Source organism: Stenotrophomonas sp. SAM-B (assembly GCF_013387485.1).
GTDB lineage: Bacteria > Pseudomonadota > Gammaproteobacteria > Xanthomonadales > Xanthomonadaceae > Stenotrophomonas > Stenotrophomonas maltophilia_AA.
Window position 1 is genome coordinate 587,376 of record NZ_JABBXB010000001.1, and the last position, 115,343, is coordinate 702,718.

Annotated in this window: 94 protein-coding genes (2 of these 94 cut by a window edge); 54 read left to right on the forward strand and 40 right to left on the reverse strand. The window is 68.0% G+C overall.

What is annotated here, in order from left to right:
* The 4 genes from HH110_RS02545 to gnd form a co-directional block, all read left to right on the forward strand.
* On the forward strand, window positions 1-632 hold the 3' end of the coding sequence (locus tag HH110_RS02545) for a carboxy terminal-processing peptidase (protein WP_176988176.1). 1,546 nt of this gene lie to the left of the window's left edge; only the last 632 of its 2,178 coding nucleotides appear in the window; its start codon lies off the left edge, out of view; the stop codon is at window positions 630-632.
* 130 nt (window positions 633-762) lie between these two features.
* Window positions 763-1,389 (forward strand): DUF2242 domain-containing protein, encoded by a 627-nt coding sequence (locus HH110_RS02550; protein WP_176988177.1) that lies wholly within the window; start codon window positions 763-765, stop codon window positions 1,387-1,389.
* A gap of 22 nt (window positions 1,390-1,411) precedes the next feature.
* Complete coding sequence (locus HH110_RS02555; protein ID WP_176988178.1) at window positions 1,412-2,695, forward strand: hypothetical protein; 1,284 nt, start codon at window positions 1,412-1,414, stop codon at window positions 2,693-2,695.
* Window positions 2,696-2,698: 3 nt separating this feature from the next.
* Window positions 2,699-3,601, forward strand: coding sequence for a phosphogluconate dehydrogenase (NAD(+)-dependent, decarboxylating) (gnd, locus tag HH110_RS02560; RefSeq protein ID WP_176988179.1), 903 nt, complete (start codon window positions 2,699-2,701; stop codon window positions 3,599-3,601).
* A gap of 84 nt (window positions 3,602-3,685) precedes the next feature.
* On the opposite strand, the gene HH110_RS02565 is transcribed toward gnd, so the two are convergent.
* Complete coding sequence (locus tag HH110_RS02565; protein ID WP_176988180.1) at window positions 3,686-4,726, reverse strand: oxidoreductase; 1,041 nt, start codon at window positions 4,724-4,726, stop codon at window positions 3,686-3,688.
* Window positions 4,727-4,896: 170 nt separating this feature from the next.
* Between HH110_RS02565 and HH110_RS02570 the strand changes: the two genes are divergently transcribed.
* The 4 genes from HH110_RS02570 to HH110_RS02585 all read left to right on the forward strand — a co-directional run bounded on the left by HH110_RS02570 (window position 4,897) and on the right by HH110_RS02585 (window position 9,296).
* Window positions 4,897-5,274, forward strand: coding sequence for a BON domain-containing protein (locus HH110_RS02570; RefSeq protein WP_176988181.1), 378 nt, complete (start codon window positions 4,897-4,899; stop codon window positions 5,272-5,274).
* 245 nt (window positions 5,275-5,519) lie between these two features.
* Window positions 5,520-7,340, forward strand: a complete 1,821-nt coding sequence (locus tag HH110_RS02575; RefSeq protein ID WP_176988182.1) for an ATP-binding protein — start codon at window positions 5,520-5,522, stop codon at window positions 7,338-7,340.
* Window positions 7,337-7,777 carry a response regulator gene (locus HH110_RS02580; protein WP_176988183.1) on the forward strand — a complete coding sequence of 147 codons (441 nt, stop codon included), beginning with the start codon at window positions 7,337-7,339 and terminating at the stop codon, window positions 7,775-7,777. Before HH110_RS02575 ends, HH110_RS02580 begins: the two co-directional genes overlap by 4 nt.
* A gap of 4 nt (window positions 7,778-7,781) precedes the next feature.
* Complete coding sequence (locus HH110_RS02585) at window positions 7,782-9,296, forward strand: ATP-binding protein (protein WP_176988184.1); 1,515 nt, start codon at window positions 7,782-7,784, stop codon at window positions 9,294-9,296.
* On the opposite strand, the gene HH110_RS02590 is transcribed toward HH110_RS02585, so the two are convergent.
* Window positions 9,297-10,031, reverse strand: a complete 735-nt coding sequence (locus tag HH110_RS02590; protein ID WP_152152276.1) for a 20S proteasome subunit A/B — start codon at window positions 10,029-10,031, stop codon at window positions 9,297-9,299.
* Window positions 10,032-10,115: 84 nt separating this feature from the next.
* Here HH110_RS02590 and folK point away from each other — a divergent pair, with 84 nt between their 5' ends.
* The gene (gene folK / locus HH110_RS02595) at window positions 10,116-10,607 is read left to right on the forward strand and encodes a 2-amino-4-hydroxy-6-hydroxymethyldihydropteridine diphosphokinase (RefSeq protein ID WP_176988185.1); all 492 of its coding nucleotides are present in this window, start codon (window positions 10,116-10,118) and stop codon (window positions 10,605-10,607) included.
* 72 nt (window positions 10,608-10,679) lie between these two features.
* Here folK and HH110_RS02600 read toward each other — a convergent pair whose 3' ends face one another.
* A complete protein-coding gene (locus tag HH110_RS02600; protein WP_176988186.1) occupies window positions 10,680-11,417 on the reverse strand; it encodes a pteridine reductase in 738 nt (245 codons plus the stop codon).
* 56 nt (window positions 11,418-11,473) lie between these two features.
* On the opposite strand from HH110_RS02600, the gene HH110_RS02605 reads away from it, so the two are divergent.
* Complete coding sequence (locus tag HH110_RS02605; RefSeq protein ID WP_241696369.1) at window positions 11,474-12,658, forward strand: class I SAM-dependent methyltransferase; 1,185 nt, start codon at window positions 11,474-11,476, stop codon at window positions 12,656-12,658.
* Window position 12,659: 1 nt separating this feature from the next.
* Entirely contained in the window at window positions 12,660-13,049 is a 390-nt protein-coding gene (locus tag HH110_RS02610; RefSeq protein ID WP_176988188.1) for a VanZ family protein, read from the forward strand.
* 137 nt (window positions 13,050-13,186) lie between these two features.
* Here the strand turns inward: HH110_RS02610 and HH110_RS02615 are convergent, their stop codons facing one another.
* From HH110_RS02615 to HH110_RS02625, 3 genes are all read right to left on the reverse strand, one after another.
* Window positions 13,187-15,523, reverse strand: coding sequence for a family 20 glycosylhydrolase (locus HH110_RS02615; protein ID WP_176988189.1), 2,337 nt, complete (start codon window positions 15,521-15,523; stop codon window positions 13,187-13,189).
* Between the two features lie 93 nt (window positions 15,524-15,616).
* Window positions 15,617-18,331 carry a TonB-dependent receptor gene (locus tag HH110_RS02620; RefSeq protein ID WP_176988190.1) on the reverse strand — a complete coding sequence of 905 codons (2,715 nt, stop codon included), beginning with the start codon at window positions 18,329-18,331 and terminating at the stop codon, window positions 15,617-15,619.
* A gap of 154 nt (window positions 18,332-18,485) precedes the next feature.
* Complete coding sequence (locus tag HH110_RS02625) at window positions 18,486-19,457, reverse strand: glucokinase family protein (protein WP_176988483.1); 972 nt, start codon at window positions 19,455-19,457, stop codon at window positions 18,486-18,488.
* Window positions 19,458-19,871: 414 nt separating this feature from the next.
* On the opposite strand from HH110_RS02625, the gene HH110_RS02630 reads away from it, so the two are divergent.
* The 6 genes from HH110_RS02630 (at window position 19,872) to HH110_RS02655 (ending at window position 28,631) form a co-directional block, all read left to right on the forward strand.
* Window positions 19,872-21,164 carry a sugar MFS transporter gene (locus tag HH110_RS02630; RefSeq protein WP_176988191.1) on the forward strand — a complete coding sequence of 431 codons (1,293 nt, stop codon included), beginning with the start codon at window positions 19,872-19,874 and terminating at the stop codon, window positions 21,162-21,164.
* A 42-nt stretch (window positions 21,165-21,206) separates the two neighbouring features.
* Window positions 21,207-22,274 (forward strand): LacI family DNA-binding transcriptional regulator, encoded by a 1,068-nt coding sequence (locus HH110_RS02635; protein ID WP_176988192.1) that lies wholly within the window; start codon window positions 21,207-21,209, stop codon window positions 22,272-22,274.
* A 6-nt stretch (window positions 22,275-22,280) separates the two neighbouring features.
* Window positions 22,281-23,309 (forward strand): SIS domain-containing protein, encoded by a 1,029-nt coding sequence (locus HH110_RS02640; protein WP_176988193.1) that lies wholly within the window; start codon window positions 22,281-22,283, stop codon window positions 23,307-23,309.
* Entirely contained in the window at window positions 23,309-24,457 is a 1,149-nt protein-coding gene (nagA, locus tag HH110_RS02645) for an N-acetylglucosamine-6-phosphate deacetylase (RefSeq protein ID WP_176988194.1), read from the forward strand. The genes HH110_RS02640 and nagA overlap by 1 nt, the downstream gene beginning before the upstream one ends.
* Window positions 24,454-25,521, forward strand: coding sequence for an acyltransferase family protein (locus HH110_RS02650; RefSeq protein WP_176988195.1), 1,068 nt, complete (start codon window positions 24,454-24,456; stop codon window positions 25,519-25,521). Before nagA ends, HH110_RS02650 begins: the two co-directional genes overlap by 4 nt.
* Window positions 25,522-25,640: 119 nt before the next feature.
* On the forward strand, window positions 25,641-28,631 hold the full coding sequence (locus tag HH110_RS02655) for an autotransporter domain-containing protein (RefSeq protein WP_241696370.1): 2,991 nt from the start codon (window positions 25,641-25,643) through the stop codon (window positions 28,629-28,631).
* Window positions 28,632-28,733: 102 nt separating this feature from the next.
* Here the strand turns inward: HH110_RS02655 and HH110_RS02660 are convergent, their stop codons facing one another.
* Window positions 28,734-29,960, reverse strand: a complete 1,227-nt coding sequence (locus HH110_RS02660) for a multifunctional CCA addition/repair protein (protein ID WP_176988196.1) — start codon at window positions 29,958-29,960, stop codon at window positions 28,734-28,736.
* Window positions 29,961-30,173: 213 nt separating this feature from the next.
* Entirely contained in the window at window positions 30,174-32,150 is a 1,977-nt protein-coding gene (locus HH110_RS02665; protein ID WP_241696371.1) for a transglycosylase SLT domain-containing protein, read from the reverse strand.
* Window positions 32,151-32,294: 144 nt separating this feature from the next.
* Between HH110_RS02665 and HH110_RS02670 the strand changes: the two genes are divergently transcribed.
* From HH110_RS02670 to HH110_RS02685, 4 genes are all read left to right on the forward strand, one after another.
* Window positions 32,295-32,699 carry a biopolymer transporter ExbD gene (locus tag HH110_RS02670; RefSeq protein ID WP_176988197.1) on the forward strand — a complete coding sequence of 135 codons (405 nt, stop codon included), beginning with the start codon at window positions 32,295-32,297 and terminating at the stop codon, window positions 32,697-32,699.
* A gap of 240 nt (window positions 32,700-32,939) precedes the next feature.
* A complete protein-coding gene (locus HH110_RS02675; RefSeq protein WP_176988198.1) occupies window positions 32,940-35,813 on the forward strand; it encodes a TonB-dependent receptor in 2,874 nt (957 codons plus the stop codon).
* Window positions 35,814-36,032: 219 nt separating this feature from the next.
* Entirely contained in the window at window positions 36,033-36,659 is a 627-nt protein-coding gene (locus tag HH110_RS02680) for a LysE family translocator (RefSeq protein WP_176988199.1), read from the forward strand.
* Window positions 36,660-36,811: 152 nt separating this feature from the next.
* Window positions 36,812-36,970 (forward strand): hypothetical protein, encoded by a 159-nt coding sequence (locus HH110_RS02685; RefSeq protein WP_176988200.1) that lies wholly within the window; start codon window positions 36,812-36,814, stop codon window positions 36,968-36,970.
* 97 nt (window positions 36,971-37,067) lie between these two features.
* On the opposite strand, the gene fhuE is transcribed toward HH110_RS02685, so the two are convergent.
* Entirely contained in the window at window positions 37,068-39,224 is a 2,157-nt protein-coding gene (gene fhuE / locus HH110_RS02690; RefSeq protein WP_176988201.1) for a ferric-rhodotorulic acid/ferric-coprogen receptor FhuE, read from the reverse strand.
* 429 nt (window positions 39,225-39,653) lie between these two features.
* Between fhuE and HH110_RS02695 the strand changes: the two genes are divergently transcribed.
* From HH110_RS02695 to HH110_RS02710, 4 genes are all read left to right on the forward strand, one after another.
* Window positions 39,654-40,133 carry a VOC family protein gene (locus HH110_RS02695; protein ID WP_176988202.1) on the forward strand — a complete coding sequence of 160 codons (480 nt, stop codon included), beginning with the start codon at window positions 39,654-39,656 and terminating at the stop codon, window positions 40,131-40,133.
* A gap of 103 nt (window positions 40,134-40,236) precedes the next feature.
* A complete protein-coding gene (locus HH110_RS02700) occupies window positions 40,237-41,088 on the forward strand; it encodes an AraC family transcriptional regulator (protein WP_176988203.1) in 852 nt (283 codons plus the stop codon).
* A complete protein-coding gene (locus HH110_RS02705; protein ID WP_176988486.1) occupies window positions 41,085-42,167 on the forward strand; it encodes an alpha/beta hydrolase in 1,083 nt (360 codons plus the stop codon). Before HH110_RS02700 ends, HH110_RS02705 begins: the two co-directional genes overlap by 4 nt.
* A gap of 82 nt (window positions 42,168-42,249) precedes the next feature.
* Window positions 42,250-43,128 carry an EamA family transporter gene (locus HH110_RS02710; RefSeq protein ID WP_176988204.1) on the forward strand — a complete coding sequence of 293 codons (879 nt, stop codon included), beginning with the start codon at window positions 42,250-42,252 and terminating at the stop codon, window positions 43,126-43,128.
* 62 nt (window positions 43,129-43,190) lie between these two features.
* Here HH110_RS02710 and betA read toward each other — a convergent pair whose 3' ends face one another.
* From betA to HH110_RS02745, 7 genes are all read right to left on the reverse strand, one after another.
* On the reverse strand, window positions 43,191-44,861 hold the full coding sequence (gene betA / locus HH110_RS02715) for a choline dehydrogenase (protein WP_176988205.1): 1,671 nt from the start codon (window positions 44,859-44,861) through the stop codon (window positions 43,191-43,193).
* A 25-nt stretch (window positions 44,862-44,886) separates the two neighbouring features.
* A complete protein-coding gene (betB, locus tag HH110_RS02720) occupies window positions 44,887-46,359 on the reverse strand; it encodes a betaine-aldehyde dehydrogenase (RefSeq protein WP_176988206.1) in 1,473 nt (490 codons plus the stop codon).
* A 36-nt stretch (window positions 46,360-46,395) separates the two neighbouring features.
* Entirely contained in the window at window positions 46,396-48,375 is a 1,980-nt protein-coding gene (gene betT / locus HH110_RS02725) for a choline BCCT transporter BetT (RefSeq protein ID WP_176988207.1), read from the reverse strand.
* Window positions 48,376-48,496: 121 nt separating this feature from the next.
* Window positions 48,497-49,264: an endonuclease/exonuclease/phosphatase family protein gene (locus HH110_RS02730; RefSeq protein WP_176988208.1), complete on the reverse strand. Its 768-nt coding sequence runs from the start codon at window positions 49,262-49,264 to the stop codon at window positions 48,497-48,499.
* A gap of 20 nt (window positions 49,265-49,284) precedes the next feature.
* Window positions 49,285-50,112 (reverse strand): thiol:disulfide interchange protein DsbA/DsbL, encoded by an 828-nt coding sequence (locus HH110_RS02735; RefSeq protein ID WP_176988209.1) that lies wholly within the window; start codon window positions 50,110-50,112, stop codon window positions 49,285-49,287.
* Between the two features lie 122 nt (window positions 50,113-50,234).
* Window positions 50,235-50,879, reverse strand: a complete 645-nt coding sequence (locus tag HH110_RS02740) for a thiol:disulfide interchange protein DsbA/DsbL (protein ID WP_176988210.1) — start codon at window positions 50,877-50,879, stop codon at window positions 50,235-50,237.
* Window positions 50,880-51,008: 129 nt separating this feature from the next.
* Window positions 51,009-51,806 carry a c-type cytochrome gene (locus tag HH110_RS02745; RefSeq protein WP_176988211.1) on the reverse strand — a complete coding sequence of 266 codons (798 nt, stop codon included), beginning with the start codon at window positions 51,804-51,806 and terminating at the stop codon, window positions 51,009-51,011.
* A gap of 155 nt (window positions 51,807-51,961) precedes the next feature.
* On the opposite strand from HH110_RS02745, the gene yihA reads away from it, so the two are divergent.
* A complete protein-coding gene (yihA, locus tag HH110_RS02750; protein WP_176988212.1) occupies window positions 51,962-52,585 on the forward strand; it encodes a ribosome biogenesis GTP-binding protein YihA/YsxC in 624 nt (207 codons plus the stop codon).
* Window positions 52,586-52,738: 153 nt separating this feature from the next.
* Here yihA and HH110_RS02755 read toward each other — a convergent pair whose 3' ends face one another.
* From HH110_RS02755 to HH110_RS02765, 3 genes are all read right to left on the reverse strand, one after another.
* Complete coding sequence (locus HH110_RS02755; RefSeq protein WP_176988213.1) at window positions 52,739-53,716, reverse strand: MBL fold metallo-hydrolase; 978 nt, start codon at window positions 53,714-53,716, stop codon at window positions 52,739-52,741.
* Between the two features lie 96 nt (window positions 53,717-53,812).
* Window positions 53,813-54,646: a helix-turn-helix domain-containing protein gene (locus HH110_RS02760; RefSeq protein ID WP_176988214.1), complete on the reverse strand. Its 834-nt coding sequence runs from the start codon at window positions 54,644-54,646 to the stop codon at window positions 53,813-53,815.
* 3 nt (window positions 54,647-54,649) lie between these two features.
* Window positions 54,650-55,348 carry a VIT family protein gene (locus tag HH110_RS02765; protein ID WP_176988215.1) on the reverse strand — a complete coding sequence of 233 codons (699 nt, stop codon included), beginning with the start codon at window positions 55,346-55,348 and terminating at the stop codon, window positions 54,650-54,652.
* 164 nt (window positions 55,349-55,512) lie between these two features.
* Here HH110_RS02765 and HH110_RS02770 point away from each other — a divergent pair, with 164 nt between their 5' ends.
* Window positions 55,513-56,877: a glutamate--cysteine ligase gene (locus HH110_RS02770; RefSeq protein WP_176988216.1), complete on the forward strand. Its 1,365-nt coding sequence runs from the start codon at window positions 55,513-55,515 to the stop codon at window positions 56,875-56,877.
* A gap of 120 nt (window positions 56,878-56,997) precedes the next feature.
* Here the strand turns inward: HH110_RS02770 and HH110_RS02775 are convergent, their stop codons facing one another.
* On the reverse strand, window positions 56,998-58,056 hold the full coding sequence (locus HH110_RS02775) for an NAD(P)-dependent alcohol dehydrogenase (RefSeq protein ID WP_176988217.1): 1,059 nt from the start codon (window positions 58,054-58,056) through the stop codon (window positions 56,998-57,000).
* A 106-nt stretch (window positions 58,057-58,162) separates the two neighbouring features.
* Here HH110_RS02775 and HH110_RS02780 point away from each other — a divergent pair, with 106 nt between their 5' ends.
* The 6 genes from HH110_RS02780 to HH110_RS02805 all read left to right on the forward strand — a co-directional run bounded on the left by HH110_RS02780 (window position 58,163) and on the right by HH110_RS02805 (window position 63,687).
* Window positions 58,163-59,047: a LysR family transcriptional regulator gene (locus HH110_RS02780; protein ID WP_121039764.1), complete on the forward strand. Its 885-nt coding sequence runs from the start codon at window positions 58,163-58,165 to the stop codon at window positions 59,045-59,047.
* A 123-nt stretch (window positions 59,048-59,170) separates the two neighbouring features.
* Window positions 59,171-59,557: a hypothetical protein gene (locus HH110_RS02785; RefSeq protein WP_176988218.1), complete on the forward strand. Its 387-nt coding sequence runs from the start codon at window positions 59,171-59,173 to the stop codon at window positions 59,555-59,557.
* A gap of 199 nt (window positions 59,558-59,756) precedes the next feature.
* Window positions 59,757-60,032, forward strand: a complete 276-nt coding sequence (locus tag HH110_RS02790) for a metal/formaldehyde-sensitive transcriptional repressor (RefSeq protein WP_176988219.1) — start codon at window positions 59,757-59,759, stop codon at window positions 60,030-60,032.
* A gap of 55 nt (window positions 60,033-60,087) precedes the next feature.
* Window positions 60,088-61,197, forward strand: a complete 1,110-nt coding sequence (locus HH110_RS02795; RefSeq protein WP_176988220.1) for an S-(hydroxymethyl)glutathione dehydrogenase/class III alcohol dehydrogenase — start codon at window positions 60,088-60,090, stop codon at window positions 61,195-61,197.
* Between the two features lie 48 nt (window positions 61,198-61,245).
* Window positions 61,246-62,076 (forward strand): S-formylglutathione hydrolase, encoded by an 831-nt coding sequence (gene fghA / locus HH110_RS02800; RefSeq protein WP_176988221.1) that lies wholly within the window; start codon window positions 61,246-61,248, stop codon window positions 62,074-62,076.
* 189 nt (window positions 62,077-62,265) lie between these two features.
* A complete protein-coding gene (locus HH110_RS02805; protein WP_176988222.1) occupies window positions 62,266-63,687 on the forward strand; it encodes a diguanylate cyclase in 1,422 nt (473 codons plus the stop codon).
* Here the strand turns inward: HH110_RS02805 and HH110_RS02810 are convergent.
* Window positions 63,630-64,127, reverse strand: a complete 498-nt coding sequence (locus tag HH110_RS02810) for a universal stress protein (protein WP_176988223.1) — start codon at window positions 64,125-64,127, stop codon at window positions 63,630-63,632. The two genes, HH110_RS02805 and HH110_RS02810, sit on opposite strands and share 58 nt — an antisense overlap.
* Window positions 64,128-64,275: 148 nt before the next feature.
* On the opposite strand from HH110_RS02810, the gene HH110_RS02815 reads away from it, so the two are divergent.
* The 4 genes from HH110_RS02815 (at window position 64,276) to HH110_RS02830 (ending at window position 69,484) form a co-directional block, all read left to right on the forward strand.
* Window positions 64,276-65,190, forward strand: coding sequence for a LysR family transcriptional regulator (locus HH110_RS02815; protein ID WP_176988224.1), 915 nt, complete (start codon window positions 64,276-64,278; stop codon window positions 65,188-65,190).
* Window positions 65,191-65,370: 180 nt separating this feature from the next.
* Complete coding sequence (locus HH110_RS02820; RefSeq protein WP_176988225.1) at window positions 65,371-66,909, forward strand: MFS transporter; 1,539 nt, start codon at window positions 65,371-65,373, stop codon at window positions 66,907-66,909.
* A 17-nt stretch (window positions 66,910-66,926) separates the two neighbouring features.
* Window positions 66,927-67,982, forward strand: coding sequence for an efflux RND transporter periplasmic adaptor subunit (locus HH110_RS02825; protein WP_176988226.1), 1,056 nt, complete (start codon window positions 66,927-66,929; stop codon window positions 67,980-67,982).
* Window positions 67,979-69,484, forward strand: coding sequence for an efflux transporter outer membrane subunit (locus HH110_RS02830; protein WP_176988227.1), 1,506 nt, complete (start codon window positions 67,979-67,981; stop codon window positions 69,482-69,484). Before HH110_RS02825 ends, HH110_RS02830 begins: the two co-directional genes overlap by 4 nt.
* Here HH110_RS02830 and HH110_RS02835 read toward each other — a convergent pair.
* From HH110_RS02835 to HH110_RS02855, 5 genes are all read right to left on the reverse strand, one after another.
* On the reverse strand, window positions 69,457-69,795 hold the full coding sequence (locus HH110_RS02835) for a hypothetical protein (RefSeq protein ID WP_176988228.1): 339 nt from the start codon (window positions 69,793-69,795) through the stop codon (window positions 69,457-69,459). The genes HH110_RS02830 and HH110_RS02835 overlap by 28 nt on opposite strands.
* Window positions 69,796-69,907: 112 nt before the next feature.
* Window positions 69,908-70,852, reverse strand: a complete 945-nt coding sequence (locus HH110_RS02840; RefSeq protein WP_176988229.1) for a DegV family protein — start codon at window positions 70,850-70,852, stop codon at window positions 69,908-69,910.
* An 89-nt stretch (window positions 70,853-70,941) separates the two neighbouring features.
* Complete coding sequence (locus tag HH110_RS02845) at window positions 70,942-71,571, reverse strand: 2-hydroxychromene-2-carboxylate isomerase (protein ID WP_176988230.1); 630 nt, start codon at window positions 71,569-71,571, stop codon at window positions 70,942-70,944.
* A 76-nt stretch (window positions 71,572-71,647) separates the two neighbouring features.
* A complete protein-coding gene (locus HH110_RS02850) occupies window positions 71,648-72,928 on the reverse strand; it encodes an amidohydrolase family protein (RefSeq protein WP_176988231.1) in 1,281 nt (426 codons plus the stop codon).
* Window positions 72,925-74,331, reverse strand: a complete 1,407-nt coding sequence (locus HH110_RS02855; RefSeq protein WP_176988232.1) for an amidohydrolase — start codon at window positions 74,329-74,331, stop codon at window positions 72,925-72,927. The genes HH110_RS02850 and HH110_RS02855 overlap by 4 nt, the downstream gene beginning before the upstream one ends.
* A 254-nt stretch (window positions 74,332-74,585) precedes the next feature.
* On the opposite strand from HH110_RS02855, the gene HH110_RS02860 reads away from it, so the two are divergent.
* From HH110_RS02860 to HH110_RS02870, 3 genes are all read left to right on the forward strand, one after another.
* On the forward strand, window positions 74,586-78,182 hold the full coding sequence (locus tag HH110_RS02860) for an autotransporter domain-containing protein (protein WP_176988233.1): 3,597 nt from the start codon (window positions 74,586-74,588) through the stop codon (window positions 78,180-78,182).
* 109 nt (window positions 78,183-78,291) lie between these two features.
* Window positions 78,292-79,068, forward strand: coding sequence for an AMP nucleosidase (locus HH110_RS02865; RefSeq protein WP_176988234.1), 777 nt, complete (start codon window positions 78,292-78,294; stop codon window positions 79,066-79,068).
* Window positions 79,069-79,120: 52 nt separating this feature from the next.
* Complete coding sequence (locus tag HH110_RS02870) at window positions 79,121-79,660, forward strand: DUF924 family protein (protein ID WP_176988235.1); 540 nt, start codon at window positions 79,121-79,123, stop codon at window positions 79,658-79,660.
* 73 nt (window positions 79,661-79,733) lie between these two features.
* Here the strand turns inward: HH110_RS02870 and grxD are convergent, their stop codons facing one another.
* On the reverse strand, window positions 79,734-80,660 hold the full coding sequence (gene grxD, locus HH110_RS02875; protein ID WP_176988236.1) for a Grx4 family monothiol glutaredoxin: 927 nt from the start codon (window positions 80,658-80,660) through the stop codon (window positions 79,734-79,736).
* Between the two features lie 58 nt (window positions 80,661-80,718).
* On the opposite strand from grxD, the gene HH110_RS02880 reads away from it, so the two are divergent.
* On the forward strand, window positions 80,719-81,495 hold the full coding sequence (locus HH110_RS02880) for a polysaccharide deacetylase family protein (RefSeq protein WP_176988237.1): 777 nt from the start codon (window positions 80,719-80,721) through the stop codon (window positions 81,493-81,495).
* Window positions 81,496-81,525: 30 nt separating this feature from the next.
* Here HH110_RS02880 and HH110_RS02885 read toward each other — a convergent pair whose 3' ends face one another.
* From HH110_RS02885 to HH110_RS02905, 5 genes are all read right to left on the reverse strand, one after another.
* The gene (locus HH110_RS02885) at window positions 81,526-81,849 is read right to left on the reverse strand and encodes a hypothetical protein (RefSeq protein WP_176988238.1); all 324 of its coding nucleotides are present in this window, start codon (window positions 81,847-81,849) and stop codon (window positions 81,526-81,528) included.
* 34 nt (window positions 81,850-81,883) lie between these two features.
* Entirely contained in the window at window positions 81,884-82,249 is a 366-nt protein-coding gene (locus tag HH110_RS02890; RefSeq protein WP_176988239.1) for a hypothetical protein, read from the reverse strand.
* A gap of 67 nt (window positions 82,250-82,316) precedes the next feature.
* Window positions 82,317-83,000, reverse strand: coding sequence for a class I SAM-dependent methyltransferase (locus HH110_RS02895; RefSeq protein WP_342589210.1), 684 nt, complete (start codon window positions 82,998-83,000; stop codon window positions 82,317-82,319).
* 17 nt (window positions 83,001-83,017) lie between these two features.
* On the reverse strand, window positions 83,018-83,638 hold the full coding sequence (locus HH110_RS02900) for a GDSL-type esterase/lipase family protein (RefSeq protein ID WP_241696372.1): 621 nt from the start codon (window positions 83,636-83,638) through the stop codon (window positions 83,018-83,020).
* On the reverse strand, window positions 83,638-84,912 hold the full coding sequence (locus tag HH110_RS02905) for a pyridoxal phosphate-dependent aminotransferase (RefSeq protein WP_176988241.1): 1,275 nt from the start codon (window positions 84,910-84,912) through the stop codon (window positions 83,638-83,640). Before HH110_RS02905 ends, HH110_RS02900 begins: the two co-directional genes overlap by 1 nt.
* A gap of 174 nt (window positions 84,913-85,086) precedes the next feature.
* Here HH110_RS02905 and rsgA point away from each other — a divergent pair, with 174 nt between their 5' ends.
* The 3 genes from rsgA to HH110_RS02920 all read left to right on the forward strand — a co-directional run bounded on the left by rsgA (window position 85,087) and on the right by HH110_RS02920 (window position 89,935).
* Window positions 85,087-86,193 (forward strand): ribosome small subunit-dependent GTPase A, encoded by a 1,107-nt coding sequence (rsgA, locus tag HH110_RS02910; RefSeq protein WP_176988242.1) that lies wholly within the window; start codon window positions 85,087-85,089, stop codon window positions 86,191-86,193.
* Window positions 86,194-86,212: 19 nt separating this feature from the next.
* On the forward strand, window positions 86,213-87,466 hold the full coding sequence (locus HH110_RS02915) for a flavohemoglobin expression-modulating QEGLA motif protein (RefSeq protein ID WP_176988243.1): 1,254 nt from the start codon (window positions 86,213-86,215) through the stop codon (window positions 87,464-87,466).
* A gap of 177 nt (window positions 87,467-87,643) precedes the next feature.
* Window positions 87,644-89,935, forward strand: a complete 2,292-nt coding sequence (locus HH110_RS02920; RefSeq protein ID WP_176988244.1) for a TonB-dependent receptor — start codon at window positions 87,644-87,646, stop codon at window positions 89,933-89,935.
* A 696-nt stretch (window positions 89,936-90,631) separates the two neighbouring features.
* Here the strand turns inward: HH110_RS02920 and phbB are convergent.
* Genes phbB through HH110_RS02935 form a run of 3 tightly spaced genes read right to left on the reverse strand, consistent with a single transcriptional unit; the run spans window position 90,632 to window position 93,948 of the window.
* Window positions 90,632-91,372, reverse strand: coding sequence for an acetoacetyl-CoA reductase (gene phbB / locus HH110_RS02925; RefSeq protein WP_088432597.1), 741 nt, complete (start codon window positions 91,370-91,372; stop codon window positions 90,632-90,634).
* Between the two features lie 25 nt (window positions 91,373-91,397).
* On the reverse strand, window positions 91,398-92,726 hold the full coding sequence (locus HH110_RS02930) for a CitMHS family transporter (RefSeq protein WP_176988487.1): 1,329 nt from the start codon (window positions 92,724-92,726) through the stop codon (window positions 91,398-91,400).
* A 40-nt stretch (window positions 92,727-92,766) separates the two neighbouring features.
* Window positions 92,767-93,948: an OprO/OprP family phosphate-selective porin gene (locus HH110_RS02935; RefSeq protein ID WP_176988245.1), complete on the reverse strand. Its 1,182-nt coding sequence runs from the start codon at window positions 93,946-93,948 to the stop codon at window positions 92,767-92,769.
* 157 nt (window positions 93,949-94,105) lie between these two features.
* On the opposite strand from HH110_RS02935, the gene HH110_RS02940 reads away from it, so the two are divergent.
* The 4 genes from HH110_RS02940 (at window position 94,106) to HH110_RS02955 (ending at window position 97,967) form a co-directional block, all read left to right on the forward strand.
* Entirely contained in the window at window positions 94,106-94,804 is a 699-nt protein-coding gene (locus tag HH110_RS02940) for a response regulator transcription factor (protein WP_176988246.1), read from the forward strand.
* Window positions 94,794-96,176 (forward strand): sensor histidine kinase, encoded by a 1,383-nt coding sequence (locus tag HH110_RS02945; RefSeq protein ID WP_176988247.1) that lies wholly within the window; start codon window positions 94,794-94,796, stop codon window positions 96,174-96,176. Before HH110_RS02940 ends, HH110_RS02945 begins: the two co-directional genes overlap by 11 nt.
* Window positions 96,173-97,225 (forward strand): ABC transporter substrate-binding protein, encoded by a 1,053-nt coding sequence (locus tag HH110_RS02950; RefSeq protein ID WP_176988248.1) that lies wholly within the window; start codon window positions 96,173-96,175, stop codon window positions 97,223-97,225. Before HH110_RS02945 ends, HH110_RS02950 begins: the two co-directional genes overlap by 4 nt.
* Window positions 97,226-97,316: 91 nt before the next feature.
* Entirely contained in the window at window positions 97,317-97,967 is a 651-nt protein-coding gene (locus HH110_RS02955) for a response regulator transcription factor (RefSeq protein WP_176988249.1), read from the forward strand.
* 10 nt (window positions 97,968-97,977) lie between these two features.
* Here HH110_RS02955 and HH110_RS02960 read toward each other — a convergent pair whose 3' ends face one another.
* Window positions 97,978-100,623, reverse strand: a complete 2,646-nt coding sequence (locus HH110_RS02960) for a PAS-domain containing protein (RefSeq protein ID WP_176988250.1) — start codon at window positions 100,621-100,623, stop codon at window positions 97,978-97,980.
* A 75-nt stretch (window positions 100,624-100,698) separates the two neighbouring features.
* Entirely contained in the window at window positions 100,699-101,865 is a 1,167-nt protein-coding gene (locus tag HH110_RS02965) for an OprO/OprP family phosphate-selective porin (protein ID WP_176988251.1), read from the reverse strand.
* A 263-nt stretch (window positions 101,866-102,128) separates the two neighbouring features.
* On the opposite strand from HH110_RS02965, the gene HH110_RS02970 reads away from it, so the two are divergent.
* Together HH110_RS02970 and HH110_RS02975 are read left to right on the forward strand one after the other, a co-directional pair.
* Entirely contained in the window at window positions 102,129-103,478 is a 1,350-nt protein-coding gene (locus HH110_RS02970; protein WP_176988252.1) for a dicarboxylate/amino acid:cation symporter, read from the forward strand.
* A gap of 199 nt (window positions 103,479-103,677) precedes the next feature.
* Window positions 103,678-105,969 (forward strand): NADP-dependent malic enzyme, encoded by a 2,292-nt coding sequence (locus HH110_RS02975; protein WP_176988253.1) that lies wholly within the window; start codon window positions 103,678-103,680, stop codon window positions 105,967-105,969.
* A 498-nt stretch (window positions 105,970-106,467) separates the two neighbouring features.
* On the opposite strand, the gene HH110_RS02980 is transcribed toward HH110_RS02975, so the two are convergent.
* A complete protein-coding gene (locus HH110_RS02980) occupies window positions 106,468-107,166 on the reverse strand; it encodes a basic secretory family protein (protein WP_241696373.1) in 699 nt (232 codons plus the stop codon).
* Complete coding sequence (locus HH110_RS02985; protein WP_176988254.1) at window positions 107,163-110,513, reverse strand: GH92 family glycosyl hydrolase; 3,351 nt, start codon at window positions 110,511-110,513, stop codon at window positions 107,163-107,165. The genes HH110_RS02980 and HH110_RS02985 overlap by 4 nt, the downstream gene beginning before the upstream one ends.
* A gap of 388 nt (window positions 110,514-110,901) precedes the next feature.
* Between HH110_RS02985 and HH110_RS02990 the strand changes: the two genes are divergently transcribed.
* Genes HH110_RS02990 through HH110_RS03000 form a run of 3 tightly spaced genes read left to right on the forward strand, consistent with a single transcriptional unit; the run spans window position 110,902 to window position 113,530 of the window.
* The gene (locus tag HH110_RS02990) at window positions 110,902-111,099 is read left to right on the forward strand and encodes a zinc-finger domain-containing protein (RefSeq protein WP_019183790.1); all 198 of its coding nucleotides are present in this window, start codon (window positions 110,902-110,904) and stop codon (window positions 111,097-111,099) included.
* 15 nt (window positions 111,100-111,114) lie between these two features.
* Window positions 111,115-112,227, forward strand: coding sequence for a glycosyltransferase (locus HH110_RS02995; protein WP_176988255.1), 1,113 nt, complete (start codon window positions 111,115-111,117; stop codon window positions 112,225-112,227).
* The gene (locus HH110_RS03000) at window positions 112,208-113,530 is read left to right on the forward strand and encodes an O-antigen ligase family protein (protein WP_176988489.1); all 1,323 of its coding nucleotides are present in this window, start codon (window positions 112,208-112,210) and stop codon (window positions 113,528-113,530) included. The genes HH110_RS02995 and HH110_RS03000 overlap by 20 nt, the downstream gene beginning before the upstream one ends.
* 59 nt (window positions 113,531-113,589) lie before the next feature.
* On the opposite strand, the gene HH110_RS03005 is transcribed toward HH110_RS03000, so the two are convergent.
* Window positions 113,590-114,510, reverse strand: a complete 921-nt coding sequence (locus tag HH110_RS03005) for an LpxL/LpxP family Kdo(2)-lipid IV(A) lauroyl/palmitoleoyl acyltransferase (RefSeq protein ID WP_176988256.1) — start codon at window positions 114,508-114,510, stop codon at window positions 113,590-113,592.
* A gap of 95 nt (window positions 114,511-114,605) precedes the next feature.
* Here HH110_RS03005 and waaA point away from each other — a divergent pair, with 95 nt between their 5' ends.
* Window positions 114,606-115,343, forward strand: partial view of a lipid IV(A) 3-deoxy-D-manno-octulosonic acid transferase gene (waaA, locus tag HH110_RS03010; RefSeq protein ID WP_176988257.1) — the 5' portion only. 561 nt of this gene lie beyond the right edge of the window; 738 of the gene's 1,299 nt are visible here — the first part of the coding sequence; it begins with the start codon at window positions 114,606-114,608; its stop codon lies beyond the right edge, outside the window.

A 115,343-nucleotide genomic window follows, 5' to 3' on the forward strand; every position in this document is an offset into this window, starting at 1 on the left:
GCTTCGGCCAGGTCAAGCTGACCATCGCCCAGTTCTTCCGCGTCAGCGGCAGCAGCACCCAGCACAAGGGCGTGGTGCCCGATCTGGCCTTCCCGGCCAGCGTGGACGCCAGCGAGTACGGCGAAAGCACCTACGACAACGCCCTGCCGTGGACCCGCATCGCTGCCGTGCCGCACACCCAGTACGGCAATTTCGGTCCGCTGCTGCCCAAGCTGGAAAGCCGCCACGACACGCGCATCGCCGCCGACAAGGAGTTCCAGTGGTGGAACGAGGATGTCGAACAGTTCCGCGCCGAGAAGGCCAAGAAGTACATCTCGCTCAACGAGGCCGAGCGCCGCGCCGAGCGTGAGAAGCAGGACCGGCAGCGCACCGATCGCCAGGCCATCCGCAAGCAGCTGGGCCTGGATCTGGATCCGCTGGCCGATGACAGCAATGACGACGGCCTGACCGGCAACGAGCGCGACATCGTCAAGGATGCCGCCCGCGAGAAGGCTGCCGAGAAGCGCCCGGATCCGCTGCTGCGCGAGTCGGCCGCGATCCTGGCCGATGCGGTGAACCTGCTGGAGGCCGACCGTCCGCTGTCGGCGCAGGTCCTGCCGCAGTCGACCGGCGTCGGCCGCTGGGCGGACTGACCGCTTCGGCGGCCGCCAGCTGAACAGGTGACAACTCCACAGGCCGCCCTTCGGGGCGGCCTGTGCGTATCCACCTCCTGCCAACGCGCACAGGTCTATCCTTGGAGGCTGGATTTCCGCAGGAGCGGCCATGCGCTTTCGTCGTGTACGTTCGATCCCGCTGCTGGCGGTGTTCGCCGCGTTGACCGCCTGTGGCGGCCGCGCCGCCGACAGTACCCTGATCCGGGAGTCCTTCGACTCCGGCGATACCTATTCGCGCACCGTCCCCGGCCCGCCGGCCCAGGCCTGCGAAGCCGCCCGACGCACCCTGCTCAGCCAGGGCTATGCGATTGCCCGCGCCGGCGATGACGCGGTGGAGGGCAACAAGAACTTCCAGCCGAAGGATGAGGAGCACGAGCAGCTGGTGCTGCGGATTTCCTGTGCGCCGCGCGGCGACCAGGCGCTGGTCTTCGTCAGCGCCGTGCAGGACCGCTACGCGTTGAAGAAGAGCCCGACCTCGGCCAGCGTCGGCGTGGGTGCGCTGGGCTCGGTCTCGCTGCCGTTCGGCAGCAATGACGACTCGCTGGTGAAAGTGGCCAGCAGCACCGTGCAGGACGCCACCTTCTACCGCCGCTTCTTCGAGCGTCTGCAGCAGTACCTGCCGGCCGCCGCCGTGCCCGAGCCGACGCCGGCCGCCGCCCCGCCCGCGGCGCCCGCTGCAGCGGTGGAGACGCCGCCCACCACGGTGGTGAGCGATACCCCGGCATCGCTGCGCTGAGCGGGCAGGGGTGCGGCAGGCCATGGCAGCAGGATCGCAGCGCTGGCACCGCTGCGTGCTCGGCGCGCTGCTGGGACTGATCCCCGCGGCCAGCGCGTGGAGTGCGGCGTCCTGCGCGCAGAGCGTGCTGGAGGAGCTGGGCTGGCGGATCAGCGCCGCCGACATCGAGGCACCGATGCTGCAGGGCGGACCGGTCTGCGAGCGCGCCGACCTGCACCAGGCGCAGGCGGCCGGCGACCTGCGCGTGCAGCTGCCGCGTCAATGGTCGGAGGCGCAGCGGCAGGCCTGGCTGCCTACGTTGTTCGATGATCCGGCCACGGTCTGCGCCTACGCGTTCAAGCTCGGCGCCGCCACCCGCCGTGCCACCACCGCGCTGCAGGACAACGAGGGGTTCCGCTTCTCGGCGCTGCAGCTGGGCTGGATCGGCTTCGGTGCCGGTGGCGCCCAGGCCAAGGGTTGGGAGCGCTTCCGCAGCTTCGGCCGTGGCTATCAGCCGGCCGAGGCCAACAGCGCGGCACTGCAGACCTTCTACGACGGCCGCGTGCGCGCGGAGTGCGGGGTGGGCCGTCAGGTCGCGCAGCTGGCGACCCAGCGCGAGCTGTACGGCGATGCCGCGTTCGATCGCGCGTTCTCGGCTGAAGAGCTGTCCATCGGCACCTTCCTGACCCTGCACGAGACCGACAGCATCCTGCTCGGCCGGCATGCCGGCGAGTTCCTCGCCGATGGGAAGGCAACGAAGACCGCGCAACGCGGGCGGCAGGCGTTCGTGGGGACGCCCGGCTTCATCGAGCACGTGTTCGACCGCGCTTACCTGGACGACATCAACAACCAGGCCGAGAACTTCGTGGTGGTCGATGTCAGTGATGCGGCGGCGCGCGCGCTGCGCGAGCACGACGGCTTCGCGTACTACGACCGGATCAACCGGCGCATCTGGTCATTGGCCCAAAGCATGCCGGGCCCGGGCCCGCGCCGTTTCGAGCGCCTGCTGATCGAGCGTGATCCGATCTGGCGGCGCGAAGTGCCGGCCGCGCAGCAGCCGCTGCTGAAGGAACTGGACGCATTGCTGGACGATCCGTTCTACCAGGGGTTCCTGATTTACGTGCATCCACGCGGTATACGTCCTATCGGATATCACATCGCGCGCCTGCTCGACCGCAATCCGCGCACGCCGTTCGCGATCGAGCTGGGGCTGCACAATCTGCACACCACGTTGTACCGGCGCTGGATCGACGCACAGCTGCAGCAGTGCGCGGCCGCGCCGGTCTCTCCCGTTACACAACCGTATTCGCAAGCTGAGCAAAGGTGAGTCATGGATATTGCAATGATTGGACTGGGCCGCATGGGCGCCAACATGGCCGAGCGCCTGCACCGCGGCGGTCATCGCGTGATCGGGGTCGATCCCGGTGAGGCCGCACGCACCGCGGCGGCCGCGCGTGGTTTCGAGGTCAGCGCCTCGATCGCCGATACGCTTGCCGCGCTGCCGGTGCCGCGCGTGGTGTGGTTGATGGTGCCGGCCGGCGTCGTCGACCAGACGCTGGCCTCGCTCTCGCCGCATCTGTCCGAAGGCGACGTGGTGATCGACGGCGGCAACTCGTACTACAAGGATTCCATGCGCCGCAGCGAACAACTGCAGGGCGAAGACGTGACCTATATCGACTGCGGCACCAGCGGCGGCGTGTGGGGCCTGCAGGAGGGCTACAGCCTGATGATCGGCGGTGACAAGGCCGCGGTCGAACGGATCGGCGCGATCTTCCGCACGCTGGCACCGGGTGAAGACCGCGGCTGGGCGCATGTCGGCCCGAGCGGGGCAGGGCACTTCTGCAAGATGGTCCACAACGGCATCGAGTACGGGATGATGCAGGCCTACGCGGAAGGCTTCGCGCTGATGCAGCGCAAGACCGAGTTCAACCTCGATCTGGCGCAGGTCGCCAAGGCCTGGCAGCACGGCAGCGTAGTGCGTTCGTGGCTGCTCGATCTCAGTGCCGATGCGCTGGGCCGCAACCCGCAGCTGGACGGCATCGCGCCCCATGTCGATGACTCCGGCGAAGGCCGCTGGACCGTCGCCGAAGCGATCGACCTGGACGTGTCGGCTCCGGTGATCACCCTGTCCCTGCTTGAGCGGCTGCGCTCGCGCGAGAAGAACTCCTTCAGCGATCGCCTGCTGGCGGCGATGCGCAACGAGTTCGGCGGCCACGCGATCAAGTCGACCTGAGCCGACCGATGCGGGCCGACGGAACGTGATCGTCCGGCCCGCATCCACGCAGGGCGTGGATCTACGTGGACTGGCGTGGCCGACTCACAGGGTCACCCGCCGCCCGCTGCGTGCACTCTCTGCGCCCGCTTCCAGCAGGCGCATCAGCTGCAGTGCCTGCGCGGTGCTGACCGGCGCTTCGCCCGTACCCAGCATCGCATCGCGGAAGGCCGCGTAGAACGCGCGGTAATCGCCGGGCACGTTGTCCACGGTGCTGCGCTGGGTGTGTCCGTCCGCATCGGCCCGCACCAGGTGGCCATGCTGCGGGTCCAGCCCCCAGCCCGGCGCGCCCGGTGCAACACCGCGGCGCAGTTGATCTTCCTGCACGTCCAGCCCGTCCTTGAGGTAGCTGCCGGCATCGCCATGCACGATGAAGCGTGGGCTGGAGGCGGCGACCAGCGAACCGGCATGCAGGATCGCGCGGTGGCGCGGGTAGTGCAGCACCGCGTGGAAGTAGTCGTTGCCGAGCGCGTGCTCGCGCTGCGCCATGAGGTCCACGCTGATCGCGCCGGGCCAGCCGAACAGCTGCAGCATCTGGTCGAGCAGATGGGGACCGAGATCCATCCACAGGCCGCTGCCGGGGGCATCGCTCTCGCGCCAGCGGTCACGCACCTGCGGGCGGAACCGGTCGAAGTGGGAATGGCATTCGGCGACGCGGCCGACGCGGCCTTCGGCGAGCACCTGCTTCAGGGTGAGGAAGTCGGCATCATGGCGACGGTTCTGGAAGACGGTGACGACACGGTCCGCCTCCCGTGCGGCCTGCACCACTGCCTCGGCTTCGGCCACCGAGAGCGCGAACGGCTTGTCCACCAGCACGTGTTTGCCCGCGGCCAGCGCGGCGCGCGCCAGCGGTGCGTGCGCATCGTTGGGCGTGGCGATGACGACGGCGTCGACCGCGGGATCATCGAACAGCTGCTGCGGGTCGTCGCACAGGCGCACATCGGTGAAGCTGCGCAGCAACCGATCACGCTGCGAACTGACGATGCTGTGCAGGGCCAGCCCCGGCGTGTGCAGGATCAATGGCGCATGGAACACGCTGCCCGCCAGGCCGTAGCCGATCAGTCCCACCTGAAGTACGGCGGCCATGGTGCACTCCAACATAACGGGGCAGGACAGCGTAACGGCTGCGCGCGCGAGGCGGAAATCTGAACGGTTCGGCAGCAAGCTGAGTGGTTCACGGCAACGTTATGTGGTGCCCACGTCCCGTCCACGGCCCTGCACGGACACTGGCCCCACATCCGCAAAGGAATTCGAACATGACCAACACGACCCGTAATCTGCTTGCTGCTTCGCTGGCCCTGGGCATGGTGCTGGGCACCTCGTCCGCGATGGCCAAGGATCCGCCGAAGAGCACCGATCATGCCGCGATGACCCATGCCGATACGCACGATTCGGCCGAGCCGGTCACCGACAGCTGGATCACCACCAAGGTCAAGGCCGACCTGCTGACCAGCAAGAACGTCCCGGGTACCGAAGTGAAGGTGGAGACCGTCAATGGCGTGGTCACCCTCACCGGCACCGTGGCCAGCCAGGCCGAGCATGACAAGGCCGTCCGCGTGACCCAGCAGATCAAGGGCGTCAAGCGTGTCGACGCCGCTGGCCTGAAGGTCGCCGCAGCCGCTGCCAAGCGCTGAGTTCGGCCGTAATGTTGAACAGGGCGCGCCTTCGGGCGCGCTTTTTTTGTGGGGCAGTCCCCCCTCCGCCTGGCAAGCGTCGCGCGCCCTCCGAGCCTCCGCGAGCGCGTTCAGACAGGTGATTGCCTGCGTATTCACAAAGGGGTGGAGTATATTCAGCGCTTCGCCATCGTCGGCGCGGTGCACGGCCCGGTCATTCCGGTGGCTGGGCATGGCCGGTCTTGGCATCGAGCTGAAGAGGGACTATGGCGCTGGTGTTCAGTGATCAAATCTGGGACCGCTGGCGTCTGCCGGCCCTGGCCCTGGCGGCGGTAGCCATCATCGTGGTGCCGTGGCTCACCCTGCGCAAACTGGCCAACGACAACATCGATGCGATGAACTGGGTCACCCACACCCAGGATGTCGGCGTGGCCGTCTATCAGCTGCAGGCCGACGTACGCGATGTTGAATCTGCTGCGTTGACGATGTCCAAGGGCATCGACGCGCCGGGCCTGCGCGAGCGATTGGCGCAGGCCGATGATATTCCCGGGCGGTTGGACCGGCTGGCCGAACTGACCCGCGACAATCCCGATCAGCTGATCCGGATCGGTCGCATCCAGTCGATGCTTGAACGCCGCATGGAACTGGCCAAGCAGCTGGCCCGTTCCGCGCCCGACGCCGATCAGCGGCAGCTGGTGGCTGACCTGACCACCCGCTATCCGATCCGCCGCCTGGTCGAGGAACTGCAGGCCACCGAAGAGCAGCTGCTCGCCAAGCGCTCGGAACTGTTCGCCGCGCAGCAGCGCCAGGGCGAGCTCGTCTCCTGGTCGGCACTGATCGTGCAGCTGCTGCTGCTTGGCCTGGTGCTGTGGCTGCTGCAGCGGCAGATCCGCCACCGTCTCAGTGCGGAACGTGCCTCGCTGCGTGCGGCCGAGCGTGCGGCCTCGGTGCTGCACACGGTGCGCGAACCGATCGTGCTGCTCGACCGCGCGCTGCGCGTGCAGATGCACAACCCGGCCTTCGGCGAGCTGTACGGCCTGGACGAAGAGGCCCCGGCCGAAGGGCTGCCGCTGGACAGCATCGGCGACGGTGCCTGGGCCGATGCGGTGGTCCGCCAGCGCCTGACCGACGTGCTGCTGCGCGGCCGCGAGCTGTGGGATTACGAGCACGAGCAGCGCACCGCCGATGACGTGGTGCGGATCATGCTGATCAACGCGCGGCGCATGCCACTGCCGGACAAGGACGATGAAGTGGTGCTGATGACCGTCAGCGATGTCACCGTCCAGCGCGCCGTGCAGCTGCGCGTGGAAGAACTGAACCGCCAGTTGGAAGGCAAGGTCGAGCAGGTCTCCGAGGTCAACCGCGAGCTGGAAGCGTTCAGTTATTCGGTATCGCATGATCTGCGCGCGCCGCTGCGCCACGTGGCCGGTTTCTCGGACAAGCTGACCCGCCACCTGGGCGAGGGCGCGGATGAAAAATCGCTGCACTACCTGGGCGTGATCTCCAATTCGGCCAAGCGCATGGCCGCCCTGATCGACGATCTGCTGGTCTATTCGCGCCTGGGCCGGGCGGCGATGCGCCTGCAGGCCGTGGACATGCAGTCGCTGGTCGCCGATACCCGCGCCATGCTCGATGCCAACCAGCAGAGCGAGTCGGAAAGCACCGGCGTGCCGCACCATGTCGACTGGAAGATCGCACCGCTGCCGATCATTGTTTCCGATGAAAACATGATGCGGCAGGTCTGGCTGAATCTGCTCGGCAATGCGATCAAGTATTCTTCCAACCGCGAGCCGGCCCGGATCGAGGTCGACTACAAACTCCAGCCTGACGGCAGCCATCTGTTCACCGTGCGCGACAACGGCGCCGGATTCGACATGGCCTACGCCGGCAAGCTGTTCGGGGTGTTCCAACGGCTGCACAAGGCCAGCGACTACCCGGGCACGGGCATCGGCCTGGCCAGCGTCCGCCGGGTGCTGACCCGCCACGGCGGCCGCATCTGGGCCGAGTCGGCGGTCGATCAGGGCGCCACGTTCCACTTCGTTCTTCCACCCGCGCTCGACGCAATCAACAAGGGCTCCGCCGCATGACCGCTCTCCGCACCATCCTCCTCGCCGAGGACAGCCCCGCCGATGCCGAGATGGCCATCGACGCCCTGAAGGAAGCCCGCCTGGCCAATCCGATCGTGCACGTCGAAGACGGCGTGGAAGCGATGGACTACCTGCTGCGCCGTGGCGCCTTCGCCAACCGCGAGGAAGGCCTGCCGGCGGTGCTGCTGCTGGACATCAAGATGCCGCGCATGGATGGCCTGGAAGTGCTCAAGGAAATCCGCAACACCGAAGAGCTCAAGCGGCTGCCGGTGGTGATCCTGTCTTCCTCGCGCGAAGAAAGCGACCTGGCGCGCAGCTGGGACATGGGCGTGAACGCCTACGTGGTCAAGCCGGTGGACGTGGACCAGTTCTTTGGTGCGGTGCAGACCCTGGGCAAGTTCTGGGGTCTGATCAACCAGGCACCGGAGGTCGAGTAAGCCCATGCCGCTCACCGGCCCTGCGTTGGGTGCCCTGCGGATCCTGCTGATCGAGGATTCGCCGGAAGACGCCGAACTGATGTGCGAGCAGATGCTCGATGCTGGCCTGGAGGCCAGTTTCGAGCGGGTCGAGAGCGCGCAGGAACTGCGCGAAGCGCTGGAGCGCGCCGCGCCGGACATCGTGCTGTCGGACCTGAGCATGCCCGGCTTCTCCGGCAATGAAGCGCTGCAGATCGTGCGCGCCGCCTTGCCGGACGTGCCCTTCATCTTCGTGTCCGGCACGATGGGTGAAGAAAACGCCGTGGCCGCCCTGCACCAGGGCGCCAACGACTACATCATCAAGCACCAGCCGGCGCGCCTGCCCTCGGCGGTGGCGCGCGCCGTGCGCGAAGCGCGCAGTGCGATCGACCGCCAGCGGGTGGAAGCCGAGCTGATGCGCGCGCAACGGCTGGAAAGCCTGTCGCTGCTGGCGGCCGGGCTGAGCCATGACCTGCGCAACATCCTGCAGCCGCTGCTGATCATGCCGGACCTGCTCAAGGCGCGCACCGACGACCCGCAGCTGCACCATCTGGCCGACATCATCGCCGAGTGCGGCCGCCGCGGCCACGAGATGGCCGAGTCGATGCTGTCCTTCGTGCGCGGTTCGCGCAAGCCGAGCGAGCACATCTGCCTGGCCCACCTGTTCGAAGGCGTGGAACTGCTCCTGCGCAGCAACCTGCCGGCCAAGGTCACCCTGCACCTGGAGGTGGCCGACGGGCTGGCGGTGGATGCCAATTACACCGAGCTGCAGCAGGTGCTGCTCAATCTGTCCTTGAATGCCATCCAGGCCATGCCCGAGGGTGGCCGGCTGACCCTGCGCGCTGCCGCGGCCGCCGATACCCATGGCGATGACTGGCTGTGCATCACCGTGTCCGACGAAGGCATCGGCATGGACGCGCAGACGCTGTCGAACCTGTTCAATCCGTTCTTCACCACCAAGGCGACCGGCACCGGGCTCGGCCTGATTTCCTGCAAGCGCATCATCGAAGGCGCGCACGGGACCATCCAGGTCGACAGCACCCCGGGCGTCGGGACGCGCTTCGATGTCCTGCTGCCGATGCAGGTGATCGCCGATGCGGCCGAGGCGGTCGATGGGCCGATCACCGCCGGTACGGGGCAGTCGATCCTGGTGGTCGATGGCGAGGCCACGCGGCTGTCGTTGCTGGGCAATGCGCTTTCCAGCCAGGGCTATCACCTGCAGCTGGCCTCCGATGGCGCCGCCGCGCTGCGCTGGATGCAGCAGGAGACCATGCCCGCGCTGGTGATCGCCGATGCGGGCTCCAAGCTGCTCTCGGCCAGCCACCTGCTCGGCGAAATGGCCTCGCTGGGCTATCGCGGCCCGGCGCTGGTGCTGGAAGAAGCCGACGTCACCGTGCCGCTGGCGGTCTTCCCACCGGGCATCAACGTGCACGTGCTGCGCAAACCACTGGAAATGCAGCAGGTGTTCCGTTCGGTCGCCGAGGCGCTGGAAACCGCCTGATCAGGCCTCCCACGGAAACCGGGGGAGGCTGGCCACGGCCTGTTCGAGCTTGAAAGACCAATTGCCGTGGATTTCCGCGTACAGCGGGCTGTCGCCGGCCAGGCGCATGCGCTGGGTGATGCGCAGGTCATCCTTGCGGATCAAGACCAGGTCGACCGGCAGCCCGACCGACAGATTGGAGCGGATGGTCGAGTCCAGCGACACGATGGCCGTGCGCGCAGCGTCTTCCAGCCGGGTCTGCGGGCGCAGGATCCGGTCCAGGATGGGCTTGCCGTACTTGGACTCGCCGATCTGCAGGAACGGGGTTTCCGGCGACGCCGCGATGGCATTGCCGAGCGGGTAGATCATGTACAGGCCGGGATGCTCGCCGCCGATCTGGCCGCCCAGGATCAGCGTGGCCTGGGTCACGATGCCATCCTGCCCGGCCTCATGCGTGCTGGATTTGACCTGGCTGTCGAGCAGCACGCGGCCCACGTACTCGGCCACTTCGAACAGATGGCGGTAAGCGCGAAGGTTCTCGGGCCGCTGCTCCTCCACGTCGCGCCGCAGCCGCGAGATCAGCAGCTGGGTGGTCGCCAAGTTGCCGGCGGCCATGATGACGAAGGCCGCTTCACCGGGAAACTCGAACTCGTGCAGCTTGCGGTGCACGCGCACGTCGTCCAGCGACGCGTTGGTACGGGTGTCGGCGGCGAAGACCAGGCCTTCGTCCACCTCGATGCCGACGCAATAGGTCATGTCGGTGTCCTATGATGTGCACCCCGATTCTATGCGCTGGCCCCGTTGCCCCCGTGTGGAGTCGCCCCACGTACGCTGAATACCATGATCACTGCGCTCCTGAGCCTGGGCAGCAACCTGCAGCCGCAACAGCATCTTCACGCCGCGGTGGAGGCCCTGCGCGCGCGCTTCGGCGCGATCGCGGTCTCGCCGGCCTACCGCACCGCCGCGGTGGGCTTTGATGGCCCGGATTTCCTCAACAACGCCGTGGCGATCCAGACCGATCTGCCGCTGCAGACGCTGGATGACTGGCTGCATGCGCTGGAGGATGCCCACGGCCGCGACCGCAGCGGCCCGCGCTTCAGCGACCGCACCCTGGACATCGACGTGGTGTTCTACGGCGATCTGATCGTGGAGGGCCCCGGCCACCTGCGCATCCCGCGCCCCGAGCTGAAGCACGCCTTCGTGCTCAAGCCGCTCGCCGACATCGCCCCGGACTTCCGCGATCCGGTCAGCGGTTTGACCCTGGATGCGCTGTGGCGCGCGCATCGGCAGTTCGGCGAGCCGTTCGACACGATGGACCTGCTGCCCGGCTGATCGATGCGGTAGGTACCGACCGTTGGTCGGTACGGGGCCTGCACACGACCCAGCGTGCGGTCCAACCGGCGTTTACGACAACGTCCGCCCACCATCCACGCGCAGGGTGTGCCCGGTGACGAACGCGGCATCGGTGGCCAGCCAGTACACCGCCTCGGCGATCTCCTCCACCGTGCCGGTGCGTGCCAGCGGCGTGCGTGCCAGCAGCGCCTGCTGCGCGAAGTCATCCTTGCCCTGTTCCGGCCACAGGATCGCCCCGGGCGCGACCGCATTGACCCGGACCTTGGGCGCCAGCTCGAGCGCCAGCGAGCGGGTGACCATCTCCAGCGCGGCCTTGGCCGCTGCGTACACCGGGTGGTCGCGCATCGGCTGGGTGCCGTGCAGGTCGGTCAGGTTGACGATGCTGCCCTGCTGGCGGCGCAGGTGCGGCGCCGCGGCCTGGGCCAGCAGCAGGGGCGCGCGTGCGTTGACCGCGAACAGGTCGTCCCACTGCGCGGCGGTGATCTGGCCGAGCAGGGTGGGGTAGAAGTTCGAGGCGTTGTTGACCAGGGTGTCCAGCCGGCCGAACTGGGCCACGGTCTGGTCGACCAAGTCGGGCAGGGCCTCGGCATCGCGCAGATCGGCCTGCAGGGCCAGCACGCTGCCCGGGCGCAGCATGTCCATGTCGAAGGCCATCTGCTGCAGCTCGGCGGTCGAGGTGTGGGCGTGCAGCACCACCGACCAGCCACAGGCGTGGAACTGGCGGGCGATGGCCGCGCCGATCCGGCGCGCACTGCCGGTGATCAGCGCCACGGGCGCGGTATCGGTCATCGGGGGTACTCCCTGCTCAGGCTATGCTGTGCATTGTCACCGCAATCGCCCGCGCCATGCATTCCCCACTGCCCCTCCCCGAATCCGACGCCCTGGCCCACAGCGACGAGCTGGCTGCGGCGCTGCGCGCTGAAATCCTCGCCAACGGCGGCGCGATGCCGTTCTCCCGCTTCATGGAGCTGAGCCTGTACGCGCCCGGTTGGGGATACTACAGCGCCGGTGCCAGCAAGTTCGGCGCGGCCGGCGATTTCACCACCTCGCCGGAAATCGGCGCGCTGTTCGCCGCGACCCTGGCCAACGCGATCGCCCCGGTGATGCAGCAGCTCGGCCCGGAAGCGCGGTTCATGGAAGTCGGTGGCGGCAGCGGCGCCTTCGCCGAAGTGCTGCTCAAGCGCATGCTGGAACTGGACGCGCTGCCTGAGCGCTACGCGATCCTGGAGCCCAGCGCCGACCTGCGCGAGCGCCAGCGCGAGCGCCTGGAGAAGGCGCTGATCCCGCCGGTGTTCGCCCTGGTGGAATGGCTGGACCGCCCGTTCGATGACGACTGGGACGGCATGGTCTTCGCCAACGAAGTGATCGACGCGCTGCCGACGCCGCGCTTCCTCGCCCGCGACGGCATGGTCTATGAAGAAACCGTGGAGCTGGATGCCGACGGTGCCTTCGTGCGCGGCGCGCAGCCGGCCGATGCGATGCTCACGGCGGCGGTCCGCCACGTCGAGCATTACCGCGAGAAGCCCTTCGCCGATGGTTACCGCTCCGAACTGCTGCCGCAGCTGCCGTACTGGATCCAGGCGATCGCCGGCGGCCTGCAGCGCGGCGCGATGCTGTTCGTCGATTACGGCTACCCGCGCAACGAGTATTACCAGGACGACCGCGACGAGGGCACCGTGCGTGCGTTCTATCGCCACCACGTGCACAACGACCTGTACCGTTGGCCGGGCCTGCAGGACCTGACCGCTTCGGTGGATTTCACCGCGTTGGCCGAGTCGGGTACCGGCGCCGGTTTCGAGCTGGCTGGATACTGCACCCAGGCCAGTTTCCTGCTCGGCAACGGGCTCGATGCGCTGCTGGAAAAGGCCGACGCGCGTACCGACGAGATCGGCCGCGTGCGGCTGCGCGACCAGGTGAAAAAGCTGACGCTGCCGACCGGGATGGGCGAGCGCTTCCAGGTGATGGGCTTCCAGCGCGATGTCGATTTCGAAGCCGCCTTCGAGCTCGGCGATCTGACCTGGCGCCTGTAAGGTGGCCGCGACCACGCTGCTGAAGCCGCTGCGCTGGCCGCGGGCATGGCTGGCGCTGTGGTGGCTGGCGGTGCTGGGCACCCTCGTGGTCTGCCTGATCCCGCCGCCGCCGATTCCGTTGCCGGAGAACAGCGACAAGGTCGAGCACTTCCTCGCGTATTTCCTGCTGGCCGCATCGGCCGTGCAGATCTACCAGCGCCGCGCGGCCCTGGTCTGGGCCGCGGTCGGCCTGGTCGCGCTGGGCATCGGCATCGAGTTCGCGCAGGGCGCTTTGACCGTCAATCGCATGGCCGACCCGATGGATGCGCTGGCCAACAGCGTCGGCGTGCTGGCCGGCATGGCGATCGTGTTCACCCCGCTGCGCGACCTGCTGCTTCGCCTGCGCGGGTGACGCGGGACGGGTACTGCCGCCCGGACCCCGCATGACGGGTAGTGCCGGCCGCTGGCCGGCAATCTGGCGATGTCGGATTCATGAGGTGCCGGCCAGCGGCCGGCACTACCTCCTCCGTTTCGTTTGTGGCTGCGGCGTTACCGCGGCTGCAGCGTCATCTCATCCAGCACCCACATCGTCGGCCGGGTGTCGCCGGTGAAGCGCACGCACAGATTCTGCGTGCCCTTGAGCGAACGCGGCAGCGCCGCCTCCAGTGTGATGAACCCATCGGCACCCGGTGCGGCCGGCAGCGTCACGCTGGCCAGCGGCTTGCCATCGCACTGCCCGCCGAGGATGTCCATTTCCCCGTGTGCGCTGCGCTTGGGTGCGAAGCGACGGCTCGGCTCGTCGTGGGCCAGCTGGAAGTAATACGGAATCTGTCCGGCGCGGATGCGGACGCTGGCAATGCCGTCCACATCGGCATCCTTCCACAGCCAGCACGGGTTGAAGATGTCGACGTTGAAGATCGCACGTTCGCCGTCGGCCGGGCCATCATCTTCCAGGCGCAGCAGCAGCTGGCCTTCGCCCGGGCACTGCGCCAGATGCTCGTCGGTCCGCGACAGCAGCGAGGTGGCGGTGATATCGAAGCGGCTGGCGGCCTTGGCCAATGCCTGGCCATTGAAGAACGTCGCGGCCTGCAGCGCCACCGGCAGCGGCTGCTGCAGCGGGGCGGTGTAGCGCGGCGACTGGGCGGTGACCGCACTGCCATCCACGCTGTAGTGGATGTCGTAGCCGAGCGGATTGCGCAGTGCGAGCGTCGCGGTGCCGGCAGCGCGATCGTCATGGCTGTCCAGTTCCACCTGGAACGGGGTCTGCGCATACGCGATGCCCATCGCCTGGTAGCGCTGCAGCTGCGCCGGCAGGCGTGCCAGGAAATCGGCGTAATCGCGACGCTCGCGCGGCGACCAGCCGGTCTCGGCCACGGCAGCCAGGCGCGGGAACAGGTTGTGCTGCAGGCGCGCGTAGCTGCGCGTGTGCTCGGTGAACATGTTGGCCTGCAGGCCGAGGATGTGGTGCTGCTTGTCTTTGGCCAGCGCGTCCGGCACCGGCTCGAAGCCGTATACGCGCGCCAGCGGAATCGTCGCCGGGCGGCCCGGCGGCTCGTTCTCCGCGTTGGTCTGCAGGTAATCCATGTACATGTCGGTCACCGGTGACATCACCACGTCGTGACCTTCGCTGGCGGCCTTCAGGCCGCCTTCCGTGCCGCGCCACGACATCACCGTGGCTTCCGGCGGCAACCCGCCTTCGAGGATTTCATCCCAGCCGATCAGGCGCCGGTCGTGTTGTTCGAGGAACGTTTCCAGGCGCTTGATGATGTGGCTCTGCATCTCCATCTCATCGCCGGCGCCCACCTCGCGCATGCGTGCCTGCACCCGCGCGGAAGCCTCCCACTGGTCCTTGACCGCTTCGTCGCCACCCACGTGCACATACCTGGCCGGGAACAACGCGATGACTTCTTCCAGCACGTTCTCAAGGAATTCGAGGGTGCTGTCGTCGGTGTTGAACAGGTTCGGGAACACGCCCCATTCGCTCAGCGGCTTGAGCGGGGTGTCGATCGTGCCGAGCTCCGGATAGGCCGCGATCGCTGCGGTGGCGTGGCCGGGCACGTCGATCTCGGGGATCACCTGGATATGGCGCGCGGCCGCATACGCGATCACCTCGCTGATCTGTTCCTGGGTGTAGAACCCGCAGTAGGGACGCTCGGCGCCGGTGACCGGATCGCGGCCACCATCGCCGGCCGGAATGCGGCAGCTGCCGATGCCGGTCAGTTTCGGGTAGCGCTTGATCTCCATGCGCCAGCCCTGGTCATCGGTGAGATGCCAATGGAAGGTGTTGAGCTTCTGCTCGGCCATCGCATCGAGGACCTGCTTGATCTCGTCGAGGCTCTGGAAGTGGCGGGCCGAATCGAGCATCAGGCCGCGCCAGCTGAAACGGGGGGCATCATCGATGCGCAGCGCCGGAAGCGTGCCATTGCTGCCGCCGGTAAGCAGCTGCGAGAGCGTGGCCGCACCGTAGAACAGGCCGGCCTCGGTGGCGGCCTGCACGGTCGCGCCGCGCGCGTCCGAACGCAGCTGGTAGCCTTCGGCACCGGTCTTGAGCGTGGCGTCCAGCACGAAGCGGATGCCGTCCTTGCCGCGTCCTTCGCCCACCGTTACCGCCGGGCCACCGCTGTCGCGCAGCAGGGTGGCGAACTGCGTGGCGACGCGCTGGGCGACCGGGCCCTGTGCACGGACCGGCGTGGCCGCCGTCACCGCGTAGCCGGCGCCGTCGAGGCGCTCGGCCTTCGCCGGCGCGGGGATCAGCATCAGCGAACCGGGCAGGGCCTTCGGGCCATCCGGTGCCTGTGCGTCGGCGGCCTGGGCCAGCGGTGCGAGGGAGAGTGCCAGTGCGAAGGACAGCAGCGACAGCGAGGTACGACGGGTGCGGGTGTGCATCGGGTCATTCCTTTGTAGCGAATCGGGTTCCACCTGTGAAACGGGCCCGGAAATCCGGGCCCGTTTCAGGTGCGCAGCGTGTTACCGCGGCGATCAGTACTTGAAGCGGAAGTTCAGATAGTACTGGCGGCCGTTGGAGTAGAACGAGGTCGGAATCAACGCGCTCTGGTAGTACTTGTAGGTCGGGTTGTTGAGGTTCAGGCCATCCAGGCTGATGCTCAGCCAGTCGGTTGCCTTGTAGCTCAGCGACGCAGACAGGGTGCCGAAGTCGTCCTGGTAGTACGGGTTGGTACCGGACAGGCTGATCAGGAACGAGGAACGGCGGGTGTAGCTGACGCGGGCGCCGAAGCGTTCGTTCTCGAAGTAGGCACCCACGTTGTAGGTGTTCTTCGAGGTACCCAGCAGGTTGTTGGTGCCATCGGCCCAGGTGTGGTTGGTCCTGCCATTGGCGTAGGTGTAGTTGGCGTTGACGCCGAAGTACTCGCCGATCGGCTGCTCGTAGGCCACTTCCACGCCGGTGACCTGCCCATCGGCATTGATCGGGGTGGAGATGTCGTAGGTTTCAAGCTGGTTGGTCAGTTCGCTGAAGAGCTGGCGCTGGACCACGTCGAAGGCGATGTAGTCCTTCAGGCGCATGTGGTACGCGCCCAGCGACAACAGGCCGCGCGGCATGAAGTACCACTCCAGGTTGGCATCCAGGTTGCTGGACAGGGTCGGCTTCAGGTCGGGGTTGCCGCCACCGCCGGTCTTGTTCAGATCCGAACCCCACGAGGACGCACCCAGTGCCGAGTAGTCCGGCAGCGTCTGGGTCTGCGACGCGGCCACACGCAGCACCAGGTCATCGTCCAGGTCGAACTTGATGTTGGCGCTCGGCAGCACGCGGTCGTGCTTGTTCTCGAAGGCCTGGCGCTGCCACATGCCGAACAGGCTGCGCACGTCGGCGCGGGCCGGATCGCTGACGGCCAGGTAGGTGTCGATGTCCTGCTTGATGTTGACGTAGCGCAGGCCGATGTTGCCGCTCCACCAGTCACCGGTGAAGTTGGCCTGCACGTAACCGGCGAAGTTCTTTTCCTTCACCTTCCACTCGGCACCGTAGTTGTGGCGGCCGTCGGGACCGTCGTTGCCGGCCAGCCAGGTCGAGTTGTTGACGATGGCGTTCTGCAGCGCATCCGGGGTGTAGTACCAGATGTTGCGCGGGAAGCTGCCGCCCACGCCGCTGGCGAAGTTGCCCGGGTACTGCCCGGTGGCGCTGCCGCGCAGTGCGGACCAGATGTCGCCCGGGCTGGCGCCTTCCGGCGACAGGGCTTCACGTTCGTGGTCGGCGAAGCGCAGGCCGAAGTCGATCGAGCTCAGCGTGCCACCGTTGCTGAAGTACTGGTTGAAATCCAGCGACGCCCAGTCTTCCTTGTCCTCTGCCTTGACCAGCTGGTTGCCCCAGGTGCCGAAGCTGCTGACGCCTGCTTCGCTGAGGTCGCCACCGATGTTCCAGTCGACCGGGGAGCCGGCGCCGTGGCTGGCGTAAGACGCGCCGCCACCCTGGCCGACGGTGACTTCGGCGATGAACTGGCGCGGGGTTTCGCCGGTGCCCTTGGTGGTGCCGGCCTGGAACTTCGCGTTGAGGTTGTCGTTGATCTGCCAGTCCGCGTCGAAGGTGACGTAGCTGCTCTTGGCGGTGGCCTCGCGGTAGATCATGTCGTACACGCCGTAGTTCGTACCGGGAACGCCGGTGTACGTCGCGTTGGTGATCACGCCATCCACCACGGTGTAACCCGGGTCCGGGGCCTGCGTGCGGCCGAAGCCACTGCCGAACATCATGAAGTTGCGGTTGTAGTTGTTCGCTTCCAGTTCGGACGTGAAGCCGCTCAGGCCGAGGGTCAGCGTGTCGATCGGCTTCCACTGCACGGTGACCATGCCACCCTTGCGCTTGCGGGTCTGCTCGAACAGGGTCGAACCCAGCAGGCCGGGAATGGACAGGCCTTCCAGGTCCGGACGCGGCGCCTGCAGGAACTGGCCCGGATTGGCCGGATCGGGGATGCCTGCCACGACCGGATCGGTCGCCTTGAGCGCAAAGAAGCCGCCCGGGATTTCCTGCGCTTCACGGCGCAGTTCGCGCTCCTGGTAGAAGCCCTGCACCAGCACGCCGAAGGTGTTGGCGTCATTCTTGTAGTTGAACAACGCCGAGTACTGCGGATCGGTCGAGTCGGCCTGGTCCGAGCGCACGGCGCCGATCGATGCTTCGGCCGTGAACTGCTTGGCGAACTGCAGCGGGGTACGGGTGATGATGTTGACGGTACCGGTGGTGCCGCCGTCCTGCAGCTTGGCCTGCGAGGACTTGTTCACTTCCACCGAGCTGACCAGCTCGGACGGCAGCAGCGAATAGCTGACGCTGCGGCCGACGTTGTTGCCTTGGCTGAGCACGAACCAGTCGGCCGAGCCGACGCTGTGGCCGTTGATGAGGGTCTGGGTCAGGCTCGGGCTGGTGCCGCGCAGGCTGACACGGTCGGCTTCATCGAAGCCGCCTTCATCGGCGCTGGACGAGCTGATGTTCACGCCTGGCACGCGCTGCAGGGTATCGGCGACGTTGTGCGCGGGCAGCTTGCCCACGTCTTCGGCGGTGACCACTTCCAGGCGCGCATTCGCTTCGCGCTTGGTATCGAGCGACTTCTCCATCGAACCGCGGATGCCGGTGACCTGGATGGTGTCCAGGTCGGTTGCGGCCGGCGTGGAGGCCGGGGCTTGCTGCGCGTGGGCGCTGAAGGCCAGGCAGCTGACGATGGCTGCGGAAAGCAGGGTCTTGCGGGTGTTCATGATGTCTCTCCTCATCACTCGATGGTCGCCGGCGACGGCGTCTGTTTGCTTGCGTCTGGTACGACTGTGCCGCGCGCCTGTTGTCCGGTGCGCCTTGGGTGCTACGTACTGCGTGGTGCGTTGTCCGCAGCGCCGATCCCGGCGCCGCGGCAGATCAGGTGTCCGAGCGGCCGAGGTACCAGCTGGCGGCGCCGATGACGCCCAGCTGCCCGTGCTCGACCACCTTCACGGGAATGCGTTCCAGCGCCTCGCGCATCGGCCCCTTGTTGAGGTACCGCTCGACGAACGTGCTGTTCAACAGGAAGTCGCGGATCTGCGGCAGGATGCCGCCGGCCAGGTAGACACCGCCGGTGACGCCGTACTGCAGTGCCATGTCGCCGATCGTGCTGCCGAGCAGGCCGCAGAACACGTCCAGGCTCTGCCGCGCGAGCGGGTCGTGGCCGGCCATCGCGGCGGCGGTGACCGCATCGGGGGTGGTCAGCGTCGGCGCCTGGCCGTTCAACGCGCACAGGGCGCGATACAGATTCATCAGGCCGGGGCCGGACAGCGCCTGCTCGACCGAGACATGCGAGCGCTCACGCAGCATCTGCCGCACGATCGCCATCTCCAGTTCGGTGGTGGTGGCCAGGGTGGGCTGGCCGGCTTCGGTAGCCAGGACCACCGCGCCATGTGCGGTCGGGATCCACACGGCCGCGCCGAGCCCGGTGCCCGGGCCGACCACCAGGGTCGGGCCGCGCGGGGCGGTGGCCGGGCCGGTCAGCTGGAGCACGCCGCTGGCATCGACCTGGGCGGCGGCATAGGCCACGGCCTCGAAGTCATTGACGATGTAGACCTGGTCCAGGCCGACCTCCCGCTCGATCTGCCGCGCCGACAGCGGCCAGGGCAGGTTGGCGGTGATCACCGTGCCGTCGTCGCGGGCATAGCCGGCGGTGGCGACCACGCAATGCGTCGGGCGCGGGCCATCGGCCAGGAAGTCGGACAGGATCGCGCTGAGGCCGGCGTAATCCGCATTGCGGAACTTGCGGTAGTCCAGCAGTTCGACCGGATGGGCCGGATCGGCACTGGCCTGGACCCGGCCAACCCGGACATGCGTACCACCCACGTCGGCCGCCAGGAACGGCGGCATCGCGGCGGGCGGGGCATGGGCCGGAACAGCGTGGGCGGCGTTGGTCACACGGACTCCATCGGTTGGGCGTGGCCAGGGCGGACCCGGCGATTGAGGCGGAGTCTGTAATCGTTCTGACAACGATGTCAACGATAACCTCAGACTTTCGATGTTGCGTCGCAACGTGGGTTTGCGCACGAAAACGTTTTCATCACGGCGCCGTCATGTTTTTGCAAACTCCCGTGAATACGGGCTCCGCTCCTCCCGCCGCGAGCGTTGCCGCCAGATTGCGCAGGTGCAGCAAAGGAAAATGCGCGGGGGCGGCGTGAACCAGTTGTTGACAAACCCGGCGGCGGCAACGAATAAATGTGACAACGTTGTTCCCAGTCACTCTTCCGACGCCGCTCCGGTGCCGTCGATGCAGGAGCCTCCCTGATGTCTGCCGTGCCTGCTGCCTCCGCGCGTTCGAGCGTGCTCACCTCGATCCTGATCATCGGCGTGCTGTTCTTCCTGATCGGCTTCTTCACCTGGCTCAACGGCCCGTTGATCACTTTCGTCAAGCTCGCCTTCGAGCTGGACGAGGTCGGCGCCTTCCTGGTGCTGATGGTCTTCTACCTGTCGTATTTCTTCCTGGCGCTGCCGGCCTCGTGGATCCTCAAGCGCACCGGCATGAAGAAAGGCCTGAGCCTGAGCCTGCTGGTGATGGCGGCCGGCGCGGTGGTGTTCGCCCACTTCGCCCAGCAGCGCTGGTATCCGGGCGCGCTCAGCGGCCTGTTCATCATCGGCAGCGGGCTGGCCCTGCTGCAGACGGCGGTCAACCCGTACATCAGCATCCTCGGCCCGATCGAGACGGCCGCGCGCCGTATCGCGGTAATGGGCATCTGCAACAAGATCGCCGGCATGCTCGCCCCGGTGCTGATCGGCACGCTGGTGCTGCACGGCATCGGCGATCTGACCGAGCAGGTGGCCGCGGCCGACCCGGTAGTGCGCAATGCGCTGCTGGATACCTTCGCCAGCAAGATCCAGCTGCCGTACATGGTGATGGCGGGGGTGCTGGTGGTACTGGCGGTGGGTGTGCTGTTCTCGCCGCTGCCCGAACTGAAGACGTCCGAAGCCAACGCCACGCCGGCCCGCGCGCCGGGGGTGGCCGAGCGCACCAGCATCTTCCAGTTCCCGCACCTGTGGCTGGGCGTGCTGTGCCTGTTCGTCTATGTCGGCGCGGAAGTGATGGCCGGTGATGCGATCGGCACCTACGGCCACAGCTTCAACCTGCCGCTGGACCAGACCAAGATGTTCACCTCGATCACCCTGGGCGGCATGCTGCTGGGCTACCTGGCCGGCCTGGCGATGATTCCGCACCTGGTCTCGCAGTCGCGCTACCTGAGCATCTCCGCGGTGCTGGGGGTGGTGTTCTGCACGGGCGCGCTGCTCACCCACGGCTATGTCTCGGTGGGCTTCGTGGCGGCGCTCGGCTTTGCCAACGCGATGATGTGGCCGGCAATCTTCCCGCTGGCGATCCGCGGCCTGGGCCGTTTCACCGAAACCGGCTCGGCCCTGCTGGTGATGGCCATCGCCGGTGGCGCGATCATTCCGCAGCTGTTCGCCGTGCTCAAGCAGCACTTCGATTTCCAGTGGGTGTTCGCCGGGTTGATGATTCCCTGCTACCTCTACATCCTGTTCTATTCAGTGCGCGGCCACCGGATCGGCCTGCCCCGCGACGGGCAGTGATCGGCGATCATGGACGCTCCACGGAACCCGCAGGACAAAGCCATGCGCAGAGCGACCATCAAGGATGTCGCCGAACGGGCCAAGGTGTCATTGAAGACCGTCTCGCGCGTCATCAACAATGAGCCCTCGGTGATGCAGGCCACCCGCGCGCGTGTCCTGCGCGCGATTGCCGAACTGGACTACGAGCCCGATCCGGCCGCGCGCAACCTGCGCACCGGTACCACCCTGGTGATCGGGCTGGTCTACGACAACCCCAATCCGTACCACATCATCGGCATGCAGAACGGCGTCCTCGCTGCGTGTCGCGAGACCGGGTTCGGGCTGCAGATCCATCCCTGCGATTCCAGCTCACCGATGCTGGCCGAAGAACTGGCCGACTGGGTGCAGCGTTCGCGCCTGGCCGGGCTGGTGCTGACCGCGCCGATGTCCGAGCGCCGCGACCTGGTGGCGGCGCTGACCGGGCGAGGGATCAAGCTGGCGCGCATCATCGCCGGCACCGCCGACCCGGAAGATGGTGCCTGCGTGTTCGTCGACGACCGCGAGGCCGCCTACGAGGTCACCGAGCACCTGATCCAGCTCGGCCACCAGCGCATCGGCTTCCTGTGGGGCAGCAGTTCGCACGGCTCCAGCGTGGAGCGCCATGCCGGCTACGAGGCGGCGCTGCGCGATTACGGCATGAGCGTGGACAAGCACCTGGTGGTGCAGGGCGACTACACCTTTGACGACGGTTTCCGCGGTGCGCGCCGCCTGTTGGCGCTGCGCGAGCCGCCTACCGCGATCTTCGGTTCCAACGATGAAATTGCCGCCGGCGTGCTGGCCGCGGCCAAGTCGGCGGGCATGAACGTGCCCTACGACCTGTCCATCGCAGGCTTCGAGGACAGTCCGTTCTCGCGCCAGTCCTGGCCGCCGCTGACCACCGCCAAGCAGGCCACCGAAGACATCGCCCGGCATGCCGCGCGCCTGCTGATCGCGCAGCTGCGCAGCGATGCCTACGACGAAGCTCCGCTGCAGCTGCGCAACCAGGGCTTCGTGCCGCAGCTGGTGGTGCGTGGTTCCACCGCGCCGATGCGCCCGCAGGGTGCACGGCTTCCTTCTCCTGAAACGACCTGAGTCCCCATGTCCCTGCCTGCTCCCCACGACACCCTGATGTACCGCGAAGCCGCCGAGGCTGCCGATGTGATAGCCGCGCAGTTCGCGCGCAACCAGGTGGCCGTGGAGACGCTGGCGGCCAGCCTGCGCGCGGCGCCGCCGCCGTTCGTGGTGACCTGCGCGCGGGGCAGTTCCGATCATGCCGCCACCTATGCCAAGTACCTGCTGGAAACGCGGCTGGGGCTGGTGACCGCCTCGGCCTCGCCGTCGGTGGGCTCGGTCTACGAAGCGCCGCTGAAGCTGCGTGGCGCGCTGTACATCGTGATCTCGCAGTCGGGTAAGAGCCCCGACCTGCTGCGCAACGCCGAGGCCGCCCGTGCGGCCGGCGCGCGCGTGGTGGCGCTGGTCAATGTCGAGGATTCGCCGCTGGCGCAGCTGGCCGAAACGGTGATCCCGCTGGGCGCCGGCGCCGAGCGCAGCGTCGCGGCGACCAAAAGCTACCTGGCCTCGCTGTCGGCCATCCTGCAGCTGGTGGCGTACTGGACGCAGGACGTGGGCTTGATCGCTTCGCTGCGCGCGCTGCCCGATGCCCTGCGCGAAGCCTGGAACAACGACTGGTCGTCGCTGACCGAGGGCCTGGTGCCGGCGCACAACCTGTTCGTGCTCGGCCGTGGCCTTGGCCTGGCCGCCGCGCAGGAAGCAGCGCTGAAATTCAAGGAAACCTGCGGCCTGCACGCCGAGGCCTACAGCTCGGCCGAGGTCAAGCACGGCCCGATGGCGCTGGTCGGCCCGGGCTTCCCGGTGCTGGCGTTCGCCCAGCCGGATGAAACCGGTGCCGGCACCCGCGCGGTGCTGGGCGAGTTCGCCGCGCGCGATGCCCAGGTGTGGCTGGCCGATGTCGGTGGCGACCTGCCGCTGCCGGTCGCACCGCACCCGGCCTGCGCGCCGCTGCTGACCATCCAGAGCTTCTACCGCGCGATCAACGCGCTGGCGCTGCGTCGCGGGCACAACCCCGATCTGCCGCCGCATCTGAACAAGGTGACGGAAACCGTCTGATGAAAACTGTCCTGCGCAACGCCCGCATCCTGGCCGGCGACGACTTCCGCGATGACCTGGCGGTGGTGATCGAAAGCGGGCGGATCACCGCGCTGGTTTCCGATGCCGCGCCGATGCTCGGCCAGGCCGATGAGCAGGTGGACCTGGGCGGCGGCTGGCTGCTGCCGGGCTTCATCGATGCGCAGGTCAACGGCGGCGGCGGGGTGCTGTTCAACAACAGTCCGGATGTCGCCACGCTGCGCACGCTGGCGCAGGCGCACCGCCGCTTCGGCACCACCGGGCTGCTGCCGACCCTGATCAGCGACGACGTGCAGGTGATGCGCGCGGCCATCGCCGCGACCCGCCAGGCGATCAGCGAAGGCGTGCCCGGCGTGCTGGGCATCCACCTGGAAGGCCCCTACATCGCGCCGGCGCGCAAGGGCACCCACGATGCCAACAAATTCCGCGTCCCCGATGCCGCCGAGATTGCCCTGGCGGCTTCGTTGGACAACGGCGTCACCCTGCTCACGCTGGCCCCCGAACGGGTGCCGCTGGAGAGCATCCGCGCGCTGGTCGAACGGGGCGTGGTGGTGGCGGCAGGTCACACCGCCGCCAGCTATGAAGAGGCGCGTGCCGGCCTGGAGGCGGGCATCCGTGGGTTCACCCATCTGTACAACGCGATGTCGCCGCTGACCGGGCGCGAGCCGGGCGCAGTGGGAGCGGCGCTGGAAGACCGCGACAGCTGGGTCGGCATCATCGCCGACGGCGTGCACGTGCACCCGGCCAGCCTGCGCGTGGCGCTGGCGACCAAGCCGCGTGGCAAGGTCATGCTGGTGACCGACGCGATGCCGCCGGTCGGTGCGGAAGACCCCCGCTATGAACTGTACGGCGAGGTCATCACCGCCGTGGACGGCGTGGTGCGCAATGCGGCCGGCTCGCTGGCCGGCTCGGCGCTGGACATGGCCACGGCGGTGCGCAACAGCGTGCAGCTGCTGGGCGTTTCGCTGGCCGAAGCGGCGCGGATGGCCTCCACCTATCCCGCGCAGTTCCTGAATCTGGATGACCGTTACGGGCATATCGCCGAAGGGCATCACGCCGATCTGGTACTGCTCGATGACGCCCTGCAGGTGCGCAGCACCTGGATCGCCGGGCAGCGCGAAGACGTATGAGCGCCACGCCGTCAGGACGGATGGGGTCGATCGACGCGCTGCGCGGCCTGACCGTCGCGGCGATGCTGCTGGTCAACAACCCGGGCGACTGGAGCCATGTCTACGCGCCGCTGCTGCACGCGGACTGGCACGGCTTCACCCCGACCGATCTGATTTTCCCGCTGTTCCTGTTCATCGCCGGCGTCTCGATGGCCTTCAGTCTGGCCCCGCGCGCGGGCGATCCGGCCACGCGTCCGGCGCTGGTGCGTGGGGTTCTGCAACGCGCGTTGCGCATCCTGATCGCCGGTGCGCTGCTGCACCTGCTGGCGTGGTGGCTGTTCGAGCTGCCGGCGTATCGCCTGTGGGGTGTGCTGCAGCGGATCGCGCTGTGCGTGGCGGTGGTCGGCGTGCTGGCGATCTACACGCAGGCGCGGACCCAATGGGCGGTGATCGTGGGCCTGCTGGCGGGGTATGCCGCGATCCTGCTGTCTGCCGATTCGCTGCAGCCTTGGGTGAATCCGGCCAGCCGGCTGGATACCGCGCTGTTCGCCCCGTTCCTCTACAAGTATTCCGCGCTCACCGGCCTGGGGCATGACCCGGAAGGACTGCTGAGCAGCCTGGGGGCGATCGCCAGCACGCTGCTCGGCCTGCGCGCCGGTGCGTGGCTGCGGGCCGGTCGCATGGGCGCATTGGCCGCGTTGGCGGTGGCCAGCCTGGCGGGCGGTGCGTTGGCGATGCTCTGGCTACCCCTCAACAAACAGCTGTGGACCCCCAGCTACGTGCTGTGGAGTGGTGCGCTCTCGGTGGTGTTGCTGCTGCTGGCGCACCTGCTGATCGACCGTTGCGGCCTGCCCGCGGTTGGCCGCCGCTTTGGCGTGAATGCGATTGCTGCCTACCTCGGCTCGTCGGCGATGGTGCTGGTGCTGATCGCCAGCGGCGCCTGGGCCTGCCTGTACCAGGCCGTCGCCACAGCGCTGCCAAGCGCCCCCACGCTGGCGTCGCTGCTGTGTGCAGTGGGGTTCGTCGCGCTGTGGTGGGGCGTGGTGTGGGTGCTGGACGCGCGGCGGATCTACCTCAAGATCTGAGGCTGGCGTCCGATTCTTTTACCCCCCCGTCACGGCGCGGCAGTAAAAGTACTGATGCCGGTCTGGGTAGAAGCACGGGGCCGTTGCCGTACCCCCCTCTTGTTGAACAGGAAAGGCGTATGCGCTCCATGCCCGCTTCGCCGGCACACACCGTGCTGGCCGACCGCATTTCACATTGGCTGCGTCGGGGCTGTGGGGGCGCGCTTGGCACGGTCCTGCTGGCCGGTACCGCCCCGGCCTGGGCAGGCTGCGACAATCCCGCACCTGGCCAGGGGCAGACGGTGACCTGCTCGACCGCAGCGCCCAATCCCGATCCGGTGGCGATCATCACCGTCGGCGGCGCGTCCAACACCACCATCAACGTGCTGGCCAACGCGCAGCTCGGCATCGCCGCCGGCAATGCGATCACCGTGCAGGCCGGGACCGGACATGTCATCAACAACAACGGCAGCATCATCGCCACCGCAGGGCGCGCGCTGCAGCTCAACGGCGCAACCTACCTGATCAACCGCGGCACCATTGCCGGCAGTACCGGCGGGGTCGTGTCCGGTGCCGGCAACGACCGCATCGACATGCTCGGCGGCAGCATCCAGGGCGGCGTGCTGCAGGGCGCAGGCAATGACACCGTGGTGATCCGCGACGGGGTGATCGACAGCATCGACCAGGGCGATGGCGAGGACAGCCTGGAAATCAGCGGCGGCAGCGTCACCGGCACCGTGCAGCAGGGATCGGGCATCGACACCTTCCTGATGACCGGTGGCAGCCTGGGCGCGCTGCTGCAGGGCGATGCACTGGACCGTTTCCGCATGACCGGCGGGCGCATTGTCGGTGCGTTCGACGATGGGGACTACGCCGAAATGACCGGCGGCCGCATCGGCCGCGTCAACATGAAGCTGGACGACAACACCTTCCTGATGTCCGGCGGCACCATCGACGGCAACCTGGTCACCGGCTTCGGCCGCGACACCATCGTGCTGTCCGACGGGTACATCGGCGGCAACATCAGCGTCAGTGGCGGCGATGACGCGGTGACCCTTACCGGCGGCACCGTTCGCGGCGAGATTCGCCTGAGCTTCGGCAATGACAGCCTGGCCTGGAACGGTGGCGGCGTGGTCCACGGGGCGATCGATTTCGGTGAGGGAGATGACGTCGCGCAGCTGACCAACCTCAATACCGCCCACCTGGGCGCACTGCCATCCTTCGACGGCGGCCTGGGCAATGACGTGCTCCGCTTCGACAATATCAAGACCAGTGGGGTGTCGCGCTTCACCAACTGGGAGCAGGTCAGCCTGCGCGACGATACCCAGCTGGCCTTCGACGGCACCCTGGTGCTCGGCGACAGCGCCAGCGGCACCGGCCGCCTGGACATCGATGCCACCAGTGCCGTGTTCGGCGGTGGCAGCAACGGTGGCGTCGCCCCGTTCGTGGCCGGGCAGCTGGCCACGCTCACCAACGCCGGTCGCATCGACCTGAGCAACGGCGGCGGCGTGGGCGACACCTTCACCGTGGTCGGCAATTACGTCGGCAATGGCGGCGCGCTGTATCTCAACACGGTGCTGGGCGACGACAGTTCGGCGTCGGACAAACTGGTGATCTCCACCGGCAGCGCCAGCGGCACCACCGGCGTGGGCATCCTCAATGCCGGCGGCGCCGGTGCCTCCACCGTGGCCGATGGCATCCTGGTGGTGCAGGCGATCAATGGCGCCACCACCGCGCCCACCGCATTCGCGCTGTACAACCCGGTCGCCGCCGGTGCGTACGAGTACTTCCTGTTCAAGGGCGGGGTCAGCGGCGGCACGGCCGAGAACTGGTACCTGCGCTCCACCCTGGTGGCCAGCGTCACCCCGGCCCCCGCGCCGCCCCCGGGCGGCGGCACCACGCTGCCGCCGCCGCCGGACAGTACCGGCACGCCGCCGGTCGAGCTGCCGCCGGCACCGCCGCCGCCGCCAGACGTCAACCCACCGGATGACCCCAACCCGGCCGCGCCCGAGCCGGCCCCGCCGCCGGAGCCGGCCGATCCGGCCGACGTCGCGCCGCCCACCATCGATACGCCGCCGCCGGTGCCCACCGACGTGGCGGGGGTCCCCGGGCCGCTGGCGGTGCCGCCCACGCCCGGTGCGCGCGCCGCGCAGGGCGACATCATTCCGCTGTACCGCTTCGAGACCGGCCTGTACTCGGTGGTGCCGCCGCTGCTGCGCGAAACCAGCCTGGCCAGCCTGGGCACCTTCCACGAACGCCAAGGCGAGCAGCGCGTGCTGGCCGGCCAGGGCGGCGTGCGCGCGGCCTGGGCGCGGCTGGTGGGGCAGAGCCACGAACAGCAGTGGGACGGCGACGCGCAGCCCGGCTTCGACGGTGATATCCAGGGCATCCAGGCCGGTCTGGACCTGTACGCCAATGCAGCAGACACCCACCGCGACCAGTTCGGCGTATTCGTCGGCCGCACCCGCGCGCAGGGCAACGTGACCGGTTTTGCGATCGGCTGGGAGAACGTCGCGGTGGGCCGCACGCGGCTCGATGACAAGCACGTGGGCCTGTACTGGACCCGCGTAGGCAGCGAAGGTGGCTACCTGGATGCGGTGGTCATGCAGAGCCGCTACGACGGTGATGCAACCTCGTCCCGCGGCCTCGGCATCGACGTGCGCGGCGATGGCACCACCGCCTCGCTGGAAGTGGGCAAGCCGCTGCTGCGCTTCGGGCAAAGTGCGTGGTGGCTGGAACCCCAGTTGCAGGTGATCTGGCAGCGCACGTCGGTGGATGATGCCGGTGACGCGGTGTCCGCGCTGCGCTTCGATAACGACAACGCCTGGACCGGACGCGTCGGCCTGCGCCTGGCCGCCGACTACGACATCGCAGGCAACGGCTGGCAGCCGTACATCAAGCTCAATTACTGGCAGACCCTGGACGGCGAAGACCGCATCGATTTCGACAGCAACCGCATCCTCAACCAGCAGGATGCGCGCGCGCTGGAAGTGGGCGTGGGCGTGGTGGCGCGTTTCAACAGCAACGTCAGTGCGTTTGCAGTGGCCGATTACACGCGTGACCTGGAAAGCAGTGCGCGGAAGGAGCGCAAGGTGATCGAGGGCAACGTCGGACTGCGCTTCGACTGGTGAGCCTGCGCGTCCGGGACGCTGCGGGAGGCCATCCGCAGCAGGGAGAGCGCGGTGCGAAGCGGCCTGGATCAAGCGGGGCGGAATCTGCCGCCGAGGCATCGATCAGCGCGTACGCGCCGCGCTGATCGCCTTTACCCGCGCCTTGGCCAGCGCGTCACCCACCGCTGGCCCTTTCAATCCGCTCAGATCCAGATCGCGCGCCTGCACTGCCAGCGCCGCCTGGTGCAGGCGTTTCAGCGTTTCACCCTGCGGGTAGTCGCTGTCCTCGAAGCCGAGCCGGCCGCGCTTGTCGGCTTCGCAGCACAGTGCGATCTGCGCGATGCGTTCGGGGCGGCGGAAACCGTCGCAGCGGCCGAGCAGCTCGAGCACGGTGGCGTCGCGCAGCTCGTCGATGCGGTGCACGTTGAGGTGATCGCGGCAGACCGCTTCGGCCAGCTGGCGGTGATCGACCGGTACCTTCAGGCGTTCGGCCAGCGCGCGCAGCGGGGCGACACCGCGCTGCTCGTGCATGATGTGGCGCGGCCATTCGTCGGGCGGCGTGAGGCCCTTGCCGAGGTCATGGGTCAGCGCGGCGAAGCCGATCAGGTCATCGCCCGGGGCCAGCTGCGCGGCCATGTCGCTGACCATTTCCTGGTGCACGCCGGTATCGACTTCCGGATGGAACTCCGCGCGCTGCGGCACGCCGTACAGCGCCTCCAGCTCGGGCAGGATCGCACCCAGCGCATGGGCATCGTGCAGGGTGCGCAGGAAGGCGGACGGCCGGGCGGAGGCCAGCGCGCGGCGCAGTTCCTGCCAGACGCGCTCGGGCACAAGCGCCTCGAGTTCGCCGCTGGCGGCGATCTCGCGCATCAGGGCCATCGTCTCGTCCGCTACGGTGAAGCCGAGCGGGGCAAAGCGCGCCATGAAGCGCGCCGCACGCAGCACGCGCAGCGGATCTTCGACGAAGGCCGGGCCGACATGACGCAGCACGCGCTGTTCGATATCGCGCACGCCGCCATAGGGATCCACCAGGGCACCGGTGGCCTCATCGCAGGCGATCGCGTTGATGGTGAAATCGCGGCGCTGCAGATCCTCTTCGAGCGTGACCGAGGGATCGGCATCGACCACGAAGCCGCGGTAACCGCGGCCGGACTTGCGCTCGGTGCGGGCCAGCGCATATTCCTCACCGGTGTCGGGGTGCAGGAACACCGGGAAATCCCGGCCCACGGCCTTGTAGCCCTGCGCTTCCATCTGCGCCTGGGTGGCCCCGACCACGACCCAGTCGCGGTCGCCGGGGGAACGCTGCAACAGGCGGTCGCGTACGGCGCCGCCGACAAGATAGATCTTCATGCGCCCATGATGCCGCAGTGGGCCAACGCGACGCCAACCGGCAGTGCCGGCCGCTGGCCGGCTCGCCAAGAACCCGGGCAATAGCGTAGTGCCGGCCGCTGGCCGGCTCCTCATGATCGTCGGGAACTGTGCGGAGCCGGCCAGCGGCCGGCACTACCGGGGTGTTCTGACAGCGTCGGGAAGCCGGCCAGCGGCCGGCATACCGGAGACCGGTCAGTCGCCGCCCTTGTCGGCGTTGGCCGCGCAGGCGAACGTCTTGCGCTTGACCTGCAGGCGGCCGTTCATGCGGTCGGTCACCGGCAGCGCGTCGCCGTTCAAGCGCCAGTCGTAGATCACGCTGAAAGCCAGGATGCGCGCGACGTACTCACGGGTTTCCTTGTAGCTGATGGTTTCGATCCAGATGTCCGGATCGAAGCCCGGACGCTGCGACTGCCAGCGGGCGGTCGGGGTCGGGCCGGCGTTGTAGGCGGCGATGGTGACGTAGGGCAGGCCGTCGTACTTGTTCATCAGCTGGCGCAGGTAGGCCGTGCCGATCGCGATGTTGGTGTCCGCGTCGTACAGGCTGGCGGCACCCCCGTAGTTGGTCAGGCCGATCGACTTGGCCACGGCCGCACCGGTGGCCGGCAGGACCTGCATCAGGCCCATGGCGTTGGCCGGGGAGCGCGCCTTCGGATTGAAGATGCTCTCGGCGCGGATCTCCGCGGCGACCCAGGCCGGGTCGATGGCGTTGCGCGCCGACTCGCGGCGGATGCTGTCGTCGTGGTGCAGCGGGAAGCGCAGCGAATACAGGCGCTGCTCGTCCGGGGTCTTGCCCAGCGAGAACACCGCACGATCGAACCAGCCGTTGTCACGGGCGACTTCCACGGCGAGGCGACGCTGGGTGGTGTCGTAGCGGCTGAGGGCATCGTTCCACTCGGCCACGGCCCAGCCTGCCCGTTCGATCTTGAACAGCTCCATCGCCCGCACGATCGCCGGGTCCCGCGCGACCGCTGCCTGCGCCTGGGCGCTGTCGTTGGGTTCCCACGGGCACAGCGTGTAGTTCTGGCCGAGCTGGTCGGCGGCGAGGAAGCCATGGAAGGTGGCCGCACGGGCCGCCTCACGGAAGGCGGCCTGCGCTTCACTGCGCTTGCCGGTCTTGTCCAGCATGCGCGCTTCGAAATAGCGCCAGCGCGAGTCGGCGCGCTGGGTCGGGCCCATCTTGCGGATCGCCGTCAGCGCCGCCGGCCAGTCGCCGCGCGACAGTGCTTCGCGTGCGCGCCATTCGTGCAGGCGCTCGTCGTACGCCGATTCGGGCACGGCGTTGAGGCGGCGGGCGGATTCGGGACCGTACGAGGCCACCGTCCACAGCGCGATCTGGTACAGCACCTGCGCACGCTGCGCGGCGCTCAGCTGCAGCGCATCGGCGTACTGCGGCAGCTGCTGTTCGGTAGCGCCCGGGTCGGCCTTGGCCAGCTTGGCCAGGCCATCGGTGGCGATGCGCCGGCTGCGTTCGTTGCGCGGCCAGTTCAGTGCGCTGGCGTTGGGTTTGTCGACGAACGCGGCATAGGTGTTGGCCAGCGCCAGATCGGCCGCCGGCAGGCCGCGTGCGGCGCTGCGCATCACCGCAGGCTGCTGCTCATCGGCCGCAGCGTCGATACGTGCCCAGCGCAGTTCCGCGTTCAGGCCACCCTTGGCATCCAGGACCGCGAAGACCGGGTCGCAGGCATCGGGCAGCGATTTGCCGGTACTGCGCCAGATCGCCTGGGCCTCGCTGACCCACTGTGCATCGGCCTTGCCGGTGGCCTGGCGCGCATTGAGCTGGGCGCAGCGCAGGCCGACATTGGTGGTGTCGGTCCAGTTGGCCAGCAGCGTCGGCCAGTCCTGGCGCCTGGCCACGGCCGGCAGCCAGACGTTGCGGAAGCTGGTGGCCACGGCCTGGCCGCTGTAGCGCTTGAGGAAATCCTGGGCCTGCGCGTTGCTGACGGTATCGATGTTGCGACGCAGGTTGGCGAACTCCACCCAGCCATACAGCGGGTGCCGGCTCAATGCGGCCGCCTGGGCGGGGTCGAACTGGCCGCGCTCGGCGTTGTCGATGACGGCCTTGAGCTGCGCGCGCTGCGCATCCAGGTTCTGGGCATCGGCTACCGGGCTGACGCCGGTGCAGGCCAGCAGGACGGTCGCGCTGAAGAAATACAGGGGAAGTCGTGTCATGCCGAAAGCATAACGGGGGCGGGTGAAAGGCGGTGAGGGCAAGCCGACTCGAGGATGAACGAATCCCTGCCAGGACGCTGAAGGAGGAGGGCGCAGGCGTAGTGTCGGCTTTGGGGCAGCCGGCCCCCTGTCAAGGAGCAGACCATGGCCTTCCGCGCAGCAGGACATGCAGGACCGTTGGCTGAGATCAACGTGACCCCGTTGGTCGACGTCATGCTGGTGTTGTTGATCATCTTCATCGTGACCGCCCCGATGGTGGCGTTGCCGATTCCGGTCCATCTTCCCCAGCCCACCACCGTGGTGCCCCCGACGTTGCCACCGTCCCCGATCGAGGTGCGGGTCGACGCCGGCAACCAGGCCTACTGGAACGGCCAGCCGATCGCCGTGGAGACGCTGGCGTCGCGGCTGCAGGAACAGGCGCACGACCATGCGGGCAACCTGCCGACGCTGCGCATTGCAGCCGATCCCGACGCGCACTATGACGTGATGGCCAAGGTTCTGGCCGCGGCCAACAACGCCGGGATGGACCGGATCGCGTTCGTCCAATAGCGGCCCGACAGCCCCGTTGCTTCCCCTCGAACGCCCTTGGAAACAAGGGCGTTCTTTGTTGTATGCCGCCTCCCCAGGGGCTTTCAACGCAGCCCTCCCACGCAGTCGGCTTTGTCGAGTACGCGTGAAAGAGTGGCGTGCGTCACTCCTTCACATTTACAGGTTGTTTACAAAGGAGACACTGCCGCCATGCAGGGGGGCGCGGCAGGTCCGCCCACCATTCCTTTGGAGAGAGAGCGAATGAACAACCTGCATCACCGCCCGCTGGCGGTTGCCGTATCGCTGTGCCTGCTGCTGGCTGCGCCGGCCCTGGCCAGCGCGCAGGACGCGCCACGCAGTACTACCGACCTCGACCGGGTGGAAGTGACCGGCAGCCGCATCAAGCGGGCCGAGGTGGAAGGGCAGGTGCCGATCCAGACCCTGACCCGCACCGAGATCGAGCGCACCGGCCTGACCTCGATCGGCGATGTGCTGCAGCAGCTGACCGGTTCCGGTTCGGCGCTCAATGCGAAGTTCAATTCCTCGGGAAATTTCGGCTTCCCGCCGGATGGCAGCGGCGTGGGCGCGGGCTCGGCCCAGGTCGATCTGCGCCATCTGGGCGCCAAGCGGGTCCTGGTGCTGGTCGACGGCATCCGTTGGGTCAATGAGTCCTCCGCATCCGGCGTGGGCGCAGCGACCGATCTGAACACCATTCCGCTGGCCATCGTCGAGCGTATCGAAGTGCTCGAAGATGGTGCCTCTTCGCTGTACGGCTCCGACGCCATCGCCGGTGTGGTGAACATTATCACCCGCCGCGAATTCGACGGCGCGCAGGTGACGATGAACTACGGCGAGTACAGCAAGGGCGACGGCACCCAGAAGGGCGTGGACCTGGCGTGGGGCACCCGCGGCGACCGCTACAGCCTGTTCCTCGGCGCCAGCTGGACCAAGCAGGATCCGGTGTATGCGCGCGACCGCGAGCAGTCGCGCTTCCCGATCCCGGGCACCGGACTGGCGTTCGGCAGTGGCGGCATTCCGCAGGGGCGCTTCAAGATCATCGACCCCACTTCCGGATTGTTGCAGGACATCGTGCCCAATACCGGGGTGAGCAACCCACGTTACGACGGCAGTGCCGGCTGCACCCGCAGCGATGATTACCACTGCTTCACTTCCGCCGACCGCTTCAACTTCGCCGACTACAACATGGTGCTCACCCCGTCCGAGCGGAAGGGCATCTTCGGGCAGTTCCGTTTCGACCTCACCGATGACATCCAGTGGTACATCAAGGCACTGGGCAACCGCCGCGAATCCACCAACCAGGCCGCACCCGAGCCGCTGTTCTTCGGCCCCGATGGCGCCACCGGCAATCCGCTGGCGGACAATATCGTGGTCTCCGGGCTCAACCCGTATAACCCGTTCGGCTTCGATCTGGTTGCATCGGACAATATGATCTTGATCGGCCGCCGCCCGGTGGAAGGCGGCGCGCGCGTATACGAGCAGGAGGTCAACACCCAGTACTTCGCCACCGGTCTGGTCGGCCAGTTCCAGGCGGCGGACCGCAGCTGGTTCTGGGACCTCAACGGGATGTACAGCAAGAACAAGGCCGAGCAGACCAACTACGGCAGCTACGACATCTACAAGGTCAACATGGCGCTGGGCGATCCGGCGGTGTGCGCGGCCACGCCCGGCTGCGTGCCGCTGAACATCTTCGGTGGCGTGGGCTCGATCACGCCGGACATGCTGCGCTGGATCCAGCCGGTGGTGCGCGACCGCAGCCAGAACGAGTTGAGCCTGTTCACCGCCAACCTCAGCAGCGAACTGTTCACCCTGCCGGCCGGCCCGGTCTCGTTCGCCACCGGCTATGAGTACCGCAAGTACGAGGGCCGCTACGATCCGGATCCGCTGACCGTGATCGGCCACTACAACGGCGTGCCCTCGCTGCCCACGTCCGGCTCCTACGACGTCAACGAGGCCTACCTGGAGTTGAGCGTGCCGATCTTCGCCAAGAGCGCGCTTGGCGAGAAGCTCGACCTGAGCCTGGCAGGGCGCTACTCGGACTACTCGACCTTCGGTGGCGAGTTCACGCCGAAGTACGGCCTGCGCTGGCAGGTGACCAACGACTTCGTGCTGCGTACCAGCTATGCCGAAGGCTTCCGTGCACCGTCGATCGGCGAACTGTACGGCTCGGCCGCGCGTGCCGACCTGCAGCTGTTCGATCCCTGCTCGGTCGGGCTGGGCGGCACGCCGCCCCGCGGCAATGCGGCCAACTGCGCCGCCCTCGGCGTGCCTGGTGGCTTCCAGCAGGCCAACTCGCAGATTTCGGTCACCACCGGCGGCAACGCCGAGCTGGATCCGGAGCGCTCGCGCAGCTTCAGTGCCGGCTTCGTGTGGAGCCCGTGGTTCGGCAGCAATGCGTCCTGGTCGGAGCGCTTCGATGTCGAGGTGACGTTCTACCGCCACCACATCGAAGGCGCGATCCAGGCGATCGACGCCCAGACCCAGCTCGACCTGTGCGTGGATACGCTGGACCCGCTGTACTGTGCCGGCATCTCGCGGGCCTCCACCGGCGCGGTCAGCAGCTTCAACAACCGGCTGACCAACCTGGGCTCGATCAAGACCGATGGCTGGGATGTGGACCTGTTCTGGACCCTGCCGCAGACGGAGATCGGCCAGTTCAAGCTGGGCTGGCAGAACACCTTCGTCGGGCGTTACGAGGCCTTGGGGGCCGCGGGACAGAAGCAGCCGCAGGAGCCGGGCGTGGAAGTGGCCGACAGCTCGATTCCGGAATGGACCAGCAATGCCACGCTGAGCTGGAACCTGTCCAACTGGAACGCCTCCTGGACGGTGCGCCATATCTCCAAGCTCACCGAAGAGTGCGGCGATGTGGCCGCCTTCCCGATCTGCGGCAACCAGGCCGAGGGCACCAACGAACTGGCGGCGACCACCTTCCACGACATGCAGGTGGGCTACAAGGTCGACTGGATGAAGGGGCTGCAGCTCAGCGCCGGCCTGAACAACGTGTTCGACAAGGATCCGCCGATCTGCCTGTCATGCTCGCTCAACGGCTACGACGCCTCGACCTACGACATCCCGCGCGGACGTTACTGGTACGTGCGCGCGGACCTGCGGTTCTGATCGCGGGCTGATGCGGAGGTGATCCACCGGGGCGCCATCACGGCGCCCCGGTGGCGGCTTGCAGCAGTACCGGTCAGGCGCCCCGCTGCGTGCAGGGACGGACAAATGCGTTGCGCACACCGGCCATCGCGGGTGCCTGGCATGCTGGCGCATTCTGCGTCAGGCATCATGGGGAGCCGGCCAGCGGCCGGCACTACCCCTCTCCTGAACTGCATTGCCATGAACCTGCATACCTGGTGGATCTTCGCCGTCACCGTGTTCGTCCTGTGCGGCACGCCCGGCCCGAACATGCTGCACGTGATGACCCGCAGCGTGCGGGTCGGCTTCCGCCGCAGCATCGCGGCCATGGCCGGCTGCCTGACCGCGCTGGTGCTGGCCTTGGCGATCTCCGCCGCCGGGCTGGGCGCGGTGCTCAAGGCGTCGCCGATGGTGTTCGACGTGCTGCGCTATGCCGGCGTGGCGTATCTGGTCTACCTGGGCATCAAGGCCTGGCGTGGCGGTGATGCGCCGATCGACGTGGGCAGCACCACGGCGCTGGTGCCCAGTTCGCGCACCGTACTGTTCCGCGACGGCTTCATCATCGGCATCAGCAACCCGAAGCTGCTGCTGTTCGCCTCCGCGTTCCTGCCGCAGTTCGTCGATCTCGCCCAGCCGCAGCTGCCGCAGTTCGTGATCCTGGTGGGCACCTTCGCGGTGATGGAGATGTTCTGGTACGCGGTGTACGCCGCCGGCGGTCGCGGCCTGGCCGGTCATCTGGCCAAGCCGGGGCTGCGCAAGGTGTTCGACCGCGTGGTGGGCACGATCTTCATCGGGTTTGGATTGGCGCTGCTGCGCGCGCGACCGTAGTCGGGCTGATGTGACAGCCCGGACAGCAGAGACGTCAATGGCGCGCTAGTGGGCGGCATCAACGCAGAAACAACCTTCATTTCGAGGCATCGCTGCACTCCGACGCATCTAGTCTGCTGAATGCCAACTCGGCAAACCTTTAGGAGGACGCAATGAAGAAGACTCTCTCTGCATCGCTGCAGGCCGCAGCGCTGGGGCAAACAGTCTACGGGTGCATGGATATCTGGAACGGCGTGGCGATGCCGTGTGCAGCAATGACCGCGATCCTGCTGATGGCCCTAGGTCTCCATCTACGCACGCGGGCCGCGTGAGTGGAGGAGGCTGCGGGACGCGCGGATGAACGATGAAAATGCAAAAGGCCGGGAAACTCCCGGCCTTTTGTTTCTCATTTCATGGCTGTTCCGAACGTCAGAACGACCAGTTGAATGTGATCGACCCGTTCCGGCCATCGCCGTAGGCGCCATAGCCGGTGATCTGCGAGAGGTACTTCTTGTCGAGCAGGTTGTTGAGGTTGGCCTGCACGCTGAACTCCGGGGAGATGCGGTAGCGCACGAAGGCACTCACCAGCGCGTAGCCTTCCTGTTCGAAGCGGCCAAGGTCTGGGATCGGATAGTAGATCCGATTCTGCCAGTTGGCGCCGCCACCGACCGTCAGTGCGGTGAGCGACTGCGGGGTGTAGCTGGTGAAAAGCTTGATCGTGGTCTGCGGCAGGTTCGTGTTGATGTCCGCGCCGTCTATGTCCTTCGCCACGTACCGTGACGCACCGAAGGTGGCGTTCCAGCCCGGAGCGAGCTCGCCGTTGAGTTCGAACTCAACGCCTCGGCTTACGGTGCCGCGCGCGGCGATGTAGGCCGTTTCGAGTTCATTGCCGTCTACCTTGTCCATCGTGGGCTGGCCCACATTGTCCTGCTCGATGCGGAACACAGCTAGCGATGCGTTAAGGCGGTTATCGAACCACGCCCCCTTGACGCCCACTTCATAGCTCTTGCCATCGACCGGATCCAGGTAGCTGCCCGACTTGGTGCGCAGCGTCTGCGGCTGGAAGATCTCAGTGTAGCTGGCGTAGGTGGAGTATGTGCCGTTGAGGTCGTAGACCAGACCCGCATACGGGGTGGTGACCTTGTGCGAACGGTCGGCGCCTTCGCCTTCGCTCTTCCAGTCGGTGTAACGGGCACCAAGGATCAGCTTCAACGGATCGGCCAGCGAGAGGCGGGTCGCCGCGTAGCCGGCCTTCTGGGTGATGGTGCCCTGGCTGGCCAGGCTCAGCGGATTCCAGTTCGGTTCCGGGAAGTTGCCGGTCCAGTTGAGATAGTTGTCGATCGGACCCCACGCGGACCCGGCGCCGCCGATCTGGAAGTCACCGTAGTTGGCGTACTCGCGCTTGTTGTAGCTCAGGCCAGCCATGAACTGGTGCTCGCGGCCGAACAGCTGGAACGGACCTTCCACGAAGCCGTCCACGCTGTCGACTTTGCGCTCGGTGTTGTACAAACCGGCCATCGGCGTGATGCCGCTGCCGGTCACCTTGTCGAACGCGGTGTACGAAGGGTAGAACAGCTTGTCGTTGGCGTTGGTCTTGTCGTGGGTCGCGCCGACCTTGATCTTCCAGTCATTGGCGAAGGCGTGTTCCAGCGTGGCGAACAGGCGCTTGCTGGTGGTGTCCCAGTAGGTCCAGCCCGGGTTGGCGCTGAAGGACTCGTCGTACGGTGTGGGCGTGCCGTCGGAGTACCACATCGGGAAGCCCCCCCAGGTCGCGCCGTTGGCCCGCTTCTGCTGGTAGTCGTAGCCCACGCTCAGCTGAGTGTCCGGGGTCAGGTCGGCGTCGATCACCGCATAGCCCAGCGTCTTGTGCTGGTCGTAGCGGTCCATCTGCGATTCGGTGTCCAGGTAGCTGCCGATCACGCGCGCGCGCACCGAGCCGCTGGCGTTCAGCGGGGTGGTCACGTCCACCGTGCTGCGGGTGCGGCCCCAGCTGCCGACGTTGACCGACACGTTGCCGGTCAGCTCGGCGCTGTCGGCATGCTTGCGGATCAGGTTCACCGAGGCGGACGGGTTGCCGGCGCCGGACAGCAGGCCGGTGGCGCCACGCACCACTTCCACGCGGTCATACAGGGCCAGGTCCAGGCCGGAATCGCCGTAGCTCCAGTTCTGCACCATCTGCGTCGGCAGGCCGTCGAACTGGTAGCTGTCGATGTAGAAGCCGCGCGCGTAGAACTCGGTGCGCTCGGTATCGGACTGGGTGCTGCTCACGCCGGTGGTGTTGGCGAGGACGTCGATGATGTCATCGAGGTTCTGATCCTCGATGCGCTGGTGGCTGATGATGCTGACCGACTGCGGGATCTCGCGCGGGGCCAGATCGAAGCGGGTACCGGCCGAGGTCCTGCGGACCGAATAGCCTTCGGCGCGCTCGCCCTTGACCACGATCCTGTCCAGGGTGGTGGCGTCGGCGGTGGCATCCTGCGCGAACGCTGGCGCGACAGCGAGGGTGCACAGGGCCACCAGCAAGGCCTGCGGCAGCGGGCGGCGGTGCATCGACGGGCGGGACAGCGCGTGGGCGGAGCGGGTCATCGGCGTTTCCAGAAAGGCGGCAACGCGCATGGCCGGCGTCCTGGGTGGCCTGCGGCGGAGCGGAGTGGGGGCAGGCAGCGGCTGGCGGGGGGCGTGGACCCGACGCGGGCTCGATAACTGTTCGCGGGCGCGCATCCCTTACGCGACCCGGATCACACTATGGTAATAGCAATGATTCGCATCATCAACCGCATCGGGCCTCGGCACCGCTGCGCAAGGCCGGCAAGTCAGGCGCTCTCGTATTCATACTTCCCGCTGCCGAGCCTCCGCGGGCGCAGGCGCGCCTCGTGGGTCGCCGAAGCTACCCGCGCGCTGGGTTAACAGCTCCGTCGCTACCCTGAGCCTGCGCTGGGTGGACAGCCTGAGCCTTTGCGCGATCCGGCGGCCCCGCGCATGCCAGGCCGCCTTCCTCCGCTGCAGGAGATGCCCATGGTCAGCAAGAATACGATCTGCCTCTGGTTCGACGGCACCGCTCTGGAGGCCGCCACGTTCTACGCCGCCACCTTCCCGGACAGTGCGGTGCATGCGGTGCATCACGCACCGGGCGACTTCCCCTCCGGCAAGCAGGGGGACGTACTCACCGTCGACTTCACCGTCGCCGGCATTCCCTGCCTCGGGCTCAACGGCGGCCCGGCGTTCAAGCACAGCGAAGCGTTCTCCTTCCAGATCGCGACCGATGACCAGGCCGAGACCGACCGGCTCTGGAACGCGATCGTCGGCAATGGCGGCGAGGAAAGCGCCTGCGGCTGGTGCCGCGACAAGTGGGGCCTGTCCTGGCAGATCACCCCGCGGGTACTGACCGACGCGGTGACCAGCAAGGACCCCGCCGTGGCCCGGCGCGCGTTCGAGGCCATGATGACGATGCGCAGGATCGACGTGGCGGCCATCGAGGCGGCGGTGAAGGGCTGAGGCGGCCTGCGCGGCGAGCGGCAGCGGACAGCAAGAACGATCAAATGACACGCCGCGCGCTGGGTTACGCTGCGGACCCGTTCATCGGCATGGATCTGGCGGTATGGGTGCGGCACGCAGGGCCCTGTGGTACATCGAAAGCCACTTTGCTGAGAACCCGTCGCTGGCCGATATCGCCGGCGTGGTCGGGCTGTCCCCGTTCCATCTCTCACGCCTGTTCCAGCTCGGCACCGGCACCTCGGTGGCGCGCTATCTGCGTGGGCGCCGGCTGACCGAAGCCGCACGCCAGCTGGCGGCTGGCGCCGGTGACATCCTCGGTGTCGCGATGGCCGCCGGGTACGGCTCGCATGCAGCATTTACCCGCGCGTTCTCCGAGCAGTTCGGGCGCTCGCCCGAGCAGGTCCGCGAGCAGGGGCTGCCTGGCCTGGCGCTGGTGGAGGCCTTGAAGCTGGACGACGCCGCCACCCCCTGCATGATCGAGCCGCATCGCGCGTACCGCGGTGCCCTGCGCGTCGCCGGTATCGGTGCACGCCATACATCCGCGACCGTCGCATCGATTCCCTCGCAGTGGCAGCGCTTGGACGAGGCGCATGGCCTGGGCGCGGAGATCGCCTATGGGGTGTGCGGCAACAATGATGCCGACGGCGGTTTCGACTACATCGCCGGGGTGGAGATCCGTGCCTCCGCGCCCGTGCCCGCAGGCTGGCAGGCGATCTCGATCGCGCCCCGCGAGTACCTCATCGCCTGGCACGCCGGGCACATCTCGGCGATCCGTTCCACATGGTTCTGGTTGTTGAACGATTATCTGCCGGGCTCCGGCCTGACCCTCGCCGATGCACCGGACCTGGAGCGCTATGACGCGCGCTTCGATGACCGCAGCGGCCACGGCGGGGTGGAGATCTGGCTGCCCCTGGCCGACACGCTGCCCCCCAAGGAGATCGACCCATGCGAATGACCGCCCGTTGCTGCGCCGCGCTGTTGTGGCTCTGCCTGCCCACGTTTGCCGTGGCCGCCGCGCCGCCGGTCGGAGAGCGCCACGGCATCGCGCATACGCCGAGTGCGGCCGTGCGCGATGCCGACCACCGCGACAGCGTGCGCTATACCGTGTGGTACCCGGCCCAGTCCGGTGCGCAGGAAACCGCGCTGACGATCGGCCCGCCGGGCGCGCCGTTGTTCGAGGTGGGCACGGCCGCCGCCGATGCCGCCATGGCCAAAGGACGCTGGCCGGTCCTGCTGCTCTCGCACGGCAACGGCGGCAGCGCACGGATGATGGGCTGGTTTGGCACCGCGATGGCGCGGGCAGGGTATGTGGTGATCGCGGTGGATCATCCCGGCAACAACGGCGTGGACCCGATGACCGAGGCGGGCAGCATCCTGATGTGGAACCGCGTGGATGACCTCGCGGCCGCACTGGCCGCCGTGCAGGCCGACCCTGCGCTGGCGACGGACATCGACACCACGCGGCTGGGCATCGCGGGCTATTCGGCCGGTGGGTTCACGGCCCTGGTCGCCGCGGGTGCCCGGCCGGATGTGCAGCGGCTGCTGGCGTTCTGCCGCGCGCATCCCGCCGATGGAGTCTGCGCGCCCCAGGCGGAGAACCCGACGCTGACGCTGGCGCGCCGGATACGCGTGGCGGCCACCCCCGAACTCGCCCCGTGGGTCGCCACGTCGGGAGACGATCGCGCCCTCCCGGGTGTCCGCGCGGTGTTCCTGATCGCCCCGGCGATGGTGCAGGCCTTCGCGCCGGAGGAACTGGGCAAGGTGCCGTCGCCGGTCTCCATCATCGTCGGAGCGGGCGACACGGTGGCAGCGCCCGCCACCAACAGCGAGGTCGCGGCCGCGGCACTTCCGAAGGCGAGGCTGACCACCCTGCCGGCGGTCGGCCACTACGATTTCCTGTCCAGCTGCACCGCGCTCGGAAAGACGCGCGTCGGTGCACTGTGCCAGGTGGCGGCCGACCAGAACGCCACGCACGGCGCCGCGATCACCGAAGCCACGGCCTTGTTCGACGCGGCGTTGTCGGCCACGCGCTGATGCGGGGGCGTGCCCCGTCCCGGCAGCCCTCAGGATCAGCGGGAGAGCAGCGTCGGCCGACGATCCGCAATATCCTGTGCGGATGTCGACCTCCCGCCTCTCTTCCTTCTTTCCCGCCCTGGCCGTGCTCGGCTCGGTCACCTCGCTGGCCGTGGGCACCTCGTATGCCAAACAGCTGTTCCCGTTGATCGGCGCGCAGGGCACCAGCGCACTGCGCGTGGGCTTCTCGGCGCTGGTGCTGCTGATGGTGTTCCGGCCGTGGCGCTGGACCACCTCGCGTGCCGATGCCGGCGCGATCATCCGCTACGGCGTCACGCTCGGGGTGATGAACCTGCTGTTCTACATGGCCTTGCGCACGATCCCGTTCGGCATCGCGGTGGCGATCGAATTCTGCGGGCCGCTGGCGGTGGCGATGTGGTCCTCGCGGCGGCCGGTCGACTTTGTGTGGGTGGGCTGTGCGCTGGTCGGGCTGTTGCTGCTGCTGCCGTTGGGCCATGGCGAGCCGCTGGATCCGGTCGGGGTGATGTTCGCCCTCGGCGCGGCCGTGTGCTGGGCGATGTACATCATCTTCGGCAAGCGCGCAGGGCATCTGCCGGCCGGGCATACGGTGTCGCTGGGTCTGTGCGCGGCGGCATTGGTGGTGGTGCCGGTGGGCGTGGCGCACGCGGGCATGGCGCTGCTGGATCCGAAAATCCTGCTGTTCGGCCTCGGGGTGGCGATCGTGTCCAGCGCGATCCCGATGTCACTGGAGATGATGGCGCTCAAGCGGTTGCCGAAGGAGACCTTCGGCATCCTGATCAGCATGGAGCCGGCGATCGCGGCACTGCTGGCGATGGGGTTGCTGGCCGAACACCTGACCCCGCTGCAGTGGGCGGCGATCGGCTGCACGGTGGTGGCGTCGGTGGGCAGCACGGTGACCGCGAAACGGGCGGTGTCCGTGGTGCCGGGCGCGCCGGGGTGATCGTGATGCCGTGACCGGCGCGCCGACCAACGGTCGGCGCCTACCGATGGATCGCTGCGTACTCAGCGCCGTGCCGGGGCGTCTCCGGCCACGTAGTACGCCGCGGTGCTGCGCGGCAGCGGGGCACGCCCGCGGATCCGGTCGGCGATCTTCTCGGCGATCATGATCGTGGTGGCGTTGAGGTTGCCGGTGATGATGCGCGGCATGATCGAGGCATCGACCACGCGCAGGCTTTCCATGCCATGCACCCGGCCCTGGCCGTCGACCACGCTCATCGCGTCGGTGCCCATCGCACACGAGCACGACGGGTGATACGCCGTCTCGGCATGCGCGCGTACGAAGGCATCCAGTTCCGCATCGGTCTGGCACTCGGCGCTCGGGCTGATCTCGCGCCCGCGGTACTCGTCCAGCGCGGGCTGGGCGATGATCTCGCGGGTGATGCGGATCGCATCGCGGAATTCCTGCCAGTCCTGGTCGGTGGACTGGTAATTGAACAGGATGGAAGGGTGCTCGCGCGGGTCCAGCGACTTCGCGTGCACGCGGCCGCGGCTGGGCGTGCGCATCGAGCCGACGTGTGCCTGGAAACCGTGTTCCTTGACCGCGTTGGTGCCGTTGTAATTGATCGCCACCGGCAGGAAGTGGTACTGGATGTTCGGCCAGTCGAAGTCCTCGCGGGTGCGGATGAAACCACCGGCTTCGAACTGGTTGCTGGCACCGATGCCGGTGCCGTTGAACAGCCACTCCGCGCCGATCGCCGGCTGGTTCCACCACTGCAGTGCGGGATACAGCGAGACCGGCTTCTTGCAGGCGTACTGCATGTACACCTCCAGGTGGTCCTGCAGGTTCTCGCCGACGCCGGGCAGGTCGTGCACCAGCGGGACGCCGAGTGCGGCCAGCAGCGCGGGCGCGCCCACGCCGGAGCGCTGCAGGATCTGCGGCGAGGCGATCGCACCGGCGCACAGCAGCACTTCGCGGCGCGCGGTGGCATCGATCGGCTCGGCGCTGTTGCCGGCCAGGTAGCGCACGCCTACGGCGCGCTTGCCGGCGAACAGGATGCGGTCGGTGGTGGCATGCACCACGATCTCCAGCCCCTCGCGGTCCTTGGCCATGTCCAGGTAACCGCGCGCGGTGCTGGAGCGACGCCCACGCGGGGTCACGGTGCGGTCCATCGGGCCGAAGCCTTCCTGCTGGTAGCCGTTGAGGTCGTCGGTGCGCGGGTAGCCCGCCTGCACGCCGGCCTCGACCATCGCGTGGAACAGCACGTTGTTGCCGTTCTTCGGCGTGGCCACGCTGACCGGGCCGTCGCCGCCGTGGTAATCGTTGGCACCGATGTCGCGCGTCTCCGCCTTGCGGAAGTAGGGCAGCACGTCGTGGTAGCTCCAGTCTTCCAGGCCGTCGAAGCGGGCCCACTGGTCGAAGTCCATCGCGTTGCCGCGGATGTAGCACATGCCGTTGATCAGCGAGGAGCCCCCCAGGCCCTTGCCGCGGCCGCACTCCATGCGTCGGTTGTCCATGTACGGTTCCGGTTCGGTTTCATACGCCCAGTTGTAGCGGCGGCCCTGCAGCGGGTACGCCAGCGCGGCCGGCATCTGGGTGCGGAAGTCCAGCCGGTAGTCCGGACCGCCGGCTTCCAGCAGCAGTACGCTGACGCCGGCGTCTTCAGTGAGTCGCGCGGCCAGCGTGTTGCCGGCCGAACCGGCGCCGATGATGATGTAGTCGTATTCGCGCTTCATCGCGGTGTCTCCTGGTAAGGCCGGTTCAGAACACCGACGCGTAGCGGTCCAGCTCGATCTGGATGGATTTGGTGCGGGTGTAGGCGCGCAGCGTGGCCAGCCCGTTCTCGCGGCCGACACCGGACTGCTTGTAGCCACCCACCGGCATCTGCGCCGGCGACTCGCCCCAGCTGTTGACCCAGCAGATGCCGGCCTCGAGCTGGTGGATCACCCGATGGGCGCGCGCCAGGTCGGGCGTCACCACTCCGGCGGCCAGGCCGTAATCGGTATCGTTGGCGCGGCGCACCGCCTCGTCCTCGTCGTCGTAGGCCAGCAGGCTCATCACCGGCCCGAAGATTTCCTCGCGCACGATGCGCATGTCGTCACGGCAATCGCTGAAGATGGTCGGCGCCACGTAGCAGCCCTTGCCCAGCGCACCTTCGGTCAGCCGTTCGCCGCCGCAGACCAGGCGCGCGCCGTCGGCCTTGCCGCTGGCGATGTGCTCGAGCACGCGCTGCATGTGCGCGGCGCTGACCAGGGGGCCAAAGTTGGTGTCCTTGGCCAGCGGATCGCCGATGCGGATGCGCTTGACCCGTTCCAGCAGCTTGGCTTCGAACGCTGCCAGCCTGCCGCGCGGCACGAACACGCGGGTGCCGTTGGTGCACACCTGGCCGGAGCTGTAGAAGTTGGCCATCATCGCCACGTCGGCGGCCAGGTCCAGATCGGCGTCATCGCAGATGATCAGCGGCGACTTGCCACCCAGCTCCATGGTGACGTCCTTGAGCGTGGAGCTGGAGGCGCTGGCCATCACCTTGCGGCCGGTGGCGGTGCCGCCGGTGAAGGAGATCTTCTCGATCCGCGGGTGCTCGGTCAGCGCCGAGCCGACGCCGGCGCCATCGCCGGGCAACACGTTGAACACGCCATCGGGCAGGCCGGCCTCGGTGAAGATTTCCGCCAGCTTCAGCGCGGTCAGCGGGGTGACCTCGCTGGGCTTGAAGATCATCGCGTTGCCGGCGGCCAGCGCCGGGGCGGCTTTCCACAGCGCGATCTGGATCGGGTAATTCCAGGCGCCGATCGCACCGACCACGCCCAGCGGTTCCTGCCGGGTGTAGAAGAAGCTGCTCTCGCGCAGCGGCACCTGGCTGCCTTCCAGCCCGTGCATGACACCGGCGTAGTACTCCAGCACGTCCGCGCCGGTGACCACGTCCACGCTCAGCGTTTCACTCAACGCCTTGCCGGTGTTGCGCGATTCCAGCTCGGCCAGTGCGTCGTTGCGCTCGCGCAGCAGTTCGACCGCGCGCAGCAGGATGCGCGAGCGCTCCACCGTGGTCAGCGCGGCCCACACTTTCTGGCCGGCCTGGGCGCTCTCCACCGCAGCGTCGAGATCGTCGCTGTTGGCGCTGTGGACGTTGGCGAGCAGCTCGCCGTTGGCCGGGTTGATGACCTCGAAGGTCTTGCCGCCCTGGGAAGGAACGTAACGGCCGCCGATGTACAGCAGCTGGTCGGGGAAGGTGGGCATGTCGATGACTCCTTTGCAGCGGGAGACCAGCGGGCGTCAGCGCGTGAGATGCAGGAACTGCAGGTGACGCTCGTACTGGTCGATGATGTCGTTGATGATCTGCTGGCGGCTGTAGCCGACCAGCTCGTAATCCTGTCCGCCTTCGTAAAGATGGACCTCGGCGCGGTAGTAACGCTGGTTGCGGAAGCGCTGCGCGGCGAACGAAGGCGTGAGGTAGCCGCGCATGATCACCTGGTAGGTGAAGACCTGTTGTTCGCCGTGGTCCACCAGCAGCTCCATGTGACCCGGCTCGAACTTGGTCTGCACGTCCAGTCCCTGTTCGAGCAGCTGCGCGGCGACCGCTTCGATCGCCGGCTTCACATCGGTGTCCATGAAGCGGTACACCTCATCGCGCGCCGGGAAGTGCACCGCCTGGGTGATGCGCTGGCGCCAGCCACGCTGATGCCGCGATTGCCCGATCAACGGGATCGGCGAGTACTGCGAGGCTTTCTTGCGCTGTGACTCTTCGCCCAGCGCACGGGTCAGGCCCCACAGCATCAGCAGCAACACCACCGAGAACGGCAGCGACGCCAGCACCACCGCGGATTTGAGCGCGTCCATGCTGCCGGCCAGCAGCAGCCCGGCCGTGACCAGACCGGTCATCACGCCCCAGAACACGCGCAGCCAGCGCGGACCGTCGTCTTCCGGATTGCCGCCCTGCGAGGACAGCGTGGACAGCACCACCGTGCCCGAGTCGGCCGAGGTGACGAAGAAGATGAAGCTGACGATCACCGTGACCGCGATGACGGTGCGGCTCCACGGATAGCTTTCCAGCAGTGCATACAGCACGGTCGGCGGGTTCTCCACCGCCATCTGCGCCAGGTGCACCTGGTCGTGGTGCAGGATCTGATCCAGCGCGCTGTTGCCGAAGATCGACAGCCACGCCAGGGTGAAACCCAGCGGAATCAGTAGCACGCCCAGCACGAACTCGCGGATGGTGCGGCCCCGCGAAATGCGCGCGATGAACAGGCCCACGAACGGCGCCCAGCCGATCCACCAGGCCCAGTAGAACACCGTCCAGTTGCCCAGCCAGTCCGGCCGCCCGCCGTAGGCGTACACATCGAAACTCTTGCCGACCACGTTGCCGAGGTAGTCGCCCATGTTCTGGATGAAGGCGTTGAGCAGGTACTGGGTGGGCCCGGCGAACAGCATGAACAGCAGCAGCGAGATCGCCAGCAGCATGTTGATGTTGGACATCCAGCGCACGCCCTTCTCGACGCCGGAGACGGCCACGGTGATCGCCGCGCCCATCATCAGCACGATCAGCCCGACCTGCACCCAGGCCGCGTGCGGCACCGGGAACAGGGTGTTCAGGCCGGCGTTGAGATGCAGCACGCCAAAGCCCATGTCCGCGCCGAGGCCGAACACGGTGGCCACGATGCCCAGCGCATCCACGGTGTAGCCGATCGGCCCGTTGATGCGTTTGCCGATCAGCGGATACAGCGCCGAGCGCAGCGCGAGGGGCAGGTTGTGGCGGTACGCGAAGTAGGCCAGCGCCATCGCCGCCAGCGCGAACACGCCCCAGCCATGCAGGCCCCAGTGCAGGAACAGCAGCTGCATCGCCTGGCGCGCGCTGGCCTCGCCGCTGCCGGTGCCGCCCTGTGGCGGCAGCAGGTAGTGGGTCAGCGGCTCGGAGACGCAGAAGAAGAACAGGGTGATGCTGATGCCCGCGGCGAACAGCATGCCGGCCCAGGACAGATAGCTGAACTCCGGTTCGTCATGGTCCGCGCCCAGCTTGACGTTGCCATAGCCGGACAGCGCCACGCCGACCACGAAGACCAGGTACACGGTCATCGCCAGCAGGTAATACCAGCCGACATTGCGCGACGCCCAGGTCTGGGCATCGAGCAGCATCACGCCGGCATCGATCGGAAACACGGTGACCAGAATGGCGAATGCCGCCACGATCGTGGCGGCAAGCAGGAACACGGGTCGAAGCGTGCGCACCTCGGACAGAGGTGGCTCCACGGTACTCATGGGGTGGGGGATACTCCCGGTGCCGGAGCGGCGGACGGCGGGATTTATCGCACAGGCGCTGTGGACAGCCTGTTTACGCCGCTGCGAGGCCCGCCGCGCAAGGGCGGCGGGTGCACAGGGGTCAACGCAGCGCGCTGCTCGGCACGTCGATCGACATCGCCAGGGCGAGGTGATCGGAGAACGCGGCCGGCACCGCCTCGGCACTGCGTTGCTGCAGGCCGTTGCTGAGCAGGATGTGGTCGATCGCCCGATCCGGGCGCCAGCTTGGGAAGGTCGGCACCACGCAGTCCGGCGGCTGCAGCGTCGTCTTCTGGTACAGCACCTGCATTTCCGGACGTTCGGCCAGGCAGTTGAAATCGCCCATCAGCACCGCGTTGGGATGCTCGGAGAGCAGATCGGCGATGAAGGCCAACTGCGACATGCGCGAATTGGTCCCCAGCGACAGATGCGCCACCGCGACGGCCAGGCCCTGGCTGCCTTCACCGAACTTGGCCAGCAGCACGCCGCGCCCGCCGATCCGGCCGGGCAGGGCGTGGTCCTGGACCTCGACCGGCTCGAGCTTGCTGAGCAGGCCATTGGCGCTGGAGGCCACCCCGCCCATGCGGCGGTTGGGCTGGTGGCTCCAGTAATTGAAGCCGGCGCGCTCGGCCAGATAGTGGGTCTGGTTGGTGAAGCCCGAGCGCAGGCTGCCGGGGTCGGCCTCCTGCAGGCCGACGATGTCGTGCTCACGGGCCATCTGCGCGATGGCATCCAGGCTGGTCCGTTTGCGCCCGGCCGGCAGTGCGTGCGACCAGCTGCGGGTCACATAGTCACTGTAGCGGCGGGTGCTCGAACCGGCCTGGATGTTGGCCGTCAGCAGTCGCAGGGTCCGCGTGTGGGGGGAATTCACGACGGTTCGCGGGTGCTGGATCAGTTGGCCTTGCCGGCGCGTTCGCGCGCGATCAGGTGATCGGCGATGCGCAGCATGTCCGGGAAGCCCTTGCCCTTGACCAGGTACTTGCCGTTGACGATCACCGACGGCGTGCCGCTGATCTTGCTGCGCATGGCGAACTGCTTGGCCGAGTTGGTCTTGGCGTTGACGGCGAAGCTGCCCATCATCGCGGCGAACTGCTTCGGGTCGGCGCCGTGCTTGCCGTAGAAGTTGGCGATGTCTTCGACCGAATCACGGCCGCGCTCGCCCTTCAGGCTCTGCTCGGCGTGGATCGCGGCGTACATGGCTTCGTGGGTCTTTTCCTGCAGGCCCATCGCCTGCGCGGCGTAGAACGCACGGCCGTAGTCATCCCAGGTGCCGCCGAACATCGCCGGCACGTAGACGAAGTTGACGTCGCTCGGCAGGCCAGCCTTCCACGGCCCGATCAGCGGCTGGAACGCGGCGCAGGCCGGGCACACGTAACCGAAGATCTCGGCGACTTCGATCTTGCCGGTGGCCGGCTGGAACGGCTGGCCGTTTTCGATCACCACATAGTCGGTACCGGCAACCGGCTCCGGGCCGGTCGGGCGCGAGGAGGCCGGGGCCGGCGCCGGGGTGGTGGCTTCGGCAGCGGCGGTCTCGGCGGCGGCGGTTTCACCGCTGGCAGCCGGGGCCTGCTCGGTCGGCGTCGCCGTTTCGGTGGCCGGGGTGCTGCTCGGCGCGGCCGGTTCGGCCGGGGCGGTGGTGTTGGCGGTACCGTCCTGGGCCTTGCAGGCGGCCAGGATCGGCAGCAGGGCCATGAGCGTAATGGCGAAACGGGTCTTCATCGAAGCATCTCCAGCGGATGAGCATGTTGGGGCCGATGCTTGGAGCATCGGCCAGGGAAGCATGATGACACGCGGAAACGAGCGTCCCGCGTGCACGGTGCGTGATGGTTCAGCGAGCGCTGTCAGAGCGCCTTGCCGCTGCGCGCACGGGCGATCAGGGCATCTGCGTTGCGCAGCATGGCCTCGAACGAGTCGCCCTTGACCAGGTACACGCCATTGATGATCAGCGTCGGCGTGCCGGGCACCTTGGTGCGCAGGGCGAAGGCACGGGCAGCCTTCACCTTGGCGTCCACCGCATCGCTCTTGAGCGCGGCGATGTACTGCGGCGGGGCCACGCCGAAGCCCTGGTAGAACGCAGCCAGTTCATCCGGCGAGACGTTCTGCATCGGCAGCGAGCCCTTCTCATGCAGGGCGTCGAACATGGCGCGGTGGCTGCGCTTGGCGACGCCCAGCTGATCGGCAGCGTAGTAGGCGCGGGCGAACGAATCCCATACGCCACCGAAAGCGGCCGGCACCGGGGTGAAGCGGACATCCTTGGGCAGCTTGGCAGCCCAGGCTTCCAGCTGCGGCTCGAAGTGCGCGCAATGCGGGCAGGTGTAGCCGAACATCTCCACGACTTCGACCTTGCCGGCCAGCGGCGCGAACGGGCCGGCATCGGCGATGCGGTCGTAATCCTTGCCTTCCACCAGCGGGGTCGGGGTGGCGGCGAAGGTGCTCAACGGGCTCAGGGCCAGCAGCAACAACAACAGGCGGGGCATCAACGTCATCTACATCCATCTCCATACAGAAAAAACGACGCCGGCCCAGTCGCCGGCGTGGCAGTGAACATACCCCGCCAGCCACGGCGGTCGCATCTGTCATCCGACCAAGGGGATGCGCTGCGGTGCGGGCGGTGGTTACGGTGCCTGCGTGCCCCCGGCAACGGTGGCGGCAGCGGCGACATCATCGGCCCGGTTGTGCAGACCCTGCAGGTAGCTGGCCAGGGCCTGGATCTCCTGCTCGGTCAGCGACTTGGCGATTGTGGCCATGATCTGGAAGTGGGCCTTGTCGGTTTCCTGGGTGGTCCCGGCCTGGTACTCCTGCAGCCGACGGGCAACGTAGGCCGAGTGCTGGCCGCTGATGTGCGGGTAGGCCGGGCCCGGATTGCCGGCGCCGGTCGGGCCGTGACAGGCCATGCAGGCCGGGATGCCGCGCTCGGCATCGCCGCCGCGGTACAGCTGCTGGCCGATCTCGAAGAATTTCTTGCCGGCGTACGGGCCTTCGGTCACGGCGCCATCGTCGGCGATGCCGGCGGTGGCCTTCTGCGTGGCGAAGTAGGCGCCGATGTCGCGCATGTCCTGCGGGGTGAGGTCCTGCACGAACGGCACCATCGCCGCCGAGGCCCCGGAGGTGCGCTGGCCATTGGCGATCAGGGCCATCTGCTGGGCGCTGTAGCGCTCGCTCTGGCCGGCGATGCTCGGGTACATCTCCACGGTGGAGTTGCCATCGGCCGAATGGCAGGCCGCGCAGGCCGCGGCCTTGGTCTGCCCGGCCTTGGGGTCGCCCCAGGTGGTTTTGCTGAAATCGACCTCCAGCGAGGCGGTCTTGATCGGCCCGTTGTCCGGCAACGGGGTGATCGAGGTCTGGGCAACGGCAACGGCGGCGAGCAGCGAGACAGCAAGTGCGGAAACGGCAAGAACGCGAGCATGGCGCATGCGGAAGCTCCGTGTGGACCGGCCTGGCGGTTGCGGGACCGCAACCACGGGGATCGCCCGATTATCAACGCCGTTTCACGCCACGGTCAACGCAGGGTGCAGCAAAACCGAGCGCGGGCAGCGCGGATCGGGCCCGGACATGCGATCCTATACCCATGTCATTGCTCCTCGAACGCGCCCAATACCTGCTTTCGGCCCACAACACCCGGCAATTGCCGGACGACGTGGGCGCGGAAGTCGCCTTTGCCGGTCGCTCAAACGCCGGCAAGTCCAGTGCCCTCAACGCCCTGACCCGCCAGAACAGCCTGGCCCGGGTCTCCAAGACCCCCGGCCGCACCCAGCAGTTGGTGTTCTTCGAGGTTACCCCGGGGGCCAAGCTGGTCGATCTGCCCGGGTACGGCTACGCCAAGGTCCCGCTGGACCTGCAGGCGCACTGGCAGGCCTTCATCGACCAGTACTTCCGTACCCGCGAGGCCCTGCGTGGCCTGGTGGTGGTGATGGACATCCGTCACCCGCTGAAGGACTACGACCGCCAGATGCTCGCCTATGCGGTGCAGCGCGGCCTGCCGGCGCACGCGCTGCTGACCAAGGCCGACAAGCTCGGCCGCGGCCAGCAGGGCATCGCGCTGCAGAAGGTGCGCAAGGAGCTGCAGTCGTCCTTCGGCGATACCGTCAGCGTGCAGACCTTCTCCGGCCCCGCCCGCCAGGGCGTGGATGAAGCCCGTGGGATCATCGGCGGCTGGCTGGGCCTGAACAAGCCGGCGCCGGAAGCCACCTGACCCCCGGCGTTGCAGCGGTCCAATGGGCCGCATGGCGCCGGTAGTGCCGGCCGCTGGGCGGCTGCTCTTTCCATCAGATGTATCGGGTGCCGGCCAGCGGCCGGCACTACCGGAATGCGCCTGCCGCCCGTTGTAGGGCGCGGTCGTGTTCCCTCATTCCGCCGGCAACGGCGCGAATTCGCCCGGCACCCAGGCAAACGCCTCACCTTCGCGACGCACGTGCCCCAGCCCCGGGAACGGCAGGTGCGCGCCCGCCACCCACCAGCCCTGATCCGCCGCCTGCGCCATCATCCGGCGCCGGCTCGCGATCGCGGCCGCGCGGTCGCTGTCCGCTTCAAACGACGCCTGCGGCTGCGCGAACTGCACCGCGTGGAAATGCACGAGGTCGCCCCAGACCAGCAGTTGCTGGCCGGCGCCGCCATCGATGCGATAGGACACATGGCCGACCGTATGCCCATGGCTGTCCAGTGCGGTGATGCCGGCCGGCAAGTGGTCGCCAGGCGGAAAGCGCTTCAGTTTCCCGCTCGCCGCATACGGTGCCACTGCCTTGCGCGCCAACGCGAAGGCAAAGCGCACGCCCTGCGGCGCGGTCGCTTCGCTGGCCGGGTCGAGCCAATACGCGGCATCGGCGGCCGACAGCCACACCGTGGCATTCGGGTAGGCGAGCCTGTCCTGCGCATCGAGCAGGCCACACAGGTGGTCGGGGTGGGCGTGGGTGAGCACGACATCATCCACCTCGGCCGGGTCGTAGCCGGCCTTGCGCAGGTTGCCCAGCACCTGGCCCAGCCCGGGACCGAAGCACTGCGCGGTGCCGGTGTCGACCAGGGTCAGGTGATCGCCCTGCTGCACCAGGTAGGCGTTGACGGCGGTCTGCAGGCCCTTGCCATCCTCCGGCACGTAGCGGTGATCGAGCAGCCGGGTGACCGCGCCGGGCGCGATCCCGACCAGCGCCTGCCGACCCAGGGCGACGGTGCCATCGAACAACGCCGTGACCTGCAGCGTGCCGATCTGCTGGTGATACACGCCTGGCACCTGCTCGCGCGGGGCGCGCGTGGTGGTGGCCAGTGCGGGGCTGGCGACAGCGGCCAGCAGCAGGGCCGTGGCGAGCGTACGAACGCGGGGGAAGGACATGACGGATTCCGTACAGGGCGGCAGCGCCGCGGTGTCCCCATGCTGCGCGTCCTGCGGGCTGCGTTCCGCTCAGAATGCCGCGCGATCCGCTCGCGCTCAGCTGTTGCCGATCGCCGCCGGTTCCAACCCGTAGCGCTCGACGAAGCGCTTGCTGAAGCTGCCCAGCGAGCGGTAGCCGACGCGCGCGGCCACCGTCTTCAACGGCAGGCGGGTGGTGTAGAGCAGGCCCATGGCATGCGCCAGCCGTGCATCGGTGATCAGTTCGCGCACGCTGGACTGCTCGCTGGCCAGCCGCCGGCGCAGCGTCGCACCGCTGAGGCCGAGCTGAGCTTCGAAATCGCGCGACTGCCAGTCGCGCTCGGGCTGGGCGGCGATCAGATCGCGGATGCGCTCACCCAGGCTGGGCTCCGGGGGAACCAGCAGGCTGCCGTGCCCGCGCCGGCAGAACGCCACGGCAAGCGATGCCAGGGCCAGCCGTGCTTCGGTGTACTGGCCGTGTTCCAGCGCCTGCCGCCACTGCAGGAGGGTCGCGCCATGCTCGGCGAGCGGCAGCCTGGCCAGCGCGTCGCCGGCCTCGGGCAGCGGCTCGTTCCACAGCGCCCGCGCGGCCGTGAGCGCTTCGGCGCACATCGGCACGATCGCACTGAGGTAGAGGCCGCTGTGCGGATCGGGAATGTTGACCACATCGATGCGGCAGCGGCGGGTGATCAGGAACAGATCGCCCGGCGCGAATTCCAGGGACTGCTGCGCGGTGCGCACCTGTTTGCGTCCCTGCAGCAGGATCGCGAACTGCGGCTGTGGAATCTCCACCGACGAGGCGCCATGCTCGCGGCGCGCGGTGATGCAGGCGTAGCCGTCCGCGCGCTGGCAGTCCGCCAGGCTGGCCAGGGTCGCCAGCAGGGAGGTGGTTGGATCGATCGCCATGGACATCGCTCAGCCTGCCACGTCAAAGAGGCGGCCGACCAAGGCGGCCGCCGCCATTGCGATCGCGCCCCAGAAGGTCACGCGCAGCGCTCCACGCAGGCGCGAGGCGCCACCGGCATGCGCGGCCAGGGTGCCGGTGAGGCACAGTCCCAGCAGCGTGACGACGGTGGTCGCCTGGCCGACGATGGCATGCGGGGCGAGCAGCGCGGTCAGCACCGGCAATGCCGCACCACTGACGAATGCGCCCGCCGAGGCCAGGGCCGCCTGCATCGGGCGCGCGCGCAGCTCCTCGGTGATGCCGAGCTCATCGCGGGCGTGCGCGCCGAGCGCGTCGTGCGCGGTGAGCTGTGTAGCGACTTCATGCGCCAGTGCGGGAGTCAGCCCGCGGTGCCGGTAGATCGCCGCCAACTCCTCCAGCTCGCTGTGCGGGTCTTCGTGCAGTTCGCGCTTTTCCACCGCCAGGTCGGCCAGCTCGGTATCGGCCTGGGACTGCACCGAGACATACTCACCGGCCGCCATCGACATCGCGCCGGCCACGGTCCCGGCGATGCCGGTGGCCAGAATCGTCGAGGCCGAGGCGCCGCTGGCGGCGATACCGACCACCAGGCCGGCCACCGAGACGATGCCGTCATTGGCGCCGAGCACGGCGGCACGCAGCCAGCCGACACGGTCGGAGCGGTGGACTTCCGGATGTCGGGATCTGCTCATGGGGCTCAGTTTAGGGCCAGGGCAGCGTCAAGCCCATGCCAGTAGGATGCTGAAAACCGTCACGGTGACACGACGGCAGGGGACGCCACGATATAGTGCGCCCTTGCGATGCGGGGGCGCGAACCCCACATCCCCGCCCTGACCAGAATTCTGCGAGCCTCCCCTTGTCGAGCCCCAGCCACGTCGCCGAGACGCCGATCACCGACCGTAATGAACTGGTCGCCACGTTGGCCTCCGGCGAAAAGCCCAAGGCGCAGTGGCGCATCGGCACCGAGCACGAGAAGTTCGGCTTCCGCCTGGATGACCTGCGCCCGCCCACCTTCGACGGCGACCGCGGCATCGAAGCGCTGCTCAACGGCCTGACCCGCTTCGGCTGGGATCCGGTGCAGGAAGACGGCCGCACCATCGCGCTGCTGCGCGACAACGCCTCGGTGACCCTGGAACCGGCCGGCCAGCTGGAGTTGTCCGGCGCGGCGGTGGAAACCATCCACCAGACCTGCGTGGAAACCGGCACCCATCTCAACGAGGTGGCGCAGGTCGCCGGCGAACTGCAGCTCGGCTTCCTCGGCATGGGCTTCCAGCCGAAGTGGACGCGCGATGAGATGCCGTGGATGCCCAAGGGCCGCTACAAGATCATGCGCGAATACATGCCCAAGGTCGGTACGCTCGGCCTGGACATGATGACCCGCACCTGCACGGTGCAGGTCAACCTGGACTACGCCACCGAAGCGGACATGGTGAAGAAGTTCCGCGTGTCGCTGGCGCTGCAGCCGATCGCCACCGCGCTGTTCGCCGATTCGCCGTTCACCGAGGGCAAGCCCAACGGCTACCAGAGCTACCGCTCGCACATCTGGACCGACACCGACAACGACCGCACCGGCATGCTCGACTTCGTCTTCGAAGACGGCTTCGGTTACGAGCGTTACGTCGATTACCTGCTCGACGTGCCGATGTACTTCTCCTACCGCGACGGCAAGTACCACGATGCCAGCGGCCAGAGCTTCCGCGATTTCATGGTCGGCAAGCTGCCGGTGCTGCCGGGCCAGCTCCCCACGCTGCGCGACTGGTCCGATCACATGACCACTGCCTTCCCGGAAGTGCGCTTGAAAAAGTACCTGGAAATGCGCGGCGCCGATGCGGGCCCGTGGAGCCGTCTGTGCGCGCTGCCGGCATTCTGGGTGGGCCTGCTGTATGACGATGCCGCGCTCGATGCCGCGTGGGACCTGGTCCGCGATTTCAGCCTGGTCGAGCGCAACGTTCTGCGTGATGGCGTGCCGCGCCATGGGCTGAAGCTGCCGTTCCGCAATGGCACGGTGCTCGATCTGTCGCGCGAGGCACTGAAGATCGCCGTGGCCGGCCTCAAGCGCCGCGCCGCACGCAACGCCGATGGCCAGGATGAAAGCAAGTTCCTGGAGGTGCTGCAGGAGATCGTCGATTCCGGGTTGACCCCGGCCGATCGCAAGCTGGCGCTGTTCCATGGCGAATGGAACGGCAACATCGATCCGGTGTTCAAGGAATTCGCGTACTGAGCGGTTGATTCGGGGTGACAACCAACGGTTGTCACCTACCGCGATCGGTAGATGCCGACCGTTGGTCGGCATGCGCTTCAAAACGCGCCGGCAGGTGACGTGCCGGCCGGCGCGCGTGTATCAGGCCGCTTTTTCCAGCGTGCCCATGTCGATCACGAAGCGGTAGCGCACATCGTTCTTCGCCATGCGCTCCCAGGCCTCGTTGACGGTCTTGATGTCGATCACTTCCACATCGCTGACGATGTTGTGCTCGGCACAGAAGTCCATCATTTCCTGCGTCTCGGCCATGCCGCCGATCGCCGAGCCGGTGATGTGCTTGCGGCCGAAGATCACGCTCACGCCGGTCGGCGGCGGATCCAGCTCGGTCAGCACGCCGACCAGGCACATGGTCGCATCGCGCTTGAGCAACGCCATGTACGGGTTGGTGTCGTGCCCGACCGGGATCGTGTTGAGCAGGAAATCGAAGCTGCCGGCATGCGCCTTCATCTGCGCCGGATCGCGCGAGACCAGCACCTCGTCGGCCCCCAGGCGCTTGGCATCGGCACCCTTTTCCGGGGTGGTGGTGATCATCACCACGGTGGCGCCCATCGCCTTGGCGAACTTCACGCCCATGTGGCCCAGGCCACCCAGGCCGATCACGCCCACCTTCTGGCCGGGGCCGACCTTCCAGTGGCGCAGCGGCGAATAGGTGGTGATGCCGGCGCACAGCAGCGGTGCAGCGGCCTTCAAGTCCAGCGTCTCGGATACCTTCACCACGAAGCGCTGTTCGACCACGATGTGGTCGGAGTAACCACCGAAGGTCGGCTGGCCGCTGTCACGCTCGGTGCTGTTGTAGGTGTAGGTCGCGCCCTTCTCGCAGTACTGCTCCAGGTCTTCATCGCAGGCCGCGCAGTGGCGGCACGAATCGACCATGCAGCCGACGCCGGCGAAGTCGCCGACCTTGAAGCGGGTGACATTGGCACCGACCTCGGTCACGCGGCCGATGATCTCGTGGCCGGGCACCATCGGGAACTGGGCGCCGCCCCAGTCGTCGCGGGCCTGATGCAGATCGGAGTGGCAGATGCCACTGAAGAGAATCTCGATGCGCACGTCATCGGGACCGGCCGGGCGACGTTCGAAGGAGAACGGCACCAGCGGCGCGGTCTGGTCGTGCACCGCATAACCATGGGCGAGGGACATGGGGAATCCTTGGCAGGTTTGTAGAAAGGCGCTTTACAATACGCCCCGATCCCGTGCACAGAAAGTCAGGATATCGGCATGATTCATCAAGTGAAACGGGATAATCATGGCCACTGACAACCTGACCCATCTGGCCGCCTTCGCCGCCGTGGCCCGCCACCGCAGCTTCCGCAAGGCCGGCGCCGAGCTGGCGCTGTCCACCTCGGCGGTCAGCTACGCGATCCGCGCGCTGGAAGAGCGGCTGGGCGTGGGCCTGTTCCATCGCACCACCCGCAGCGTCGCCCTCACCGAAGCCGGCCAGCGCCTGCTCGAACGCCTGCAGCCTGCGCTGGGGCAGGTGCATGACGCGCTGGAGGAGATGAACCATTTCCGTGCCGCACCGGCCGGCCTGCTGCGCATCAACGCCACCCGCGCCGCGGTCCAGACCCAGCTCGGCCCACGCCTGGCGAAGTTCCTGCTGGCCCATCCGGATGTGCGTCTGGAGCTGGCCCAGGATGACGGTCTGGTCGATATCGTCGCCGGCGGTTACGACGCCGGTGTGCGCCTGCATGAATCGGTACCCGAAGACATGGTCGCCGTGCCGCTCGGGCCGGCACTGCGCGGCTTGATCGTCGGTGCGCCGGCCTACCTTGAAGGACGCGAGATACCCCGGCATCCGCGCGATCTGATCCGCCACGAGTGCGTGCGGTTCCGCTTCGCCAGCGGCCATCTGTACAAGTGGCAGTTCGAACGCGATGGCCAGGCGCTGGAAATCGATGTGCCGGGGCGACTCACCCTCGGCGACCAGAACACCATCCTGCAGGCGGTGGTGGACGGACTTGGCCTCGCCTATGTGCTTGAGGATTCCGCGCGTCCGTATCTGGATGATGGTCGGCTGGTTGCGGTACTGGAAGACTGGAGTGAGCCTTTTGCCGGTTTCGCGGTGTATTACCCGCGACAGCGGCAGATGTCGTCCGCGCTGCGGGCGTTCATCGATCTGCTGCGGGGGTAACACCGGCGGGAGAGGCCTGCACTGGTGGCGCGCGTCCCCGTTGGGTAGGCTGGTTCCGCGAGCGGAGGCCTCGTGGGCGCCCCGCAGCGATCACATCGCGGTATGACCAGAAGGAGATGGCACATGGAAGGGATGCACAATCGGAAGCTGTTCGACCTGCTTGTTTCCTGGGTGCTGGCGTATTTCGTCATCATCGGCGCACTGCTCCTGGTCTGCGTGGCGGTCACTATCGCCATGATGATCGGCGCCAGTTGGACGGTCACCGTGGCGGCCGCTCTGTTGGCGGCGGCGCCCGCCGTTGCGTTGCCGTTCTCCGCGCGTGCCGCCAAGTGGTTGCTGCTGCTGCCCTACTGCGGCCTGGCCGCCGCCTTTGTGTGGCTGGCGTTCTGGCCGCAGCCCGGCGCAGCGTCGGCGCCGCTGGTCAAGGGTGTGGTCGTGGCGTTCGCCGCCCTGCTGGTGGTCCGGTTGTGCCTGGCCTGGCGAAACGACCGAAAGGCCCGGCAGCACTGAGGAAGGCGGCGTTCTGACGCATTCCGCTGCACTGCACGGGATGCCATGCACCCTTCGTCGAATCACCGCGATCACGGGAATCACGGGTAGATCCACGCCATGCGTGGATGCTTCCGTGCCCGGGGGGCAGCCTGTCAATGACCCGGATTCCGTCGGTCCTGTATACTCACCCCCAGTATAGTTAACCGGCCCAGGTTCCATGCCCCATTCACCGCAGGAAAAAAAGCGCGTTCTCGCCCGGGTCCGTCGGATCCGTGGCCAGTGCGATGCGCTCGACCGCGCGCTGGACGCCGGCGCCGAGTGCGGGCCGGTGCTGCAGCAGATCGCCGCGATCCGCGGTGCCGTCAACGGACTGATGTCCGAGGTGATGGAAGCCCATCTGCGCGAAGAGTTCGGGCAGCCGGCGAAATCCGATGCGCAGCGCGACGAGCGCGTGCGCGAGATGAGCATGCTGATCCGGTCCTATCTGAAATAAGTATGCGGGCGACCGCGTGCTGCCCATCCTTGTTCCTTGCCTTGGAGTGCTCCCCATGAAATCCCGTGCCGCCGTTGCCTTCGCCGCTGGCGAACCGCTCAAGATCGTCGAGATCGATGTCGCTCCGCCGCAGAAAGGCGAAGTGCTGGTAAAAATCACCCACACCGGTGTCTGCCACACCGACGCGTTCACGCTGTCCGGCGATGATCCGGAAGGCCTGTTCCCGGCCGTGCTCGGCCACGAAGGCGCCGGCATCGTGGTCGAAGTGGGCGAGGGCGTCACCAGCGTCAAGCCGGGCGATCATGTGATCCCGCTGTACACCGCCGAGTGCGGCGAGTGCCTGTTCTGTACCTCGGGCAAGACCAACCTGTGCGTGGCCGTGCGTGCCACCCAGGGCAAGGGCGTGATGCCCGATGGCACCACCCGCTTCAGCTACAACGGCGAGCCGATCTACCACTACATGGGCTGCTCGACCTTCAGCGAGTACACCGTGGTGGCCGAAGTCTCGCTGGCCAAGATCAACCCCGACGCCAACCCGGAGCACGTGTGCCTGCTCGGCTGCGGCGTCACCACCGGCATCGGCGCAGTGCACAACACCGCCAAGGTGCAGGAGGGCGATTCGGTGGCGGTGTTCGGCCTCGGTGGCATCGGTCTGGCGGTGATCCAGGGCGCGCGCCAGGCCAAGGCCGGCCGCATCTTCGCGATCGACACCAACCCGTCCAAGTTCGAACTGGCCAAGCAGTTCGGCGCGACCGACTGCGTCAACCCGAAGGATCATGACAAGCCGATCCAGCAGGTCATCGTCGAGATGACCACCTGGGGCGTGGACCATACCTTCGAGTGCATCGGCAACGTCAACGTGATGCGTGCGGCGCTGGAATGCGCGCACCGTGGCTGGGGCCAATCGGTGGTGATCGGCGTGGCCGGCTCGGGCCAGGAAATCTCGACCCGTCCGTTCCAGCTGGTCACCGGCCGCTCGTGGAAGGGCACCGCCTTCGGTGGCGTCAAGGGCCGCAGCCAGCTGCCGGGAATGGTCGAAGATGCCATGAAGGGCGACATCGAACTGGCCCCGTTCGTGACCCACACGATGGGCCTGGATGAGATCAACGACGCGTTCGACCTGATGCATGAAGGCAAGTCGATCCGCTCGGTCGTGCATTTCTGAATCACTGAGGGCGGCGCGTGATCCGCGCCGCCCCTACGGAGAATCACCATGGAACGCATCGAACACCGCGCCGCCTCCGGCGGTTGGCAGGACGTCTACCGCCACACCTCGCAGGTGCTGGGCTGCGACATGAACGTCGCCGTCTACCTGCCGCCGCAGGCCGCCACGCAGAAGCTGCCGGTGCTGTACTGGCTCAGCGGGCTGACCTGCAACGAGCAGAACTTCATCACCAAGGCGGGTGCGCAGCGCTACGCCGCCGAGCATGGCGTGATCCTGGTCGCGCCGGATACCAGCCCGCGCGGCGATGACGTCGCCGATGCCGAGGGCTATGACCTGGGCAAGGGCGCCGGCTTCTATCTCAACGCCACCGAGCAGCCGTGGGCCGCGCACTACCGCATGTACGACTATGTGGCGGAGGAACTGCCGGCATGGATCGAGGCGCATTTCCCGACGACGGGCACGCGCAGCATCAGTGGTCACTCGATGGGCGGCCATGGGGCACTGGTGATCGCGTTGAAGAATCCCGGTCGCTACAGGAGCGTCTCGGCGTTCTCGCCGATCGTCGCGCCGACCCGCGTGCCGTGGGGCCAAAAGGCCTTTGCCGCGTACCTCGGCGAGGATCGCGCCCGCTGGGCGGCGTGGGATGCCAGCGAGCTGGTCGCCACGGCCACCGAGCGCCTGCCGTTGCTGGTCGACCAGGGCGGTGGCGATGAATTCCTGGACAGCCAGCTGCAGCCGCATTGGCTGCAGGCCGCCTGCACCGCCGCCGGTCACCCGCTGACGCTGCGCCTGCAGCCCGGTTACGACCACAGCTATTACTTCATCAGCAGCTTCATCGGCGAGCACATCGCGCATCACGCCAAGGCGTTGCACGCCTGACGCGCCACCGCCCACCCTTCCGCCGGGCAGTCGCCTTGCGGTGGGGAGCGCAGGGGCCGTGCCCGCCGTTGCCGGCATCCCGGTTGCGCGCGGGCCTCGCTCCGCGGTGTCAACGCGGGATGAATTGATCCCCATGTGCCGGGCAACCTTGTATGTTGGTCGCAACGCCGCATCGGGATGGGACGCCGCATGGTGGTCTGGCTGTCGGTGCTGTACCTGCTGTGCCACGGCATCGCACTGGTGCTGCTGCCCGGGCATGCGCTGCCGGTGTCCTATGCGTTCCTGATCGGGGCACCCCTGCTGGCCGCGCTGGCCTGTGTGTGGCGGGGCCGTCGCAGCGCATCGATCGTCGGCTGGTACGCGATGGCGCTGGGCATGGGGCTCTGGGCCGCGGGCATGGCGTTGAACATGTACCAGGAGGTCGGCCGCGGCAACGCCGATGCGACGCCGGGGCTGAGCATGCTGCTGTACGTGCTGTATGGCGTGCCGCTCACCTTCGCGATGGCCCATCCGCGCCACGAGCCGTGGTATCTCAGCCTGATCGATGCGCTGCTCGCACTGCTGCTCGGCTATCTGTTCTTCGTCTACACGTTCTCCTTCGCCACGCTCAACGATGCGGGCGAGGAGGGCATCGAGCACCTGCGGCTGATGTTCGACGTGGAGAACATCTTCATCGCCGGCTTCGCGCTGCTGCGCTGGCGGGCCAGCGAGGACGCGTCGCGGCGCGTGTTCTTCCGCACACTGTGCGTGTTCGCCTGGGTGTACCTGGGCGTGGCCGCGTACATCAACCATGTCGACACGGAAGGCAGCTACGGCGGGCGGGTCGATCTGCTGATCGACGTACCGTTCCTGTTGCTGGCGGTGATGGCGTTGCGACCTTCGCGACGCGGCGACGTGCGCGTACCGCGCACACTGGTGATGGCCGTGCGTGCCGGCAGCCCGCTGATCCTGGCGTTGTCGCTGATGGTGGTGTCGGCCCTGATGGTCCGCGACCATCCGTACCTGGCCGTGGCGGGGTTCGTGCTGGCCACGCTGGGCTCGGGCCTGCGCAGCGTGCTGATGCAGATGCATTCGTTCGCGCGCCAGGACCAGCTCGATGCGCTGTCGCGGATCGACAGCCTCACCGGCCTGGCCAACCGCCGGCAGTTCGACCAGAGCCTGCGTGATGCGTGGGAGCGGGCACGACGCAGCGGGCAGGGCATCGCATTGCTGATGGTGGATATCGACTGCTTCAAGGACTTCAATGACCGGTACGGTCACCCGGCCGGTGACCAGTGCCTGCGCCTGGTCGCCGCGACGCTGGCCGGCTGCGCGGTGCGCAGCACCGATCTGGTCGCCCGGTATGGTGGTGAGGAGTTCGCGGTGGTGGTGGCGTCGTCGCCACTGGACGGCGCGCCGGCCCTCGCCGAGCGCATGCGCCATGCGGTGGAACAGCTGCAGTTGCCGTCCGCCGAGTCGGGACGGCCGGTGACGATCAGCATCGGCGTCGGGACCGTGCGCCTCGTGCTGGACGCCGACCCGGCCGAACTGCTGGCAGCGGCGGACACGGCGCTCTACTCCGCCAAGCGGGGCGGGCGCAATCGGGTGGACGTGGACGGCGAACCGGGCTGAGTGGGGTCGCGCACTTCCACCAGCACCGGGCAGGGCGCGTGATCCACCGTCCATTGCCCGACCGAGCGGTCCAGCAGGCGCTCCATGCGCGAAAGATGGCGGTGGCCGATCACGATCAGGTCGCAGCCGTGCTGGCGGGCGTGATCGCAGATCACCTTCGCCGGCTCGCCGGCGGGGTGGTGGCCGATGCCGTCGATGCCGCGTTCGCGCAGGCGGTCCAGCGCGGTGGCGAGCAGGCGCTCGGCCTGATGGACCTGGTCATCGGCGGCCGGGTATTCGGCATGTTCGGCACGCGGTGCGTCGTCGGCCAGCGCGAACGCGGGATCCAGCACGCACAGCAGGTGCAGCCGGGAGGCGGGGCCGGCCAGCGACGCGGCCAGGTCCAGGACCTGCGCATGCTGCGGCCCGCCATCCAGAGCCACGAGTATCTTGGTGAACATCGGCATTCTCGATCGAGGGGGCATCAGGGTCGCCCAAGGTCCGCCCCCGACCCATGCCGCACGCCGCAGCTGAGGCGTGCGTCATGCGCACGAATGGCGCGTTTGGATTGCAGTAAAGTCACCGGCACACGTTGAAGGTGATACTGCCGTGACCATGCCCGATCTGAATCTGCTCATTGCCCTGGACGCCCTGATCGAGGAGGGCAGCGTCGTCGGCGCGGCGCGGCGGATGAACCTCAGTGCCCCGGCGATGAGCCGCACCCTGGGCCGGATCCGCGAGGCGATCGGCGATCCGGTGCTGGTCCGCGCCGGGCGCGGCCTGGCCCCGACGCCGCGCGCGCTGCAGCTGCGTGAGCAGGTGCGCGGCGTGATCGAGCAGGCGCACCTGGTCTTCAATGCCGGCCGCGAGGTCGACATGATGACGCTGGAGCGCACCTTCAGCATCCGCGCCAATGATGTGTTCGTCGGCACTTATGGTGGCCGCATGCGCGAGCTGTTCAAGGCGCAGGCGCCGTGCTCGGTGCTGCGCTTCGTGCCCGAGGGCGATGGGGACGACGATGCGATGGCGCAGGGCCGGATCGATCTGCACATCAGTGCGGTCAGCAAGCTGAGTGCCGATACCAAGGTGCAGAACCTGTTCAGTACCTCGTTCTTCGGTGCCGCGCACGAAGGCCACCCTATCTTCGCCGAGGAGATCACTGCCGAGCGCTTCGTGGCCTTCGACCACATCGCCGTATCGCGCCGTGGCCGCTGGTATGGCCCGATCGATGAAGACCTGGAAGCGCTGGGCCTGACCCGGCGCGTCGCGCAGATCATGCCGACCTTCCATTCGGCGATCTTCGCCGCGGCCGATTCGGACCTGATCCTGCCGCAGATGCCCAGCGTGATGCTGGGGCGTCTGGAACGCCTCGGCGTCCCGCTGCGCTTGTTCGAACTGCCGATTCCGGTACGCAGCGCGATTGTCGTGCAGGCATGGCATCCCCGCCTGGACAGCGATCTGGCGCATCGCTGGCTGCGCCGCAGCATCAAGGCGATGTGCGACGCGGAATCCACCCAGGCCTGACGCGCCGCGACCACGGCCACCTGCACGGTGATCGGTGAGGCGTGCGTCTGATGCACGCCAGCGATGGCCGGCACAGCATTTTTCGCAGCATCGGCGCTGCCTAGACTGCCGCTCCCCGTCGTGGAGTGGACCCATGTCCGTGTTGTTCCCACTGCACTGCCCGCGTTCCGGCGGTGCCCGATGAGTGCCGTCGCCGCCCCATTGCCGGCTGCGACTGCCGTGCCGACCGCACCACCCGCCCAGGCCGCGTTCGGCCTGCGCCTGGCGGTCGGCCTGTGCGGCGTGTTGCTGGCCGTGCTGATCTCCGGCATCAACGAAAACGTCACCAAGGTCGCGCTGGCCGACATCCGGGGCGCGATGGGATTCAGTGTCGATGACGGCAGCTGGATCATCGCGCTGTACACGGCGATGTCGGTCAGCGCGATGGCGTTTGCGCCGTGGTGTGCGGTGACCTTCTCGCTGCGCCGTTTCGCGCTGGTGATGATCGGCGCCTTCATGGTGCTGGGCGTGCTGTGTCCGTTCGCGCCGGACCTGCCCTCGTTCCTGACCCTGCGCGCGCTGCAGGGGCTGGCCGGCGGTGCACTGCCGCCGTTGCTGATGAGCGTGGCGCTGCGCTTCCTGCCGCCGGGCATCAAGTTGTACGGGCTGGCCGGCTACGCGTTGACCGCCACGTTCGGCCCCAGCCTGGGCACGCCGATGGCGGCGCTGTGGGTGGAGTACGTGGGCTGGCACTGGGCGTTCTGGCAGATCGTGCCGTGGTGCCTGGCCGCGCTGGGCATGGTGGCCTGGGGCCTGCCGCAGGACCCGTTGCGGCTTGAGCGCTTCGCACAGTTCAACGGCGTCGGACTGGCGCTGGGGTTTCCGGCGCTGGTGATGCTGGTGATCGGACTGGTGCAGGGGCCGCGGCTGGACTGGTTCGCCTCGCCGTTGATCTGCCTGCTGCTCGGCGGTGGCAGCGGTCTGCTGGCACTGTTCTTCTACAACGAATGGTCGCACCCGCTGCCCTTCTTCAAGCTGCAGTTGCTGGCGAACCGCAACCTGAGCTACGCGTTGATCACCCTGGGCGGCGTGCTGTTCGTGCTGCTGGCGGTGATCATGATTCCCTCCAGCTTCCTGGCCAAGGTGCAGGGCTACCGACCGCTGCAGACCGCACCGATGCTGTTGTGGGTCGCTCTGCCGCAACTGATCGCGCTGCCCCTGGTAGCGACCCTGCTCAACCAGCGCCGGGTGGACAGCCGCTGGGTGCAGGCGATCGGCCTGGGCCTGCTGGCACTGGCCTGCGCGCTGGGCGCGCAGCTGACCACCGAGTGGCACCGCGACAATTTCGTGTGGCTGCAGGTCATCCAGGTCATTGCCCAGCCGATGGCGGTACTGCCGCTGCTGATGCTCGCCACCGGCAGCCTGGCACCGACCGATGGCCCGTTCGCCTCTGCGTGGTTCAACACCGTCAAAGGCTTTGCTGCGGTGTTCGCCGGCGGCGTGCTCGAGGCGCTCACCACCGTGCGCAGCCATGTGCATTCCACGGTGCTGGTCGACCGCCTCGGCAACACGCCGTGGCTCGATGGGGGCGCGGCGGGCCTGGGCGCACGCCTGCACGCGCAGGTGGTGGCGCTGACCTCGGCCGATCTCTATCTCCTCGTTGCGTGGGTGGCGGTGGCGCTGATCGCGCTGATTCCGTGGCTGCCCACGCGTATCCATCCGCCACGTGCCGTGGCTTGAATTCAAGGAAGTCCCCCGTGTCCCTGCATCGCACCTCTGTTCCCTTCGTCGTCGCCGCCGGCGTGCTGCTGCTTGCCGGCGGCGCGTGGTGGCTGCTGCGCGACGGTCGCCACCAATCCACCAACAATGCCTACGTCACCGCGGACTTCACCGTGGTCGCACCGAAGATCGCCGGCTTCGTCAGCGAGGTCCGCGTGCAGGACAACCAGACGGTCAAGGCCGGCGATGTGCTTGCGCGCATCGACGACCGCGACTACCAGGTGGCGTTGTCGGCGGCGCATGCCGACCTCGCCAATGCGCAGGCGCAGCTGGCCAACGCACAGGCCGCGCTGGCCCAGCAGGGCTCGGTGATCGACCAGGCCCAGGCCAGCGTGGATGTCAGCCGCGCGGAGCTCAGCCTCGCCCAGGCCGATCAGCGCCGTTACCAGGCGCTGGCCAGCGACGGCGCCGGCACCGTGCAGAACGCACAGCAGGCGCAGTCGCGTCAGACGGTCGCCCGTGCACATCTGCAGCAGGGCACGGCCGCCGTGCTCAACGCACGCCAGCGCACCGCGCTGTTGACCGCCAGCGTGCAGTCCGCGCAGGCTACCGTGCAGCGGGCCGAAGCCGCACAGGCCCGTGCCGAGCTGGACCTGTCGCATACGCAGCTGCGCGCGCCGATCGATGGCATGGTCGGCCGCCGCGCGGTGCGCGTGGGCGCCTACCTCACCCCGGGCACGCCGGTGCTGGCGGTGGTGCCGCTGCAGCAGGCGTTCGTGGTCGCCAACTTCCAGGAAACGCAGATGACGCGGATGCGGGCCGGACAGCGCGTGGACGTACAGGTGGACGGCTTCCCGGGCCAACCGCTGCACGGCCGGGTCGACAGCATCGCCCCGGCCACCGGGGTCACCTTCGCCGCGGTCGCCCCGGAGAACGCCACCGGCAACTTCACCAAGGTGGTCCAGCGCATCCCGGTGAAGATCGTGCTCGACCGGGACCAGCCGCTGGCCGGCAAGCTGCGCGCGGGCATGTCGGTGGAGGCGCGGGTGGACCTGGACAGCGGTGGCCGCGCGCTGGCGGGGGAGGGCGCATGATGATCGGGCACATGCTGCGCGTGGGCGCCGGCAGTGCGCTGTGCGCTGCGCTGGCCGCCTGCACCCTCGGCCCCGATTTCGTGCGCCCCGAGCCGAGCCTGCCGGCGCAGTGGGAGGGCCAGGTGATTACCGCCGCCGCCTTCGCCCCGGATGCGGCATGGTGGAACGGCTTTGACGACCCGCTGCTGGCGGCGTTGGCGAGCCAGGCCATGCAGGCCAACCTGGATGTGCAGCTGGTCACCAACCGCGTGGCGCAGAGCCGCTCGCTGCGCGGAATCCGTGCCGCCGATCGTGCGCCCACCGTCAGCGCCACGGCCGGTGCCACCCGCGCGCGCAACAGCGAAGCGGGCCTGAACGACCCCTCCGGCAATGCCGGGCGCGAGGATTACGGGCTGTTCCAGGCCGGCATCGCGCTGGGGTGGGAACTGGACCTGTGGGGACGTGTGCGCCGCCAGGTCGAGATCGCCGACGCCCGCGTGCAGGTCGCCAAGGAGGACAGGCATGCGGTGCAGACCGCGGTGATGGCTGAAACCGCGCGCGACTACCTGCAGCTGCGCGCGACGCGGCAGTTGCTGACGATCACCGAGGACAACCTGCGCATCGCCCGCGACGTCCAGCGCCTGACCCTGGCCCGGCAGCAGCAGGGCGTGGCGACCACGCTGCAGGTGGCCAGTGCGGCGGCGCAGGTCGCGGCGCTGGACGCGCGCCTGGCCCCGCTGCAGCATCGTCAATCGCAACTGCGCAACGCGCTGGCGCTGCTGCTGGGGCAATCGCCCCAGGCCCTGGACGCACAGCTGGAGGGCGCACGGCGCGACTGGCCGGCCCTGCCTACGATGGCGGCCGGACTGCCCGGTGACCTGGTTGAACGCCGTCCCGACATCCGTCGCGCGGAAGCGGCCCTGCATGCCGCCACGGCCGGCATCGGCGTGGCCAAGGCCAGTTTCCTGCCGCGCATCACGCTCAATGGCGATGCCGGTTTCCAGGCCAAACAGCTCGACGACCTGGATGGCTGGAACGCGCACCGCTTCAGCATCGGCCCGGCGCTGAGCCTGCCGATCTTCCAGGGGGGCAGGCTCAAGGCGAATCTTGCGCTGAGTCGATTGCAGGAACGCGAGGCCGGCCTGCAGTTCCAGAAAGCCGTGCTGCAGGCCTGGCACGACGTGGATGATGCGATCGATGGATACAGTGCCGAGCAGCAGCGTGGGAAAGCGCTGCAGGTGGCGGTGGAAGAAAGCGATCGCGCGCTCGCCGCAGCGCGCCGCCAGTACCAGGCGGGTGTGATCGACATGCTGGATGTGTTGACCACCCAGCGCATCGCGCTGGACAACCAGGCCGCGCTCGCCGGCAGCCAGGCAGCGGCGGCGATCGCACGGGTGGATCTGTACCGCGCGCTCGGCGGTGGCTGGCACGATGACGCTGCCGGCGCCGCCGCCACTGGCAGCGCGTCGGCTGCCAGCGGGGCGGGCAACCTCACTCAGCGGACGTTGCGCAGTTCCCAGTGACTGCCGGCCAGCATGCGCAGCCGCTGCTTGAACACGTCGCTGTCGATGCTGGTGGTGGCGACGAGGTTGATCCGCAGATCGTCCTGCACACCGGTGACGGTGGCGGCCGGATCGGTCGCGCCCCACTGCGGATCGACTGCGTCGGGATCGTCCTGCTTGGCGCGCCAGCGGTCGAACAGGACCGTGGTGCGCAGGGCGTTCTGAAGTTCTTCGGCCAGTCCCGCCGCGCCCTGGGCGTGGAAGGACAGGTCCGGGTCGTTGCCGCGTGCCTTGGCCGGGTCCGGCAGGCTGATGTCATAACTTACGGGCATGGTTACCTCCATTGAATGCGGCAAGGCTGGCAGAGACGCGGTGCAATCCGCGTGCAGAACCGGCGGCCGTGCCGGGATCGTGGCATGGCCGCTGCGATGCTGACCAGTGTGGTCAGCCGCTGAAGGTGTGGGGGCCGTCGGCAAAGCCTATCGTCACCGCACCCTTGCCCACGTTGACCATGCCGGTGAGGCTCATCACCGCCTCGAATACATCCACGCCATGCGCCTGGCAGGTCTCGCGCAGCGCTCCGTAGCCGGGCAGGGCCTGCAGGTCGGCCAGTTCGCCGCCGTAACTGATGCACACCGTCGGCGTCATCAGGCCTGCCTTGACCCGCTGCCCGACGAAATCGAACAGCTTCTGCACGGCGTTGTCGAAGCCCTTGATCTTGGCCACCGGCCCGGTCTCGCCACGGTAGCCATGCAGCACCGGCTTGATGTCCAGCGCACTGCCCAGCGCGGCGCTGATCAGGCCGACGCTGCGGTCGCCCTTGTGCCGTGCACGGGCGCGCATGTAGTACAGATCGCGGGTGATCATGTAACCGTGCACGTTGTGCGCCAGCAGTTCCAGCCGCTCACGGATCTGCTGCACGCTCGCGCCGCTGTCGCGCAGGCGGACCGCTTCGACCGCGGTCACGCCTTGGGCGGCGAACAGGTTCTGGGTATCGAGCACGCGCAGCGCGAACGGCGAGTTGAAGCCTGCCGCCTGTCGCACCGGCTTGTAGTCGTTGAGGATCGCGAAGCTGGCCTGCATCGCGTTGTCGTGGATCGGGCTGCGGGTCTTGGTGATCGTCATGCAGAACACATGGTCGTAATCGATCACCAGCTTGCCCAGGAACAGATCCCGGATCTGATTGACGCTGAAGGGAATGGTCTCGGCCTCGGCGCCGTGCTCGGCGACGTGGGCATGCAGGAAACTCAGTGTGGCCTGTTCGTCGCGATGGTCGGCCAGCACGGCCTCGCCAATGCGGACGGTGATCGGCAGCAGCACGATGTTGTGTTGTTCAATGAAATCCTGCGGCAGATCGCACGCAGAGTCGACCACGATTCCGATGCGCATCCTGTGCCCCTCCGGCAGGTTGTAGGTTCGGAAACGTGAACGCTATCTCAAAACGAGATGCTTTGCCTGACCGGGGAGGCGGAACAACCTCAGCGGCTGCGTTCGACGGCCACCGGCAGGTCCACGATCCGGGCCCATTCGCCCTGCCCGAGCAGGCTGGGGTCGGCCAGTACGGCCTGCATCAGCGGGTGCGCGTCGTTGCCCCAGAACAGCTCGCTCCCGATCGCCAGCGTCGGGACGCCGAACACCCCGGCGGCCAACGCGGCGTCGGTGTTGCGCCGCAGGTCCTCCTTGACCGCGGGCGCGCTGATCGCCGCGGCGACATCGGCGATGTCCAGCATCGCCCCGGGCAGGGCGAGCGCCGCGGCGCTGTCGCCGGCATGACCGTCGCGCCAGATCCAGTTGAACAGGAGGTCGACCGTCTCGTGAGTGGCCCCGGCGGCCAGGCACAGGCGCAGCGCTGCCAGCGGATTGAACGGATGGCCCGGCGGAAAACGCAGCGTCACCCCGGCACTGCGCGCCTGCCACAACGCCTGCCGATAGGTGAAAAGCCGCTTGGCCGGAATCTCGGCCGGGCCGAGGTTGCCCAGGTGATGCAGCACCGCGCCGAAGGCGATCGGCACCGGCACGATGCTCTTGAACTGCGGCAAGGCCTTGAGCTGCTGCCAGTGCAGATAGGCGAACGGTGAGACGAAATCGAAATACCAGCGCAGGGCCATGGTCGGATACTCACGGGGCAGGGCGACAGGGTCGCCGAACGCAGGGCCGCCGCAGGCAGCGGCCCCGTGCAGGGACTCAGCGCGAGTATGCGCGCGGTTCGCTCGACGCCGGCGCCTGGTAGCGGTCGCGCAGCTCGGTCTGGCGCGACCGCATCGGCATCGCGCGACCGCCCAGCCAGACCTGCTCGGCGTAATGCCCGACATCCAGCGGATCGCCTTCCCACAGCACCAGATCGGCCAGCTTGCCCGGCTCGATGGTGCCAAGCCGGTCGCCGACGCCCAGCGCCTGGGCCGGCACCCGGGTCAGGCCCGCCAGGCCATCATCCCAGGGCAACCCGTTGGCGACGGCATTGCCGGCCAGCTGGCGCATCTTGCGCGCGTTGTGCGAGGCATCGTCGCGCTGGGCGAAGCTGACCGGCACGCCGGCCGCCTTCAGTCGCGCGGCGTTCTGCAGGGTCGCACCGAGCTGGTCGAAGCTGCTCGGCAGGTTGCCCAGCCCATCCACGAACACCGGCACGCCGGCCTGGGCCAGCTGTGGGGCCAGGCGCCAGGCCTCCGCACCGCCGGCGATGGCAATCCTGACCTTCTCACGCGCCGCCCAGCGCAGCAGCTGGCGGATATCGGCCGCGCGGTCGACCTGCACCACGATCCGGCCCTGGCCGGCGAGGTAGCGCCCCAGCGTGGCGCGCCCGGCAGGTGTCAGCAGCGCATGCGGAGAGTCCGCCGGCACGCGCCCGCTCGCCTCGCTGACCATCTGTTCCAGCAGCATCCACTGCGCGGCGCGCGAGGTGCCGGTGAGCTCCGCGCCGGACGCGCCGAGACGGATGAACAACGCCTGCGGGCCGACCGGATCGGCGCTGCCGTCCAGCCGCATCACGCCCCCTTGGCCGGCGATGAAACCACCGCCCGTGTTGGCCCCGAGCAGGGTGAAGCCGATGCCATCCAGCCGCGCGACCGGGATCAGCACCGAGTCCGGATTGAAGGCCAGGGTGACGTCGAACTCCGGGCGCAGCGGCTGGTCTTCCAGCTTGAGCGTGCTGTCCACCGTGGCCGATTCCCCGGAGACTTCTTCGATGCCGATGTCGGTGATGCCGCCGAACAGCGCCGGGGTCAGCGGCTTGCCCGCGGCGTCGACCACGGCCACACCGGCCGGTGCCGACAGGCCCGGGCCGACCGCGCGGATCACGCCGCCCTGGATCAGCACATCGCTGTGTTCCAGGCTGCCGCGTGCGGCGGCGGTGTGTACGGTGGCATTGCGGATCAGCAGGTCCTGCGCGAACAACGCCGGTGCCACGCACGCACCGGCGATCAACAGCAGGGCCCGCGGAAGCAGGCGCATCGAGACGCGGCGGCTCATGGGCGTGCCTCCTGGCCGAGCATGAAGTCCGACAGCGGCTGCCGCGTCACGTCCTCGCGGTCATAGACCTGGTGGCCATCGACGTAGACCTTCTCGGCCAGCGCATACGAACTGAAGGGGCTGCCGTTCCAGACCACCACGTCGCCCATCTTGCCCGCCTCCAGACTGCCGGTCTGCTTCTCCACGCCCAGCGAGCGCGCCGCGTTGGAGGTCAGCCACATCATGGCGCGCTCCGGGGCGATCTCGATCCCGGCGCGGCGTGCGTTGGCGATCACCTTGGCGGCTTCCTGGTTCAAGCGCTGGATGCCTTCAGGCGAATCCGAGTGCACGATCGCGCAGCTGTTGGCCGGGCGGTCGACCAGGGCGATGTTCTCCTGGATGCCATCGAAAGCCTCCATCTTGAAGCCCCACCAGTCGGCCCACAGCGCCCCGCACACGCCTTCCTCGGCGAGACGGTCGGCCAGCTTGTAGGCCTCCACCGCGTGGTGGAAGGCGGCGATCTTGAAGCCGAATTCCCTGGACAGATCCAGCATCGTGGCCATTTCATCGGCGCGGTAGCAGTGGATGTGCACGCGGATGTCGCCCTGGATCGCGCCGGCCAGCGTGTCCAGCTTCAGATCGCGCTTGCCGCCGCTGTCGCCGGCGCTGTCGCCCTTGTCATCGCCACTGAACCAGCGCTTCTTCTTCGGCTGCTTCGGGGTGTTCTTGGCGATGTACTCGCTGGCATCGATGAAGGCCGCGCGGTAGCCGGCGACATTGCCCATGCGCGTGCCCGGCGCGGTGCCCTTGCCGCCGTAGACGCGCTTGGGATTCTCGCCGCAGGCCATCTTCAGGCCCCACGGCGCGCCGGGGAACTTCATCTCCTGGTAGGTGGTGGCGGGCACGTTCTTCAAGGTCACGCCGCGGCCGCCGACCAGGTTGGCCGAGCCGGGCAGCACCTGCATCGAGGTCACCCCACCGGCCAGTGCCGCAGCGAACCCCGGGTCCTGCGGCCACACCGAGTGTTCGGCCCAGACGTTGGCGGTGACCGGCGCGGTCATCTCGTTGCCGTCGCTGTGCGCGCTCACCCCCGGGCTGGGATACACGCCCAGGTGCGAGTGCACATCGATGATGCCGGGGGTGACCCACTTGCCCTGGCCATCGACGCGGACCGCATCGGCCGGCGCACTCAGGCCGGTGCCCACGGCCGCGATGCGGCCGTCCTGCAGCAGGACATCGGCGTTGTCCATGCGCACGCCGGTGCCGGTGAGCACCGTGGCATTGCGGATCAACACCGGGGCCGAAACGATCGGCGCGTACGTACTGGGATAGGGATCCTGGACGAAACGGGAGGCCGCAGGCGCCGGCCCGGACACGATCGACATCAACGCCAGGCCAACGCCGACGCTCAACAACTTCTGCATGGTTCTCCCCGATGCGGCATGGACACAATTCCTTGACGCTAGCCGGGAGAGGGCCGGGTTGCCAAGTGACCTTTTGCATAGTCTTAGCAAATGAGGCCTAGCATTGTTATGAGAAACGATTGTGAACTTTTCATGAATTTTTCGGGTAGGCTCGAAGGGGCGGCGGGGACCGATGCCCACCCGCCGCAAGAGAGTCGCTGTGCATCCAGTTCCAGATTCCAACACTCGAACCAGATCAAGGAAGTTCTCAGTACATGACCCTGCATTCACTGTCCCGCGCGGCATTCCGTCGCCCTTCGCCGTCCCTGCTGGCCTCGGCCATCACCGGCACCCTGCTTGCCGCCATCGCCGTTCCGGCGCTGGCCACTCCTACCAGCGATGCCCTGCAGCGTTACCAGCAGCAGCGCGCCGAACAGTCCGCCGCTTTTGGCCGTGATCTGCAGACTGCCTCGCTGGCGGCGGCGTTTGCCGCGCCGACCGCCTCCATTGGCCAGACCGGTTACCTCACCAGCCCGCGCGTCAGCGCCGGTCCCGATGGCCCGATCATGGGCGAGCCGGGCGACCTGGAGAGCTGGCGCAGTGACGAGTTCGCTGGTGACTGGGGTCTGGCGGCGATCAATGCCGACTACGCCTATGCCCGCGGCCTGACCGGCCAGGGAATCCGCCTCGGCGTGTTCGATTCCGGTACCGGGCTGGACCACCCTGAATTTGCCGGCAAGGATCACCGGAGCATCCGCATCGCCGATCTACTGCCCGATGGCACCCGATGCACGAACACCACGGCCATCGACGGCGCAGGCGCCTGCTTTGCCAGCGACGGCGACGAGGTCCAGATCACCTACGTCGGGTTCAACGACAACGTTCCCGAGAACATCCGCGACGTCATCCGCAATGGCCCGTACGTACAGCCCGGCATTTCCTATGGCACCCACGGCACGCACGTGGGCGGGACCATGGTGGCCAACCGCGATGGCAATGGCATGCACGGCGTTGCGTTCGGTGCGGATCTGACCGCGGCCAAGCTGTTCTTCAACTCGGCCAGCGAGTGGCAGCGGACGGCCACGGGCTATTCCGTGGTCTCGCTGGCGGGCGTCGGACCGGATTCGACGGCCTTCGCCGACATGTATGACCAGATGAACGCCCAGGGTGTCCGCGCCGTCAATCACAGTTGGGGCCTGGCTACCGAGCCGGGCGCCGCCCTGATCGATCTGTACTACGGTGATGAGGAAACCCTGGAGTACCTGAGTACCTTCGCGGACGGCTCGCGCGCCAACGGCATGATCCAGGTGTGGGCGGCGGGCAACAGCGGCCCGAACGCCAGTCCCCAGGCCAGCCCGATTGCCGGTCTGTACGCCACGCTGCCGCGCGCGTTCGCCGATATCGAGCAGTACTGGGTGAGCGTGGTCAATGTCGACCAGAATGCGTTGCTCAGCAACCGCTCCAACAAGTGTGGGCTCAGTGCCAACTGGTGCCTGGCGGCCCCGGGTACCAATATCGCCTCCACCGTCTACGGTGATGATTCCCAGATCAACGCCGAGCTACTCGTTGATGCGGACGGCAACCTGTTGCTGGACGTCATTTCCCGGGTCCCGACGTACGCCTACGGCCTCAACAGTGGTACCTCGATGGCGGCGCCGCATGTGACCGGCGCGCTGGGCCTGCTGTTCGAGCGCTTCCCGTACCTGACCAACGCCCAGGTGCGCGACGTCATGCTGACCACGGCGCGTGATCTCGGTGCGCCGGGCATCGATGAGATCTACGGCTGGGGCCTGCTCGACCTGCGCAAGGCCATCGAAGGCTACGGTCTGCTGCGCGTGGACACCGACGTGGTCATGAACCAGAAGGCCGGCGGCCTGAAGGTGTGGGAGGGCGATGCGTGGGACGACTGGACCAATGACATCGGCGGCCCGGGCAAGCTGACCAAGTCGGGTATCGGCTGGCTGCGCCTGAGCGGTGACAACAGCTTCAACGGCGCCATCGTGCGCGAGGGTGTGCTGGAGCTGGACGGCGCCAACGCACTGACCTCGTCGGTCGACGTGCAGGGCGGCCAGTTCCTGCTCAACGGCAGCCTGGTGTCCACCACGCTCAACAGCCTGGGTGGCAGCAGCCTGATCACCACCACCGGCGTGCTCGAAGGTTCGGCACTCAACGTGACCGGCGGTTCGGTCACCTTCAACGGTCTGCAGCAGGATGCTGACACGACCGTCGGCAGCGGCGGCAGCTTCGTGCTCAATGGCCGGCTGGTCGACAGCACGCTGACCTCGGCCGGCACCACCGGCGTCAATGCCGGTGCACTGCTGGACGGGTCTGACCTGTTCGTCACCGGCGGCACGGTGTCGTTCAACGGTGTGCAGCAGGGCGGCTCGACAGTGGTCGGCGCCAAGGGCACGCTGAAGGGCGTGGGTACGCTGGGCAGCACCCGCGTCGAGGGCATCATCGCGCCGGGCAACTCGATCGGCACGCTGACCATCAACGGCGATTACGTGCAGACCGCCAGCGGCATCTACCAGGCCGAGCTGGCCCCGGGCAGCCGCAGCGATCTGCTGCGCGTCACCGGTACGGCCACGCTGGATGGCACCCTGAAGGCACTGCCGGAAGCCGGCGTGTACTACCTTGGTGAGCAGTTCAACTTCCTGCAGGCTGCCGGTGGCGTCAACGGCCAGTTCGCCACCACCGACTTCTCGGCCTTCTCGCCGTTCCTGAAGTTCAGCCTGGGCTACAGCGCCAATGGCGTGCGCATCGACGTCGCCCGCGGCAACGCGCTGGCCAGCGCCGCGGTCACGCCGAACCAGATCGCCGTGGCCACCAGCGCCGATGGCCTGGCCATCAACCAGGGCCTGCCCAAGCCGCTGACCCAGCTGTTCCCGGCCCAGGTCGGTGCGGCACTGGACGCGCTGAGTGGTGAAATCCATGCCGCCACGCCGATGGCGCTGGTGGAAAGCAGCCGTTACCTGCGTGATGCGGCGCTGAGCCGTGCCGTGGGCGTGCGTTCGCCGGGGGCTGCTGATGAGGCGGCCGGTAGCGGCGCGTGGGTGCAGGCGATCGGTGGCAGCGGCAAGCTCGACGGCGATGCCAATGCCGCGCGCACCGATTCCAACAGCAACGGTCTGCTGGTCGGTGCCGATCATGTGTTCGGTGGCGGTTGGCAGGTCGGTGGGCTGGTCGGTACCGGCCGGACCGACATCAAGCAGGCGGCCGGTCGCGGCGCCCGTTCGGAGATCGACAACACCCACTTCGGTGCCTACGTGGGCAACCAGTGGGGGGCGTTCGGCCTGCGCGCCGGTCTGGGTTACTCCCGCCATGACGTGGACAGCAAGCGTCAGCTGACGTTCGCCGGCTACCAGGACGCGCTGTCGGCCAAGTACGACGCCACCACCCGCCAGGGCTTCATTGAAGGCGCGTACCGCTTCGGCGGTCGCGAAGGTGGCCTGGAGCCGTACCTGCAGTTCGCGCGCGTTGAAGTGGACGTGGACGGGATCACCGAACAGGGCGGCGCTGCTGCACTGAACGGTCAGGTCGCCGACACCCGCACCAACGTGGCGACCGCCGGCGTTCGGTTCGACAAGGGCCTGAAGACCTCGTGGCAGCAGGAAAGCTGGTTGCATGTCCGCGGTGGCGTCGGCTACCGCCGTGCCTCGGGCGACCGCAGTCAGGTCGCCGATCTGGCCTGGACCGGGGGCAGCAGCTTCGCGGTCAGCGGTGCGGCGATCGCCGACAACGCCGTGGTCGCCGAGCTGGGCCTGTCGGCCTGGTTGAGCCCGCGCAACCAGCTGGAGCTGGGCTACAACGGCACCTTCGGTGATGACGCCCGTGACCGCAGCGTCACCGCGCGCTGGTCCGTGCAGTTCTGATCCAGCGGTACCGGTAAACCGAAAAAGGCGGCCACTGGCCGCCTTTTTCTTGCGTATTCGTTGATCTCGCTCAAAATTGCAGCATCAGCACGACCGCAGGCAATCCCCCATGAAAACCAAACAGGACATCGTAGAAAACTGGCTGCCGCGTTACACCGGCGTCCCCTTGGAGCAGTTCGGCCAGCACATCCTGCTGACCAATTTCGGTGGCTACCTGCAGACGTTTTCCCAGCTCACCGGGGCGCCCATCCAGGGCGCGGACCGGCCGATGGCCAGCGTCACCAGCGATGACATCACCCTGATCAACTTCGGCATGGGCAGCCCGAACGCGGCGATCATCATGGACCTGCTGTCGGCGGTAATGCCCAAGGCGGTGCTGTTCCTGGGCAAGTGCGGGGGGCTCAAGCGCAAGAACCAGCTGGGCGACCTGATCCTGCCGATCGCCGCGATCCGCGGCGAGGGCACCTCCAGCGACTACCTGCCGCCGGAAGTCCCGGCCCTGCCGGCCTTTGCCCTGCAGCGGGCGGTCTCGACCATGGTCCGCGACCTCGGCCATGACTACTGGACCGGCACCGTCTACACCACCAACCGCCGGGTCTGGGAGCACGACGAGGCGTTCAAGGAAAAGCTCCGGGTGATGCGCTGCATGGCCATCGACATGGAGACGGCGACCCTGTTCGCGGCCGGTTTCGCGAACCATATCCCGATCGGGGCCTTGCTGTTGGTGTCCGACCAGCCGATGATTCCCGACGGCGTGAAGACCGAGGTCTCCGATGCCAAGGTCAGCTCCCAGTTCGTCGAGAACCATATCCAGATTGGTATCGAGGCGCTTAAGCTGATACGGCGCAACGGCAAGTCGGTCCGCCACCTGCGTTTTGACGAGTAACGGCAATGGAACGGATGGACGTCTTGGGGCGTGCCATCCACAGGGGTAGTGAATGGACGTGGCGGCACAAGTAGTGGACTTCTGGCGCGACGCCGGACCGCAGCAGTGGTTCGCGCGCGATGACGCGTTCGATGCGCGGTTTCGCCAGCAGTTCCAGGAAGAGCATTTCGCCGCCGCCCGCCGCGCGCGCGAGCACTGGCTCGGCAGCGCCGATGGCGCGCTGGCGCTGATGATCCTGCTCGACCAGTTCCCGCGCAACTGCTTCCGCGAGACGGCGCATTCCTACGCTACCGATGGCCTGGCGCGTCACTACGCCATGCGTGCGGTGGAGGAGGGCTTGGACCTGCAGCTGGTCCCCAAGCTGCGGGCTTTCATCTACCTGCCGTTCGAGCACTCCGAGGATCCGCAGGACCAGGAGCGCTCGGTGGCGATGTTCGATGCGCTGGGCGACAAGGAATACCTGCAGTACGCAGAGCTGCACCGCGACATCATCCGGCGCTTCGGCCGCTTCCCGCACCGCAACGCGGTGCTGGGGCGGATGCCGACGCCGGAGGAGCTGGATTACCTGGCCGAAGGTGGGTTTGCGGGTTGAACGCCCCCCGCTGCCACCAATAAAAAAACGCCGGCAATGCCGGCGTTTTTCTTGTCCCGCAACGCGCCGAAGATCAGTACTTCGGCACGCCGTTGTCCACCTCGTTCGACCAGGCATCGATGCCGCCGGTGATGTTGGAGACCTTGGTGAAGCCCAGGGCGCGGAACTGCTCGGCGGCCTGCGCGCTGCGGCCGCCGTGGTGGCACAGGAAGGCCAGCGCGGTGTCCTTGGGCAGGGCTTCCAGACGGGCGCGGTTGTCGCCGTCGAAGGTTTCGAACGGGGCGTTGATCGCCGCGATCGCACGCTCGTCGGCCGGGCGCACGTCGACCACGGTGATGCTGCCGGCACGCAGCTGGTCGTCGGCGTCGCGCACGCTCAGTTCCTGCACGGCCTTCGGCGCGTTCGGGTTGTCGATCGCCAGGCCCTTGCCGCGGATGTCGTCGACCCAGTCGATGGTGATGCCTTCGGCGCGGCGCGCGCTGGCCAGGTCGAACTGCACGCGCAGGCCGTTGGACTCGGCGGCGATCGCGTTGTCGTCGTGCGGGGCGAGCTGGAAGTTCGGCTGGAAGCGCGCGTCGATGCCCAGCTGCAGCGAGGCACCCGGGGAATCGGCCAGCGCGCCACGCAGCATTTCCACGGCGGCCGGGGTAACGGTGATGCGCGGCGGGGTGCGGTCCGGCGCGGCCAGGCCGAGCACGCTGCTCAGTTCACCGTTGCCGGCCATCTGCAGGATGATGTCGCTGCCGCCGACCAGCTCGCCGTCGATGTACAGCTGCGGGATGGTCGGCCACTCGCCGTAGGCCTTGATGCCTTCGCGGATTTCCGCGTCGGCCAGCACGTTGACGTGGTCGAACTCCACGCCGAGGTCCTGCAGGGCGCCGACGGCCTTGGCCGAGAAACCGCACTGCGGCATGCTCGGCTGACCCTTCATGAACAGCACGACGCGGTTGGCGTTGAGAATGGATTCGATGCGCGAGCGCAGGGCGGGTTCAAGGGACATGGCGGTCGGGGTCCGGATATGCGAACCGCGTATTCTACGCGGCATGGCATCATGGGGCATGACCGTACCGGAAACGTTGTATCGCATTCCCCGGCGCCCCTGGCGCTGGCTGCCGTGGCTGGTGCTGTCGCAGCTGCTGGTGGTGCTGGTCTGGGTCGGTTGGGGCTGGCGCTACGGCCTGCCGTTGATGGTGGCGACCCACGCCCTGTTCATGGTGCCGGTATTCCTGCCCAACAGCCGCTTCTATGCCCCGGTGCTCAGCCGCCTGCCCGGCGATGCCCGCAAGGTCTGGCTGACCATCGATGACGGCCCCTCGGCCGAGACCCCGGCGGTGCTCGACCTGCTGGACCGCTACGAGGCCAAGGCGACCTTTTTCCTGGTCGGTGAACGCGCGCAGGCGCGGCCGGAGCTGGTGCAGGCGATGCTGGCCCGCGGGCACAGCCTGGGCAACCACAGCCACAGCCACCCGCAGACCCGCTTCTGGCGGCTCGGGCGGCAGGCGATGGCGGCCGAGATCACACAGTGCCAGCAGGCCCTCACCGCGATCGCGGGTACCCCGCCACGCTGGTACCGCTCGGTGGTCGGGATGACCAACCCGTTCGTGGCCCCCGCGTTGAAGCAGTGGCAGCTGACCCGGGTCGGCTGGAGCGCGCGTGGCTTCGACGGGGTGGAGTGCAGACCCGAGCAGGTGGTCGAGCGGATCACGCGTGACCTGGCGCCAGGTAGCATCGTGCTGCTGCATGAGGGCGCGGCGCATGGCCACAACCTCGCCATCATCGAAGCGGTACTGCAGGCGGTGCAGGCGCGTGGGCTGCACGCGGGTCTGCCGGACTGACGCCCGGCCGTCGGCCGGCGCAGGCCGGGCTCAGCTCAGGGAACCGATGATCATCAGCAGGACGACCCCGAGCATGCTGCCGACCGAGATCACCAGGCCGAGGATCGCGAACACGCGGCGGCGGCCCGTCTGCAATGCGCCGGCAACGCCCAGGCCGAAGGCCACCAGCTGCATCAGGGCGGTACACATCAGGCCAAGCCCGACCAGGATCGCCGACATCGAGGTCTCCTCCATGCCGCCCGGCGTGGTGGTCTCGATGATGCCGGCGATGACGATCAGGCCCAGCATCAGCACGGCGCCGCACAGGGCGGTGATGAATGCGGCAATACCCATGCCGGAATGAGGGGTGTGCATCAGGGCTCCTTGTCGATGCGGTGAAACGGAGGAATCAGGGGGCGAGGGGCTGCGCGGCCGCAGCGTCCGACGGCGGATGCGAGGCATGCCATTGGTCGCGGATCCAGCCGCCGAGCGACAGCTGCGCGATCAGCACGCCCAGCGTCACCAGCAGCGCGATGATCCCGAACAGGCGGCGCCGGCGCGGCTGCAGCACGCTGCCCAGGCCGAGCAGCAGGGCCAGGATCGCCAAGCCAACACTGCTGCCGAGCAGCGCGGCCAGCGACCACGGCAGCTCGCGCATGGCCGCGTGTTCGGGCGCATGCGCGTAATGCATGCTCAGCAGCAACATCACCAGGCCGCAGGCGCTGACGATCAGCGCGGCGATGCCCAGCGCGGAATGTCGGGTCTGTCGGGTCATGGGGGCTCCTTGCCGGAAGGGGGGCGCGAGTATGCGCGCGTGCGGCCGGCGGCGCGAGTCGTGGTGGCTAGGCGGCCGTGGGGCGCACGCCGACGATCAGCCAGTTGTTGAAGGGCGTGTTGCCGTACAGCGGCGTCATCCGCAGGTGCAGCCCGGCGGCGTCCAGTGGCGCGCGCAGGCTCGCGGCGTCCGGGTAGTGACAGGGGCGCGTGCCCATCCAGCCGACCAGGTGCGCAAGCATGTCGGTGATCCGCGTGGTGCGGTCGCGGCCGCTGTGGTCGGCGAGCGTGGTTCGAATCACCAGCCGCGCGCCGGGGGCCACGCGCGTGGCGGCGGCGTTCAGCAACTGCGTCTGTGCGGCTGCGGGCAGGTACTGCAGCACGTCGAGCAGGGCGACGTTGCCATGGTGGGCGGGCAGGGTGGCACTGACATCCACGCAGGTGAACGTGGCCTGCGACAACCCGGCGCGCGTGCTGGCGCGCTCGGCCCGCACGATCTTGTCGGCGTCGATGTCCAGCCCGTGGTACGCCAGTGCGCTGCCGTGCTGGCGCAGCACGTGGGCCAGCAGGCCCAGGCCGCAGCCGATATCCAGCAAAGGGAGGGCGGGCGCCTCGTCCAGCGCGGCGAGCACGCCGGGATACAGCGGATCGCTGCCGAGTTTGCCGCGGCTGTAGTAATAGTCGCGACGGTTGCCGAGCCGCTGCGCCGGCAGGAACGCCGTGGCGATCCGGCGGGCCTGCTCCCTGGCCAGCGGCAGCGTGGCCTCGCTCAGCGGGTCGGCTCCGCCCACAGCACGCGCGTCACTTCGAACGCGCGCTGGTGCCACAGCGTGTACATCGCGGCGGACGGATGCAGGCCATCCTCGGCCAGCATGACGGTCTCGCCGCCCCATTGGCGGCTCAGGTCGGTGATGTCGACGAAGGCCACGTCATGCTCGGCACAGATCGCCGCGGCGGCAGCGTTGTAGGCAGCCAGCTCATGACCGATCTGCCCGCGGTCGCGACCGGACGCCTCGGCGTACGGGGTCACGCCCCAATCCGGGATCGACAGCACCAGCACGCGCGGTGCACGGTCGCCGGCGAAGGCGAGCGCGCGCTGCAGCAGGGCGGTGAAGCGCGGGCGGTACTCCGCCACGCTGCGCCCACGGTATTGATCGTTGACCCCGATCAGCAGGCTCACCAGGTCGAACGGACCCTGTGGTGGGTCCGCATCGATGCCGGCCTCGAGCTCATCGGTGGTCCAGCCGGTGGTGGCGATGATCGTTGGATCGTCCAGCGCCACGCCGATATCGCGCAGGGCCGCGGCCAGCTGCATCGGCCAGCGCCCGGCGGGGTCAACGCCTTCACCGATCGTGTAGGAATCGCCCAGGGCCAGATACGGCAGGCCCATCAGGCGACCGCGCTGCGCGGCTTGATCGGGACCACCTTGGTATTGGCTTCGGCGCGGCGTGCCAGGGCACGGTCGATGCGGCCGAACACATCGCGCATCACGTCCGGCTCGGGCAGCAGGGTGACGCGGAAGTGGTGGCGGTAAGGCACGTTGAAGCTCGAGCCCGGCACCACCAGCACGCCTTCCTCATTCATCAGCTCCAGCGCGAAATCATGGTCATCGAAGCTGCGGGCAGCGGCCCCGACCACCGCCGGGAACGCGTACAGCGCGCCTGCCGGTGCCACCAGCGACAGATGCTCGCTGGCGTTGCAGGCCTCGATCACCGCGCGGCGGGTTTCGTACAGGCGGCCACCCGGTGCGCACAGCGGCGAGATGGTGTCCGGCCCGTTCACGGCGGCATCGATGGCGTACTGGCCCGGCACGTTGGCGCACAGGCGCAGCGCGCTGAGCAGGTCCATCGCCGCGCGGAACTCGCCCAGCCGCTCGCCCGCGCCGGACAGCATCGCCCAGCCCACGCGCCAGCCGCAGGCGCGATGCACCTTGCTCAGGCCGCTGAAGGTAATGCACGGATGGTCGCCGGCCAGCGGCGCGACGGCATGGAACTGCGCGTCGTCGTAGAGGATCTGGTCGTAGATCTCATCCACCATCAGCAGCAGGTTGTGCTTGGCTGCGATGGCGACGATGCGCTCCAGCAGCTCGCGCGAGTAGCTGGCGCCGCTGGGATTGTTCGGGTTGATCAGCACGATCGCGCGGGTGCGCGAGGAGACCAGGGCCTCGATCTCGACCGGGTCGGGCTGGAAGCCGTTCTCCGGCGCGCAGCGGTAATACACCGGGCGACCATCGTTGAGGATGGTCGCGGCCGACCACAACGGATAGTCGGGTGAGGGCACCAGCACTTCGTCGCCCGGGTTGAGCAGGGCGCGCAGCGACAGGTCGATCAGCTCGCTCACGCCATTGCCGATGAATACCCGGTCCGGGTGCGCATCGGGTGCGCCGCGCCGGGCGTAGGCGGCGGCGATGGCTTCGCGCGCCTCCGGCAGGCCCTGCTGGTGGGTATACGGATCGGTGCGGCCCATGTCGTCGGCGATCGCGCGCTGCAGGTGCTCCGGCGCACGGAACCCGAAGTTGCCCGGGTTGCCGATGTTGAGCTTGATCAGCTTGCGGCCCTGGGCCTCCAGCTCCCGCGCTCGTCGCGCCAGTTCGCCCCGGATCTCGTAGCGGACTTCGGACAGGCGCTCGCGGGTGGCGAGCGGCTTCAGCGGGGGCGTGGACATGAACGGGCCGTCATTCAGGCATGGAAACCGCATGGTAGCGGAATTGTTGCGTTGCAGGGCAAGCGTTTCCGGCCAAATGCCCGGCCCTGCAAGGCAGTTGCAGATGAAAGGATTTCCGCGGGTGCGGACCGGCGTCGGCCTGTGCGGCGACGGCCGGTCGCCACACCCTTTAGAATGGGCACGATGAGCGAACCCACTGATTACCTTGCCCTGCAGACCATTGGCTGGCCCTGGCCGGGCGGCCCGGAGCTGCCGGCCTGGCAGGCCCTGTTCGAACAGTTCCCGCAGGCGCGCCCCGGCCGGGTGATCGAGCAGCATCGCACCGGGTACATCGTCTCCGATGCGCCGGAAGCGGCGATCAAGACCGAATCCCCGCCGGAGTGGCAGCGGCCGCGCTTCCCCAGCCACGAGCGCGCGGCGGTCGGCGACTGGGTGCTGCTGGACGGCATCAAGATCGTCGCCCTGCTGCCGCGACGCACCGCCATCAAGCGTGGCGCCGCCGGCGAGCATTACCACCAGCAGGTGATCGCGGCCAACATCGATACGGTGTTCATCGTCTGTGGCCTGGATGCCGACTTCAACCCGCGCCGGATCGAGCGCTACCTGCTGCTGGTCGGCGGGGGCGGTGCACAGCCGGTGGTGGTGCTGACCAAGGCCGACCAGACCGAATACAGCCAGGACGCCCTGGATGTGCTGGAAGAACTGGCGGCGCAGAACATTCCGCTGCTGGCGATCAACGGCAAGGACCCGGCCAGCGCCTCGGCCCTGCTGCCGTGGCTCGCCGCCGGCCAGACCGTGGTGCTGGTCGGTTCGTCCGGTGCCGGCAAGTCGACCCTGACCAATACGCTGCTCGGCCACGAGCGCATGAAGACCGCGGATGTGCGCGTCAACGACTCGCGCGGCCGCCACACCACCACCCATCGTGCCTTGATTCCGCTGCCGGCCGGCGCCTGCCTGATCGACACCCCCGGCATGCGCGAGCTGAAGCCGACCGGTGAAGAGGCCCTGAGCGAAGGCGGTTTCTCCGACGTGGAAGCGCTGTCGGCGCAATGCCGTTTCCGCGACTGCGCGCACCAGCGTGAGCCGGGCTGTGCGATCCGCGCGGCCATCGACGACGGCACGCTGGATGAAGAGCGCCTGCTCAACTACTTCAAGCTGAAGGAAGAAGTCGCCGCCGCCGCCGCCAAGCTGGCCGTGCGCCAGGCGCAGCAGGCCATCGAGCGCAAGCACGTCGGCAAGGGCGCCCAGTGGCGCCCGGGCGGGAAGGGCGGCCGGCGATAGCTTTTGCTACTGTCCGTCCATGGACACGCCAATGACCGTGGATCGTGACGTTGCCCACCACACCGCGCTCGATGCCCAACTGGTCGAGGCGGTGGGCGGGATCAAACTGCTGGGGCTGACCAGTTGGCCGGCCGCGTTGCAGGCGCCGTTCCTGGCCAGCGTCGCCCGGGGCCAGCCGGTCCTGCCGCAGGTCGACTACCCCCGGCTCGATTTCGCCGATACCCGCCATCGGCTGGCCGCGATCAGCGCCCAATGCGATCCCGACCATCCCATCGGCCTGTATGTGCAGCGCTCGGCGCACAGCTGGGACCAGGCGGCCGGGCTGCTCGAATCGCTCGGAACCGCCGAAGTGGACCGTTACTCGGTGGAGCTGTTCGGCGCGCCCGAGCAGCCGCTGCCCGGCAACGGCCCCAGCACCCGCGATGCGGCCCGCCACTTCATCCAGATCGCGCAGGAGCTGGACCACGAACTGCTCGCGCCCGAAGAACAGGTGCCGGTCTCGGCCACGGCCCTGCAGCTGCAGTTGCAGAGCGATCTGGACGCCTTCTTCGAGTCGCGCATCATCACCGTGCAGCTGGATCCGGAGCTGATCTCCAAGGCCGCCGCCGGTCCCAACCGGATCCGCCTGCGCACCAGCGCCCGCTTCAGCGCCTACGATCGCGCGCAGCTGTTCCACCACGAGGCGCTGGTCCACTCACTGACCGCACTCAACGGCCGCGAACAGCCCCACCTGCCCAGCCTGGCGCTGTCGTCGCCGCGGGTCACCGCGACCCAGGAAGGGCTGGCGACGTTCGCCGAGCAGATCACCGGCAGCATCGACATCGAGCGCCTCAAGCGCATCAGCCTGCGCACCGAAGCCATCGCGATGGCACGCGAGGGTGCCGATTTCATCGAGGTGTTCCGCTATTTCTGCGATGCCGGGCAGAACAACGAAGAGAGCTTCGCCTCCGCCCAGCGCGTGTTCCGCGGTGTCCCCCCGAGCGGCGGCGCCGCCTTCACCAAGGACACCGTGTATCTGCGCGGGCTGGTCTCGGTGCATACTTTCTTCCGGCACATGCTGGCCGAAGACCGCCTGCAGGTCTGCCGCTGGCTGTTCGCCGGCAAGATGTCGCTGACCGATGCGATCGCTTTCGCGCCCCTGTTCGAAGAGGGCATCCTGCGGCCACCACGCTGGCTGCCGCACTGGGTCAGCCGCGCGAATGGGTTGGCCGGCATGCTGGCGTTCTCGCTGTTCGCCAACCGCATCCGCATGGATCAGCTCGCCCCCGAGTAGTGCCGGCCGCTGGCCGGCAAGCTCGCGCGCCTTCCACGTGCGCCCAGTGCGTTCGTGAGCACTGCATCGCAATTCATCTGCGATCACTCTTACCGTCAACATCCTTTCATGTTCCGCTCGCATGCTGGTCATGCACCTGCATTGCGCAGGTCATCTTCCCCCATGTAACGGACGACCATGCTTACCCGACCCCTGACGATCGCGGTGGCGCTCGCGCTGTGCGCCGCCAACGCCCACGCCGCCGATGTAGACGCCACCGCCGCTGCCAATGTCGCGCTCAGCGCGCAGACACTCGATACCGTTTCGGTGATCGGCCAAGGCGAGACCCGCCAGGTGCAGCGCATCACGGCAGTGGACAAGGAGGTGCTGCCGCCGGGTACCAGTGGCCAGAAGATTCTTGATCGCCTGCCGGGCGTCTCCGTGCAGTCCAACGATGCCTTCGGCGCCAATGAAGAATCGCAGACGATCAGCCTGCGCGGCTTCGACAAGAGCCGCCTGGGCTATACGCTGGACGGCATCCCGCTGGGCGACAACAGCTACGGCAACTACAACGGCCTGAGCATCGCCCGCGCGTTGATCGCCGAGAACCTGGCCGGCGCCGAACTGTCGCAGGGCATCGGCTCACTGGGCGTGGCGTCCACCAGCAACCTCGGCGGCACCATCCAGTACTTCTCGCAGGACCCGTCCACCGAGTTCGGCGGCAAGGCCAGCGTCACCGTCGGCGATGACAACCAGCGCCGCGGTTACCTGCGGGTGGACACCGGCGACCTCAACGGCTTCTCGGCGTATGTCTCCGGCGTGCACCAGGATTCGGACATGTGGGCCGAGCCGAACCAGAACCAGACCACCCGCCAGTTCAATGCCAAGGCGGTCTGGAACGTCGGCGACAATCGTTTCGGTGCCTTTGCCGCCACCTCGCGCGTGAGCCAGGCCAACTACGCCTATCTCTCCAAGAGCATGCTCGCGCGTGGCCTGGGCTGGGACTGGAACATCTACGCGCCGGACTGGGACCGCGCGGTCGCCGCCGCCTACTGTGCACCGGGCACCTACAACGCGCAGAAGTGCGCGTTCACCGGTGGCGTCAACAGCATCGACGATGCGTACTACCAGAGCCGCGCACTGCGCGACGACAACCTCTACTCGCTGGATGCCGACCTCGCGCTGGGCGACAACGCCCGCCTGAAGCTGCTCGGCTACCACCACGAGAACCGTGGCCAGGGCCACTGGTGGGCACCGGGCCAGCCGTCCAATCCCGGCACCCCGGAGATGCTGCCGATCTCGATCCGCAGCACCAACTACACCATCAACCGCCAGGGCATCACCGCCGCGCTGAGCTGGCAGTGGGGCATCCATTCGCTGGAAGCCGGCCTGTGGTACGAGCGCAACGACCACAATGTCGAGCGCAACTTCTACTACATCACCGGTCCGTTCCTGGATGACGGCTACCTCAACCATCCCGATCGCCGCCTGTTCGATCAGGACTTCGACATCCGCACGCGCCAGTTCTACGTGCAGGACCGCATGCGCTTCCTGGACGACCGCCTGACCGTGGACGTGGGCATCAAGAGCCCGAACACCCGCATGACCGCCAACGCCAAGCCGGGTACCGAAGCCAGTTACGCCTCGGGCACGCTGACCGCCAAGGAATCGGTGCTGCCGCAGGCCGGTATCGGCTTCAAGCTGAGCCCGAACCAGGAAGTGTTCGCCTCGTACTCGGAGAACATCGCTGCCTTCGTCGGCGGCGGCAGCGGTGGCCCGCTGCAGGTCTCGCCGGAATCCTTCGCGGCCAGCGCCGGGCTGGAGCCGGAGAAGTCGAAGACGCTGGAGGCCGGCTTCCGCACCTTCGGCGAGAAGTACCAGGCCTCGATCGCGGCCTACCACGTGGTGTTCGACAACCGCCTGCTCTCGCTCAATCCGTGCACCAGCATCGAAGTGGGCACGCGCCCGGAGTGCATCACGCGCTTCATCAACGTGGGTTCGGTGAAGAGCCGTGGTGCGGAGCTGACCTTCATCCTCAAGCCGATCGATGGCCTGCAGTGGTACAACGCGCTCTCCTGGAACAAGACCACCTACGAGGACAACTACACCTCGGGCGGTGCGATCGTGCCGGTGGCCGGCAAGATCACGGTGGACACGCCCGAGCGCATGGCCTCCAGTGAGATCAGCTGGAACCGCGATGGCTTCTTCGCCAGCCTGCGCGCGAAGTACACGGGCAAGCGTTACTACACCTACACCAACGACCAGTCGGTGCCGGGCGTGACGACGTTCGATGCGGGCATGGGGTATTCGTTCGGGCCGGGCATGGGCCTGCGCGACATCAAGGTGTCGCTCAACGCGACCAACCTGACCAACAAGCGCTACGCCGGCCAGCTCAGTTCGTTCGCCCCGACCGATCCGACCGGCACCCGCTACGCGATCCACGCCAGCGCGCCGCGCCAGCTGTTCATGACGGTCGCTGCGGAGTTCTGAGCTTCGCCTGCAAGGGCAGGGTAGCCACCGACCGGTGGTCGGTGGGCGCAACGCCTCTCAGATGGCCGGGCCAGGCGCGGGGTGTGTGGGTTCGCGGGACGCGCCGTAAACCCATCCATGGGGGCTCGTGAGCCGCATCCATGCGGCACAACGGTCCCGCCAACCCACACACCCCACGCCTCTGACAGTTGGCTGGTGGCCATGAAAATGAAGAGCCGGTGCCGAGCGGAGCGGATCCCTGCTGGGCTGAACGCTCTAAGCCGAGCAAGCCACGCACGCCAAGCGAGCCTGGCGAAGCAGGCAAGGCACGCCAGAGCAGGCGAGGCAAGCAGGCAAGTCAAAGCAAGCGAAGCCAACCGGCAAACAAGCACGCCAAAGCAAGCCAAAGCAACGGCGTCACCAAGAGCCTGCTCTTTCGTTGCGCACCAGTCCCCTGTCAAAGGGTGGGCACGGGTGGGTTGGCGGGACCATGTGTTGCCATGGACGGCAACACATGAGCTTACATGGACGTACTTGCAGCGGGTCCCGCCGACCCACCCGTGGCTACCCAGCGCGACGCGAGCCTGCCCACCAGCCTTTGACCTGGTGGCGCCGTTGCTGTTGCGCTAAAAAAGCAAAAAAAAAGCCGCGACGCCAACCAGCATCGCGGCTCACCCCGTGGGGGAGGTCACGCATCAAACGGGATGCGCAAAAACATCAGAACATGTGCAGACCACCATTCACCGCATAATCCGCACCCGTCACATACGCCGCATCGTCCGACGCCAACCACGCACACAGACTCGCCACCTCCTCCGGCTTGCCCAGACGACGGATCGGCACCGACCCCGCCAGGCGATCCAGCACATCCGGCGGAAAACTGCTGATCGACTGACTCGCGATATACCCCGGCGAAATCGTATTGACCGTCACGCCCCGCGTCGCCACCTCATTGGCCAACGCCCGGCTGAACCCATGCATCGCCGCCTTCGCCGTCGCGAAGTTCACCTGGCCGATCTGGCCCTTGTGCGCACTGACCGAACCGATGTTCACGATCCGGCCCCAGCCGCGCGTGCTCATCCCATCGATCACCTGCTTGGTGATGTTGAACAGCGCATGCAGATTCGAGCCCATCACCGCGTTCCAGTCGTCAGGACTCATCTGCCGGAACAACACATCGCGGCTGCCGCCGGCGTTGTTGACCAGCACGTCGATCTCGCCGACCTCGGCCTTCACCTTGGCGAAGGCGGCCACCGTCGAGGACCAGTCCGCGGCATTGCCTTCCGATGCGATGAAATCAAAGCCGAGCTCGCGCTGCTCGCGCAGCCAGGCGGCCTTGCGCGGCGAATTCGGGGCGCAGCCGGCGACCACGGTATGGCCGTTGCGGGCCAGCTTCTGGCAGATGGCAGTGCCGACACTGCCCATGGCGCTGGTGACGTAGGCGATGCGAAGAGTCATGGCGGAACGCTCCTTGGGAGACGGATCAGGACGCAAGCGGGTACAGGCCGAACAGCAGCCCACCGAACATCAGCAACAGCGAGATGGCGATGGCCCACTTCAGGGTGAACTTCTGGTGGTCGGCGAATTCCACCTTGGCCAGGCCGACCAGCAGATAGGTCGAGGGCACCAGCGGGCTGAGTAGATGCACCGGCTGGCCGGCCAGCGAGGCGCGCGCCATTTCCACCGGGGTGATGCCGTAGTTGCCGGCCGCCTCGGACAGGATCGGCAGCACGCCGAAGTAGAAGGCATCGTTGGACATGAAGAAGGTGAACGGCATCGAGGCCAGGGCGGTGATCACCGCCAGGTACGGGCCCCAGCTGTCCGGGATGATCGCCAGGAAGCTGTGCGACATCGCCTCCACCATGCCGGTGTTGTTGAGGATGCCGGTGAAGATGCCGGCCGCGAAGATCAGCGACACCACCGACAGCACGTTGCCGGCATGGTTGACCACGCGGCGGCGCTGCTCGGCCAGGTTCGGGTAGTTGATCACCAGGGCGATCGCGAAGCCGACCATGAACAGCACCGGCATCGGCAGCACGCCCAGGATCAGTGCGGTCATCAGCGCGATGGTCAGGCCAAGGTTCACCCACAGCAGCTTCGGACGCTTGGTGTCCTCGGCATCTTCCACGGTCGGCAGCGTGTTGCCGTCATCGGAGACGCTGTTGTCCATCCAGCTGCCGCCCTGCGGCAGGGTCACCACGCCCAGGCGACGGCGCTCCTTCATGCCGAGGTACCAGGCCAGCACCAGCACGCCGGCACAGGCGATCACCATCGAGGGGATCAGCGGCACGAACACGTCGGCCGGGTCCACATGCAGTGCCGTGGCGGCGCGGGCGGTCGGGCCGCCCCACGGGGTCAGGTTCATCACGCCGCCGGCGAGGATGGTCACGCAGGTCATGTTCAACGCGTTCATGCCCAGCCGCTGATACAACGGCAGCATCGCCGACACGGTGATCATGTAGGTGGTCGAACCGTCGCCGTCGAGCGAGATCAGCATCGCCAGGATGGCGGTGCCGAGCACGATCTTCATCGGGTCGCCCTTGACGAAGCGCAGGATGATCCGCACCAGCGGATCGAACAGTCCCGCATCGATCATCACCCCGAAGTACAGGATGGCGAACATCAGCATCACGCCGGTCGGTGCGATCTTCTTGATGCCTTCCAGCATCATGTCGTCGATGCCGGCCGCGAAGCCGCCGATCAGCGCGAACAGGATCGGAATGGTGATGAGGGCGACCAGCGGCGAGAGCCGCTTGCTCATGATCAAGTACATGAATGTAATGACCATGCCAAAGCCGAGGATGCTCAGCATCATCTGCATTCTCCAGAAGCAACGGGGCGGAAAGAGGGGATCAGAAGGCGTACTGCAGGCGGCCGGTCACCGCGCGGGTGCGATCCACGGTGGCGTCGGCCAGGCGGTCGCTGTTGCGGCTTTCGATCAGGTTGAGCATGAAGCGCAGGTTCGGGCGCATGTACCAGTTGCCGCCCAGCGTCCACGCCTCGGTCTGGCCATCGCGCAGATCGGGCTGGCCGATCAGGTGCTGGTCGCCGCGCATCTGGTCATAGCGCAGCGCCAGCTCGAACGCACCGGCCCTGTGCTGGAAATCCTTGACCCGGCCGAAGCGCCCGGTCTTGCGGTCGTACACGCGCGATTCCCCGGTGACGAACCAGCTGACCAGGCCGTAGCCGGCCAGCACCTTGCCGCGCTGGCTGCCGTCGTCGAAGGTAGCGCCGCTGAATTCGCCCTGCCACGAGAGCGGGCCGCGCACCTGCGCGTACTCCAGCGACCACTTGTTGACGTCGGTATCGCGGCCGGCCGAGAAGTCCACCAGGGTCAGGCGGCTGTTGTCGGAGAGGTGACCGGCCGGGCGCGGGCGGATCTTCAGCCCGGGCACGCCATCGGCGCCCGGGTTGTCGTAGCGCTCATGCGCCAGTGACAGGCCCAGGTGCAGTACGTCGCCGGCGGTGGCGCCGGGTGCCCAGGTCGCGCGGCCACCGGCGGCACGGCCCTTGACCTGCCACGCATCGATGCTTTCCAGGCTGTAGGCGCTGGCAGCCCAGGTCATGTCGCCACGTGCGGCCTGCCAGGAGGCGCCGAGGCGATACAGCGGCGCCAGCGTGGTGCCGGCATTGCCGCGCTCCAGGAAGGTGCCGTAGTTGGAACTGGTGCGGTCATCCAGCGAGAAGAACTGCTTGAACTGGCCCACGGTCAGCTTGCCGGCCTCGCCGAAGCTGCGGCTGACGAAGACATCCTTGGCTTCGACACGGTCGCCGGAGAAATCCGCTTCCAGCTTGTAGTCGACGGCAAAGAACTTGCCGGACACGTCAAGCCACGCGCGGCGGATCTCGGTGTCGTCCTTGTTCGGAATGCCGCGGCTGTCGTTGTGGAAATCGGCGAAGTCCAGGTGCAGGCGGCCGCCGAGGCTGGCCGTGACCGGGCGGTCCTCATCGCGGTCGGCGGCGGCCCAGGCCGGCGTGGCCAACAACAGGGTGCAGGCGGCAGGCATGCACCAGCGCAAGGCGTTCAGTTCCATGGACCCTCCCAGGTACCGGATGTTCGGGGGTGACGCGATGGCGCAGCCTAGTGCCGGGATGCTGTCATCCACCTGTCAGCCATTGTTGCGCCGCAGCGAAGCGCACGGAGGTGGCTGCACGCGCTAGCATTCCCGCACCTTTCCCCGATCCCGACCGATGCGCATCCTGCTGGTGGAAGACAACCCGGACCTGGCCGACGCGATCGTCCGTCGCATGCGCCGCAGCGGCCACGCCGTGGACTGGCAGAGCGACGGGCTGGCCGCGGCGAGCGTGCTGCGCTATCAGAGCTTTGATCTGGTCGTGCTCGATATCGGCCTGCCCAAACTGGATGGGCTGCGCGTGCTGGCCGGCATGCGCGAACGCGGTGACAGCACCCCGGTGCTGATGCTGACCGCGCGCGACGGGATCGAGGACCGCGTGCAGGCGCTGGATGTCGGCGCGGACGATTACCTGGGAAAACCATTCGATTTCCGCGAATTCGAAGCGCGCTGCCGCGTGCTGCTGCGGCGCACCCGGGGCCAGGCCAGCGAGGTGGTGCAGATCGGTGGGTTCCAGTTCGACAACGCCGCGCACCGGGTCAGCCTGGGTGGCCAGCCGATCGAGCTGCCCAACCGTGAGTACCGCCTGCTGGAAATCCTGATGGGGCGGCTGGGGCAGGTGGTCGGCAAGGACGAGATCGGCAATGGCCTGTTCGGCTTCGATGACGAGGCCGGTCCCAACGCGATCGAGCTCTATGTCGGCCGCCTGCGCCGCAAGCTGGCCGACGCGCCGCTGCGGATCGTCACTGTGCGTGGCAGCGGCTACCTGCTTGAAGCACATGACGCCACGCCCGATGGCGGCGCCGATGGCGACTGAGGCCCGCGCGCCGACCTCGGTCCGGCGCACGCTGTGGCTGTACCTGGGTGGCCTGATGGCGCTGTTCGCCGTGGCGTTGTTCTTCGGTGCGCGCGACTACGGCCAGCGCGCCGCCAACCGTTCCTACGATCACCTGCTGGTGTCCTCGGCACTGTCGATCATTGATTCGGTGGCGCTGGTGGATGGGCAGTGGCAGGTCGATCTGCCGTACGCCTCGCTGGACCTGCTGGCGATGGCGCCGGAGGACCGCGTGTTCTACCGCGTCTCCGATGCGCGCAACCAGACCGTGACCGGCTACGGCGATCTGCCCGCGCCGCCGCGCGCGCCGACCGATCGCCCTCAGTTGTTCGATGCGCCCTACAGCGGGGAGACCGTGCGTTTCGTGGTGGTGTCGCGCCGGGTCTCCTCACCGTCCGCACAGGCCGAAGTGCGCGTGCAGGTGGGGCAGACGCGACGGGCGCGCGAGGCGCTGGCGCAGGACATGGTGACCCGCGCGCTGGTCGCGATCGTGGTGCTCTCGCTGTTGTCGCTGGCGCTGGTCGCGCTCGGCGTGCACCGCGCGCTGCGGCCGCTGGTGCGGGTCGAACGCGAGCTGTCCAGGCGCGAGCCGTCCGACCTGCGGCCACTGGATGCCGCCACGCCGCAGGAGATGGACCAGATGGTCGGCGCGCTCAACCACTTCATGGGCCGGCTTTCGAGCAGCAATGAAACCCTGCGTGCCTTCATGGCCGAGGCCGCGCACCAGATGCGCACCCCCTTGGCGGCACTGCGTGCGCAGGCACAGCTGGCGCTGGACGACGAAGATCCGGAAGACATGCGGCGCAGCCTGCAGGCGATCGAGCGCAATGCCACCCACATGAGCCGCCTGCTCAACCAGCTGCTCAGCGATGCCAGCGTGATCCATCGCGCCAACCTGCAGCGTTTCGCCTTGGTCGACCTGGCCGAGATCGTGCACCAGGCCCTGCACGAGGCCTTGCCGCAGGCATTGCCCGCACCTCTCGTGCAGCTGGCGGTGACCAGCGATCCGGCGTGGGTCAACGGGGATGCACTGCTGCTGCGCGAAGCGATCAAGAACCTGATGGACAATGCGCTCAAATACGGCGGCGACGGTGTACTGCAGCTGGCGCTGACCACCGATGACAGCCACTGCGTGCTGACCATCGCCGACCACGGCCCGGGCATCGCACCGGCCGACGCCGAACGCGTGTTCGAGCGCTTCGCGCGTGGCGAAGGCGCGGCGGCCGGCGGCGCCGGACTGGGCCTGGCGATCGTCAAGCGCGTGGTCGACAGTCACGGCGGCCACATCGATCTGGCCAACCGTGTCGGTGGCGGGCTGGTCGCCACCATCCGGCTGCCGAGGAGGCACGCATGAAACGCTGGCATGGCCTGTTGATGTTGCTGTTCACCACCACGGTCTTCGCTGATCCGGGCGATGTGCAGCGCTTCCCGGCGCAGGGCGCGCCCACCGCGCAGCTGCGCATCCACGGCTCGACCGACATCGAAGTCTTCGCCACGGTGATCGCCGATTACCAGCGGCTGCACCCCGGCACCGAGATCGTCTACGAAGATGTGATCGCGCAGGAAATGTATGCGCGCTACCTGCGCGACCGCAGTGGCCCGTCCGCGCCGGACATGCTGATCAGCAGCGGCATGGACCTGCAGACCAAACTGGTCAACGACGGCCATGCGCTGGCGCACCGCTCGGCGCAGACCGACGCGCTGCCCGGCTGGGCACAGTGGCGGCACGAAGCGTTCGGGATCAGCTACGAGCCGGTGGCGATGGTCTACAACACCCGCACGCTGCCGGCGGCCCGGGTGCCGCATACGCGCCGGCAGCTGCTGGACCTGCTGCGCGCGCCGGATGCGCCGCTGCTCGGCCGGGTGGGGACCTATGACGCGCAGCGCAGCAGCGTCGGCTATCTGCTGGCGACCCAGGACGGCCAACGCGGCAGCATGGCCGGCGCCCTGCTCGGGGCGCTGGGCGACAACCGGGTGCAGCTGGAGGAGCGCACCGGGGTGCTGCTCGACAGGGTCAGCAGCGGCCAGCTCTCGCTGGTCTACAACGTGCTCGGCTCCTATGCGCAGGCCCGCATCGATGCGGGCGCGCCGCTGGGCATCATCGAACCGGAGGACTACACGCTGGTGATGCTGCGCACCGCGGTGATTCCGCGCGGTGGCCGGCATCCGGAAGAAGCCCGCCGCTTCCTCGACTATCTGCTGTCACCGCGCGGGCAGCAGGTGCTCTCCCGCGAGGCGCGGCTGATGCCGATCCTGCCGGCCGCGGGCCAGCGCCGTGGCGCGTCGCCGGAACGCAGCTACCGCCCGATCCAGCTCGGCCCGGGCCTGCTGGTCTACCTGGACGGCCTCAAGCGCCGCCAGTTCCTGGAGGCGTGGCGCGGCAGCATGCAGCAGGAGCGGTGATCACCGCTCCTGCTGCCCGCGCATTCCATCTGCGCTGCCAGGATGCCGGTAGTGACGGCCGCTGGCCGTCAACCTCATTACAATCGACGCCATGAGTGACATCACCGTTCTGGTTGCCGACGACCATCCCCTGCTGCGTGCCGCCGTCGTGCATTCGCTGCGCCAGGCGCTGCCGCAGGTCAATGTGATCGAAGTGGCCAGTGCCGCGACGCTGGAAAGCGCACTGGGCCAGCACCCGGAGATCGAGCTGGTCCTGCTGGACCTGACCATGCCCGGCGCACGCGGGTTTTCCTCGCTGCTGCATGTGCGCGGATCGCACCCGGACATCCCGGTCGTGATCGTCTCGTCCAACGACCACCCGCGTGTGATCCGCCGCGCGCAGCAGTTCGGCGCCGCCGGCTTCATCCCCAAATCGGCGCCCGCCGAGACCATCGGCCAGGCCGTGGCCGCCGTGCTCGACGGCGGCGTGTGGTTCCCGGCAATGGCTGCGGAACGTTCTGAATCCGATGCCCTGCTGGCCGCGCGCCTGGCCCAGCTCACCCCGCAGCAGTTCCGCGTGCTGCTGAGCCTGGCCGACGGCCTGCTCAACAAGCAGATCGCCTACGAGCTGGGCCTGGCCGAAAACACGGTCAAGGTGCACGTCACCGCGATCCTGAAGAAGCTCGAGTGCCACAGCCGCACCCAGGCGGCGGTGCTGGTGAAAGCGCTGGAGCCGGAAGGGGATGCCGGCGCGGGGCTGTAGAGGCACACCCTCAGCTGCGATGCCGCACCAGCAGCTGTGTCATCAACGCCCGCAACGCCGGTGGGCGTACCGGCTTGGACAGGAAGCCCCAGCCATTCTCCATCGTCTGCGCCTTCAACGCATCGTCGCGCTCGGCGGTGACCAGGATCACCGGTGGGCGTGCCTGCCACAGCGTGCACAGCGCTTCGTACAGGTCCGGGCCGTGCCACTGGCCCATGCGCACGTCCAGCAGCAGCAACTGCGGCGTGTTGAAGGCCGAGGCGATCTCCAGCGCCGGCTGCGGGCCATCGGCCAGCTCCACCGCACAGCCCCAGCGTTCCAGCAGCGCGCGGGTAGCCGCACATACGCGCGGGTCGTCGTCGATGCTCCATACCCGGCAGCCGCGCAGGGGGCTGTCGTCGCCCGGCTCGGCGTTCGGCACCGGGGCGGCGGCGGGCAGGGGGACGTCGGCGGCGGCGCCCAGCGGTACGTCCACCGCGAACACGCTGCCGCGGCCCAGGGTGGAGCGCAGGTGGATGCGGTGCCCCAGCAGGCGGCCGATGCGCTCGACAATCGCCAGGCCCAGCCCGGCGCCGCGCTCCTGGTCCACGCCGTCATCCAGGCGGCGGAACTCTTCGAAGATCTCGCCCTGCAGGCTCTCGGGAATGCCCGGGCCCTGGTCGTGCACTTCGATGCGCAGCTGATCGCCCACGCGCCGGCAGCCAATGAGCACGCGCCCGCGCGGGGTATATCGCAGCGCATTGGAGAGGAAGTTCTGCAGGATGCGGCGCAGCAGGGCTTCGTCGCTCACCACCACCGCGCGGGTGTCCACCCAGTCCAGCTGCAGACCACGGCCTTCGGCGGCAATGCCGAATTCGCGCGCCAGCGTTTCCAGCAGCGGCGACAGCGCGAATGCATGCACGTGGGTCTGCAACGTGCCGGACTCCAGCCGCGAGATGTCCAGCAGGCTGTTGAGGATGGAATCCTGCGCGGCCAGCGCGGCATCGACATGCTCGCTCAACTCCCGCGCATCGCCGCCCAGCTTGCCGCGCAGCACCGAGACGAACATGCGCGCCGCATTGAGCGGCTGCAGCAGGTCGTGCACTGCCGAGGCCACGAACCGTGATTTGTAGCGGTTGGCGCGCTCGGCCTCGCGCCGTGCTTCGTCCAGATCGCGGGTGCGCTCGGCCACCCGATGCTCCAGGGCATCGGCCAGCGAGCGCAACTCGCGCGCGGTGTTCTTGTAGCTGGTGATGTCTGCGTAGCTGGTCACGAAGCCGCCGTCGGGCAGGGGATTGCCGCGTATTTCCAGCACGGTGCCGTCGTCCTTCTCGCTCTCGCGCATGTGCGGGCGGCCGCTGCGCAGATGGTTGAGGCGACGCTCGATCGCTTCTTCGATCGGGCCGGGCCCGAGCAGGCCACGCCGCGCGTTGAAGCGGAAAATCTCCTCGATCGGTCGGCCGACCTGGATCAGGCCGGACGGAAACCGGAACAGCTCCAGATAGCGCGCGTTCCACGCCACCAGCTTCTGTTCGTTGTCGATCACCACCACGCCCTGCGGCAGGTGCGCCAGGCTGCGGCTGAGACCGCTGTCGGCCTGCTGGGCGGCCTGCAGCACGCCGTCCTGCGCGGTACGCAGCTCCTGCGCATGCTGTTTGAGTACGCTTTCCAGCTCACGCCGGCTGCGCTGGCGATGGGCGGCCAAGCGCCGCCGCTGCTGGATGAACAACACCAGGAAGCCCAGTGCCAGCCATGCCGCACCGCCTCCGATGGCGGCACTGCGCCCGGCGCTGGTGGCAGCGCCGGCATCGTGCAGCAGGTGCAGGTTCCACTGCTCCTCGGGCAGCGCCAGGGTCTGCCAGAGCATCTCGCCCGGCAGCACCGGATCGAGCAGGTGGACCATGCGGCCGCCATCGTCGAGCACGCTGCCGGTGCGTACCCGCAGCGGTTGCAGTGAGCGGTCGGCGTACTGGCGGCTGTCGAGCATCTCGCTGCGTTCGGCGGCGCCCAGCGGCCGCAGCAGCCGGTAGCGCCAGGCGTCGCGGTTGGCCAGGAACACCACATCGTGCTCGTCGCTGGCCAGCACCACGTCCGGGCTGGTCAGCCATTCCTGCTCCAGCGCGGCCAGTTCGATCTTGATCACCACCACGCCGATGCGCGCGCCGTCTTCCTCGATCGCCTGCGACAGGTAGTAGCCGGGCACGCCGGTGGTCATGCCGATGCCGTAGAAGCGGCCGTGGCCGGTGGCCAGCGCCTGGCGGTAGTAGGGGCGGTAGCTGTAGTCCTCGCCGACGTTGCTGCTGGGCTGGTCCCAGTTACTGGCGGCCACGGCCACGCCGTCACGCCCGACCAGGGTCAGGGTGGAGGCGCGGGTGACCTGGTTGGCGCGCTGCAGTTTCAGGTTCAGCCGCTGGCGGGCGGCGGCATCGGGGCGCCGCTGCAGCGCCCCACGCAGGTCCGGGTCCAGCGCCAGCACCTGCGGCAGCGTGCCGAAGCGGTCGACGCGCTGCTGCAGGCCCTGGGCGTACAGCTCCAGCTGACGCTGCACCTGGCCGCCCTCGGTGGCCAGCGCGCGGCGCCAGGCGTAGTGGCCGGCCGCGGCCGCGCACAGCACGGTGCCGCCGATCATCACCAGCAGGGTCAACAGCAGGGTGCGGTGGCGGCCGAGCCAATACATGGGCGGCAGTCTACGATCGCGCGGCGGCCGTGGTGTGCACGCCCGCCGCGCCGGTTACGGTCGGCGGCGCAGGGCTCAGAAGTGCATCTGCGCGCGCAGTTCGAAGATTTCCGGCTGGCTGCGCACGCCACGACGGCTGGCATCGACCTTGACGTAGTTCGCCTGGAACTTGAAGTGCGAGGTCAGGTACCAGTTGGCGCCGAGGGTCCAATCGTGCTGGCGGCCGCCGAACACATCGGCGTCATCCAGATCGATGCGGCTGTAGCGGGTGACCAGCTCGACCGCACCGTAGTCGTGGGCCGGCTTGACGTTGGCCACGGCGCCGGCGTTGTACGGGCGCGATTCCCCGGTGAGGATCCAGCTGGCCATCGCGTACTGGCCGTTGCCGGTGTAGTCCGGCTTGCCGTCACGGCTGACCGTGGTCTGCAGCGCTTCGCCCTGCAGCGAGAACGGGCCGCGGATCCAGATGCCTTCCAGGCCGGTGCGCACGATCTTGTCGGCGGTGGTCAGCGCACCGGAGTCGACCAGGCGGATGTCGGTCAGGCCGGCTTCCGGGCGTGCGCGCAGGCGGGCGCTGGCCGGGTGCGAGACATCGCGGCCATCGCGGTAACCGCGCGGATTTTCCTGCGAATAGGCCAGGCCCAGGTGGATCACGTCGCCTGCGGCCTTGACCGGGGTCCACACGGCACGCACGGCCTGGGTGGTGCCGGGGTTGTCGCCCTGCAGGTCCTTGCCGCCATAGGCGCCGGCCTGCAGCAGGTACTGCGGACGCTCCAGCACCCATTCGGCACCGGTGCGGCGGCCTTCGTAGAACGCCTGAACGGGCAGGGCGGTCTCTAGGAAGCTGCCGGCGCGCGAGGAGGTGCCCGCGTCCAGGCCGACCGGGGTCTTCATGTAGCCGAAGCGGAAGCGGCCGATATCGCTGCCGAAGAAGGCCTTGCTTTCGAAGCGGACGAACACGTCCAGCCAGGTGTCGGCCTGGAAGTCGTAATAGACCATGGCGTCGTACACGCCCTTCTTCTTCAGGGTGGCGCCGAATTCCTTGCGGCGCACGGCGTCGGCGTCTTCGATGCCGCTGTTGCCGGAGAAGTCGTTGAGGTCGTAGGCGATGTTGGCAGTCGCTGCCAGCTCGGTACCGTCACTGAAGGTGGTCTTGGTCGGCCAGTTGTCCCAGTCGGCCGCGGTGGCGGCGAGCGGGGCGGTGGTCAGGGCCAGGGCGATGAACAGGGGCGTAGGGCGCATGGGCGGTAGCTGCTAGATAAGGGTGGGGCAGAACAACAACGGCCGCGGACGGCAAATCTGAGGGGCTGTCGCCCCCTGATCCGCCGCTGGGCCACCCGCCGCCGTGGGGGCGCGGTGCCGGGCCAGTGTAGGCAGTCCGGCCAGCTGAACCGGGGGGCTAGTACCAATAGGTTATCTGCGTTGGCGAGATGCGGGCGTAAAAAGGCCACGCCAGATGCCGCCCAGCGCGGCCGGCATCCATCGTGACACTGCCGGAGCTTCCCATGCACGTTCCCACCACCGCCCCGCTGGCGGCCAAGCCGCTGCCGTTCTACCGCCAACTGTATTTCCAGGTGGTGGTGGCGATCGTCCTCGGTGCGATCCTCGGCCATTACGAGCCGGCCTTCGCCGAATCGCTCAAGCCGCTCGGCGACGCCTTCATCAAGCTGGTGAAGATGATCATCGCCCCGGTGATCTTCCTGACCATCGTCACCGGCATCGCCGGCATGACCCACCTGCGCACCGTGGGCCGGGTGTTCGCCAAGTCGATGGCCTACTTCCTGTTCTTCTCCACGCTGGCCCTGGTGGTCGGCATGGTGGTGGCGCACGTGGTGCAGCCGGGCGCGGGCATGAACATCAACCCGGCCGACCTGGACCAGACCGCGGTCAACGGCTACGTGCAGAAATCGCATGAGCTGACCCTGGTCGGCTTCGCGATGGACATCATCCCGGCCACCCTGGTCAGTGCCTTCGTCGAGGGCAACATCCTGCAGGTGCTGTTCGTGGCGGTGCTGTTCGGCATCGCGCTGGCCCTGACCGGCGAGAAGGGCCGCCCGGTGCTGACCTTCCTGGAGGCGCTGACCGCGCCGGTGTTCCGCCTGGTCCACCTCCTGATGAAGGCCGCCCCGATCGGTGCGTTCGGCGCGATCGCCTTCACCATCGGCAAGTACGGAGTGGGCTCGCTGGTCAACCTGGCCTGGCTGGTCGGCTCGTTCTACCTGACCGCCTTCCTGTTCGTGGCGGTGATCCTGGGCGTGGTCTGTCGCCTGTGCGGGTTCTCGGTGTTCAAGCTGGCCCGCTACCTCAAGGCCGAGCTGCTGCTGGTGCTGGGCACCTCGTCCTCCGAATCGGCGCTGCCCTCGCTGATGGAGAAGATGGAAAAGGCCGGCTGCAGCAAGTCCGTGGTGGGCCTGGTGGTCCCGACCGGCTACTCGTTCAACCTGGACGGCACCAACATCTACATGACCCTGGCGGCGCTGTTCATCGCCCAGGCGACCAATACCGAGCTGACCCTGGGCCACCAGATCGCCCTGCTGCTGGTGGCGATGCTCAGCTCCAAGGGCGCCGCCGGCGTCACCGGGGCCGGCTTCATCACCCTGGCCGCGACCCTGGCCGTGGTGCCGGAAGTGCCGGTGGCCGGCATGGCACTGATCCTGGGCGTGGACCGCTTCATGAGCGAATGCCGCTCGCTGACCAACTTCATCGGCAATGCCGTGGCCACCGTGGTGGTCTCGCGCTGGGAAAACGCGCTGGATCGCGACCGCCTGGCGATGGTGCTGGACGGCCGCGAAGCCGAGCTGCCGCCACTGGTGGTCGACGAGCTGCCGTCGAGCCTGCCGGCCCCGGCGCACTGAGCCCGATGGCCTGATTGTGTGGTGCATGGTCGTGCCGTTCCTGCCGGGGCGGGACGGCCATGTTTTGTTTTGAAGGCCTGGTGCGCGGTGCTGGATTATGTGCGGTTGCAGCATGACCGCGACAGCGTAGCGACAGGTCCGTCCACGCCAACGGGGGTATGATCCCCTGTTCCTCTCGCCCATTCATCTGCAGAAAGCGATGTCCAACGAAGATTTCAAACAGGCAGCCCTCGACTATCACCGGCTCTCGCCGCCCGGCAAGATCAAGGTCACCGCGACCAAGCCGATGTTGACCCAGCGCGATCTGTCGTTGGCGTACTCCCCGGGCGTCGCACACGCCTGCGAGGCGATCATGGCCGACCCGCAGCAGGCCAGTGAACTGACCGCCCGCGGCAACCTGGTCGCCGTGATCTCCAACGGCACCGCCGTGCTGGGCCTGGGCAACATCGGCCCGCTGGCCGGCAAGCCGGTGATGGAAGGCAAGGGCGTGCTGTTCCAGAAGTTCGCCGGCATCGATGTGTTCGACATCGAGATCGATGAGAACGACCCGGACAAGCTGGTCGACATCATCGCCTCGCTGGAACCGACCTTCGGTGGCATCAACCTGGAAGACATCAAGGCGCCGGAATGCTTCATCGTGGAGCGCAAGCTGCGCGAGCGGATGAACATCCCGGTGTTCCATGACGACCAGCACGGCACCGCGATCATCGTCGGTGCGGCCGTGCTCAACGCCATGCTTGTCACCGGCAAGAACATCGAAGACGTGAAGCTGGCCACCACCGGCATGGGCGCGGCGGGTATTTCCTGCGTCAACATGCTGGTCTCGCTGGGCCTGAAGAAAGAGAACATCCTCGCCTTCGACCGCGACGGCGTGATCCACACCGGCCGCACCGACCTGGACCCGGAGAAGGCGCGTTACGCGCGTGATACCGACAAGCGCACGCTGGCCGAGATCGTCGACGGCGCGGACATCTTCCTGGGCCTGTCGGCCCCGGGCATCCTGACCGCGGACATGGTCAAGACCATGGCCAAGGATCCGGTGATCTTCGCGCTGGCCAACCCGACGCCGGAGATCATGCCGGAAGTGGCGCGTTCGGTCCGCCCGGACGCGCTGATCGGTACGGGTCGTTCGGACTACCCGAACCAGATCAACAACGTGCTGTGCTTCCCGTACCTGTTCCGTGGTGCGCTGGACGTCGGCGCGACCGCGATCAACGAAGAAATGAAGATCGCCTGCGTGCACGCGATCGCCGCGATGGCGCGCCGTGAGGCCAGCGACCTGGGCTCGGCCTATGGCGATGAGACCCCGAGCTTCGGCCGCGATTACCTGATTCCGCGTCCGTTCGACCGCCGCCTGCTGGTGGAGCTGTCGGCCGCCGTGGCGCAGGCCGCGATGGATTCCGGCGTGGCCACCCGTCCGGTCGCCGACATGGGCGCGTACCGCGAGAAGCTGGCCCAGTTCGTCTACCGCACCAGCCTGATGATGAAGCCGGTCTACGACCGCGCGCGTTCGGACAAGCAGCGCGTGGTGTATGCCGAAGGCGAAGAGGAAGTGGTGCTGCGCGCGGTGCAGAACGTGGTCGACGAGGGCCTGGCGCAGCCGATCCTGATCGGCCGCCCGGACGTGATCGAATCGCGTATCGAGCGCCTGGGCCTGCGCATGAAGGCCGGTGTCGACTTCGACATCACCAACATCAACGACGACCCGCGCTTCAACGAGTACTGGCAGTACTACCACAACCTCACCGGCCGTCGCGGCGTGACCGTGGCCGCCGCCAAGAACCTGATGCGCTCGCGCCCGACGCTGATCGCGGCGGTGATGGTGGCGCGCGGCGAAGCCGACGCCATGCTGACCGGCGTGGTCGGCCGCTTCCACAAGAAGCTCGGCTACGTGCGCAGCGTGTTGCCGCTGGAAGCCAAGGTGACCTCCACCTCGGCGATGACCGGCGTGATCAACCAGCAGGGCGTGTTCTTCTTCGTGGATACCCACGTGCAGGAAGATCCGACCGCCGAGCAGATCACTGAAGCCACGCTGCAGGCGGCGTACCGCATGAAGCTGTTCGGCATCGAACCGAAGGTGGCGCTGCTGTCGCACTCCAACTTCGGCAGCCACGACTCCAAGGACGCGCTGAAGATGCGGGCGGTCCGCGAGATGCTGCTCAAGCGCAACCCGCGCTTGAACGTGGATGGCGAGATGCAGGGCGATACCGCATGGGATGAAGCCCTGCGCCAGAAGCTGCTGCCCAACAGCACGCTGAAGGGCCGCGCCAACCTGTTCGTGCTGCCCAACCTGGAAGCGGCCAACATCGCCTACAACCTGGTTCGCGTCTTCACCGACGGCGTGGCGATCGGTCCGATCCTGATGGGCGTGGCCAAGCCGGTGCACATCCTGACCACCAGCGCGACCTCGCGCCGCGTGCTCAACATGACCGCCATCGCGGCCGTGGATGCGCAGATCCGCAAGCAACTGGAAGCTGAGAAGAGCGCGTAAGGCGTTCTTTCCAGCGTCAGTTGCCAGAACGCGCCCTTCGGGGCGCGTTCTCGTTTCGCGCAGCGAAACGGGTAGCTGCCGACCGTTGGTCGGCAGGCATCAGTGAAAGGGACCGGCGCGACGCGCCGGTCCATTTTTGCCTTTGGCCTGCGGCCGTTGTGGCACCTGCATCTGCCACACGCGCGCCGCGCAGCCGTCACCCTCCTGCAACCTCCCAAGCGCCCAATACCCCCACGCGGCCCGGCCGTGGTGGCGCTCCGGTGGGAGCGTCGCCACCCTGGGCCCGACCAGATCCTCCACGGTCAGCCACGGGAACGATGTCATGCGCCATCGACGGACGAAGCGGTATTTCCAGCAGTTGTTCGCGCTGTACGCCGGGTTGGTCGGCGCGCGCTGAAGACCGTACCGACCCACGGCGGGTACCTGCCATCGCCCCGATGGCACCGGTAGTGCCGGCCGCTGGCCGGCTCCTCCCGGATGCCGGCCCACCACCTGCAATCAGCGTGCCCGCACGTACTGTTCCCACAACACCGGCAACGCCACGCCGCTGAGCGTTTCCCACAGCGCCGGCGTATAGCGCCCCTCGCGCAGCGCGCCATCAAGCGCCTTCACCAGCCCGGGATGCTGCGCCTCGCTCCAGGCCAGGAACGCACCGGTCACCCGATAGCCGGTATCGAAGTTCTGGTCCGGCTTGACCTGCGTCGGCAGCGCCCATCCCGCCCCGGCGTTGTCCTTGCCGTAGCGGTCGCGGGCGTAATCGGCGATGCCTTCGACCAGCCAACCCGGCACGCGCGCGTTGGCGTACTCCGGGTAGCCCTGCACGATGTGCATCGCCTCGTGGGTGACCAGATCGATGTCGCCCGGGTGCGTGTGCAACCAGGCCGGGTTGATCGTGATCGTCGCCGCCTGCGCCTTCTCACCGACAAAGGCGATGCCGTCGTACGCCGGATCGATGACGATGCCGACCTGCGTCGGCGCGGCCGGATGGAAGTCGGCACGTTCGCGCAGATACGCGCCGAAGAAGGTCTCGATGATGCGCTCGCGCACCGGCGCAGCCAGCGCATCGCTGGCGTCGCGGTAGTGCAGGGTCACGCCGTCGCGGGTCTGTGTGGTCTCGAATGCATGCGCATCGGCGACCCCGGCAGTGACGAGCAGGGCGGCCAGCAGGCCACGGGTGATCGGCAGGGCGGTCCTCATCGTGCCGTCGCCGGCGCGAGCAGCTCGACTTCCGCCAGTTGCAGGCGCCCCGGTGCACCGATGCGCAGCCGGTACTCGGCATAGCGTCCTGGCTGGGCGATGCGGAACGGACGGGTCTGCATCGCCCACGCGAACGCCTCGCCGCGGCGCTGGTCGAGCTGCACCCAGCGGCCACCGGCGGTGCGCGCCTCCAGGGTCCATTCACCGCCACGGATGGGGCCATTGCCGCTGGTCAGCGTGTACATCGACGGCGTGCCCGCGGCGACGTTGCTGAAGGTGATCGTGCTCGCTCCGCCCAGCGGCAGCGCCGTGGCGGCATCGTCATCGATCAGTGCCTCCGCCGCGCGACCATCGCCGAGCTGGGCGGTGGCCCCGCTGCCCAGCAGATCATGCAGCAGGGCCGGCTGCTGGCCGCGCGCGGTGAGCGAGCGCGGCGCATCGTCGGGACCGGTGCCCCAACGCGAGGGTTCCGGGCCCATGACGAAGTCCAGCGTGGCGCCCTTGGCGAGCAGGTCGTGCGGCAGCCAGGTCCTGGTCCACGGCGTGCCGTTGACCTTCAGCGACTGCACGTAGATGTTGCGGTCCGAGTTCTCCGGTGCGTTCACGGTCAACACCGCGCCGCCCTGCAGCTCGACGCGGGCGTGGCGGAACAGCGGCGAACCGATCACGTACTCCGGCGCGCCCATGCGCAGCGGGTAGATACCCAGCGAGGCGAACAGATACCACGCCGAGGTCTCGCCGTTGTCCTCATCGCCCGGGTAGCCCTGGCCGATCTCGCTGCCCAGGTACAGGCGCGACAGGATCTCGCGCACATGCTGCTGGGTCTTCCACGGCTGCCCGGCATACAGGTACATCCACGGGATGTGGTGCGCCGGCTGGTTGCTGTGCGCGTACATGCCCATGCGCACATCGCGTGCTTCGGTCATTTCATGGATGGTGCCGCCGTAGGAGCCGGAGAACGCGGCATCGGCGGTTTCCGGCGTGGCGAAGAACGTGTCCAGCTTGGCCGCCAGCTGATCGCGGCCGCCGTACAGCGCCGCCAGGCCTTCGCCGTCGTGCGCGGCGGTGAAAGCGAACGTCCAGCCGTTCGATTCGGTGTAGTCATGGCCCCACACGCGCGGGTCGTAGTCCTTGGCCGCCAGCCGCCAGCTGCCGTCCGGCTTGCGTCCCTGGAAGAACCCGGCGGCGGGGTCGAACAGCGTGGCGTAGGTGCCGGCGCGGTGACGGAAGTAATCCGCCTCGGTCGCATAGCGCTCGCGCGCGGCCGGCGTATCGGCCTGTTTGGCCAGCGCCTCGGCCATGTTGGCCACGCCGAAATCGTTGAGCGCGCCTTCCATCGTCCACGACATGCCTTCATGCACATCGGCGGTGGCGTAGCCACGGAACGTGGAGCGGTCCATGCCCTTGCGCCCGACATGGCGATCGGGCGGGACCACGGTCGCGTTCTTCAGTGCGGCCGCATAGGCCTCCTGCGCGTCGAAGCCGCCGATGCCCTTCAACCACGCATCGGCGAAGGCCACGTCCGAACTGGTGCCCACCATCAGGTCGGCATAACCGGGCGAAGACCAGCGGGCAACCCAGCCGCCGGCGCGGTACTGCTCCAGGAAGCCCTGCACCAGTGCGCCGGCATCGTCCTTGGTGAACAGTGCGTAGGCCGGCCAGGTGGTGCGGAAGGTATCCCAGAAGCCGTTGTTGACGTAGACCTTGCCATCGCGCACCGGCGCGAAGCTGCGCGTGGCGCTGCCGTCGGTGTTCTCATCCGAGGCGCTGGCCTGGCTGGCGTAGCGCCAGTCCGGCGCGGCCGCGGTACCGGCGTTCTCGTGCCCGGAGTTGGGGTAGAGGTAGAGGCGGTACAGGTTGGAGTACAGGGTGGTCTTCTGGTCGTCGGTGGCATCGCCCACGTCGAAGCGGGCCAGGCGCTGGTCCCAGGCATCCTGCGCGCGCGCCGCCACGCGATCCACATCGTCGGTGGCGGCCAGTTCCAGCGCGAGGTTGTGGCGGGCCTGCTCGACCGAGATCAGCGAGGTGGCGATGCGCATGGCGACGCGGCGGTCGGTGCCAGCGTCGAACTTGATGTAGCCGGTCGGGCGGCCGGTCTTCACCGTCCCGCTGCTGCGCCACGGGCGGTCGAAGCTGGCCACTACGTACATGCGGGTGGCGCCGGTGGACAGGCCGCTGCGCGTGTCGGTGTAGCCGGAGAGCGTCTGCGTCGCCGCATCGAGGGTCAGCCCGCCGCGCGCGTCGACGTTGTCGAACAGCAGGTTGGCATCACCGCCTTCGGGGAACTCGAAGCGGAAGATCGCGGCGTGGTCGGTTGGTGCGATCGCGGCGGCGATGCCGTTGTCGAAGCGCACGTCATAGCGGTACGGGCGGGCCTGCTCGTTGTCGCGGGAGAACGTGAGGGCGCGCTTGCTGCGGTCGGCTTCGGGCACGCCCCGGCTCGCCGACGGCATCACCTGGAAGGTCTGGCGGTCGCCCATCCACGGACTGGGCTGGTGGCTCAGCGCCAGCGCCTGCAGGCGAGGGCGGTTGGCGGCATCGTTCTGTTCGTTCCAGCGGTACAGCCAGGTCAGCGAGCCGGCATCGGTCACCGGCGTCCAGAAATTGAAGCCGTGGGGCACGGCCGTGGCCGGGAAATTGTTGCCGCGCGAGAAGGTGCCGTTCGCCTGGGTACCGCGGGTGGTCAGCACCCAGTCCGAGGGGCGCTGCGGGGTGCTGCGCGGCTGTGCCTCCAGGCGGACATCGTCGATCCAGCCGGCCACCGGTGCGCCGTCGGCGCTGGCGACCTCCAGCTCCAGCGCGACCACGCGGCGACCGCGCAGGGCCGGGACGCCGCCCAGACGGACGGCTTTGCGTGCCCATTGCTGCGGGTACAGCGTCTTCGAGTCGCCCTGTGCCCGCGCACCCAGCGCAATGCCGTGGTGATCGCGCGCGGCACTGGCCGAGACGCGGGTGCCGTCATCGAGCACCAGGTCGAGCGAGACGTAGGTGGAGGCCACGGTGTCCTTGCCGACGATCTCGGGCAGCACCAGCCAGGAGAGGGTGGTATCGGCGTCGATGGTCAGGTCGGTCTGGAACAGCGCGCGCCGCGCCGCGCCACCGGCGCTGGCGTAGTGCAGCGCGTGCAGCCCGCTGTAACCGACGCCGGGCTTGGCGGCGTAGGGGGAGGTGGGGCCATTGCCGATCCGCACCTGCAGCGCGCCGTCGCTGGCGGCCGGAGCCGGTTGGCCCGGCTCGAAGGAGGTCTGCAGGCCCTGCGCGGCGGCCGGCAGGGCGATCGATGCGCAGGCCAGCGCCAGGGCGAGGGGAAGGGCGCGGCGGGCGGGGCGCAGGTCGGACAGGGTCATGCAAGGGTCTCCCGGGAAGGGCAGGCGGCAGGCAGGACCCGCATCGATGGCCACGGCGGACGGCGTCGCCCCAGCCATCGGCAGACGGCAGGAAAGAGGCGATGCATGTCCGGTGGGGGTCGGGCAGGCGATCGGGTCGATGATCGGTACCCGGCTGATCCTGCATCACGACAACTGGCCCTGACAAGTGCAATTAGTTCGATCTAAATCCGGCAAATTCGTTTCATATCGAATTGTTGACAATGCATTTGGATCGATTTAAAAACAGCGGTGGTCCGTGTGGGCGCTGCGTCCGGTCCTGCACCGTGGCGTGCCGGGTCCGGCGGCCTTCCCCGGCCGTCAGATGCTAGAATCAGCGGTCTCGCAACCCCCTTTGTGTGTCCACGCCATGAGCCATACCGCCACCGCGCCCGCCAATGCCGAGAAGCGTTACACCGTGCACCGCAGCGACCTGCCGCTGAGCTGCCCGACGCCGGAAATGGCGCTGTGGAACTCGCACCCGCGCGTGTACCTGCCGATCGAAGACGAGCCGAACTGCGAGGCCGCGTGCCCGTACTGCGGCGCCGTGTTCGTGCTCGCCGACTGATCTGCGGACCACACTGTGCGCCGACTGACCGTGGTGCAGCTGCTGCCGGCGCTGCACTCCGGCGGGGTCGAACGCTCCACCCTTGAGATTGCCTCCGCCCTGGTTGCCGCCGGCCACCGGGCCATTGTCGTGTCCGCCGGTGGGCGCCTGGTCGAGCCGCTGCTCGCCAGTGGCGCCGAACACCTGACCCTGGACATCGGCCGCAAATCGCTGCTGACGCTGCGTCACGTGCTGACCTTGCGCAATCTGTTCAACGAGGTGGGCGCGGACATCGTGCATGCGCGTTCGCGGCTGCCGGCTTGGCTGGGGCTGTATGCCGTGCGCAACCTGCCGGTCGCCACCCGCCCGCACTGGGTCACCACCGTGCACGGGCTCAACTCGCCCGGCCGCTACAGTGCGGTGATGACCAGTGGCGAGCGCGTGATCTGCGTGTCCAACAGCGTGCGTGAGTTCGTGCAGACGCATTACCCCAGCGTTCCGGCCGAGCGCCTGCAGGTGATACCGCGCGGTGTCGATGTCGCGCAGTTCCCGCGCGTGGGTCGGCAGGATCGGCGTGCGCGCCTGGCCGTGGCCGAGCAGCATCCCGCGCTGGCCGGCGACGCACCGTTGCTGTTGTTGCCTGGCCGTGGCACCCGCCTGAAGGGGCATCGCCACGCGCTGACGCTGCTCGCCGGGCTGCACGCTTCCGGGGTGCCGGCCAGGCTGTGGATGCCCGGCACGCGCGAGCCGGGCCGTGAAGCGTATGTCACCGAACTGGAAACGCAGGCGCGCAGCCTTGGCGTGTTCGATGCGGTGCTGATGACCGCGCCGACCTCGCGCATCGCGCAGGCCTATGCGGCCAGCGATCTGGTGCTGCAGCTCTCGGACAAGGCCGAAGCGTTCGGCCGCACCGTGGTCGAAGCGCTGTCGGTGGGCCGCCCCGTGCTGGGCTGGAACCATGGCGGCGTCGGCGAGTTGTTGACTCAGCTGCAACCCTCCGGCGCGGTACCCTTGGGCGACGCCGATGCACTGCTGGCGCGCGCGCAGCAGTTGCTGCTGCAGCCGCCCTCACTGCCGACGCGGATCCCGTTTACCTTGCAGGCAATGCAGCGTGACACGCTCCAGCTCTATACCTCCCTCATCGGCTGAGCCCACCCTCGCACCGGGTTCGCCGGGCTCCCGCGCGGGCCGCTGGGCCCCGTGGTGGGTGATTGCGTTTGTCGCGTTGTGGCCGCTGCCCGGCATCGCCGAGGGCGTGCTCGTGCTTGGCGCGCTGTACGCGGCGGTACGCATGGTGCAGCTGCGCCTGCAGGGTAAACAGCGTCTGCTCAGCAGCCCTGCGTGGGCACTGACCAGCATCCTGTTCCTGGGCTACTGGCTGCCGCAGGCATTCTCCGCCTTCGATGCGATCGACCCCGGTACGGCATGGCGCAAAGCCGCCGCCGGCCTGCGCTATCTGCCCTTCATGTGGCTGGTGGCGATTGCCGTGGCGACCCCGCAGCGGCGTGCGCTGACCCTGGGCGGCCTGGCGGTGATCAGCGGGCTGTGGACAGTGGATGCGCTGGCCCAGGCAATCGTCGGCACCAGCCCCTTGTTCTGGTCGATGGACCAGCTCAAGTGGGCGTTCAGCGGGCACGGCCTGTGCGCGCCCGAAGAGATGGCCTTGGTCGATCGCCTCAGCGGCGTCCTCGGTCCGTGCAATCTCAAGTTCGGCCAGGTGCTGGCCAGTCTGTCGCCGTTCCTGCTGTTCGCCGCCTCACGTCGTGCCGGCATCCTCGGCTGGTCGCTGGTGGCGGCCGCGGTCGGTGTGGTGCTGGTATTGGCCGGCTCACGCGCGGCGTGGCTGACCTATGCGCTGGTGCTGGTGTTCTCCGGTTGGCGCCTGATCGGCGTACGCGGGCTGTTGGCCTGCCTCGCCGTCGGTGCGGTGGCGGCGGTCGTGCTCACCGTGAGCGTGCCCCAGGTCGGGGACCGCGTGGCGCGCACTGCCATGGCCTGGGAAGGCGAGAGTGATGGCGTCAACCAGGCCTTGTCTGGTCGCGCGCAGATCTGGTCGGCGGCCACCTGCATGATCGAGGCGCACCCGATCAACGGTGTCGGCGCGCGTGGGTTCCGCGATGCCTACCCGGGCTGCAACCCGGAACCGGCCGCGCAGGAAGTCTGGGGCGCGGGGCCGGCGTTGCATGCGCACCAGATCCTGCTCGAGATCCTCTCCGAAACCGGCATCCTCGGCCTGCTGCTGTGGCTGGCGGCCGTGGCCCAGGCCTGGCGCGCGTGGCGCTTCGCACCGCCCGAGGCCCGCGAACGTGCGCGCCCGGCGATGCTCGCGCTGGCGGTGACCGTATTCCCGCTCAACACCCATCTGGCGTTCTACTCCACCTTCTGGGGTGGCCTCACGCTGCTGCTGGCCGCGCTGTACGCGGGCAGTCTGTTGGCACGCGACGACGGATAGAGCCACGCCATGGGTGGCTGTTCGCGGTCTGGCACCCTGCAGCCACCCATGGAGTGGCTTTACCGGTAGTAATCGCTCCGCCCACCGGGCTGGCGCTTGAACCGGCGGTGGATCCACAGGTACTGATCCGGCGCCTCGCGCACCATCGCTTCGATGGCCTGGTTCACGCGCGCGGTGTCGGCCTCGACATCCTCGCTGGGGAAATTCTCCAGCGGTGCGCCGATCTTCAGGAAATACTTCCCGCCTTCGCGACGGTGGAAATACGGGATCACCGCACAGCCGGTCATCCGGGCCAGCTGGTGCGTGGCCGTGATGGTCGAAGCGGTGTGGCCGAAGAACGGCACGAACACGGTGTCCTTGCCGCGCATGTCCTGGTCCGGCGCATACCAGAGGAAGCCGCCCTTCTTGAGGTGCCGCACCGTCGCGCGGATGTCCTCGTTGGCGTACATCGCCTTGGCGTAGCGCAGACGGCCGAACTTCACCGCCCACTCGTACACCGGGTTGCGGTGCTTGCGGTACATGCCGGACAGCTCGACGTGGTCGCACAGCAGGCGGCCACACATCTCCAACGTCATGAAGTGGCCGGACACCAGCAGGACGCCGCGGCCCTCGGCCTGCATGCGGTGCAGGTGCTCCAGCCCTTCGATCTGCACCTGCGGGCGGATGCTGTCGATGCTGCCCCACCAGGCTCGCGCGAACTCGAAGATGCCCACGCCCAGGGCGTCGAAGGAGTCGCGCAGCAGGCGCTGGCGCCAGGCGTCGTCCTTCTCCGGGAAGCACAGCTTCAGATTGACCTCGGCGGCGCGCCGGCGGCTGCTGGCCAGCCGGTAGGCGACCGTGCCGACACCCCGGCCGAGCGCGCGCTGCAGCATCCACGGCAGGCGGGCGATCGCGAAGGCGAACAGCATGAAGGCGAAGGTCGGCCAGTGGCGCGGGTTGCGCAGGGACGGCCGGGTGGCGGTGGAAGCGTGATCGGACATGCCTCGATTCTAATGGATGCGCCCGGATGCGTCCCGGCGGGGCCCTCACGGCGGCGCGGCGTGTCTTCCCCGCGCCGCTCCCGTATCCTTTGCGCATGCGTAAAAGCCCTGTCGAATGGATCCTGCGCGGCCTGTACTCGGCCGTGCTGTACCTGCTGTTGCCGATCACCGTGTACCACCTGGTCTGGCGGGGCTTCCGGGTGCGCGAGTACTTCCAGCGCTGGGATGAGCGCTATGCCTCCTATCCGCACTCCAGCGGCCAGCCGCGGGTATGGCTGCACGCGGTCTCGGTGGGCGAGGTGAACGCCGCCGCGCCGCTGGTGAACGCCCTGCGCACGCTGCGTCCGGACATCCGCTGGGTGATAACCACCATCACCCCGACCGGCTCCGAGCGCGTGCGCGCGCTGTGGGGCGATGCGGTCGACCACGTGTATCTGCCTTACGACGTGCCGGGCAGCGTCGGTCGTTTCCTGGGCCACTTCAAGCCCAGCCTGGCCCTGATCCTGGAAACCGAACTGTGGCCGAACCTGCTGTTCGGCTGCCGCGACCGCCGGATTCCGGTCTACATCCTCAACGCCCGGCTGTCGGCGCGTTCGCTGCGCGGCTATCGCCTGCTGCGGCCGTTGATCGGTCGCGCGCTGCGCACCGTGACCTGCGTGGCCGCGCAGTCGGCCGACGATGCCGATCGCTTCATCCAGCTCGGCGCCCGTCCGGATCAGGTGCAGCCGCTGGGCAATCTGAAATTCGATATCGCCACGCCGAACGTGCAGGAGTTCATCGCGCGCTTCCACGACCTGGTGCCCGCCGAGCGCCCGGTCTGGATTGCCGCCAGC

Coding starts and splice junctions, on each gene's coding strand:
- HH110_RS02550 (WP_176988177.1), top strand. CDS start 763: ATGCGCTTTCGTCGTGTACGTTCGATCCCGCTGCTGGCGGTGTTCGCC.
- HH110_RS02555 (WP_176988178.1), top strand. CDS start 1,412: ATGGCAGCAGGATCGCAGCGCTGGCACCGCTGCGTGCTCGGCGCGCTG.
- gnd (WP_176988179.1), top strand. CDS start 2,699: ATGGATATTGCAATGATTGGACTGGGCCGCATGGGCGCCAACATGGCC.
- HH110_RS02565 (WP_176988180.1), bottom strand. CDS start 4,726: ATGGCCGCCGTACTTCAGGTGGGACTGATCGGCTACGGCCTGGCGGGC.
- HH110_RS02570 (WP_176988181.1), top strand. CDS start 4,897: ATGACCAACACGACCCGTAATCTGCTTGCTGCTTCGCTGGCCCTGGGC.
- HH110_RS02575 (WP_176988182.1), top strand. CDS start 5,520: ATGGCGCTGGTGTTCAGTGATCAAATCTGGGACCGCTGGCGTCTGCCG.
- HH110_RS02580 (WP_176988183.1), top strand. CDS start 7,337: ATGACCGCTCTCCGCACCATCCTCCTCGCCGAGGACAGCCCCGCCGAT.
- HH110_RS02585 (WP_176988184.1), top strand. CDS start 7,782: ATGCCGCTCACCGGCCCTGCGTTGGGTGCCCTGCGGATCCTGCTGATC.
- HH110_RS02590 (WP_152152276.1), bottom strand. CDS start 10,031: ATGACCTATTGCGTCGGCATCGAGGTGGACGAAGGCCTGGTCTTCGCC.
- folK (WP_176988185.1), top strand. CDS start 10,116: ATGATCACTGCGCTCCTGAGCCTGGGCAGCAACCTGCAGCCGCAACAG.
- HH110_RS02600 (WP_176988186.1), bottom strand. CDS start 11,417: ATGACCGATACCGCGCCCGTGGCGCTGATCACCGGCAGTGCGCGCCGG.
- HH110_RS02605 (WP_241696369.1), top strand. CDS start 11,474: ATGCATTCCCCACTGCCCCTCCCCGAATCCGACGCCCTGGCCCACAGC.
- HH110_RS02615 (WP_176988189.1), bottom strand. CDS start 15,523: ATGCACACCCGCACCCGTCGTACCTCGCTGTCGCTGCTGTCCTTCGCA.
- HH110_RS02620 (WP_176988190.1), bottom strand. CDS start 18,331: ATGAACACCCGCAAGACCCTGCTTTCCGCAGCCATCGTCAGCTGCCTG.
- HH110_RS02625 (WP_176988483.1), bottom strand. CDS start 19,457: ATGCCGCCGTTCCTGGCGGCCGACGTGGGTGGTACGCATGTCCGGGTT.
- HH110_RS02630 (WP_176988191.1), top strand. CDS start 19,872: ATGTCTGCCGTGCCTGCTGCCTCCGCGCGTTCGAGCGTGCTCACCTCG.
- HH110_RS02635 (WP_176988192.1), top strand. CDS start 21,207: ATGCGCAGAGCGACCATCAAGGATGTCGCCGAACGGGCCAAGGTGTCA.
- HH110_RS02640 (WP_176988193.1), top strand. CDS start 22,281: ATGTCCCTGCCTGCTCCCCACGACACCCTGATGTACCGCGAAGCCGCC.
- nagA (WP_176988194.1), top strand. CDS start 23,309: ATGAAAACTGTCCTGCGCAACGCCCGCATCCTGGCCGGCGACGACTTC.
- HH110_RS02650 (WP_176988195.1), top strand. CDS start 24,454: ATGAGCGCCACGCCGTCAGGACGGATGGGGTCGATCGACGCGCTGCGC.
- HH110_RS02655 (WP_241696370.1), top strand. CDS start 25,641: ATGCGCTCCATGCCCGCTTCGCCGGCACACACCGTGCTGGCCGACCGC.
- HH110_RS02660 (WP_176988196.1), bottom strand. CDS start 29,960: ATGAAGATCTATCTTGTCGGCGGCGCCGTACGCGACCGCCTGTTGCAG.
- HH110_RS02665 (WP_241696371.1), bottom strand. CDS start 32,150: ATGACACGACTTCCCCTGTATTTCTTCAGCGCGACCGTCCTGCTGGCC.
- HH110_RS02670 (WP_176988197.1), top strand. CDS start 32,295: ATGGCCTTCCGCGCAGCAGGACATGCAGGACCGTTGGCTGAGATCAAC.
- HH110_RS02675 (WP_176988198.1), top strand. CDS start 32,940: ATGAACAACCTGCATCACCGCCCGCTGGCGGTTGCCGTATCGCTGTGC.
- HH110_RS02680 (WP_176988199.1), top strand. CDS start 36,033: ATGAACCTGCATACCTGGTGGATCTTCGCCGTCACCGTGTTCGTCCTG.
- HH110_RS02685 (WP_176988200.1), top strand. CDS start 36,812: ATGAAGAAGACTCTCTCTGCATCGCTGCAGGCCGCAGCGCTGGGGCAA.
- fhuE (WP_176988201.1), bottom strand. CDS start 39,224: ATGACCCGCTCCGCCCACGCGCTGTCCCGCCCGTCGATGCACCGCCGC.
- HH110_RS02695 (WP_176988202.1), top strand. CDS start 39,654: ATGGTCAGCAAGAATACGATCTGCCTCTGGTTCGACGGCACCGCTCTG.
- HH110_RS02700 (WP_176988203.1), top strand. CDS start 40,237: ATGGGTGCGGCACGCAGGGCCCTGTGGTACATCGAAAGCCACTTTGCT.
- HH110_RS02705 (WP_176988486.1), top strand. CDS start 41,085: ATGACCGCCCGTTGCTGCGCCGCGCTGTTGTGGCTCTGCCTGCCCACG.
- HH110_RS02710 (WP_176988204.1), top strand. CDS start 42,250: ATGTCGACCTCCCGCCTCTCTTCCTTCTTTCCCGCCCTGGCCGTGCTC.
- betA (WP_176988205.1), bottom strand. CDS start 44,861: ATGAAGCGCGAATACGACTACATCATCATCGGCGCCGGTTCGGCCGGC.
- betB (WP_176988206.1), bottom strand. CDS start 46,359: ATGCCCACCTTCCCCGACCAGCTGCTGTACATCGGCGGCCGTTACGTT.
- betT (WP_176988207.1), bottom strand. CDS start 48,375: ATGAGTACCGTGGAGCCACCTCTGTCCGAGGTGCGCACGCTTCGACCC.
- HH110_RS02735 (WP_176988209.1), bottom strand. CDS start 50,112: ATGAAGACCCGTTTCGCCATTACGCTCATGGCCCTGCTGCCGATCCTG.
- HH110_RS02740 (WP_176988210.1), bottom strand. CDS start 50,879: ATGACGTTGATGCCCCGCCTGTTGTTGTTGCTGCTGGCCCTGAGCCCG.
- HH110_RS02745 (WP_176988211.1), bottom strand. CDS start 51,806: ATGCGCCATGCTCGCGTTCTTGCCGTTTCCGCACTTGCTGTCTCGCTG.
- yihA (WP_176988212.1), top strand. CDS start 51,962: ATGTCATTGCTCCTCGAACGCGCCCAATACCTGCTTTCGGCCCACAAC.
- HH110_RS02755 (WP_176988213.1), bottom strand. CDS start 53,716: ATGTCCTTCCCCCGCGTTCGTACGCTCGCCACGGCCCTGCTGCTGGCC.
- HH110_RS02760 (WP_176988214.1), bottom strand. CDS start 54,646: ATGTCCATGGCGATCGATCCAACCACCTCCCTGCTGGCGACCCTGGCC.
- HH110_RS02765 (WP_176988215.1), bottom strand. CDS start 55,348: ATGAGCAGATCCCGACATCCGGAAGTCCACCGCTCCGACCGTGTCGGC.
- HH110_RS02775 (WP_176988217.1), bottom strand. CDS start 58,056: ATGTCCCTCGCCCATGGTTATGCGGTGCACGACCAGACCGCGCCGCTG.
- HH110_RS02780 (WP_121039764.1), top strand. CDS start 58,163: ATGGCCACTGACAACCTGACCCATCTGGCCGCCTTCGCCGCCGTGGCC.
- HH110_RS02785 (WP_176988218.1), top strand. CDS start 59,171: ATGGAAGGGATGCACAATCGGAAGCTGTTCGACCTGCTTGTTTCCTGG.
- HH110_RS02790 (WP_176988219.1), top strand. CDS start 59,757: ATGCCCCATTCACCGCAGGAAAAAAAGCGCGTTCTCGCCCGGGTCCGT.
- HH110_RS02795 (WP_176988220.1), top strand. CDS start 60,088: ATGAAATCCCGTGCCGCCGTTGCCTTCGCCGCTGGCGAACCGCTCAAG.
- fghA (WP_176988221.1), top strand. CDS start 61,246: ATGGAACGCATCGAACACCGCGCCGCCTCCGGCGGTTGGCAGGACGTC.
- HH110_RS02805 (WP_176988222.1), top strand. CDS start 62,266: ATGGTGGTCTGGCTGTCGGTGCTGTACCTGCTGTGCCACGGCATCGCA.
- HH110_RS02810 (WP_176988223.1), bottom strand. CDS start 64,127: ATGTTCACCAAGATACTCGTGGCTCTGGATGGCGGGCCGCAGCATGCG.
- HH110_RS02820 (WP_176988225.1), top strand. CDS start 65,371: ATGAGTGCCGTCGCCGCCCCATTGCCGGCTGCGACTGCCGTGCCGACC.
- HH110_RS02830 (WP_176988227.1), top strand. CDS start 67,979: ATGATGATCGGGCACATGCTGCGCGTGGGCGCCGGCAGTGCGCTGTGC.
- HH110_RS02835 (WP_176988228.1), bottom strand. CDS start 69,795: ATGCCCGTAAGTTATGACATCAGCCTGCCGGACCCGGCCAAGGCACGC.
- HH110_RS02840 (WP_176988229.1), bottom strand. CDS start 70,852: ATGCGCATCGGAATCGTGGTCGACTCTGCGTGCGATCTGCCGCAGGAT.
- HH110_RS02845 (WP_176988230.1), bottom strand. CDS start 71,571: ATGGCCCTGCGCTGGTATTTCGATTTCGTCTCACCGTTCGCCTATCTG.
- HH110_RS02850 (WP_176988231.1), bottom strand. CDS start 72,928: ATGAGCCGCCGCGTCTCGATGCGCCTGCTTCCGCGGGCCCTGCTGTTG.
- HH110_RS02855 (WP_176988232.1), bottom strand. CDS start 74,331: ATGCAGAAGTTGTTGAGCGTCGGCGTTGGCCTGGCGTTGATGTCGATC.
- HH110_RS02860 (WP_176988233.1), top strand. CDS start 74,586: ATGACCCTGCATTCACTGTCCCGCGCGGCATTCCGTCGCCCTTCGCCG.
- HH110_RS02865 (WP_176988234.1), top strand. CDS start 78,292: ATGAAAACCAAACAGGACATCGTAGAAAACTGGCTGCCGCGTTACACC.
- HH110_RS02870 (WP_176988235.1), top strand. CDS start 79,121: ATGGACGTGGCGGCACAAGTAGTGGACTTCTGGCGCGACGCCGGACCG.
- grxD (WP_176988236.1), bottom strand. CDS start 80,660: ATGTCCCTTGAACCCGCCCTGCGCTCGCGCATCGAATCCATTCTCAAC.
- HH110_RS02880 (WP_176988237.1), top strand. CDS start 80,719: ATGACCGTACCGGAAACGTTGTATCGCATTCCCCGGCGCCCCTGGCGC.
- HH110_RS02885 (WP_176988238.1), bottom strand. CDS start 81,849: ATGCACACCCCTCATTCCGGCATGGGTATTGCCGCATTCATCACCGCC.
- HH110_RS02890 (WP_176988239.1), bottom strand. CDS start 82,249: ATGACCCGACAGACCCGACATTCCGCGCTGGGCATCGCCGCGCTGATC.
- HH110_RS02900 (WP_241696372.1), bottom strand. CDS start 83,638: ATGGGCCTGCCGTATCTGGCCCTGGGCGATTCCTACACGATCGGTGAA.
- HH110_RS02905 (WP_176988241.1), bottom strand. CDS start 84,912: ATGTCCACGCCCCCGCTGAAGCCGCTCGCCACCCGCGAGCGCCTGTCC.
- rsgA (WP_176988242.1), top strand. CDS start 85,087: ATGGGCACGATGAGCGAACCCACTGATTACCTTGCCCTGCAGACCATT.
- HH110_RS02915 (WP_176988243.1), top strand. CDS start 86,213: ATGGACACGCCAATGACCGTGGATCGTGACGTTGCCCACCACACCGCG.
- HH110_RS02920 (WP_176988244.1), top strand. CDS start 87,644: ATGCTTACCCGACCCCTGACGATCGCGGTGGCGCTCGCGCTGTGCGCC.
- phbB (WP_088432597.1), bottom strand. CDS start 91,372: ATGACTCTTCGCATCGCCTACGTCACCAGCGCCATGGGCAGTGTCGGC.
- HH110_RS02930 (WP_176988487.1), bottom strand. CDS start 92,726: ATGCTGAGCATCCTCGGCTTTGGCATGGTCATTACATTCATGTACTTG.
- HH110_RS02935 (WP_176988245.1), bottom strand. CDS start 93,948: ATGGAACTGAACGCCTTGCGCTGGTGCATGCCTGCCGCCTGCACCCTG.
- HH110_RS02940 (WP_176988246.1), top strand. CDS start 94,106: ATGCGCATCCTGCTGGTGGAAGACAACCCGGACCTGGCCGACGCGATC.
- HH110_RS02945 (WP_176988247.1), top strand. CDS start 94,794: ATGGCGACTGAGGCCCGCGCGCCGACCTCGGTCCGGCGCACGCTGTGG.
- HH110_RS02950 (WP_176988248.1), top strand. CDS start 96,173: ATGAAACGCTGGCATGGCCTGTTGATGTTGCTGTTCACCACCACGGTC.
- HH110_RS02955 (WP_176988249.1), top strand. CDS start 97,317: ATGAGTGACATCACCGTTCTGGTTGCCGACGACCATCCCCTGCTGCGT.
- HH110_RS02960 (WP_176988250.1), bottom strand. CDS start 100,623: ATGTATTGGCTCGGCCGCCACCGCACCCTGCTGTTGACCCTGCTGGTG.
- HH110_RS02965 (WP_176988251.1), bottom strand. CDS start 101,865: ATGCGCCCTACGCCCCTGTTCATCGCCCTGGCCCTGACCACCGCCCCG.
- HH110_RS02970 (WP_176988252.1), top strand. CDS start 102,129: ATGCACGTTCCCACCACCGCCCCGCTGGCGGCCAAGCCGCTGCCGTTC.
- HH110_RS02975 (WP_176988253.1), top strand. CDS start 103,678: ATGTCCAACGAAGATTTCAAACAGGCAGCCCTCGACTATCACCGGCTC.
- HH110_RS02980 (WP_241696373.1), bottom strand. CDS start 107,166: ATGAGGACCGCCCTGCCGATCACCCGTGGCCTGCTGGCCGCCCTGCTC.
- HH110_RS02985 (WP_176988254.1), bottom strand. CDS start 110,513: ATGACCCTGTCCGACCTGCGCCCCGCCCGCCGCGCCCTTCCCCTCGCC.
- HH110_RS02990 (WP_019183790.1), top strand. CDS start 110,902: ATGAGCCATACCGCCACCGCGCCCGCCAATGCCGAGAAGCGTTACACC.
- HH110_RS03005 (WP_176988256.1), bottom strand. CDS start 114,510: ATGTCCGATCACGCTTCCACCGCCACCCGGCCGTCCCTGCGCAACCCG.